The sequence below is a fragment of the Jejuibacter sp. L23 genome (genome assembly GCF_050815825.1).
GTDB classification, from domain to species: Bacteria; Pseudomonadota; Gammaproteobacteria; order Enterobacterales; family Enterobacteriaceae; genus Jejubacter; species Jejubacter calystegiae.
The window spans coordinates 1092493-1207211 of the sequence record NZ_CP138199.1 but is presented as its reverse complement, the minus strand read 5'-3'; the positions used below and the strand labels follow the sequence as shown (position 1 = coordinate 1207211).

The 114719-nt window shown below is 56.3% G+C and carries 107 protein-coding genes and 1 pseudogene (1 of these 108 running past the window's edge); 37 read left to right on the top strand and 71 right to left on the bottom strand.

Features of this window, described 5'->3' with window-relative positions; all coding sequences use genetic code 11:
• Nucleotides 1-61: 61 nt before the first annotated feature.
• Together SCU88_RS05555 and queC are read left to right on the top strand one after the other, a co-directional pair.
• Nucleotides 62-1762 carry an SgrR family transcriptional regulator gene (locus tag SCU88_RS05555; protein WP_175339945.1) on the top strand — a complete coding sequence of 567 codons (1701 nt, stop codon included), beginning with the start codon at nucleotides 62-64 and terminating at the stop codon, nucleotides 1760-1762.
• A gap of 62 nt (nucleotides 1763-1824) precedes the next feature.
• Nucleotides 1825-2520 carry a 7-cyano-7-deazaguanine synthase QueC gene (queC, locus tag SCU88_RS05550; RefSeq protein ID WP_175339393.1) on the top strand — a complete coding sequence of 232 codons (696 nt, stop codon included), beginning with the start codon at nucleotides 1825-1827 and terminating at the stop codon, nucleotides 2518-2520.
• Between the two features lie 133 nt (nucleotides 2521-2653).
• Here the strand turns inward: queC and SCU88_RS05545 are convergent, their stop codons facing one another.
• From SCU88_RS05545 to bolA, 12 genes are all read right to left on the bottom strand, one after another.
• The gene (locus SCU88_RS05545) at nucleotides 2654-3169 is read right to left on the bottom strand and encodes a hypothetical protein (RefSeq protein ID WP_431810091.1); all 516 of its coding nucleotides are present in this window, start codon (nucleotides 3167-3169) and stop codon (nucleotides 2654-2656) included.
• 190 nt (nucleotides 3170-3359) lie between these two features.
• Complete coding sequence (locus SCU88_RS05540; RefSeq protein ID WP_175339392.1) at nucleotides 3360-5519, bottom strand: ABC transporter transmembrane domain-containing protein; 2160 nt, start codon at nucleotides 5517-5519, stop codon at nucleotides 3360-3362.
• Nucleotides 5509-6792, bottom strand: a complete 1284-nt coding sequence (locus tag SCU88_RS05535; protein WP_175339391.1) for an HlyD family efflux transporter periplasmic adaptor subunit — start codon at nucleotides 6790-6792, stop codon at nucleotides 5509-5511. The genes SCU88_RS05540 and SCU88_RS05535 overlap by 11 nt, the downstream gene beginning before the upstream one ends.
• 168 nt (nucleotides 6793-6960) lie before the next feature.
• Nucleotides 6961-7362 carry a YbgC/FadM family acyl-CoA thioesterase gene (locus SCU88_RS05530; RefSeq protein WP_431810150.1) on the bottom strand — a complete coding sequence of 134 codons (402 nt, stop codon included), beginning with the start codon at nucleotides 7360-7362 and terminating at the stop codon, nucleotides 6961-6963.
• 146 nt (nucleotides 7363-7508) lie between these two features.
• Nucleotides 7509-7829: a helix-hairpin-helix domain-containing protein gene (locus SCU88_RS05525; protein ID WP_175339389.1), complete on the bottom strand. Its 321-nt coding sequence runs from the start codon at nucleotides 7827-7829 to the stop codon at nucleotides 7509-7511.
• Between the two features lie 151 nt (nucleotides 7830-7980).
• Complete coding sequence (ppiD, locus tag SCU88_RS05520; protein ID WP_175339388.1) at nucleotides 7981-9852, bottom strand: peptidylprolyl isomerase; 1872 nt, start codon at nucleotides 9850-9852, stop codon at nucleotides 7981-7983.
• Nucleotides 9853-10079: 227 nt separating this feature from the next.
• Nucleotides 10080-10352, bottom strand: a complete 273-nt coding sequence (gene hupB, locus SCU88_RS05515) for a nucleoid-associated protein HU-beta (RefSeq protein WP_138096016.1) — start codon at nucleotides 10350-10352, stop codon at nucleotides 10080-10082.
• Nucleotides 10353-10575: 223 nt separating this feature from the next.
• Complete coding sequence (gene lon, locus SCU88_RS05510) at nucleotides 10576-12930, bottom strand: endopeptidase La (RefSeq protein WP_138096015.1); 2355 nt, start codon at nucleotides 12928-12930, stop codon at nucleotides 10576-10578.
• 189 nt (nucleotides 12931-13119) lie between these two features.
• Nucleotides 13120-14397, bottom strand: coding sequence for an ATP-dependent protease ATP-binding subunit ClpX (clpX, locus tag SCU88_RS05505; protein WP_138096014.1), 1278 nt, complete (start codon nucleotides 14395-14397; stop codon nucleotides 13120-13122).
• A gap of 138 nt (nucleotides 14398-14535) precedes the next feature.
• Entirely contained in the window at nucleotides 14536-15159 is a 624-nt protein-coding gene (clpP, locus tag SCU88_RS05500) for an ATP-dependent Clp endopeptidase proteolytic subunit ClpP (protein WP_138096013.1), read from the bottom strand.
• A gap of 293 nt (nucleotides 15160-15452) precedes the next feature.
• On the bottom strand, nucleotides 15453-16751 hold the full coding sequence (tig, locus tag SCU88_RS05495) for a trigger factor (protein ID WP_175339387.1): 1299 nt from the start codon (nucleotides 16749-16751) through the stop codon (nucleotides 15453-15455).
• Between the two features lie 339 nt (nucleotides 16752-17090).
• Nucleotides 17091-17411: a transcriptional regulator BolA gene (gene bolA / locus SCU88_RS05490; protein ID WP_138096011.1), complete on the bottom strand. Its 321-nt coding sequence runs from the start codon at nucleotides 17409-17411 to the stop codon at nucleotides 17091-17093.
• A gap of 284 nt (nucleotides 17412-17695) precedes the next feature.
• Here bolA and SCU88_RS05485 point away from each other — a divergent pair, with 284 nt between their 5' ends.
• From SCU88_RS05485 to SCU88_RS05450, 8 genes are all read left to right on the top strand, one after another.
• Nucleotides 17696-18274: a lipoprotein gene (locus SCU88_RS05485; RefSeq protein WP_138096010.1), complete on the top strand. Its 579-nt coding sequence runs from the start codon at nucleotides 17696-17698 to the stop codon at nucleotides 18272-18274.
• 51 nt (nucleotides 18275-18325) lie between these two features.
• Entirely contained in the window at nucleotides 18326-19810 is a 1485-nt protein-coding gene (gene ampG / locus SCU88_RS05480; RefSeq protein ID WP_175339386.1) for a muropeptide MFS transporter AmpG, read from the top strand.
• 436 nt (nucleotides 19811-20246) lie between these two features.
• Complete coding sequence (cyoA, locus tag SCU88_RS05475) at nucleotides 20247-21218, top strand: cytochrome o ubiquinol oxidase subunit II (RefSeq protein ID WP_138096008.1); 972 nt, start codon at nucleotides 20247-20249, stop codon at nucleotides 21216-21218.
• 4 nt (nucleotides 21219-21222) lie between these two features.
• Nucleotides 21223-23214, top strand: a complete 1992-nt coding sequence (cyoB, locus tag SCU88_RS05470; RefSeq protein ID WP_175339385.1) for a cytochrome o ubiquinol oxidase subunit I — start codon at nucleotides 21223-21225, stop codon at nucleotides 23212-23214.
• Nucleotides 23204-23812, top strand: coding sequence for a cytochrome o ubiquinol oxidase subunit III (locus SCU88_RS05465; protein WP_138096006.1), 609 nt, complete (start codon nucleotides 23204-23206; stop codon nucleotides 23810-23812). Before cyoB ends, SCU88_RS05465 begins: the two co-directional genes overlap by 11 nt.
• Nucleotides 23812-24141, top strand: coding sequence for a cytochrome o ubiquinol oxidase subunit IV (locus SCU88_RS05460; RefSeq protein ID WP_138096005.1), 330 nt, complete (start codon nucleotides 23812-23814; stop codon nucleotides 24139-24141). The genes SCU88_RS05465 and SCU88_RS05460 overlap by 1 nt, the downstream gene beginning before the upstream one ends.
• A 10-nt stretch (nucleotides 24142-24151) precedes the next feature.
• Nucleotides 24152-25039, top strand: coding sequence for a heme o synthase (gene cyoE, locus SCU88_RS05455; protein WP_138096004.1), 888 nt, complete (start codon nucleotides 24152-24154; stop codon nucleotides 25037-25039).
• Between the two features lie 146 nt (nucleotides 25040-25185).
• Nucleotides 25186-26556 carry an MFS transporter gene (locus SCU88_RS05450; RefSeq protein ID WP_175339384.1) on the top strand — a complete coding sequence of 457 codons (1371 nt, stop codon included), beginning with the start codon at nucleotides 25186-25188 and terminating at the stop codon, nucleotides 26554-26556.
• A gap of 36 nt (nucleotides 26557-26592) precedes the next feature.
• On the opposite strand, the gene SCU88_RS05445 is transcribed toward SCU88_RS05450, so the two are convergent.
• The gene (locus tag SCU88_RS05445) at nucleotides 26593-27084 is read right to left on the bottom strand and encodes a YajQ family cyclic di-GMP-binding protein (protein WP_138096002.1); all 492 of its coding nucleotides are present in this window, start codon (nucleotides 27082-27084) and stop codon (nucleotides 26593-26595) included.
• Between the two features lie 134 nt (nucleotides 27085-27218).
• Here SCU88_RS05445 and panE point away from each other — a divergent pair, with 134 nt between their 5' ends.
• A complete protein-coding gene (panE, locus tag SCU88_RS05440) occupies nucleotides 27219-28130 on the top strand; it encodes a 2-dehydropantoate 2-reductase (RefSeq protein ID WP_175339383.1) in 912 nt (303 codons plus the stop codon).
• Nucleotides 28093-28686 carry a protein deglycase YajL gene (yajL, locus tag SCU88_RS05435; protein ID WP_138096000.1) on the top strand — a complete coding sequence of 198 codons (594 nt, stop codon included), beginning with the start codon at nucleotides 28093-28095 and terminating at the stop codon, nucleotides 28684-28686. The genes panE and yajL overlap by 38 nt, the downstream gene beginning before the upstream one ends.
• On the opposite strand, the gene SCU88_RS05430 is transcribed toward yajL, so the two are convergent.
• The 3 genes from SCU88_RS05430 to thiI all read right to left on the bottom strand — a co-directional run bounded on the left by SCU88_RS05430 (nucleotide 28687) and on the right by thiI (nucleotide 30995).
• Nucleotides 28687-29109, bottom strand: coding sequence for a type II toxin-antitoxin system HicB family antitoxin (locus SCU88_RS05430; protein WP_138095999.1), 423 nt, complete (start codon nucleotides 29107-29109; stop codon nucleotides 28687-28689).
• 14 nt (nucleotides 29110-29123) lie between these two features.
• Complete coding sequence (locus SCU88_RS05425; RefSeq protein WP_138095998.1) at nucleotides 29124-29300, bottom strand: type II toxin-antitoxin system HicA family toxin; 177 nt, start codon at nucleotides 29298-29300, stop codon at nucleotides 29124-29126.
• 246 nt (nucleotides 29301-29546) lie between these two features.
• Nucleotides 29547-30995 carry a tRNA uracil 4-sulfurtransferase ThiI gene (gene thiI, locus SCU88_RS05420; protein WP_138095997.1) on the bottom strand — a complete coding sequence of 483 codons (1449 nt, stop codon included), beginning with the start codon at nucleotides 30993-30995 and terminating at the stop codon, nucleotides 29547-29549.
• Nucleotides 30996-31212: 217 nt separating this feature from the next.
• On the opposite strand from thiI, the gene xseB reads away from it, so the two are divergent.
• From xseB to SCU88_RS05400, 4 genes are read left to right on the top strand one after another with little or no spacing between them, the layout of a single operon-like run.
• A complete protein-coding gene (gene xseB / locus SCU88_RS05415) occupies nucleotides 31213-31455 on the top strand; it encodes an exodeoxyribonuclease VII small subunit (protein WP_175339382.1) in 243 nt (80 codons plus the stop codon).
• Nucleotides 31455-32354, top strand: a complete 900-nt coding sequence (ispA, locus tag SCU88_RS05410) for a (2E,6E)-farnesyl diphosphate synthase (RefSeq protein ID WP_175339381.1) — start codon at nucleotides 31455-31457, stop codon at nucleotides 32352-32354. Before xseB ends, ispA begins: the two co-directional genes overlap by 1 nt.
• A gap of 22 nt (nucleotides 32355-32376) precedes the next feature.
• On the top strand, nucleotides 32377-34242 hold the full coding sequence (gene dxs / locus SCU88_RS05405) for a 1-deoxy-D-xylulose-5-phosphate synthase (RefSeq protein ID WP_138095994.1): 1866 nt from the start codon (nucleotides 32377-32379) through the stop codon (nucleotides 34240-34242).
• Nucleotides 34243-34302: 60 nt separating this feature from the next.
• Entirely contained in the window at nucleotides 34303-35277 is a 975-nt protein-coding gene (locus SCU88_RS05400; RefSeq protein ID WP_175339380.1) for an aldo/keto reductase, read from the top strand.
• A 42-nt stretch (nucleotides 35278-35319) separates the two neighbouring features.
• On the opposite strand, the gene pgpA is transcribed toward SCU88_RS05400, so the two are convergent.
• From pgpA to nrdR, 6 genes are all read right to left on the bottom strand, one after another.
• Nucleotides 35320-35829, bottom strand: coding sequence for a phosphatidylglycerophosphatase A (pgpA, locus tag SCU88_RS05395; protein ID WP_138095993.1), 510 nt, complete (start codon nucleotides 35827-35829; stop codon nucleotides 35320-35322).
• Nucleotides 35807-36784, bottom strand: a complete 978-nt coding sequence (thiL, locus tag SCU88_RS05390) for a thiamine-phosphate kinase (RefSeq protein ID WP_175339379.1) — start codon at nucleotides 36782-36784, stop codon at nucleotides 35807-35809. The genes pgpA and thiL overlap by 23 nt, the downstream gene beginning before the upstream one ends.
• Before the next feature lie 58 nt (nucleotides 36785-36842).
• Nucleotides 36843-37262 carry a transcription antitermination factor NusB gene (gene nusB, locus SCU88_RS05385; RefSeq protein ID WP_138095991.1) on the bottom strand — a complete coding sequence of 140 codons (420 nt, stop codon included), beginning with the start codon at nucleotides 37260-37262 and terminating at the stop codon, nucleotides 36843-36845.
• A 19-nt stretch (nucleotides 37263-37281) separates the two neighbouring features.
• Nucleotides 37282-37752 carry a 6,7-dimethyl-8-ribityllumazine synthase gene (gene ribH / locus SCU88_RS05380; RefSeq protein WP_138095990.1) on the bottom strand — a complete coding sequence of 157 codons (471 nt, stop codon included), beginning with the start codon at nucleotides 37750-37752 and terminating at the stop codon, nucleotides 37282-37284.
• A gap of 166 nt (nucleotides 37753-37918) precedes the next feature.
• On the bottom strand, nucleotides 37919-39028 hold the full coding sequence (gene ribD, locus SCU88_RS05375; RefSeq protein WP_175339378.1) for a bifunctional diaminohydroxyphosphoribosylaminopyrimidine deaminase/5-amino-6-(5-phosphoribosylamino)uracil reductase RibD: 1110 nt from the start codon (nucleotides 39026-39028) through the stop codon (nucleotides 37919-37921).
• Nucleotides 39029-39033: 5 nt separating this feature from the next.
• Nucleotides 39034-39483, bottom strand: coding sequence for a transcriptional regulator NrdR (gene nrdR / locus SCU88_RS05370; protein ID WP_138095988.1), 450 nt, complete (start codon nucleotides 39481-39483; stop codon nucleotides 39034-39036).
• 158 nt (nucleotides 39484-39641) lie between these two features.
• Between nrdR and SCU88_RS05365 the strand changes: the two genes are divergently transcribed.
• The 3 genes from SCU88_RS05365 (at nucleotide 39642) to SCU88_RS05355 (ending at nucleotide 42732) form a co-directional block, all read left to right on the top strand.
• The gene (locus SCU88_RS05365; protein ID WP_138099165.1) at nucleotides 39642-40217 is read left to right on the top strand and encodes a DUF3251 domain-containing protein; all 576 of its coding nucleotides are present in this window, start codon (nucleotides 39642-39644) and stop codon (nucleotides 40215-40217) included.
• 286 nt (nucleotides 40218-40503) lie between these two features.
• Nucleotides 40504-41361, top strand: a complete 858-nt coding sequence (locus SCU88_RS05360; protein ID WP_138099164.1) for a nucleoside-specific channel-forming protein Tsx — start codon at nucleotides 40504-40506, stop codon at nucleotides 41359-41361.
• A gap of 222 nt (nucleotides 41362-41583) precedes the next feature.
• Nucleotides 41584-42732, top strand: a complete 1149-nt coding sequence (locus SCU88_RS05355) for a hypothetical protein (protein ID WP_138095987.1) — start codon at nucleotides 41584-41586, stop codon at nucleotides 42730-42732.
• A 24-nt stretch (nucleotides 42733-42756) separates the two neighbouring features.
• Here SCU88_RS05355 and SCU88_RS05350 read toward each other — a convergent pair whose 3' ends face one another.
• From SCU88_RS05350 to queA, 7 genes are all read right to left on the bottom strand, one after another.
• On the bottom strand, nucleotides 42757-43482 hold the full coding sequence (locus tag SCU88_RS05350; RefSeq protein ID WP_175339377.1) for a WYL domain-containing protein: 726 nt from the start codon (nucleotides 43480-43482) through the stop codon (nucleotides 42757-42759).
• 45 nt (nucleotides 43483-43527) lie between these two features.
• Nucleotides 43528-43890 (bottom strand): VOC family protein, encoded by a 363-nt coding sequence (locus SCU88_RS05345; protein WP_175339376.1) that lies wholly within the window; start codon nucleotides 43888-43890, stop codon nucleotides 43528-43530.
• A 142-nt stretch (nucleotides 43891-44032) separates the two neighbouring features.
• Entirely contained in the window at nucleotides 44033-45004 is a 972-nt protein-coding gene (gene secF / locus SCU88_RS05340; RefSeq protein ID WP_138095986.1) for a protein translocase subunit SecF, read from the bottom strand.
• A gap of 10 nt (nucleotides 45005-45014) precedes the next feature.
• Nucleotides 45015-46862 (bottom strand): protein translocase subunit SecD, encoded by a 1848-nt coding sequence (gene secD / locus SCU88_RS05335; RefSeq protein ID WP_138095985.1) that lies wholly within the window; start codon nucleotides 46860-46862, stop codon nucleotides 45015-45017.
• Between the two features lie 27 nt (nucleotides 46863-46889).
• Nucleotides 46890-47222, bottom strand: coding sequence for a preprotein translocase subunit YajC (gene yajC, locus SCU88_RS05330; protein WP_138095984.1), 333 nt, complete (start codon nucleotides 47220-47222; stop codon nucleotides 46890-46892).
• A 21-nt stretch (nucleotides 47223-47243) separates the two neighbouring features.
• A complete protein-coding gene (gene tgt, locus SCU88_RS05325) occupies nucleotides 47244-48371 on the bottom strand; it encodes a tRNA guanosine(34) transglycosylase Tgt (RefSeq protein WP_175339375.1) in 1128 nt (375 codons plus the stop codon).
• Nucleotides 48372-48563: 192 nt separating this feature from the next.
• Nucleotides 48564-49661: a tRNA preQ1(34) S-adenosylmethionine ribosyltransferase-isomerase QueA gene (gene queA / locus SCU88_RS05320; RefSeq protein WP_175339374.1), complete on the bottom strand. Its 1098-nt coding sequence runs from the start codon at nucleotides 49659-49661 to the stop codon at nucleotides 48564-48566.
• A 116-nt stretch (nucleotides 49662-49777) separates the two neighbouring features.
• Here queA and acpH point away from each other — a divergent pair, with 116 nt between their 5' ends.
• Complete coding sequence (gene acpH, locus SCU88_RS05315) at nucleotides 49778-50359, top strand: ACP phosphodiesterase (RefSeq protein ID WP_138095981.1); 582 nt, start codon at nucleotides 49778-49780, stop codon at nucleotides 50357-50359.
• A 2-nt stretch (nucleotides 50360-50361) separates the two neighbouring features.
• On the opposite strand, the gene malZ is transcribed toward acpH, so the two are convergent.
• The 5 genes from malZ to phoB all read right to left on the bottom strand — a co-directional run bounded on the left by malZ (nucleotide 50362) and on the right by phoB (nucleotide 57410).
• A complete protein-coding gene (malZ, locus tag SCU88_RS05310) occupies nucleotides 50362-52179 on the bottom strand; it encodes a maltodextrin glucosidase (protein WP_175339373.1) in 1818 nt (605 codons plus the stop codon).
• A 136-nt stretch (nucleotides 52180-52315) separates the two neighbouring features.
• A complete protein-coding gene (proY, locus tag SCU88_RS05305; RefSeq protein ID WP_138095979.1) occupies nucleotides 52316-53668 on the bottom strand; it encodes a proline-specific permease ProY in 1353 nt (450 codons plus the stop codon).
• A gap of 66 nt (nucleotides 53669-53734) precedes the next feature.
• Nucleotides 53735-55051: a branched-chain amino acid transporter carrier protein BrnQ gene (brnQ, locus tag SCU88_RS05300; protein ID WP_175339372.1), complete on the bottom strand. Its 1317-nt coding sequence runs from the start codon at nucleotides 55049-55051 to the stop codon at nucleotides 53735-53737.
• A 350-nt stretch (nucleotides 55052-55401) separates the two neighbouring features.
• Nucleotides 55402-56697, bottom strand: coding sequence for a phosphate regulon sensor histidine kinase PhoR (gene phoR / locus SCU88_RS05295; RefSeq protein ID WP_175339371.1), 1296 nt, complete (start codon nucleotides 56695-56697; stop codon nucleotides 55402-55404).
• Between the two features lie 23 nt (nucleotides 56698-56720).
• A complete protein-coding gene (gene phoB / locus SCU88_RS05290) occupies nucleotides 56721-57410 on the bottom strand; it encodes a phosphate response regulator transcription factor PhoB (RefSeq protein WP_138099163.1) in 690 nt (229 codons plus the stop codon).
• Nucleotides 57411-57625: 215 nt separating this feature from the next.
• Between phoB and sbcD the strand changes: the two genes are divergently transcribed.
• Nucleotides 57626-58828 (top strand): exonuclease subunit SbcD, encoded by a 1203-nt coding sequence (gene sbcD, locus SCU88_RS05285; protein ID WP_138095976.1) that lies wholly within the window; start codon nucleotides 57626-57628, stop codon nucleotides 58826-58828.
• Nucleotides 58825-61968, top strand: coding sequence for an exonuclease subunit SbcC (sbcC, locus tag SCU88_RS05280; protein ID WP_175339370.1), 3144 nt, complete (start codon nucleotides 58825-58827; stop codon nucleotides 61966-61968). The genes sbcD and sbcC overlap by 4 nt, the downstream gene beginning before the upstream one ends.
• Nucleotides 61969-61994: 26 nt before the next feature.
• On the opposite strand, the gene mak is transcribed toward sbcC, so the two are convergent.
• Nucleotides 61995-62906, bottom strand: a complete 912-nt coding sequence (mak, locus tag SCU88_RS05275) for a fructokinase (protein WP_175339369.1) — start codon at nucleotides 62904-62906, stop codon at nucleotides 61995-61997.
• 131 nt (nucleotides 62907-63037) lie between these two features.
• Between mak and rdgC the strand changes: the two genes are divergently transcribed.
• Nucleotides 63038-63949 carry a recombination-associated protein RdgC gene (gene rdgC, locus SCU88_RS05270; RefSeq protein ID WP_175339368.1) on the top strand — a complete coding sequence of 304 codons (912 nt, stop codon included), beginning with the start codon at nucleotides 63038-63040 and terminating at the stop codon, nucleotides 63947-63949.
• Between the two features lie 42 nt (nucleotides 63950-63991).
• On the opposite strand, the gene SCU88_RS05265 is transcribed toward rdgC, so the two are convergent.
• Genes SCU88_RS05265 through SCU88_RS05255 form a run of 3 tightly spaced genes read right to left on the bottom strand, consistent with a single transcriptional unit; the run spans nucleotide 63992 to nucleotide 66266 of the window.
• The gene (locus tag SCU88_RS05265; protein ID WP_138095972.1) at nucleotides 63992-64213 is read right to left on the bottom strand and encodes a non-oxidative hydroxyarylic acid decarboxylases subunit D; all 222 of its coding nucleotides are present in this window, start codon (nucleotides 64211-64213) and stop codon (nucleotides 63992-63994) included.
• Between the two features lie 21 nt (nucleotides 64214-64234).
• On the bottom strand, nucleotides 64235-65662 hold the full coding sequence (locus SCU88_RS05260) for a non-oxidative hydroxyarylic acid decarboxylases subunit C (RefSeq protein WP_175339367.1): 1428 nt from the start codon (nucleotides 65660-65662) through the stop codon (nucleotides 64235-64237).
• Nucleotide 65663: 1 nt separating this feature from the next.
• Entirely contained in the window at nucleotides 65664-66266 is a 603-nt protein-coding gene (locus tag SCU88_RS05255; protein ID WP_175339366.1) for a non-oxidative hydroxyarylic acid decarboxylases subunit B, read from the bottom strand.
• 475 nt (nucleotides 66267-66741) lie between these two features.
• Between SCU88_RS05255 and SCU88_RS05250 the strand changes: the two genes are divergently transcribed.
• Together SCU88_RS05250 and SCU88_RS05245 are read left to right on the top strand one after the other, a co-directional pair.
• Complete coding sequence (locus SCU88_RS05250) at nucleotides 66742-67152, top strand: MarR family transcriptional regulator (RefSeq protein WP_175339365.1); 411 nt, start codon at nucleotides 66742-66744, stop codon at nucleotides 67150-67152.
• Between the two features lie 121 nt (nucleotides 67153-67273).
• Nucleotides 67274-67672, top strand: coding sequence for a helix-turn-helix domain-containing protein (locus tag SCU88_RS05245; RefSeq protein WP_175339364.1), 399 nt, complete (start codon nucleotides 67274-67276; stop codon nucleotides 67670-67672).
• Between the two features lie 98 nt (nucleotides 67673-67770).
• Here SCU88_RS05245 and adhP read toward each other — a convergent pair whose 3' ends face one another.
• Nucleotides 67771-68784: an alcohol dehydrogenase AdhP gene (gene adhP, locus SCU88_RS05240; RefSeq protein ID WP_175339363.1), complete on the bottom strand. Its 1014-nt coding sequence runs from the start codon at nucleotides 68782-68784 to the stop codon at nucleotides 67771-67773.
• A 186-nt stretch (nucleotides 68785-68970) separates the two neighbouring features.
• Between adhP and hemB the strand changes: the two genes are divergently transcribed.
• Nucleotides 68971-69948, top strand: coding sequence for a porphobilinogen synthase (gene hemB / locus SCU88_RS05235; protein WP_175339362.1), 978 nt, complete (start codon nucleotides 68971-68973; stop codon nucleotides 69946-69948).
• A 35-nt stretch (nucleotides 69949-69983) separates the two neighbouring features.
• Here hemB and SCU88_RS05230 read toward each other — a convergent pair whose 3' ends face one another.
• The 4 genes from SCU88_RS05230 to SCU88_RS05215 all read right to left on the bottom strand — a co-directional run bounded on the left by SCU88_RS05230 (nucleotide 69984) and on the right by SCU88_RS05215 (nucleotide 74870).
• Nucleotides 69984-72131, bottom strand: coding sequence for a polysaccharide biosynthesis tyrosine autokinase (locus SCU88_RS05230; RefSeq protein WP_175339361.1), 2148 nt, complete (start codon nucleotides 72129-72131; stop codon nucleotides 69984-69986).
• A gap of 8 nt (nucleotides 72132-72139) precedes the next feature.
• The gene (locus SCU88_RS05225; RefSeq protein ID WP_175339360.1) at nucleotides 72140-72607 is read right to left on the bottom strand and encodes a low molecular weight phosphotyrosine protein phosphatase; all 468 of its coding nucleotides are present in this window, start codon (nucleotides 72605-72607) and stop codon (nucleotides 72140-72142) included.
• Entirely contained in the window at nucleotides 72595-73755 is a 1161-nt protein-coding gene (locus SCU88_RS05220) for a polysaccharide export protein (protein ID WP_175339359.1), read from the bottom strand. The genes SCU88_RS05225 and SCU88_RS05220 overlap by 13 nt, the downstream gene beginning before the upstream one ends.
• 341 nt (nucleotides 73756-74096) lie before the next feature.
• Nucleotides 74097-74870, bottom strand: a complete 774-nt coding sequence (locus SCU88_RS05215; RefSeq protein WP_175339358.1) for a helix-turn-helix domain-containing protein — start codon at nucleotides 74868-74870, stop codon at nucleotides 74097-74099.
• A gap of 113 nt (nucleotides 74871-74983) precedes the next feature.
• Between SCU88_RS05215 and SCU88_RS05210 the strand changes: the two genes are divergently transcribed.
• Complete coding sequence (locus SCU88_RS05210) at nucleotides 74984-75796, top strand: TSUP family transporter (protein ID WP_175339357.1); 813 nt, start codon at nucleotides 74984-74986, stop codon at nucleotides 75794-75796.
• Here the strand turns inward: SCU88_RS05210 and SCU88_RS05205 are convergent.
• The 12 genes from SCU88_RS05205 to SCU88_RS05150 all read right to left on the bottom strand — a co-directional run bounded on the left by SCU88_RS05205 (nucleotide 75777) and on the right by SCU88_RS05150 (nucleotide 86789).
• Nucleotides 75777-76286 (bottom strand): flavin reductase, encoded by a 510-nt coding sequence (locus SCU88_RS05205; protein WP_175339356.1) that lies wholly within the window; start codon nucleotides 76284-76286, stop codon nucleotides 75777-75779. The genes SCU88_RS05210 and SCU88_RS05205 overlap by 20 nt on opposite strands.
• A gap of 9 nt (nucleotides 76287-76295) precedes the next feature.
• A complete protein-coding gene (locus SCU88_RS05200; RefSeq protein WP_175339355.1) occupies nucleotides 76296-76655 on the bottom strand; it encodes an IacB protein in 360 nt (119 codons plus the stop codon).
• 23 nt (nucleotides 76656-76678) lie between these two features.
• Nucleotides 76679-77818 (bottom strand): acyl-CoA dehydrogenase family protein, encoded by a 1140-nt coding sequence (locus SCU88_RS05195; RefSeq protein WP_138095961.1) that lies wholly within the window; start codon nucleotides 77816-77818, stop codon nucleotides 76679-76681.
• A gap of 27 nt (nucleotides 77819-77845) precedes the next feature.
• Nucleotides 77846-79165, bottom strand: coding sequence for an MFS transporter (locus SCU88_RS05190; RefSeq protein ID WP_241666590.1), 1320 nt, complete (start codon nucleotides 79163-79165; stop codon nucleotides 77846-77848).
• Between the two features lie 91 nt (nucleotides 79166-79256).
• On the bottom strand, nucleotides 79257-80216 hold the full coding sequence (locus SCU88_RS05185) for a 2Fe-2S iron-sulfur cluster-binding protein (RefSeq protein ID WP_175339354.1): 960 nt from the start codon (nucleotides 80214-80216) through the stop codon (nucleotides 79257-79259).
• Nucleotides 80217-80226: 10 nt separating this feature from the next.
• On the bottom strand, nucleotides 80227-80967 hold the full coding sequence (locus tag SCU88_RS05180; RefSeq protein ID WP_138095959.1) for an SDR family NAD(P)-dependent oxidoreductase: 741 nt from the start codon (nucleotides 80965-80967) through the stop codon (nucleotides 80227-80229).
• A gap of 15 nt (nucleotides 80968-80982) precedes the next feature.
• Complete coding sequence (locus SCU88_RS05175; RefSeq protein WP_175339353.1) at nucleotides 80983-81459, bottom strand: aromatic-ring-hydroxylating dioxygenase subunit beta; 477 nt, start codon at nucleotides 81457-81459, stop codon at nucleotides 80983-80985.
• Entirely contained in the window at nucleotides 81456-82757 is a 1302-nt protein-coding gene (locus tag SCU88_RS05170) for a Rieske 2Fe-2S domain-containing protein (protein ID WP_175339352.1), read from the bottom strand. Before SCU88_RS05170 ends, SCU88_RS05175 begins: the two co-directional genes overlap by 4 nt.
• Nucleotides 82729-83310, bottom strand: a complete 582-nt coding sequence (locus tag SCU88_RS05165; protein ID WP_175339351.1) for a nuclear transport factor 2 family protein — start codon at nucleotides 83308-83310, stop codon at nucleotides 82729-82731. Before SCU88_RS05165 ends, SCU88_RS05170 begins: the two co-directional genes overlap by 29 nt.
• 54 nt (nucleotides 83311-83364) lie before the next feature.
• Nucleotides 83365-84489: an amidase gene (locus tag SCU88_RS05160; RefSeq protein ID WP_138095955.1), complete on the bottom strand. Its 1125-nt coding sequence runs from the start codon at nucleotides 84487-84489 to the stop codon at nucleotides 83365-83367.
• Nucleotides 84490-84773: 284 nt separating this feature from the next.
• Nucleotides 84774-85253, bottom strand: coding sequence for a MarR family winged helix-turn-helix transcriptional regulator (locus SCU88_RS05155; protein ID WP_138095954.1), 480 nt, complete (start codon nucleotides 85251-85253; stop codon nucleotides 84774-84776).
• A gap of 69 nt (nucleotides 85254-85322) precedes the next feature.
• The gene (locus SCU88_RS05150; RefSeq protein ID WP_138095953.1) at nucleotides 85323-86789 is read right to left on the bottom strand and encodes an alpha/beta hydrolase; all 1467 of its coding nucleotides are present in this window, start codon (nucleotides 86787-86789) and stop codon (nucleotides 85323-85325) included.
• A gap of 126 nt (nucleotides 86790-86915) precedes the next feature.
• Between SCU88_RS05150 and SCU88_RS05145 the strand changes: the two genes are divergently transcribed.
• Entirely contained in the window at nucleotides 86916-88382 is a 1467-nt protein-coding gene (locus SCU88_RS05145) for a catalase (protein WP_175339350.1), read from the top strand.
• Between the two features lie 165 nt (nucleotides 88383-88547).
• Here SCU88_RS05145 and SCU88_RS05140 read toward each other — a convergent pair whose 3' ends face one another.
• The gene (locus SCU88_RS05140) at nucleotides 88548-90944 is read right to left on the bottom strand and encodes a membrane-bound PQQ-dependent dehydrogenase, glucose/quinate/shikimate family (RefSeq protein WP_175339349.1); all 2397 of its coding nucleotides are present in this window, start codon (nucleotides 90942-90944) and stop codon (nucleotides 88548-88550) included.
• Between the two features lie 277 nt (nucleotides 90945-91221).
• Here SCU88_RS05140 and SCU88_RS05135 point away from each other — a divergent pair, with 277 nt between their 5' ends.
• Both SCU88_RS05135 and SCU88_RS05130 read left to right on the top strand, forming a co-directional pair.
• Nucleotides 91222-91563 carry a hypothetical protein gene (locus SCU88_RS05135; RefSeq protein ID WP_138095950.1) on the top strand — a complete coding sequence of 114 codons (342 nt, stop codon included), beginning with the start codon at nucleotides 91222-91224 and terminating at the stop codon, nucleotides 91561-91563.
• A gap of 809 nt (nucleotides 91564-92372) precedes the next feature.
• A complete protein-coding gene (locus tag SCU88_RS05130) occupies nucleotides 92373-93491 on the top strand; it encodes an LA_2272 family surface repeat-containing protein (protein ID WP_175339348.1) in 1119 nt (372 codons plus the stop codon).
• 26 nt (nucleotides 93492-93517) lie between these two features.
• On the opposite strand, the gene csiR is transcribed toward SCU88_RS05130, so the two are convergent.
• The 4 genes from csiR to glaH form a co-directional block, all read right to left on the bottom strand.
• Entirely contained in the window at nucleotides 93518-94204 is a 687-nt protein-coding gene (gene csiR, locus SCU88_RS05125) for a DNA-binding transcriptional regulator CsiR (RefSeq protein ID WP_175339347.1), read from the bottom strand.
• Between the two features lie 50 nt (nucleotides 94205-94254).
• Nucleotides 94255-95664: a GABA permease gene (gabP, locus tag SCU88_RS05120; protein ID WP_175339346.1), complete on the bottom strand. Its 1410-nt coding sequence runs from the start codon at nucleotides 95662-95664 to the stop codon at nucleotides 94255-94257.
• 79 nt (nucleotides 95665-95743) lie between these two features.
• On the bottom strand, nucleotides 95744-97012 hold the full coding sequence (gene lhgO / locus SCU88_RS05115; RefSeq protein WP_175339345.1) for an L-2-hydroxyglutarate oxidase: 1269 nt from the start codon (nucleotides 97010-97012) through the stop codon (nucleotides 95744-95746).
• Nucleotides 97013-97028: 16 nt separating this feature from the next.
• Complete coding sequence (gene glaH / locus SCU88_RS05110) at nucleotides 97029-98006, bottom strand: glutarate dioxygenase GlaH (protein WP_138095945.1); 978 nt, start codon at nucleotides 98004-98006, stop codon at nucleotides 97029-97031.
• Between the two features lie 305 nt (nucleotides 98007-98311).
• Here glaH and SCU88_RS05105 point away from each other — a divergent pair, with 305 nt between their 5' ends.
• On the top strand, nucleotides 98312-99415 hold the full coding sequence (locus SCU88_RS05105) for a membrane-associated sensor domain-containing protein (RefSeq protein WP_175339344.1): 1104 nt from the start codon (nucleotides 98312-98314) through the stop codon (nucleotides 99413-99415).
• A gap of 5 nt (nucleotides 99416-99420) precedes the next feature.
• Here SCU88_RS05105 and lpxP read toward each other — a convergent pair whose 3' ends face one another.
• The 5 genes from lpxP to SCU88_RS05080 all read right to left on the bottom strand — a co-directional run bounded on the left by lpxP (nucleotide 99421) and on the right by SCU88_RS05080 (nucleotide 103578).
• On the bottom strand, nucleotides 99421-100344 hold the full coding sequence (lpxP, locus tag SCU88_RS05100) for a kdo(2)-lipid IV(A) palmitoleoyltransferase (RefSeq protein ID WP_138095943.1): 924 nt from the start codon (nucleotides 100342-100344) through the stop codon (nucleotides 99421-99423).
• Nucleotides 100345-100684: 340 nt separating this feature from the next.
• Complete coding sequence (locus tag SCU88_RS05095; RefSeq protein ID WP_138095942.1) at nucleotides 100685-100867, bottom strand: cold-shock protein; 183 nt, start codon at nucleotides 100865-100867, stop codon at nucleotides 100685-100687.
• The gene (cspG, locus tag SCU88_RS05090; RefSeq protein WP_138095941.1) at nucleotides 100864-101076 is read right to left on the bottom strand and encodes a cold shock protein CspG; all 213 of its coding nucleotides are present in this window, start codon (nucleotides 101074-101076) and stop codon (nucleotides 100864-100866) included. Before cspG ends, SCU88_RS05095 begins: the two co-directional genes overlap by 4 nt.
• A 319-nt stretch (nucleotides 101077-101395) precedes the next feature.
• A complete protein-coding gene (locus SCU88_RS05085; RefSeq protein WP_138095940.1) occupies nucleotides 101396-102868 on the bottom strand; it encodes a sensor histidine kinase in 1473 nt (490 codons plus the stop codon).
• Nucleotides 102865-103578 (bottom strand): response regulator transcription factor, encoded by a 714-nt coding sequence (locus tag SCU88_RS05080; RefSeq protein ID WP_138095939.1) that lies wholly within the window; start codon nucleotides 103576-103578, stop codon nucleotides 102865-102867. Before SCU88_RS05080 ends, SCU88_RS05085 begins: the two co-directional genes overlap by 4 nt.
• Nucleotides 103579-103717: 139 nt before the next feature.
• Here SCU88_RS05080 and SCU88_RS05075 point away from each other — a divergent pair, with 139 nt between their 5' ends.
• Nucleotides 103718-103984: a pentapeptide MXKDX repeat protein gene (locus SCU88_RS05075; RefSeq protein WP_138095938.1), complete on the top strand. Its 267-nt coding sequence runs from the start codon at nucleotides 103718-103720 to the stop codon at nucleotides 103982-103984.
• Between the two features lie 124 nt (nucleotides 103985-104108).
• On the top strand, nucleotides 104109-105245 hold the full coding sequence (locus tag SCU88_RS05070) for an MFS transporter (protein WP_175339343.1): 1137 nt from the start codon (nucleotides 104109-104111) through the stop codon (nucleotides 105243-105245).
• On the opposite strand, the gene SCU88_RS05065 is transcribed toward SCU88_RS05070, so the two are convergent.
• Genes SCU88_RS05065 through SCU88_RS05050 form a run of 4 tightly spaced genes read right to left on the bottom strand, consistent with a single transcriptional unit; the run spans nucleotide 105242 to nucleotide 109316 of the window.
• Nucleotides 105242-105982, bottom strand: coding sequence for a MipA/OmpV family protein (locus SCU88_RS05065; RefSeq protein WP_138095936.1), 741 nt, complete (start codon nucleotides 105980-105982; stop codon nucleotides 105242-105244). The two genes, SCU88_RS05070 and SCU88_RS05065, sit on opposite strands and share 4 nt — an antisense overlap.
• A gap of 3 nt (nucleotides 105983-105985) precedes the next feature.
• Nucleotides 105986-106765 carry a DUF4105 domain-containing protein gene (locus tag SCU88_RS05060; protein WP_175339342.1) on the bottom strand — a complete coding sequence of 260 codons (780 nt, stop codon included), beginning with the start codon at nucleotides 106763-106765 and terminating at the stop codon, nucleotides 105986-105988.
• A complete protein-coding gene (locus tag SCU88_RS05055; RefSeq protein WP_175339341.1) occupies nucleotides 106765-108054 on the bottom strand; it encodes an MFS transporter in 1290 nt (429 codons plus the stop codon). Before SCU88_RS05055 ends, SCU88_RS05060 begins: the two co-directional genes overlap by 1 nt.
• Nucleotides 108055-108056: 2 nt before the next feature.
• Nucleotides 108057-109316, bottom strand: a complete 1260-nt coding sequence (locus SCU88_RS05050; RefSeq protein ID WP_138095933.1) for an MASE1 domain-containing protein — start codon at nucleotides 109314-109316, stop codon at nucleotides 108057-108059.
• Nucleotides 109317-109572: 256 nt separating this feature from the next.
• Between SCU88_RS05050 and SCU88_RS05045 the strand changes: the two genes are divergently transcribed.
• The 4 genes from SCU88_RS05045 to SCU88_RS05030 are packed head-to-tail and all read left to right on the top strand — an operon-like array spanning nucleotide 109573 to nucleotide 113289.
• Entirely contained in the window at nucleotides 109573-109779 is a 207-nt protein-coding gene (locus SCU88_RS05045) for a DUF1656 domain-containing protein (RefSeq protein ID WP_138095932.1), read from the top strand.
• A 13-nt stretch (nucleotides 109780-109792) separates the two neighbouring features.
• Nucleotides 109793-110650 (top strand): efflux RND transporter periplasmic adaptor subunit, encoded by an 858-nt coding sequence (locus SCU88_RS05040; protein WP_138095931.1) that lies wholly within the window; start codon nucleotides 109793-109795, stop codon nucleotides 110648-110650.
• Between the two features lie 34 nt (nucleotides 110651-110684).
• Nucleotides 110685-112451, top strand: coding sequence for an FUSC family protein (locus SCU88_RS05035; RefSeq protein WP_175339340.1), 1767 nt, complete (start codon nucleotides 110685-110687; stop codon nucleotides 112449-112451).
• Nucleotides 112452-112455: 4 nt separating this feature from the next.
• Nucleotides 112456-113289 carry a helix-turn-helix domain-containing protein gene (locus tag SCU88_RS05030; protein ID WP_175339339.1) on the top strand — a complete coding sequence of 278 codons (834 nt, stop codon included), beginning with the start codon at nucleotides 112456-112458 and terminating at the stop codon, nucleotides 113287-113289.
• Nucleotides 113290-113372: 83 nt separating this feature from the next.
• Here the strand turns inward: SCU88_RS05030 and SCU88_RS05025 are convergent.
• Both SCU88_RS05025 and SCU88_RS05020 read right to left on the bottom strand, forming a co-directional pair.
• Nucleotides 113373-113690, bottom strand: a pseudogene (locus SCU88_RS05025) (DapH/DapD/GlmU-related protein); the annotation flags it as partial.
• 26 nt (nucleotides 113691-113716) lie between these two features.
• Nucleotides 113717-114719 carry the 3' portion of an amino acid permease gene (locus tag SCU88_RS05020; protein WP_175339337.1) on the bottom strand. It continues 266 nt past the right edge of the window, so 1003 of the gene's 1269 nt are visible here — the last part of the coding sequence; the start codon falls outside the window, past its right edge; the stop codon is at nucleotides 113717-113719.

The following is a 114719-nucleotide window of genomic DNA, read 5'->3' as shown; positions in this document are numbered from 1 at the left end:
TTGCCTGGATTATCCGGAACAAATAGTGAATACTTGCCAAAAAATTGTTCCGTATTTAGCCATGCGCCAACTCAACCGACTCAATCAGTTTCAGCGCCTGTGGCAGCCTTCCGAAGGCGCTCCCCAACAGGCGACCGTCGCCGAACTGGCGGCCCACTGTTTCTGTAGCGAACGCCATATCCGCACCCTGCTGGGCCAACTGGAGAACGCTGGCTGGCTGCGCTGGCGCGCCAGCGCCGGTCGCGGACGCCGCGGTGAACTCAGTTTCCTGGTAAGCCCCGACGAAGTCCGGGCCTTGCTGATGCAGCAGGCGCTGGATAAGGGGCAACAGCAAAGCGCCCTGGCACTGGCCCAGCTGGCGCCGGAACAGTTGCGCCATGTGCTACAACCCCTGCTCGGCGGGCAGTGGCAAAACGATATTCCTACTCTGCGTATTCCTTACTATCGTCCCCTTGAATCGCTCACGCCAGGTTTTTTACCCGGTCGAGCCGAACAGCACCTGACCAGCCAGATCTTCGCCGGTCTGGCCCGTTTCAGCGATGACAGCTCCCAACCGCAACCCGATATGGCGCACCGCTGGCAGACGGACAATAGCGGCACCTGCTGGCACTTTTTCCTGCGCCCCACCCTGCGCTGGCACGATGGCGAATCGGTCAGTGCCGAACAGATCCTGGCGCGCCTGCAGACGCTGATGACTCAGCCCATGTTCAGCCGCCTGTTTGCAAGCGTAGCGCAAATCGATGCGCCGCACGCCTGGTGCCTGCGTTTCCGGCTTCATCAGCCCGACTACTGGCTCCCCTGGCGGCTCGCCAGCTTCGGCAGCCGAATTGCCCATCCCGATGACGTCAGGCTGGGCTGCGGCCCCTTTCGCCTGAGCCACTTCGACAATAGTCTGGTGCGACTTGAGAGCCACGACGGTTATCACCTGGCGCATCCGCTGTTGCGGGCCATTGAGTTCTGGATAACGCCGGGTCTGTTTGACGAACAGCTCGGCACCAGCTGTCGTCATCCGGTGCAGATCGCCATCGGCCAGCAGGCACAGTTTCCCGATCTACGTCCGGTCAGTCGCAGCGTGAGTCTGGGATTCAGCTGGCTGGCGATCCGCCAGCAAGGGCGGCTGTCAGCGCCCCAGGCCCGTTATCTGATGGCTTTGATCCACCAGCAAGGCATGCTCGATGCGCTACCGCTGGATCCCGAACTGATCACGCCAAGCCACACCCTGCTGCCCGGCCAACAGTTGCCCGATTTTACCGATGTCGCCCCTGTTCAGCTGCCGCCGCGGCTGCGGCTTCTTTACCGACTACCGGTCGAACTCCACGCCATGGCGCAGCAGTTGCGTCGTCGCCTGGCGGAGCTGGGCTGCGAGCTGGAACTGGTGTTCCGCAATGTGAAAAACTGGGACGACGGCCTGGCGGTCGAGGAAGCCGATCTGGTTATGGGCGACCGGCTGATCGGTGAAGCGGCGGAATATACCCTGGAGCAGTGGCTACGCTGCGATCCACTGTGGTCCTTTATCCTGAGCGGGCCGCAACAGGCCCATATCCAGGCGACGCTGGATGCGCTACAGCGTTCACCAGAAACCCGGGATCGCAACGACGCCCTGCGCAGGCTGTTCAGTCGTCTGGTAGAGCAGGCCATAGTCACGCCACTGTTTAACTATCGCTATCAGATCAGCGCTCCCCCGGGGGTACAGGGGATTCAACTGAACGCCTGGGGCTGGTTTGACTTTTCCCGGGCCTGGCTGCCGCCGCCGGGTACGTGACGCAGGACAGCCGATGGCGTACCATGACGCCCCCGACATAACTAACCACTACCAGGTGAATCATGAAACGCGCAGTTGTCGTTTTCAGCGGTGGCCAGGACTCCACCACCTGCCTGATCCAGGCCCTGGCGCAGTATGACGAAGTCCACTGCGTCACTTTCGATTATGGTCAACGTCACCGTGCGGAGATCGATGTCGCCCGCGAACTGGCGCTGGAACTGGGCGCCGCCGCACACAAAGTGCTGGACGTGACGCTTCTGAATGAACTGGCGATTAGCAGCCTGACCCGCGACAGCATCCCGGTGCCGGATTACGAACCGGAAGCCGACGGCATTCCCAATACCTTCGTGCCAGGACGCAATATTCTGTTTCTGACCCTGGCGGCCATTTACGCTTATCAGGTCAAGGCCGAAGCGGTGATTACCGGAGTATGCGAAACCGATTTTTCCGGCTACCCAGACTGCCGCGACGAGTTCGTGAAGGCGCTAAACCACGCCGTCACGCTGGGGATGGCCCGGGATGTACGCTTTGAAACGCCGCTGATGTGGCTCAACAAAGCGGAAACCTGGGCGCTGGCCGACTACTGGGGCCGACTGGATTTGGTTCGGGAGCACACCCTGACCTGCTATAACGGCATTCGCGGCGACGGCTGCGGCGAATGCGCCGCCTGCCATCTTCGTGCTAACGGTCTGAGCGGCTACCTGAACGACAAGGCGGGGATCCTGGCCGCGATGAAGGAAAAAACCGGTCTGGCCTAGCCGGACTTATCCTCCGCCTGCCAGCACGGGGCTGTCCAGCTCGTCGCAGGCGGAATCAAATCCCTGGGCGCAGCTCTCCTTAAGCCATACGATCGCCCGGGTTTTGTCCGGCGCCACAAAGCCTTTGATGCCGTTAAGAAAATGGATTCCGGCCCAGTATTCCGCATAGCCCGTACGCGACAAGGCCGACGCCCGCCGCGTACATCATGCCGAGCGCAAGCTGCGCATCTACGGCGGCATCATTTTCCATATCCGATGCAGCCTCTTTGAGCAGCCTGAGCGCCCCCTGATAATCGGCCGAACCGGAAAGGGTGTTCGCCAGAACCTTGCCCAGCACCACCTTCCCTCTATCGCTACCGTTGGCCACTGCCTTTTCCGCCAGGGCTTTGGCCTGCGTATAGCCACTCACATCTTCACTGCGCATACGCAGCTCCGCCAGAATGGCCCAGCCATCGGCTTGCCCCTGCTCCGCCGCTCGCCGGGCCCAGTACTCCGCGCCTGCGTAATCCCGCTGCCCGAGCAGGGCTTCCGCCAGATAGTACTGCGCCGCTGAATCCCCTGCTTTGGCGCGGGCTTCATAGTCAATGCCAAACGCCTCTGCCAGCCCCATGCCCGAAATAAGCACCAGCGCCAGTAACATAGACTTCATCTGCTCTCTACCCTCATTCCTTGGTGAGTATCACGTTTTTTTGCCGTTTACGCCTCGCCTGCTTGCCAAAAAATCCGAAAGCATTCAGGTAGCGACCTGTTATAAAGGCTTGCTAAAAAACGAGCAAGCAGAAGCTGGCCGTTATCAGCTTGAGGTATCAATCCCCGTTACGATAACGGTGGTTATGGACTCAATTTCCCGACCCGTTTATCTCCCTCTTCTCTTTCAACGCCATAATATTGACCACCCGATCCGCCGATGCCACGGTGGAGGGACGATGGGCAATCATGATACGGGTGATGTTCATCTCTTTGATTGCCGTGTTGATTTGCGCCTCATTGTCCTGATCCAGGTGGCTGGTCGCCTCATCCAGGAACAGAATCGCCGGTCGCCGGTATAGCGCTCTGGCAATCAGCAAACGCTGTTTCTGACCGCCCGACAGGCTACTACCCAGTTCGCTGATTAAGGTTTCATAGCCCATCGGCATGCGCTGTATCTCTTCATGGAGATTGCTACGGATAGCGCACTCCTGTACCCACTGTTCGTCCGGTTCGTTGTCGAATCCCGTAATGTTCTCACGTACCGAACCGGCAAACAGCGTGTCGTCCTGTAACACCGTCGCGATACAGGCCCGATAACGCGCAAATCCCGCCTGATGGATATTAATGCCGTTGATCCTGATTTCACCTCCGGCTGGCTGTACCAGCCCCGCCATAATCTTCATCAGAGAGGTTTTCCCCTGCCCGGAAGGGCCGGTAATCGCCAGACTCTCACCAGGCGCCACGGACAGTTCCAGCTCCTGAAACAGCGGCGGCGAAAGGGCATCGAACTGAAAACTCATATTATGGATAGTGAGCGAGGCGGGCTGCCCCAGAGGCACCAGCGGCGAATCCTGACCGGAAACATGCTCACTGCCGGGTTCGACACTCGTCATGGCAATATCCGCCACCCTGTCGGTATGCAGCGACAGCATACGCAACTGTAACGCCATATCCAGCAGGCTGGCCGCCCGTTCGGAAAACTGACCGCGATAGGTGTTGAACGCCACAAACATCCCCAGCGTGATATGCCCCTGAATAACCTGCTCTGCGGCCAGCCACAGCAGAGTTATCTGCTCCAGCGTGGAGATCAGTACATTTCCGCCTGAAAACAGCATTTCATAACGGGTCTTGCGTACCGTGGCGTTGGCGCTTTCGACATTCAGGTTCATCCACGACTGGGCACGCTGCCCGGACAGCCCAAGCGCCTTGAGCGTTCCCATCCCGTACAGGCTTTCCATAAAATGAGAAGACGAGCGGGCCGTTCTGACGATCTGCTCTTCAGATACCCTACGCCAGGCGCTGTAGGTCATCATGCGGAAGATAACCCAGCCCATAGTGAATGCCAGTACTACCCACACCAGCCAGCCGCCGTAGAGCGCCATCATCACCAGCAGCCCAACGAACATGATGCCGTCGATAATACTGTTTACCACGTTGGTAGTGAGCGTTGTGCGCAGAGTATCCAGTGAGGCGAAGCGGGACTGGATATCACCGAGCCGACGCCGCTCAAAGTAGTCCAGAGGCAGCGCCAGAAGGTGATCAAACAGTCGGGATTTCCATTGAATATCAATGAGCGTACCAATGACCAGCGATGTCCAGCCGCGAGTCATACTGACCGCGGTTCGGAACAGCACAAAAAACAGCAATCCAAGGCAAATCAGCGTCAGCAGCCCGGTGTCGCTGGCGGGTATCACATGGTCCATCACCAATTGCATCCCTACTGGCAGCAGCAGGTTGACTGACTCAATCAGTAGGGAAAAGCAAAATAGCTTAGTTAACGCCCCCCATAGCCCACTGATGGTTTTGGTCAGGGTGCGAATCTTTAGCACGTTACGCGGCGCTTCCTCGCCTTCGTTAAAGCGCTCCGTGGGCCAGAGCTCCAGTGCCACGCCGGTAAAATGGTGGGAGACCTCGCTCATCGCCATCACCCGCCGCCCTGCGGCAGGATCGTGGATAATCGCCTGACCACGCCGAACCGCAACCAGTACCACAAAATGGTTCAGATCCCAGTGCAGAATACAGGGGGTTTTCAGGGCGCTGAGATTTTCCAGATCGAGCCGTAGCGCACGCGTTTTCAGGCCGCTGGCGTTGGCTATCTCCATAATCTGACGCAGGGTACTCCCCCGGGAAGAGAGCCCCACCCGCCTTCTCAGGCTGAGCAGATCGGTAGATTGCCCATGTGCCGCCGAAACCATCGCCAGGCAGGCCAGACCGCATTCAGCGGCCTCAGTCTGCAGGATGACCGGTATCCGACGGCGTAGCGTTAATCCCAGACGCCCCATCAGCGTCTTGAGTCCTTCAGCGGTCATGTACTTCCCCTGTTATGCTGCTTTTTAATGAGTAATACGGCGACAATATCCAGCGCCAGAGCGATCGCGTTTCCAGGAATAGGGTGGCTTCCGCCTGCATTCCGCTGCTTACTGGCGGTGACTTGCCCTGCGGAGTCAGGCCGGAAAGATCCGGCTTCACCACCGCCTTAAACCAGCCATCGCTCACGCTGCCCGCAGGCGTTCTCGGCGCGCTGGCATAGCGTTCAATCTCCCGGGCTGGAACCGGCGCTTTAGAAATAGACTCTATGCGCCCGGGGAACTGGCCATACTTCTGAAACGGGAAGGCGGTATAACGCAGATTAATGCCATCGCCAGGATGCACCCATGGAATGCTTTCACCGGGGATCCAGACCACCAGCCGCCAGGCATCTTTGTTGACCGGCACCAGCTGTGCCAGGCTGTCACCTGCGCCAACCATCTCCCCTTCGGTGACCCCCAGGGAAGAGACACGCCCCGCCACCGGCGCGGTCACCAGCCGCATTCCGCTGGCATCGGCTTCCGCCATCTGGCGTCGCAGGTCATCGATATGGATATGGTATTGATCGATCTGGCTGTCGAATTCGGCCTTGCGAACAATTAGTTCGCTGCGCAGGCTCGAAATTTGCAGATCCTGTTGGATAAGCTGAGCATTCAGGCTCTGCCAGCCGGTCTGCTGTTGGTAGAAGAGATAACGCTGGTTATTCTGCTGGTCTGTGGTCACCAGCCCGCGGCGCCGATATTCGCCATAATCCTTCATGCTTTCCCGCATGGCGCGCAGGCCAACAGAGGCTGAGTCCACCATCTGACGAGTGCTATCTCTGGCCTCGGTATAGCGTTCAAGCTGAAGCTGTAGCCCTTCCAGAGTGGCCTTCCTGTTGTTTTCGATCTCCCGAATGATGGACTCTGTACGCTGGCGCTGTTTTTCCAGCACGGCAAGCGTGGTCGCGCTAAGGCTACCGTTACGGGTCACCCGGCCGATATCCAACTGATACAGCGGCGTACCAGCCTTGACCTCCTGCCCGTTGTGGACCAACAGGCGGGCGATCATTCCCTGCTCCGGCGCAAATAAATTCACCGTATGCGGGAGCGTGATAATTTCGCCACTCACATTAATACGGCGGGTATAGCTGCCAAAAATAAGCAGCAACAACAGACTCAACACAATTAATACGGTGCCACCCACCGTTGCCCAGACAGGCCAGCCGCGTAGCAGAAGAACCTGCCCTGAGCGAAATGCCTGCTGGTATTCACTGACCTCTTTACGAAAAAGCACAATTATCCGGTCATCACAGCCTTAAGGTTTCCAAAGTGTAGATGCCGCTTCGCTAAGTCGCCAGGCTAATAACATATTGATAAACAATATAAATAATAGGGAAAAGCACTGTATCCCCCCCATATCACGGCCTGAAAGTTCGCGCCGTTTTCGGTATTTGACGCCATTTCAGTCCATCATCATTTCCAGATGGCGGCGCAATTCTCCTTCCAACGGTTGCGCCTTCTGGCTCTGTAGATCGACACAAGCAAAGGTGATTAACGCATCGGCAACCACATCACTCTCGCTGTCGCGGGTAATAACCTGGCTCAGTACGCCGCTTTTACCGTTAAGCTTCTGCATCCTGCTGGTGACCGTCAGACGGTCACCCAGCAGCGCCGGGCGTCGGTAGTTGATATTGATGTTGACCACCACAAAGGCCAGCCCCTGCTCCACCATCCAGCGGAATCCCGACTGGGTTTCCAACACTTCCCAGCGTGCCTCTTCCAGAAATTCCAGATAGCGGGCGTTATTCACGTGCTGGTAGACATCAAGATGGTATCCCCGCACTTTTATCCGCGTTTGCGGTATATCCCCGCTTGCTTGGGGAACGGTTTCCTGTCTCTTTTCCACGGTTTCCCCCTCCGGCCCAAGGCACAGGTTGTAATAAGGTCATACCTACTGGTATGACCTCTACAAGCGTAGCAGAAATTCACTACCAGACCGCCTTCAGGGCGTTAAAGCTTAAGGCGGGACAAATTCCGCTCCACCAGCGCATTGCCAACGCCCGGCACCGAACGCAGATCGTCAATGCTGGCGAACTGGCCGTTCTCTTCCCGATAACGCACGATGGATTGTGCCTTCTTCAGACCAATGCCGTTAAGCGCCTCTGCCAGCTCCTCTGCCGAAGCCGTATTGATACTGATCTGGGATTCAGAGGCGGTAATAAGGGCCGGTACCGGCGACTGGGGGGTTACTTCCTCAGATGCCGCGTGAGCGACGCTACCGTTGAAGAGCAGCGCCAGGGTAAGCCACAGGGGGGATAGTAAAGTCTTCATGCTGTTTCCTTCTCCTTTTGGTTAACAGTAGAGACACCCTACCCAGCTCCATGCCATACGGACAAACCCCGGATTTCAGATATGGAAAAGGCCGCGTAAGCGGCCTTTGTTTGTTGCATCTGGGTGCAAAAAAAGCGGAAGCGAGCCCGAATTACTGCTGTTGTTCCGCCGCATCACCCAATTTAATTTTCGCTGCTTTGCGCAGATTACTCATCAGCGCTTCGAAAGCCAGCTCGGCATTGTTTTCTGTCATGCGGTTGACCATCACTTTCTTCTGCTCTTCCGGCATTTTACCGGCCTGAACTTCGTCCAGCGCCAGCAGCACCATATTGCCTTTCGCGTCGTTACTGACACCGTAAGAAGGTTTGCCTTTCTCCGGCAGCGGCATATCGAAAGCTTTCATGGAAAGCGGATCCTGACTACGGCTCAGGGTTTGCGCTGCGCCAAAACTGACGCCCGCCTCTTTCAGGGCTGCATCGCCTTCACCCTTTTTCAGCGCTGTCAGCAGCTTGTCTGCCTGCTGCTTCGCCTGCTGTTCAGCCTTCTGCTGTTTCACAGCGGCTACCACCTGGTCACGCACATCATCCAGCGGCTTCACGGTTTCCGGCTTATGTTCAGCAATACGCAGCACAAAAGCGCGATCGCCATCGACGGTGATAATGTCAGAGTTGCTGCCCGGCGTGCCTTTTTCCCCCAGCAGGGAGCCGCCAAAGATAACATCGGCCACCGGTTTAAAGTCCAGCTCTTTCGGAAGGTTGTTGCGATCGAACCAGCCGCTTTCTACCGCTTTAACACCCGCGGCCTGCTCGGCGCCGACCAGCGATTCGGTATCGTTCATCGCCGCATCGCCCACTTTCTGCTGCTGGGCGTAGAAGGCATCCAGGCCCTTCTCCTGCTTCAGTTTCTGTGCGATAGCATCGTGCACCTCGGCCAGCGGCTTCACTTTAGCCGGCTGGAGGTCGTCCAGGCGCGCGACCAGGAAGCCCACGCTGGACTTGATGACGCCGGAAAGCTGGCCCTTTTCTTTCAGGTCGGCGTTTTTCAGCTCGTCTGGCGTGGTGGCCGGTTCCAGCCAGCCCATATCACCGCCTTTACGGGCAGAGATAATGTCGCTGGATTTTTCTTTCGCCAGGGTCGCGAAGTCCGCGCCTTTTTTCAGCTCATCCAGCACCGCCTGCGCATCGGCTTCGGTTTTGGTCTGAATGATGCTGTAGCGATAGCGGGCCGGTTGAGTGTACTGGTCGCGATTCTGATCGTACCAGGACTGGATATCGGCATCGTTCACCTCAGATGGCATCTGCGCCGCATCCATCTTAATGTAGCTGACGCGGAACTGTTCCGGCAGCATAAAGTTATTTTTATGCTGCTCGTAGTAGCTGGAGATTTCCGCATCGGTCGCCTGCTGCTTCGCCACCAGCGCGCGGGTGTCGATAGTCGCTTCACGCACCACGCGCTGCTGTGCTGCCAGCGCAGCCAGCGAATCGGTTTCGCCTGGCAGCATAAAGTCGCTGCCGATGATGGCGTTGATCAGCTGCTGGGTGGTCAGCTGACGACGCAGCGCGTTAGCATACTGATCTGCGCTCATGCCCATGTTAGCGATCAGGGCGTTATAGCGTGCATTATCGAATTTGCCATCGCTCTGGAAAGCCTGTTCATTGAAGATGGCCTGCTTCACCTGATCGTCGCTGATACCGAGTCCCAGGTGTTTCGCATACTGGTCCAGCAGGGCTTCATCAATCATGCGCTGCAGTACCTGATGGCGCATCGCCTTCATGTAGCCTTCGTTGCCCGCCAGTTCGGAATAGCGCTCACCCAGCTGCTGCTGTAGCTTGTTGCGCTCGCCCATCACCGCGTTCTCAAACTGGCCCCGGCTAATCTCCTGATCGTTGACCTTCGCCGCGTAGTTACCGTTCCCGCCAATCAGGTAGTTACCCACGCCAGTCAGTACGAATGAGACAATAATCAGACCCAGTACGATCTTGAGCACGACGCTGTTGGCTGCCGTGCGTAAATTTTCCATCATGGTGTCGCAGCACTCCGCTGTAATCTATCCCGTTTAAGGGACTCTGGTTTACCCTGCGCAGCCAAAGCCAGAGGCGGCGCACGCAAAGGGCTATTTTGACAAGAAATCAGGGTCATTGTCAGCCCGAATCGCGCATTAAAGACGTTTTCAGCCAATAAAAAAGGCACATCTGACGATGTGCCTCTCTGTATACATTTAAAATCGCGATGCCCGAACGAGCACTGCGATCAGTTCACAGCGTCTTTTAACGCTTTACCGGCGCGGAAGCCCGGTACTTTAGCGGCTGCGATCTTGATCTCTTTACCGGTCTGCGGATTACGACCGGTACGGGCAGCACGCTCTTTAACAGCGAAGGTGCCGAAGCCAACCAGCGCTACGTCATCTCCACTTTTCAGAGACTCGGTAACCGATGCCAGTAACGCATCTAACGCACGTCCAGCCGAGGCTTTGGAAATATCAGCACCTGCGGCAATCTTGTCGATCAGTTGGGATTTATTCACTATTTTCTTCCTCTCTTTCTTTTTTATATCGCACCTTAGTCCTTCACGGTACGACCGCGCAGCAGTTATATCAGGCATGTCATGCCCTTACAACACCCGTTGTAGCATGCCTTTGTCTGAAAAATAAGCCAGACCGTATCTAAAGTAGCCAGTCAAAAAAAAGCTGGCAAGTGACAATTCACCCGCCAGCCCGCTTTTTATCGCTTCTCTTTGCGTCAGGTCACTATTTTTCGGTTACCACACGCATTCCGGAAGGAGCATCCTGCAGCGCCAGAGACAATACTTCTTCAATGGTTTTTACCGGATGAATCTGCAGATCGGCAATCACGTTGTCAGGAATCTCTTCCAGATCGCGTTTATTTTCATCCGGAATCAGCACGGTTTTAATCCCGCCGCGGTGTGCCGCCAGCAGCTTCTCTTTCAGACCGCCGATGGGCAGTACCTGACCACGCAGCGTAATCTCACCGGTCATCGCCACATCGGCGCGTACCGGGTTACCGGTAAGGCAGGAGACCAGCGCAGTACACATGGCGATACCCGCGCTCGGGCCGTCCTTCGGCGTGGCGCCTTCAGGAACATGCACGTGTATGTCGCGTTTTTCGTGGAAATCTGGGTTAATTCCCAGTTTATCCGCACGCGCGCGCACTACCGTCAGTGCCGCCTGAATCGATTCCTGCATGACCTCGCCCAGCGAACCGGTATAGGTCAGTTTGCCCTTACCAGGCACGCAGGCCGTCTCAATAGTCAGCAGATCGCCGCCAACCTCAGTCCAGGCCAGACCGGTCACCTGGCCGATGCGGTTTTCGCTGTCGGCACGGCCATAGTCGAAGCGCTGAACGCCCAGGAACTCTTTCAGATTGTCGCCGTTAATCTCAATATGCTTCAGGCTCTTATCCAGCAGCAGCTGTTTTACCGCCTTACGACACAGTTTCGAGATTTCACGCTCCAGGCTACGTACCCCGGCTTCGCGGGTGTAGTAACGGATAATGCCGACAATAGCACTGTCTTCCACCACCAGTTCGCCTTTTTTCAGGGCGTTACGCTCAATCTGCTTCGGCAGCAGGTGACGTTTGGCAATGTTCAGCTTTTCGTCTTCGGTGTAGCCGGACAGACGAATCACTTCCATACGGTCCAGCAGCGGCGCCGGAATGTTCATGGAATTAGAGGTCGCCACGAACATTACATCGCTGAGGTCGTAATCCACTTCCAGGTAGTGGTCGTTGAAGGCCACGTTCTGTTCGGGATCCAGCACCTCAAGCAGCGCGGAAGAGGGATCGCCGCGCATGTCGGAAGACATCTTATCGATCTCATCCAGCAGGAAGAGCGGGTTTTTAACGCCCACTTTCGCCATTTTCTGGATCAGTTTGCCTGGCATAGAGCCGATATAGGTACGGCGGTGACCGCGGATTTCCGCTTCGTCGCGCACCCCGCCCAGCGCCATGCGCACATATTTACGACCAGTGGCTTTAGCGATGGACTGCCCCAGAGAGGTTTTCCCCACCCCCGGCGGTCCAACCAGACACAGAATCGGGCCTTTCAGCTTATTCACACGGCTCTGCACCGCCAGATATTCCAGAATGCGATCTTTCACGCGCTCCAGACCATAGTGGTCAGTATCCAGCACTTCCTGAGCCTGACGCAGGTTTTTCTTCACCTTGCTGCGGGTATTCCACGGCACCTGCACCATCCAGTCGATGTAGCCGCGCACCACGGTAGCTTCCGCCGACATCGGCGACATCATTTTCAGCTTCTGGAGTTCAGCTTCGGTCTTTTCGCGCGCCTCTTTCGGCATTTTAGCCGCTTCGATCTTGCGCTTCAGCGCTTCGTTTTCGTCCGGCGCATCGTCCATTTCACCGAGTTCCTTCTGAATGGCCTTCATCTGCTCATTCAGGTAGTACTCGCGCTGACTCTTTTCCATCTGCTTTTTCACGCGGTTGCGAATGCGTTTCTCAACCTGCAGCAGATCGATTTCCGACTCCATCATCGCCATCAGATATTCAAGGCGTTCGTTGACGTCAGACATTTCGAGCACCGACTGCTTATCCGCCAGCTTGAGCGGCATATGCGCAGCGATGGTATCCGCAAGGCGCGCCGGATCGTCGATACTATTGAGCGACGTCAGCACCTCGGGGGGAATTTTTTTATTGAGCTTAATGTAGCCTTCGAACTGGCTGACCGCGGTGCGTACCAGCACCTCCTGCTCCCGCTCTTCAATGTCCGGAGAGTCAAGGTATTCCGCCTGGGCAGAAAAGTAGTCGCCATTATCGGCAAGCGTGGTGATCTTCGCACGCTGCAGGCCTTCTACCAGTACCTTGACCGTACCATCCGGCAGTTTGAGCATTTGCAGGATAGAGGCTACGGTCCCCACGGAGAAAAGGTCATTAACACCCGGCTCATCCGTCGAAGCCTCTTTCTGCGCCACCAGCATGATTTTTTTATCATGGTCCATAGCCGCTTCCAGGCAGCGAATGGATTTCTCCCGCCCAACAAATAACGGAATGACCATGTGCGGATAAACCACCACATCGCGCAGAGGCAATACGGGGATTTCAATGCGTTCAGAACGCTCAGGATTCATAGAGCTCTCTCTTAGTTTAGTTTCCGCCAGGTTATGGGGCGCACGTGAACGCTCTTCACGGCATCTCCAAAGCTAGTTAAGTCAGTATATGGGGATGTTTCCCGGACATTCAACGGCGAGAATGCAGGAAAAAAAAATGGGGGATAAAATCCCCCATTTTGACGGTAACTCACTGTCGAATCTGGTTAATTATTCACCAGATGCCTGCTGGGTAGCTTCAGATTTTCCGTAGATCAGCAGCGGCTCTGACTGACCGTCGATGACCGAATCATCAATAACCACTTTGTCCACGTCTTCCATGGAAGGAAGGTCATACATGGTTTCCAGCAGCGCGCCTTCCACGATGGAACGCAGGCCACGGGCGCCGGTTTTACGCGCCATCGCTTTTTTGGCAATAGCTTCCAACGCTTCGTCGCGGAATTCCAGCTCGACCCCTTCCAGATTGAACAGCGCCTGATACTGCTTGGTCAGCGCATTTTTCGGCTCTTTCAGGATCTGAATCAGCGCATCTTCGCTCAGCTCGCTCAGGGTCGCAACCACCGGCAGACGGCCGATAAATTCCGGAATCAGACCAAATTTGATCAGATCTTCCGGCTCTACCTGGCCTAACAGCTCGCCTTCGGTCGCCTTCTGGGATTTACCTTTCACCGTCGCGCCAAAACCAATGCCGGAGCCGGTTTCAACGCGGTTAGCGATCACCTTATCCAGCCCGGCGAATGCGCCGCCGCAGATAAACAGGATCTTGGAAGTATCAACCTGCAGGAACTCCTGCTGGGGATGCTTACGACCACCCTGAGGCGGTACGGCAGCCACGGTGCCTTCGATGAGTTTCAGCAGTGCCTGCTGAACCCCTTCGCCAGAAACGTCGCGAGTGATCGACGGGTTATCCGACTTACGGGAGATCTTGTCAATTTCATCGATATAGACGATGCCGCGCTGCGCTTTCTGCACGTCGTAATCGCATTTCTGCAGCAGCTTCTGGATGATGTTCTCCACATCCTCACCCACGTAACCGGCTTCGGTCAGGGTGGTGGCATCCGCCATCGTGAAGGGCACATCCAGCAGGCGCGCCAGGGTCTCTGCCAGCAGCGTTTTACCGCTACCGGTCGGACCGATCAGCAGAATATTACTTTTGCCCAGTTCAACCCCATTAGAGGTATCGCCGTTGCGCAGACGTTTGTAGTGATTGTACACCGCCACCGCCAGCACTTTCTTAGCCTGTTCCTGACCGATGACATAATCATCCAGGTGGTGACGAATTTCGTGGGGCGTCGGCAATGCGCTACGTTCGCGATGCGGAGCCACCTCTTTTATCTCTTCGCGAATGATGTCGTTACACAGATCGACACATTCGTCGCAGATATACACTGACGGCCCTGCGATCAGCTTGCGCACTTCATGCTGGCTTTTGCCGCAAAAAGAGCAGTACAGCAGTTTTCCTGAACCGTCTTTGCGCTTATCTGTCATGAGTCAAAACCTCTTCTCTGTTGCTTTGTGCCGCACGCGACGACGCAAGTGCCCAAATATTGCTGGCGCAGCCGATACCAAAACACGCTGGTGTGCCGCGTTTTCCCTATAGTATAGCGACACACCCTCGTGCGGGCATCAATTACGGTGGGTCAGGACAGAATCGACCAGACCGTACTCTACCGCCTCCTCGGCGGAGAGGAAACGATCGCGCTCGGTGTCCTGCTCTATTTTCTCAAGAGGCTGACCCGAATGTTGCGCCATCAGTTCGTTCATACGCGACTTCACTTTCAGGATCTCACGCGCGTGGATCTCGATATCCGTCGCCTGGCCCTGGAAACCACCCAGCGGCTGATGGATCATGACGCGGGAGTTCGGCATGCAGAAACGCTTGCCTTTCGCGCCTGCGGTCAGCAGAAATGCGCCCATAGAGCACGCCTGTCCCATACAGAAAGTGCTAACGTCCGGCTTAATAAACTGCATGGTGTCATAAATAGACATCCCTGCGGTAATCACCCCACCCGGCGAGTTAATGTACAGGTAGATATCTTTCTCAGGGTTTTCCGCTTCCAGAAACAGCATCTGCGCCACAATCAGATTGGCCATGTGGTCTTCCACCTGACCGGTCAGGAAGATGACGCGCTCTTTGAGCAGACGGGAGAAAATATCGTAAGAGCGCTCGCCGCGGGAGGTCTGTTCGACCACCATCGGCACCAGCGCCATATGAGGTGCAAATTGATCTTGTTCGCCACTGTATGACATTTCCGTCTCCTTGAATTCTCGATCTTACTGACCTTTGGTTCTGATTTTACCAGGACGTTAGCGCCTTGACTACGGCGCGCGCCCGGCTCACGCATCGACGGATAATCAGCCAGAGTCGTTACCGGCAACCGTCCCGTAAAGGTGGGGACGATCGTACCCTGTTTCAAGCATAACAACCTTTTGGCTGTCCGCTAACCCACCGCTACGCTTTTTAGCCCGTTTCTGAACCATTTACGCGGGATAAAAAAAGCCCGTCACCCAACAGGTGACGGGCTCTTCAGCGTAAGACGAAATTATGCCTGCTGGTTCATCAGGTCGCTGAAGGAAGTGGCTTTTTCAGTCACTTTCGCTTTGTTCAGCACGGCTTCAACCGCCTGCTCTTCCAGCGCGACATTACGCATGTTGTCCATCAGCTCTTTGTTTTTGCTGTAGAACTCGATCACTTCCTGCGGATCTTCGTAAGCAGAAGCCATCTCTTCGATCAGGCCCTTAACGCGTTCGTCGTCAGCTTTCAGCTCGTTGGTGCGAATCACTTCGCCCAGCAGCAGACCAACAACAACGCGGCGCTTAGCCTGCTCTTCGAACAGTTCGCGCGGCAGTTCCATCGCCTGCTGCTCATTACCGCCGAAGCGCTGTGCAGCCTGCTGACGCAGAACGTCGATTTCGCTGTCGATCAGCGCAGACGGAACATCGATATCATTGGCTTTCACCAGACCGTCGATCGCCTGAGACTTGATACGGTTACGTACCGCGCCTTTCAGCTCGCGCTCCATGTTTTTACGCACTTCTGCGCGCAGACCGTCGATGGAACCATCTTCCACGCCAAAGCGCTTGATGAATTCTTCGGTCAGTTCCGGCAGCTCACTCTCTTCAACTTTCTTCAGGGTGATGGCGAACTGTGCTGCTTTACCCTTCAGGTTTTCCGCGTGGTACTCTTCCGGGAAGGTCACGTCGATGGTGAACTCTTCGCCAGCCTTGTGACCCACGATGCCTTCTTCAAAGCCCGGAATCATACGGCCCTGGCCCATGGCCAGTACGAAGTCAGTCGCTTTACCGCCTTCAAACTCTTCGCCGTCAACGGTGCCGGTGAAGTCGATGGTAGCGCGGTCGTCTGCTTCAGCAGCGCCTTCTTTATCTTTCCAGGTGGCCTGCTGCTTACGCAGAGTGTCCAGCATGGTGTCGAGATCGGCGTCGGTAACATCAACAACCGGCTTCTCAACTTCGATCTCTTCCAGGCCCTGCAGCTCTACTTCCGGGTAGACTTCAAACTCTACGGAGTAGGTGTAGTCTTCGCCCAGCTTGTATTCGCCCGGCACGTATTGCGGTGCGCCAGCCGGATTGATCTTCTCCTGAACGATAGCATCAATGAAGTTGCGGCTCATCAGGTCGCCCAGAACGTCCTGGCGAACAGAGGCGCCATAACGCTGAGCAACGATGTTCATCGGTACTTTACCCTTGCGGAAGCCGTCAATGCGGACTTTCTTTGCCACGTTGACCAGCTCGCTCTTCACAGCGTTCTCGATGCTGTCAGCAGCGATAGTAATCGTGATACGGCGCCCAAGGCCCTGAGTGGTTTCAACTGAAACTTGCATCTTTATACCTCAAAAAATCACAGTACTCGGTCAACTCTGGAAGCCCGTTCTACTACACGCTTCTCCATACCGGGATGCCCCTCTGAAGCCAGAGTCACACTCCCTGTCGCCAGAATCATCCCGAAGACGTTCCGAAAATTAAGACGCAGCATTATAGCGGCATCACTGTAGTGAGTCGAGGACGGCGCAAGTTTGCGGCCGGGACCTCTTTCACAGTTCCCGATACCGATTCTGGCTTCGATACCCGGGCAGGCAATAAAACAGCGCCAGTCACTGATGTGGCTGGCGCTGTTTTACAACGTGAGAATGCGGCGGCTCCTGTCGCCGCCGACTTTAACGTCAGGCGATGCTGCTACCGGCTCCCCGGCAGGGCGGCGAAGCCACCACGGTATCCTGCAATCCTTCCCACTCTTTGTGGGTGTAGGTATGCAGCGCCAGTGCGTGAACGCTACCGGCCAGTTCTTCGGTTAATACCCCATAAATCAGACGATGACGGTTTAAAAAACGTTCTCCGGCAAAGCGATCGCTTACCAGAACGACTTTAAAATGGCTTTCAGAGCCCGCAGGGACATTGTGACGATAGCTCTCATCAACGACTTCCAGGAACACGGGGTCAAAGGCTGCTCTTAATTTTGCTTCTATTCGCTCGCGTACCATCATAATGCTTACCTCGACAACGCAGGGGATGTCACCCATCCCTTTCAATGTTAGCCGCTTTTACCGCTTCCAATGCATTTAACAATAAAAAACCCGGCCCTTCAGGGGAAAGAATCCTAACATAGCTGATACATCAGTCACCTGTGCAAAAATGGGCATTTCCTTACTTCGACTCTTAAAAAGGAGGAATCTGGGGGGAATACCTGCGTTTGGCACTTCCCCTTACCGGCAGCAATGATATGATGGCCGGAATTTTGCTGCCTTTGTGACATTCGAGACAAGTGAACATGTTCAAGAAAATACTCTTACCGCTGATGGCGCTGGCTATGCTGGCTGGTTGTGCTTCGCAGTCCAACACGATTGAAGTCTCCCCCAAAATAGCCCTGCCCCAGCAGGATCCCAGCCTGATGGGCGTGACTGTCAGCATTAACGGAGCAGACAAACGTACCGATCAGGCGCTGGCTAAGGTCAACCGTAATAACCAACTGGTGACCCTGACGCCTTCCCGCGATCTGCGGTTCCTGCTTCAGGAAGTGCTGGAAAAACAGATGACCGCCCGCGGATATATGGTTGGTCCGAGCGCGCCGGTCGATCTGCAGATTATCGTTAACCAGCTGTTCGCCGACGTTTCCCAGGGGAACGTGCGTTACAACATCGCGACTAAGGCCGATATCTCTATCGTTGCCACGGCTCAGAATGGCAACACCATGACCAAGCAGTACCGTTCCACTTATACCGTGGAAGGTGCCTTCCAGGCCACCAACAAAAATATCACTAACGCGGTTAACACCGTACTGACTGACACCATTGCCGAAATGGCGCAGGACACCAGCGTTCACGACTTTATTAAAAAGAACGCCCGTTAATCGCCGCACTTACGGCCCGGCAGCCATGCCGGGCCCGTCACCGGGTTTCTCATGAGTAGTCACTACCTTCGCCTCTTCCAGCAACCTAAATCAGCGGTTTTGCTGATTCTGGGCTTCGCATCCGGCCTCCCTCTCGCCCTGACTTCCGGCACGCTCCAGGCCTGGATGACGGTAGAAAATATCGATCTTAAGACCATCGGCTTTTTCTCTCTGGTGGGTCAGGCTTACGTCTTTAAATTCCTGTGGTCGCCCGCGATGGACCGCTACTGTCCGCCGCTGTTTGGCCGACGTCGCGGCTGGCTGCTGATTACCCAGCTTCTGCTGCTAGTGGCCATTGCCGGAATGGGCTTTCTGGATCCCGCCAGCAACCTGCGCTGGATGGCGGCACTGGCAGTACTGATCGCCTTCTGCTCTGCGTCTCAGGACATCGCCTTCGATGCCTGGAAGACCGACGTGCTGCCGCCGGAAGAGCGTGGCGGCGGCGCTGCTATCAGCGTGTTGGGCTACCGTCTGGCAATGCTGGTGTCTGGCGGTCTGGCGCTATGGCTGGCGGATAAATATCTGGGCTGGAATGCCACCTACTGGCTGATGGCCGCACTGCTGATTCCCTGCCTGATAGCGACCTGGCTGGCCCCTGAGCCGACAGACGCCATTCCGGTGCCTAAAAGTCTGGAAGAGGCCGTGGTGGCGCCGCTACGCGACTTTTTCGGCCGCAACAACGCCTGGCTGATTCTGTTATTGATCGTGATGTATAAGCTTGGCGACGCCTTCGCCATGAGCCTGACCACGACCTTTCTGATCCGCGGCGTCGGCTTCGATGCCGGTGAAGTGGGCGTGGTGAATAAAACCCTGGGGCTGCTCGCGACCATCGTTGGGGCACTGTATGGCGGCGCTCTGATGCAGCGGATGAGCCTGTTCCGGGCCCTGCTGATCTTCGGCATTCTACAGGGGGTTTCCAACGCAGGTTACTGGCTGCTTTCCATTACCGATAAACATATGTTCAGCATGGCTGGCGCCGTCTTCTTCGAAAACCTGTGCGGCGGTATGGGGACCTCAGCCTTTGTCGCACTACTGATGACGCTGTGTAATAAGTCCTTTTCCGCCACCCAGTTCGCCCTGCTTTCAGCGCTGTCGGCAGTGGGGAGGGTCTATGTTGGCCCCATCGCGGGCTGGTTTGTTGAAACCCATGGCTGGTCCGAGTTCTATCTCTTTTCCGTCGCCGCCGCGGTTCCCGGCATTCTGCTGTTGCTGTTATGCCGCAGTACTCTGGAGTACACCCAGCGCACCGGCGACTTTATGACCCGTAGTGCTTTCGCTGGCGGTTATCGCTTTGCGTTACGCCTGTTGGGCACAGGCTGCCTGCTGCTGGGCGCCTGGCTTTTAGTATTGATCCTGAATGCGCTGGATATCACGGCCTTCAGTTTTGGCACCATCCTGCTGGAGTGGGGAGCACTACTGGCGGCAATGGGTATTCTGTTTGGCAGCGTGCTGGACTGGCTGGCGCTACGCCGCGACGAGAAACGTGCCGCGACATAAAACCAAAGTGGCTAATTTATGGTCAAACAAACGTCAATTTGAATATTTATGGTTAACAAAAAGGGCGGTGAAAAATAATTCTGGTTGTCATTACGTGCGCATGGAATTAAACGGTTCAGCACGGTGCGGAATTATTTTCCCGCCTTTTTTGTTTATTGTTTGATGTTGTTTTGTTAATTATTTGTTGGTTTTATCCGAATGGTTATACCAATGTGCCTGATTGACGTTTCTTTACATTTAATTTGGTTATAATCCCCGTCATGTGCCCGTCGCCTCTGTTGTTTTACATTTTGTTGCATCTCATGTGACACTACCAACAGAACCCGGTAACAGCTCTCTGACACATCACCCCCCATGTTTACAGTAATGTAACCATCCCGTAAAATGCCCGCACACTTTAAACGCCACCAGATCCCCGTGGAATTGAGGTCGTTAAATGAGACTCAGGAAATACAATAAAAGTTTGGGACTGCTGTCGTTAATCGCAGGCACTGTATTACTCAGCGGCTGTGATGCGGCATTGTTAGACCCCAAAGGGCAAGTCGGCCTGGAGCAACGTTCACTGATACTGACGGCATTTGGCCTGATGTTGATTGTCGTGATTCCGGCCGTTCTGATGGCAGTCGCCTTTGCCTGGAAATACCGTGCGAGCAACAAGGATGCGAAGTACACGCCTAACTGGTCGCACTCCAACAAAGTCGAAGCTGTCGTCTGGATTGTCCCCATCCTTATCATCGTCTTCCTTGCCGTGCTAACCTGGAAAACCAGCCACTCGCTGGATCCATACAAGCCGCTGGCAGCCCAGAAAGACGAAAAACCCGTCACCATTGAAGTTGTTTCTATGGACTGGAAGTGGTTCTTCATCTATCCGGAGCAGGGTATCGCTACGGTGAATGAGATCGCCTTCCCGGCCAATACACCGGTAGAGTTTAAGATTACCTCCAACTCGGTGATGAACTCCTTCTTTATTCCGCGTCTGGGTAGCCAGATCTACGCCATGGCAGGTATGCAGACCAAACTGCACCTGATCGCCAACGAAGCAGGGACATACAACGGTATCTCCTCCAGCTACAGCGGCCCTGGTTTCTCCGGTATGAAATTCAAAGCCATTGCAACACCCGACCGTGCGTCTTTCGATCAGTGGGTAGACAAAGTTAAACAGTCTCCTAACGCGATCAACGATATGGCGGCCTACGAGAAAATCGCAGCCCCCAGTGAAAACAACAAGGTCGAGTACTTCTCCAGCGTGAAGCCTGAATTGTTCCGAGCAGTCGTTAACAAATTCATGGCGCACGGCCAGGACATGGATATGGACCACGCTGAAGGCGGGCACGCAAGCCACGCTTCTGGCGTTGAGGGCATGACCATGAGCAATGCGGAAACCTCTCATCAGGGCGCCGAGGAATAATACGATGTTTGGAAAATTGACACTGGATGCCGTCCCGTACCATGAACCTATTATCATGGTTACCATATCGGCAATTATTATCGGGGGGCTGGCGCTATTAGCGGCCATCACTTACTTCGGTAAGTGGTCATACCTGTGGAAAGAGTGGCTCACTTCGGTGGACCACAAACGCTTAGGGATCATGTATATCATCGTGGCGATTGTCATGCTGATTCGTGGTTTCTCCGATGCCATCATGATGCGTAGCCAGCAGGCGTTGGCCTCGGCCGGCGAAGCCGGCTATCTGCCCCCCCATCACTACGATCAGATCTTTACCGCCCACGGCGTTATCATGATCTTCTTCGTGGCGATGCCGTTCGTTATCGGTCTGATGAACCTGGTGGTTCCGCTGCAGATCGGCGCACGCGACGTGGCATATCCCTTCCTGAACAACCTGAGCTTCTGGTTCACGGTTGTCGGCGTTATTCTGGTTAACCTCTCTCTCGGGGTGGGTGAATTCGCCCAGACCGGTTGGCTGGCCTATCCGCCGCTTTCAGGCATAGAGTACAGTCCAACGGTCGGGGTCGATTACTGGATATGGAGTCTACAGCTATCGGGTATTGGTACCACGCTGACCGGTATTAACTTCTTCGTGACCATCATGAAGATGCGCGCACCGGGTATGACCATGTTCAAGATGCCGGTATTTACCTGGGCATCACTGTGCGCCAACATCCTGATCATCGCTTCGTTCCCGATTCTGACGGTGACTATCGCGTTGCTGACCCTGGACCGCTATCTGGGTACCCATTTCTTTACCAACGATATGGGCGGCAACATGATGATGTACATCAACCTGATCTGGGCCTGGGGCCATCCGGAAGTGTACATCCTGGTTCTGCCGGTATTTGGGGTCTTCTCTGAAATTACCGCGACCTTCTCTAAGAAACGTCTGTTCGGTTACACCTCGCTGGTGTGGGCGACCGTATGTATCACCATCCTCTCCTTCATCGTGTGGCTGCACCACTTCTTCACGATGGGTTCAGGAGCTAACGTTAACGCCTTCTTCGGTATCACCACTATGATTATCGCCATCCCGACCGGGGTGAAGATCTTCAACTGGCTGTTTACCATGTATCAGGGCCGCATCACCTTCCACTCTTCCATGCTGTGGACCGTGGGCTTTATCGTTACCTTTACCATTGGTGGTATGACCGGGGTTCTGCTGGCCGTACCGGGCGCCAACTTCGTGCTGCACAACAGTCTGTTCCTGATTGCCCACTTCCATAACGTCATCATCGGCGGCGTGGTCTTTGGTTGCTTTGCAGGTCTGGCTTACTGGTGGCCGAAAGCCTTTGGCTTCACTCTGAACGAGAAATGGGGCAAGCGCGCCTTCTGGTTCTGGATCATCGGCTTCTTCGTTGCCTTTATGCCGCTGTACGTGCTGGGCTTCATGGGGATGACCCGTCGTCTGAGCCAGGATATCGACCCGCAGTTCCATCCGATGCTGATGGTTGCCGCTGGCGGTGCTGTACTTATCGCTCTGGGTATCCTGTGCCAGCTGATCATGTTCTACGTCTCTATTCGTGACCGCGATCAGAACCGTGACCTGACCGGTGACCCGTGGGGTGGCCGTACTCTGGAGTGGGCGACTTCTTCTCCGCCGCCGTTCTACAACTTCGCAAAAGTTCCTCAGATCCACGAGCGCGATGCGTTCTGGGAAATGAAAGAGAAAGGCGAAGCGTATAAGCAACCTGCCCAGTATGAAGAGATTCATATGCCGAAAAACAGCGGCGCGGGTATCGTCATCGCTGCATTCGCTACGGTCTTCGGTTTTGCCATGATCTGGCACATCTGGTGGCTGGCCATCGTCGGTTTCGCCGGCATGATCGTCACCTGGATTGTGAAAAGCTTTGACGAGGACGTGGATTACTACGTGCCGGTCAAAGAGATCGAAAAACTGGAAAACCAGCATTTTGACGAAATTAGCAAGGCGGGGCTGAAAAATGTCAACTGATACTCTGTCTCACGCGAACGCCCACGATCATGGGCACCACGATGCAGGCGCCAATAAGGTCTTTGGCTTCTGGATCTACCTGATGAGCGATTGCATTATCTTTGCAACGCTGTTCGCAACCTATGCCGTTCTGGTGAACGGCACTGCTGGCGGCCCGACCGGCAAGGACATCTTCGAACTGCCTTTCGTGCTGGTAGAGACGTTCCTGCTGCTGTTCAGCTCCATCACCTACGGCATGGCGGTTATCGCCATGAACAAACAGAACCGGGGCCAGGTCATGACCTGGCTCGCCCTGACCTTCCTGTTCGGGGCCGGATTTATCGGGATGGAAATCTATGAATTCCATCACCTGATTGCCGAAGGGTTCGGTCCGGATCGCAGCGGCTTCCTGTCAGCCTTCTTTGCACTGGTCGGTACCCACGGTCTGCACGTGACCTCGGGTCTTATCTGGATGCTGGTGCTGATGGTTCAGATTAGCCGTCGTGGCCTGACCAGCACTAACCGCACCCGCGTAATGTGCCTGAGCATGTTCTGGCACTTCCTGGATGTGGTCTGGATCTGTGTCTTCTCTGTAGTCTACCTGATGGGGGCGATGTAATGAGTCATTCCAACGAACACGCCGGCGCACATCACGGCAGCGTTAAGACCTACATGACCGGGTTCATTCTCTCTATCATCCTGACGGTGATCCCCTTCTGGATGGTAATGAATGGCAGCGCGTCCCCCTCTACCCTGCTCTGGGTGATTGTGGTGACCGCAGTGATTCAGCTTCTGGTCCATCTGTCGTGCTTCCTGCACCTGAACACCTCTTCGGAGGGCGGCTGGAACATGATTGCCTTTGTCTTTACCGTGCTAATCATCGCCATCGTGGTGGTGGGCTCGATTTGGATTATGTGGAATCTTAACCACAACATGATGCTTCACTAAGAGCGGCAAAATGATTAAGCAATACCTGCAAGTCACGAAACCAGGAATTATTTTCGGGAATTTAATTTCTGTCATAGGGGGATTTTTACTGGCCTCACAGGGCAGTATTGACTATCCCCTCTTCCTTTACACCCTGATGGGCGTATCGCTGGTGGTGGCGTCTGGTTGCGTTTATAACAACGTGATCGACCGCGACATCGACCAGAAAATGGAGAGAACGAAGAATCGGGTGCTGGTAAAAGGCCTGATCTCACCGAAAGTATCGCTGGTGTACGCCACCTTGTTGGGTATTGCTGGCTTCATGATGCTGTGGTTTGGTGCCAACCCGCTAGCCATGTGGCTGGCGGTGATGGGCTTCGTGGTTTATGTAGGCGTCTACAGCCTGTATATGAAGCGCAAGTCCGTCTACGGTACGTTGATCGGCAGTCTCTCCGGCGCGGCGCCGCCGGTGATCGGCTACTGTGCTGTCACCAACGAGTTCGACGCTGGAGCCCTGATCCTGCTGGCTATCTTTAGCCTGTGGCAGATGCCGCACTCCTATGCGATTGCCATCTTCCGCTTTAAGGATTATCAGGCCGCCAACATTCCGGTTCTGCCGGTAGTGAAAGGCGTGCCTGTGGCAAAGAACCACATTACGCTCTACATCATCGCTTTTGCAGTGGCCACGCTGATGCTGTCGCTGAGCGGCTACGCCGGTTACAAGTATCTGATTGTTGCCGCGGCGGTTAGCGTATGGTGGCTGGGGATGGCGCTTTCTGGCTATAAGACCGAGAACGATCGCGTCTGGGCCCGTAAGCTTTTCGTCTTCTCTATCGTCGCTATCACTTCGCTGAGCGTGATGATGTCGGTCGACTTTATGGTGCCGGAATCCGGTAACCTGTTGACCTGGGTCAGATAACTCACTGCATGACGAAAAGGCCGCGTAAGCGGCCTTTTTTATCGGCATCTTGCAGGTAACTTCCTGTAATATTTGCTAAACAAGCTAATATTTACCCCTCCCTGGCCGCACACTACACTATGTCCGGCTTTTATTCCGAGGTACTAATGAACGACTATAAAATGACGCCCCTGGAGCGGCGCGCCACCTGGGGGTTAGGGACGGTCTTTTCACTACGCATGCTGGGCATGTTTATGGTGCTGCCGGTTCTGACCACATGGGGCATGGCGCTACAGGGCGCCAGCGAAGCGCTCATCGGTCTGGCGATCGGCATCTACGGCCTGGCTCAGGCTATCTTCCAGATTCCTTTCGGCCTGCTTTCCGATCGCATTGGCCGTAAACCGCTGATTATCGGCGGCCTGTTGATATTCGTGCTGGGTAGCGTTATTGCCGCCCTCTCCCACTCCATCTGGGGCGTCATCCTCGGCCGCGCCCTGCAGGGCTCAGGCGCGATTGCCGCCGCAGTCATGGCGCTGCTTTCAGACCTCACCCGGGAACAGAACCGCACCAAGGCCATGGCGTTTATCGGCATCAGCTTCGGGGTCACCTTCGCTATCGCGATGGTGCTGGGCCCCATAGTAACGCATGCCGTCGGACTGCACGGGCTGTTCTGGATGATCGCTCTACTGGCGACCCTGGGCATCGTCATTACGCTGCTGGTTGTCCCCTCCAGTGAAAACCATGTGCTGAATCGCGACTCAGGCATGGTACGTGGCTGTTTTAGTAAAGTGATGAGCAACCCGAAGTTGCTGAAGCTGAACTTCGGCATTATGTGTCTGCATATCCTGCTGATGTCCACCTTTGTGGCGCTGCCTGGCGAGCTGGAGCGGGCAGGACTCCCTGCCGAACAGCACTGGAAGGTTTATCTGTGCACCATGCTAATCGCATTCGCATCGGTGCTGCCGCTGATTATTTATGCCGAAGTCAAACGCCGGATGAAGCGCGTCTTCGTCGGCTGCGTGGCACTGATTATTATTGCGGAGATTGTACTCTGGGGCGCCGGTACCGGCTTCTGGACCCTGGCGCTGGGCGTTCAACTGTTCTTCCTGGCCTTTAACCTGATGGAAGCGCTGCTACCGTCGCTTATCAGTAAAGAGTCCCCGGCTGGCTATAAAGGAACGGCGATGGGCGTTTATTCCACCAGCCAGTTTATCGGCGTTGCCATCGGAGGTTCGCTGGGAGGCTGGCTGGACGGTCTGCTCGATTCCCAGACCGTTTTTCTGTGCGGCGCGCTACTGGCAACCCTCTGGCTGCTGGTAAGCATGACCATGAGCGAGCCGCCCTATGTAAGCAGCCTGCGCGTGGAGCTGAATGAAGCAGCAGCCCGGGATCCCGATCTACAGCGTCGTCTGCTGGCTGCTCCCGGCGTAAGCGAGGCGATTATCGTCCCTGCTGAGGGCAGCGCCTACGTGAAAATTGACAGCAAAGTGACCAACCGTTTCGATATCGAACAAATCATCAACGGCACTGCTGCCTGACAGCATGGGGGAGACACCCCTCCCCCATCATCCGCGTTAGTCGCGGAAGTTAGTAAACTGGAAAGGCTGTCCCAGATTACCACCGCGCACCAGCGCCATCACTGACTGCAGATCGTCGCGTGACTTGCCGGTTACCCGCACCTGCTCCCCCTGGATCTGAGCCTGCACCTTCAGCTTGCTGTCTTTAATCAGCTTCACGATTTTCTTCGCCTGCGCAGTCTCAATCCCCTGCTTCAGTTTTGCGTCCACGCTCCAGGTCTTACCGCTGTGCTCAAACTCGTCCGGCACTTCGATAGCGCTGCCTTCGATATTACGCTTCAGGAGCTTGCTGCGCAGGATATCCAGCAGTTGGTTAACCTGAAAATCAGACTCGCTAACGACCTTAATCGTCTGATTTTTATCATTAAGATCAAAGCTTGCGGTTACGTTACGGAAGTCGAAGCGGGTCTCCAGTTCGCGGCTGGCGTTATCCACCGCGTTACGCACTTCCTGCATATCGACTTCGGATACAATGTCAAAAGATGGCATGTTTTTATCTCCCTCCTGTTTTGTCGCATTGCATAATACCCACTAAGCTGCACAAAACAACACGCAGACGGGGATCGCCCCCGGCTTCGTGTCATCAATGCATAACACCGGACCACGGCCGGTGGGGAGGAATAATGAAGATTACCGTACTGGGTTGCGGCGCGCTGGGCCAGTTGTGGCTCACAGCCCTGTACAAACAGCACCATCAATTGCAGGGCTGGTTGCGCGTTCCCCAGACCTCGTGCACAGCCGATGTCACAGAGACAGACGGCACTCACATTAATCTAACGTTCACCGCCAATAATCGCGATTTTCTGGCTCACAGCGACCTGCTACTGGTGACACTGAAAGCCTGGCAGGTTTCCGACGCGGTGCGCCACCTGGTCGCAGAATTACCGGAAAACAGTCCAATACTGTTGCTGCACAATGGAATGGGGACCCTGGAGGAGCTCAAGGGCGTACGCCAGCCGCTACTGGTGGGCGTGACTACACAGGCGGCAAAGCGCGAAGGTAATAAGGTCATCCACGTCGCCAACGGCCTGACGCATATTGGACCGGGTAACGAGGCTGGGCAACGGCATAGTGGACTGGCGGTAGCGCTACAGCACGCCCTGCCCGATGTCGCCTGGCACGATAACATCAGCGCCATTGCCTGGAAAAAACTGGCGGTCAACTGCGCTATTAACCCCCTGACGGCCCTGCACGACTGTAACAATGGCGCTCTGCGCGCCCGGCCTGGTGAGGTGGAGCTTATCTGCAACGAAGTGGCGCTGGTGATGGCACGCGAAGGGCACCACACCTCACGGGAAGGATTACTCGACTACGTATGGCAGGTGATTGGCGCCACCGCAGGGAATGCCTCCTCCATGCTGCAGGACGTGCGCGCCCGACGTCACACCGAAATCGACTACATCACCGGCTATCTGCTGAAACGCGCCCGTGCTCATGGACTGGAAGCGCCGCACAATAGCCGCCTGTTCGAACAGATAAAACGTAAGGAGAATGACTATGAGCGCATCAGCACTGGTTTGCCTGGCGCCTGGTAGTGAAGAGACGGAAGCCGTCACCACTATCGATCTGCTGGTACGAGCGGGGATTAAAGTCACGACCGCCAGCGTAGCCAGCGACGGCGATTTAACCATCACCTGCTCACGCGGCGTCCGACTACTGACCGATGCGCCGCTGGTTAAGGTCGCCGATGGCGAATTCGATGTGATTATTCTGCCTGGCGGACTTGGCGGCGCGCAATGCTTTCGCGATAGTCCGCTGTTAGTAGAGACCGTCCGCCAGTTTCATCTTTCGGGGCGTATTGTGGCCGCCATCTGCGCTGCCGCAGGCACAGTGCTGGTCCCCCACAATCTGTTTCCCGGCGCCAATATGACCGGCTTTCCCGGTCTGAAAGAGACCATTCCAACGGAGCAATGGAAGGAACGCCGTGTAGTCTGGGATCCCCGCTTTAACCTGCTAACCAGCCAGGGGCCAGGCACCGCCATCGATTTCGCGCTGAAGATTATCGATCTGCTGGTCAGCACCGAAAAGGCCCATGAAGTCGCAGGCCAACTGGTGATGGCGGCGGGGATCTATAACTACTACCAGGAGTGATCAACCCGGAGTCGCGGACAGTTCCAGCCGCAGCCCCAATGCCGCCAGCGCCCGCTCAATAGTATCGATTTTGGTCGGATGCGCCAGGTTTACAATACGGGACACCTCCTGGGGACGGGTACGTAAACGGCGCGCCAAATCGGCCTGAGAGATCTCCGCTTCCAGCAGCGCATTAAGCAATATCACCTTCGCTGCAACGCTGGCGGGCACATCGACCCAGTTATCATCGCGTTGAATGCTCGCCGGAGCCGGAATCTGGCGACCATCTTCGAAGTAGAAATCAAACGCAGTCACCAGGGCGTCCTGAGCCATCGCCAGTGCTTCCTCACGACTGTCGCCCTGGGTAAGAGCCTCAGGAATATCGGGGAAAGAGACAAACCATCCCCCCTCCTGTGCCACTTCAAGATTAACCTTATAACGCATCCTGTGACCTCCTGTTAAATGATATCGAGCTGCCGCAAAATCGCCCTGCGCAGACTCTCATTCAGCTCCCTGCCCGGATGGCGAGGCATCACACACTGCCGGCCATTAAGATAGATCTTCACATGGCTTCTCCCTTCAACGAAGGTGGCTCCCTGGCGGGCCAGGAAACGCCGGAATTCCCTCTGCTTCATCGCGCCTCCATGCGGACGTCTCAATATAAACTTTTTTGGTTATAAAAAAAGCCCGCTCGATCAAAAAATGCACAAATCGATTTATAACAGAAACCGATAGAGGGTGGCGAAGAGGAGAAAACAGAACAGGAAGAGAGATTCAGAAAAGCAGACTTCTCACACCAGAGAGGCCCGGCAAAGTGTACAGGCTCGTGGATGAAAAACAGGCTCCCACCGAAATTTAGCGTAGGAGCCTGTAAAAGGGCATCAGGGACGCCACACCTTCACATTACTAAAGCCCTGTTCGCGCAGATACAGCGCCTGCAGGCGACTCATTACGCCGCGCTCGCACCACAGCAGGTAATTTTTGCTCTGATCGAGGTCGCCGAATTTGGTGCTCAGCTTGTAGAACGGCAGTGAAACCACTTCAACCCCTTCCAGGCTCAGCGGCTTATCGTCCTGCTCATCGATAGAGCGAATATCCAGTACCGCGTCGTTCGGGCCGAAGCTGGTGACGGTCTCGACTTCAACCACCTCCTGCTGAGCCTGCTCGGCGATATCGCGGATATCCATATTGGTCGCTGTTTCCACAACATGATCGAGGATAGCGAAGTCGAAATTCGCCTCTTCGGCTTCGATTTTCGCTTTCACCGCTTTCACAGTTGGGCTTTTCGAAATCACGCCGCAGTATTCTGGCATGGTGCGGGCAAAGTCTTCAGTGCCAATCTGGCGCGCCAGATTAATGATGTGCTCTTTATCGTGAGCAATCAGCGGACGCAGCACCAGGGTATCAGAAACATTGTCGATCAACCGCAGGTTGGTCAGGGTCTGGCTGGAAACCTGCCCCAGCGCCTCACCGGTAACCAGCGCCTGTACGCCATAGCGTTCGGCAATTTTCGAAGCGGCGCGAATCATCATGCGTTTCAGCACCACCCCCATCTGGCCATCGTCTACCTTTTCAAGGATCTCGCCTACCACGGGTTCAAAGTTAATGGCGACAAAGCGCACCCGGTGCGAGCTGCCAAAGCGATTCCACAGATAGTGCGCCACCTGACGAACGCCGATCTCATGAGCTGCGCCGCCAAGATTAAAGAAGCAGTAGTGCACACGGCAACCGCGGCGGATCAACATATAGCTGGAAACCCCGGAATCGAAGCCGCCGGAAATCAGCGACATCACATCTTCCTGAGTACCGATCGGAAAACCGCCGATCCCTTCGGAGCGACCAGTCACCAGCAGCAGCCTGTCGTCTTCGATCTCCAGATTAACGGTGACATCCGGGTTAGTCAGCTTCACCCGCGCGCTTTCGATATTCTGGTTCAGACCGCCACCCACATAGCGTTCCACCTCAATAGAGGTAAATTCGTGCTTACCACGACGCTTAACGCGCACGCAGAAGGTCTTCCCTTCCAGCTCAACGCGATAGTGGTCAAGCGCACGCTCGAAAATGTCGTGCATTGAGGTGAAGGTAGACTCTTCAACCTCCAGAATATGGTGAATGCCGGGAATCCGGGTCAGCGCATCACGAATGGCGGGACGCTGGCTCTCATCCTTTGCGCGTACAATAATGTGATCCCAGTGTCTGACTACCGCCAGGCTCTCATCATAGGTTTTGAGGACGTTACGAATGTTTCCGGCTAACATTTTGATAAAGCGCAAACGAACCGATTGGCTTTTAATGGTGATTTCCGGAAACAATTTAATGATAAACTTCATGGCGACAAAGGTTAGTTGGTCAGCGCCGCCTGAGTGATACCGCGGGCTGAGAAAGAATCAGTACCGCAGGCGACCAGGGCCCCTGCGACCAGGACGCGCAAGTATACCACCAGGATTGTGAAACTGCTCACCAACCCTTATGACTTATTTGATTCTCCGCAGGCCTCCGTTACCATAACGGATTCGCGAAAAATGACTAAACAGGGCCAGACGCACCATGCCTAAAAAGAAACCTGAAACTGCCAGCTTTGAAACCGCTCTGGCGGAGCTGGAGCAGATCGTGACTCGTCTGGAGAGCGGCGATCTCCCGCTGGAAGAGGCGCTGAACGAATTTGAGCGCGGCGTACAGCTGGCGCGCCAGGGCCAGAGCAAACTGCAGCAGGCCGAACAGCGAGTACAGATCTTACTTAGCGAAAGCGAAGAGGCGCCGCTCGACCCCTTCACTCCGGATGCCGGATAATGGATTTCTCTCAACAGATTCAGGCCCGCGTCGAGCAGGCCAATCAGGCGCTGCTGCGTTTTTTAACGCCACTGCCCTTTCAGAACACTCCTCTGGTGGATGCCATGCGCTATGGCACACTACTGGGCGGCAAGCGGCTGCGCCCGTTCCTGGTCTATGCCACTGGCGAGATGTTTAACGTCAGCCAGCAGACCCTGGATGCGCCAGCGGCAGCCATTGAGTGCATTCACGCCTATTCGCTGATTCATGACGACCTGCCAGCGATGGACGACGACGACCTGCGTCGCGGCCAGCCCACCTGCCATATTAAATTTGGCGAAGCGGGCGCCATTCTGGCCGGAGACGCGCTGCAAACGCTGGCATTTTCTATACTGAGTGATGCGCCAATGAGCGGCGTCGGGCCCGAGCAGCGCATAGCGATGGTGTCGGAACTGGCCCAGGCCAGCGGCGCCGCTGGCATGTGCGCAGGGCAGTCAAAGGATATGGAAGCCGAAGGCCATCAGGTCAGTCTGGCTACCCTTGAACAGATCCATGCGCTGAAGACCGGCGCCCTGATTCGCGCCGCAGTGCGTCTTGGTGCACTTTGTGCTGGTGAAAAAGGTCGCCAGGCGTTGCCAGCTCTCGATCGCTACAGTGCCGCCATTGGTCTCGCCTTCCAGGTGCAGGATGATATTCTGGATATCATCGGCGATACCGCCACCATCGGTAAGCGCCAGGGGCGCGACCCACAGCTCGGAAAGAGCACCTATCCCGCCCTTCTGGGGCTGGAACAGGCCCAGGCCAAAGCCCGGGATCTCTGCGATCGGGCGCTGGACGCGCTGGCGGAACTGAAAGCCGCATCGCTGGACACCTCTGCGCTGGAAGCGCTGGCGCGCTATGTCATTCAGCGCGATAAATAACCGACATCATGATGAGTCCCAGATGAGTTTTGATACAGCCAAATACCCGACACTGGCGCTGGTGGAATCCACCCAGGAGTTGCGCCTGTTGCCGAAAGAGACCCTGCCGCAGCTATGCGACGAACTGCGTCGCTACCTGCTCGACAGCGTAAGCCGCTCCAGCGGGCATTTCGCTTCCGGGCTTGGCACGATTGAACTGACCGTCGCCCTGCATTACGTCTACAACACGCCGTTTGATCGCCTGATCTGGGACGTGGGCCACCAGGCCTATCCGCACAAAATTCTGACCGGGCGTCGGGACAGGATCGGCACCATCCGTCAAAAAGGCGGGCTGCATCCTTTCCCGTGGCGCGGCGAAAGTGAGTATGACGTGCTGAGCGTAGGCCACTCTTCCACCTCCATCAGCGCCGGTATCGGCGTCGCGGTGGCGGCAGCCAAAGAGGAAAAAAATCGTCGCACGGTCTGCGTGATCGGCGATGGCGCTATTACCGCCGGAATGGCCTTCGAAGCCATGAACCACGCAGGGGACATTCGCCCCGATATGCTGGTGGTGCTGAACGACAACGAAATGTCGATTTCGGAAAACGTCGGTGCCCTGAATAATCACCTGGCTCAGTTACTTTCCGGCAAGCTGTACTCCTCGCTGCGTGAAGGCGGTAAGCGGGTTTTCTCTGGCGTACCGCCCATCAAAGAGCTGCTCAAGCGCACCGAAGAGCACATTAAAGGCATGGTAGTGCCGGGCACGCTGTTTGAAGAGCTGGGCTTTAACTACATTGGTCCGGTAGACGGTCACGACGTGCAGGGGCTGGTCAGCACCCTGAAGAATATGCGCGACCTGAAGGGGCCACAGTTTCTGCATATCATGACCAAAAAGGGTCGCGGCTACGAGCCGGCGGAAAAAGACCCTATCGCCTGGCACGCGGTACCGAAATTCGATCCAAGCAGCGGCAAACTGCCCAAATCGGGCGGCGGACTGCCGGGTTACTCCCAGATTTTCGGCGACTGGCTGTGTGAAACCGCAGCAGAGGACGAAAAGCTGATGGCGGTTACCCCGGCCATGCGTGAAGGTTCCGGCATGGTGGAGTTTTCCCGCCGCTTCCCGGATCAATATTTTGACGTCGCCATCGCCGAACAGCACGCGGTGACTTTCGCCGCCGGACTGGCCATTGGCGGCTATAAGCCGGTAGTGGCTATTTACTCCACCTTCCTGCAACGCGCCTATGACCAGTTGATCCACGATGTGGCGATTCAGCAGCTGCCGGTACTGTTCGCCATCGATCGCGCCGGTATTGTCGGTGCCGACGGTCAGACGCACCAGGGCGCCTTCGATCTCAGCTTCCTGCGTTGTATTCCCGGCATGGTGATTATGACCCCCAGCGACGAGAACGAATGCCGTCTGATGCTGCATACCGGCTACCACTACAGCGACGGCCCCAGCGCGGTGCGCTACCCGCGCGGCAGCGTACGCGGCGTGGAGCAGACGCCTCTGGCGCCATTGCCCATCGGTAAAGGCGTCGTGAAGCGCGAAGGGGAAAAACTGGCGATCCTGAACTTTGGCACCCTGCTGCCGGAAGCGGAAAAGGTCGCCGAAAGCCTGAACGCTACGCTTGTGGATATGCGCTTTGTGAAGCCGCTGGATGAAGCGCTGATTCTCGATATGGCGCAACGCCATGAAGCGCTCATTACCGTGGAAGAGAATGCCATTATGGGTGGCGCCGGTAGCGGCGTAAACGAAACGCTAATGGCCCACCGTAAAGCGATTCCGGTACTGAATCTGGGCCTGCCCGATCACTTTATTCCTCAGGGCACCCAGGACGAGGCTCGGGCAGATATCGGGCTAAATGCCGAAGGTATGGAAGCACGTATCCGCGACTGGCTGACTCTTTAATCCCTCCGTGCCCTCCCGCTGCTATCCTTAATTCACCAGAGATAACAGCGGGAGCACAGCATGCACTACCAGACCCTGGGAACCACCGATCTTAAGGTATCCTCACTCTGCCTGGGTTGTATGACCTTTGGCGAGCCTAATCGCGGCAACCATCCCTGGACGCTGCCGGAAGAGAGCAGCCGTCCGCTAATTCAGCAGGCCCTGGAGCAGGGCATCAATTTTTTCGACACCGCCAACAGCTATTCCGACGGCAGCAGCGAAGAGATTGTCGGCCGGGCGTTACGGGACTTCGCACGCCGTGACGAGGTAGTGGTTGCCACCAAGGTCTACTTCCCGGTGAGCGATCAGGGCGCCGGACTCTCCCGCGCCCAAATTCGTCGGGCCATTGATGACAGCCTGCGACGGCTGGGTATGGACTATGTCGACCTGTATCAAATTCATCGCTGGGATCCCTGGACCCCGCTGGAAGAGACCCTGGAAGCGCTGGATGAGGTGGTGAAGGCGGGAAAAGCCCGCTATATCGGCGCTTCATCGATGTATGCCTGGCAGTTCGCCAAAGCGCTCTATACCCAGCAGCACCGGGGCTGGGCGCGCTTTGTCACCATGCAGGATCAGTACAACCTGATTCAGCGTGAAGAAGAGCGGGAAATGCTGCCGCTGTGCGCGGCGGAAAAGGTGGCGGTCATCCCCTGGAGCCCACTGGCTCGCGGCCGTCTGGCGCGCCCCTGGGGCGAAACCACCGCCCGCCAGGCCTCAGACGAAGTTGGCAAGACGCTCTATAACAACAGCGAAGAGAACGATGAACAGGTAGCCAGACGACTGGCCCGCATCGCCCAGGATAAAAACGCCAGTCTGGCGCAGGTGGCGCTGGCCTGGCTGATGAGTAAACCGGGTGTCGCCGCCCCGATCATCGGCGCTTCGCGTCCCGATCAACTGGATGAGCTGGTGAAATCGGTAGAGGTAAAACTGACGGAAGAAGAGATTGCCGAACTGGAGATGCTCTACCAACCGCATCACGTGGTGGGATTTAAATAGCAGAAGGCGCCCCTGACAAATGCCAGGGGCGCCGCCGATAAATTACAGCAGCGGCCAGTAGTAGCCTGCAAACCAGAGGATCGCTGCGGCGATCACCCCGGCCACGATATCGTCCACCATAATCCCCATTCCGCCGTGCACGTTGCGATCAAACCAGCGGATCGGCCAGGGTTTCCACATATCCAGAATCCGGAACAGCACAAAACCCGCCGCAATCCAGCGCCAGTCGGCTACCGGAATCGCCATCAGGGTGATCCACATTCCAATAAATTCATCCCAGACAATGCTGCCGTGATCGTGGACCCCCATATCCCGGGCGGTGCGATGGCACAGCCAGACGCCGATACAGATCCCCAGCAACAGCAACAGCGCATAGAGATCCGGCGGCAGGCGGTGAAACAACCACCAGAAAGGGATCGCAGCCAGCGAGCCCATGGTACCCGGCACCACCGGACTCAGCCCGCTGCCAAAACCCGTCGCCAGCAGGTGACAGGGGTTACGTAAATTCAGACGGCGCTTCGCGGCCGCATTACTCTCTCGCAAAGTGGTCATAGCCCTTCCATTCCAGCGTAACGGCCTGCCCTTCCCGGGTAAGGCGCAGCCCATCCGCTGCGGCAGTCATCTGTCCGATACAGGCCCATGGCGTGCCGGTCTGGCCTAAAGCCACTTCCAGCGCGCCGCGGTTGCGCTCCGGCGCGGTAAAGCACAGTTCATAGTCTTCACCGCCGGAAAGCGCCCAGCGCAGCGCCTGGTCCGGCGTCGCGCTCTGCTGCAGTTCATGAGACAGCGGCAACTTTTCCAGTTCCAGGCGGGCGCCGCAGTCACTCGCTTTAAGGATATGCCCGAGATCGGCAATCAGACCATCAGAGATGTCTATAGCGCTGGAAGCCAGGTCTCGTAGCGCCTTGCCCTGCAAAATACGGGGCGTCGGCCGCAGATGGCGCTGTACCAGATAGCGGGCATCCTGTGGTTTCTCCGGTGATAACTCACCCTGCAAAATCGCCAGTCCGGCAGCGCTATCCCCCAGGGTTCCGGTCACATAAATCCAGTCGCCCGCCTTCGCACCGCTGCGCTTCAGCGCCCGCCCGGCAGGTACGTAACCATGAATACCCAGGGTCATCGCCAGCGGACCACGCGTGGTATCGCCGCCAATCAGTTGCATATCGTAGTAGTTAAGCTGTTCGAACAGACTGTCGCTAAAAGCCTGTAACCACGCTTCATCTACCGACGGTAGCGTCAACGCCAGAGTCAGCCAGGCAGGATCGGCCCCCATGGCGGCCAGATCGCTTAAATTCACCGCCAGCGCCTTACAGGCCAGATCGGCGGGATCGATATCCGACAAAAAGTGGGTGCCCCCCACCAGGGTATCGGTGCTGATAGCCAGCCACTGTTTTTCCGGCACCGCCAGCAGCGCACAGTCGTCGCCAATGCCGGTTTCCACATCGCGTCGCAGAGTGCGGGCGCGATCAAAATAACGGGCAATCAGAGAGAATTCGCCGCTTGCCATAGGGAATGCCTCAACTCAGGGGATAAAGAACAAAGGCCGGCAACGCCGGCCTTTAAGGCTACTTCTTACGGGGACGAATATGAGGAGCGGCTTTATCCAGCACGCCATTGACGAATTTGTGGCTGTCTTCAGCGCCGAAGGTTTTCGCCAGTTCAATCGCTTCGTTGATCGCCACTTTGTACGGCACATCATCACGTTTGGACAGCTCATACAGCGCAAGGCGCAGTATCGCCTTTTCCACCTGACCCAGCTCATCGAGCTGACGGGAAAGATAAGGCGCCATCAGATTATCGAGATACGCGCTGTTGGTCGCCACCCCGGAGAGCAGTTCACGGAAGTACGTTACGTCAACATCCTTGACGTCCTGTTCCGCCAGGAACTGGTATTCAACATCGGCGATGTCGTTCTGGGACAACTGCCAGGAGTACAGCGCCTGAACGGCACACTCACGGGCACGACGACGAGCAGCAGGTTTCACGGAATTCCCCTTACTAAAATCAAGCCTTAATGGCTTTTAACACATTAATCATTTCCAGCGCGGTCAGCGCCGCTTCGGCGCCTTTATTACCGGCTTTGGTTCCAGCACGCTCAATAGCCTGCTCGATACTTTCGGTGGTGAGTACGCCAAAGGCGACCGGGATTTCGCTTTCCTGCGCCACGTGGGCCAGACCGTTGCTGGCGCCCCCTGCAACGTACTCGAAATGTGCAGTGCCGCCGCGAATAACCGTACCCAGCGCGATAACCGCGTCATATTTGCCGGTTTTGGCAAGCGCACCCGCCGTCAGCGGCAGTTCATAAGCACCCGGAACCCACACCACGGTAATGTTTTCATCTTTGACCTGACCAATGCGCTTCATGGCATCGATCGCGCCTTCCAGCAGGTTATCGTTGATGAAGTTGTTAAAACGCGCGATGGTGATAGCAACGCGGGCGTCCGGCGCTGCGACATTAGCTTCAATAATGTTCATACTTGTCCTTAACGGGTTCAGTTATCCCCCGATATAGGGGGGCGGATTCTATCATAAAGTTCAACGCTCTGCTCAGGCTTTGTATACCCTAAATAATTCGAGTTGCGGGACATCTCTGCCCCAGGCGAACGTGCATTAGCACGGCCCCTGAATTATAACGGGTATATTATGCGCCAGCAGGGGTCAGCGTTACGCGCAGATCGGGCCCTATCGCCCGTACTTCGCTGAATGCAAAGGTCGGCGCATCGGCCAGTTGGTCGAGCCCTGGCAGGCGACATAAACCCCGGGCGCCGTCGCCCAGCAGTTTCGGCGCCAGATAGACGATAAGCTCATCCACCACCCCGGCCTGCAACAGCGCACCGGCCAGAGTCGCCCCAGCTTCAACCCATACCGAATTAATCTGGCGCCGGCCAAGCTGCATCATCAGCGCCACCAGATCGATATGCCCCTGACGTTCAGGCAGCAGCAGGTGATCAACCGCCTCCGGCCAGTCTACCTCGTCGCGCGCCAGGCGCGCCAGCCAGGTTTCGCCGGGCTGTTGCACCAGGCGATGCTGCGGCGTCACCCGGTTGCGGCTGTCTACCACCACCCTGACGGGTTGACGCACATTGGCCTTCGGGTAGCGCGCCCGGGTGGCTTCATCCAGTTCATTCCAGCGCACCGTGAGCGACGGATCGTCCGCCAACACCGTAGCGCTACTGGTCAGAATCGCGGCGCTCTGCGCTCGCAGACGCTGCACATCGCGTCGCGCCTGGGGGGAGGTTATCCACTGGCTTTCGCCGCTGGCCATGGCAGTACCGCCATCCAGCGATGCCCCCAGCTTAAGCTGCACCCAGGGGAAACCGGTGCGCATCCGCTTCAAAAAGCCGCGGTTCAATACTTCGGCCTCGTTCATCATCAGGCCGTGGCTGACCTCGATACCGGCTTCACGCAGACGATGCATGCCGCGCCCGGCCACCTGCGGATTAGGATCCTGCATCGCCACCACCACCCGGGCGACCCCGGCGGCGATCAGCGCCTGGCAGCACGGTGGCGTGCGTCCGTGATGACTGCAAGGCTCCAGGGTTACGTAAGCGGTGGCGCCGCGCGCCTGCTCGCCCGCCATACGCAGGGCATGAACTTCGGCGTGTGGTTCACCGGCGCGGTAGTGAAAGCCTTCACCGACAATGGCGCCGTCGCGTGCGATAACGCAGCCGACCCGGGGATTAGGATGAGTGGTAAAACGCCCACGGCGCGCAAGCTCTAACGCGCGCGCCATATAGAGTTGGTCCTGCATGAGCATCAGTCCTGTAAGCGGGCAATCTCTTCGCCAAATTCGCGAATATCTTCAAAACTGCGGTAAACCGAGGCAAAACGAATGTAGGCCACTTTATCCAGTTTTTTAAGCTGTTCCATCACCAGATTGCCAATCTCTTTACTGGGAATCTCGCGCTCGCCGGTAGCGCGCAGCTGGGATTTAATGTGATTTAACGCCATTTCGACGTCGTCGGAGCTGACCGGGCGCTTTTCCAGCGCTTTTTGCATACCGCTACGCAGCTTATCTTCATTAAAGGGCTCGCGGACATCGTTACTCTTTATCACCCGCGGCATAACCAGCTCCGCCACTTCGAAAGTGGTAAAACGCTCGTGACACACCAGACACTGACGGCGGCGGCGCACTGACGACCCCTCTCCCACCAGGCGGGAATCAATCACTTTGGTGTCCACAGCGAAACAAAATGGGCAATGCATAGGGCTACCTGTATCCGGAAATGGTGACTGCTTTACAGTTTACCCTGTAACGCCCGGGACAACAAAGAGACCGACGCTTTGAGACAAAGGATCTATGTTTTCTGTCACACTGCTTCTACCATTACAGTAACTCGCTGAACAAAAGGAACCTTTTTATGATGACAACGCGTTGCCTGAAGCTGATTCTGGCAGGAAGTCTCTTCACGCTTACCGCCTGTGCCGCCCAGAAAGAGGTGCGTCAGGTCAGTAATGAAGTGCAGGCGATGAATCAACAGATGAACAAGCTGAGCCAGCAGTCGGTGAAGCTGACCCAGCAGAACGCCCTGAACGCCAACTCAACCAGCGGCGCATATCTGCTGCCGGACTCGAAAACCGCCGCCCAACTGGATAGCCAGATAGGCACCCTGACCATGACCTTAAGCAAGGTGGTCGCTACCAATAATGGTACCCGCGCCACGCTCACCATTCGCGGCGGTAACAGCGCACCGCTGCCCGCCTTTAGCGGCAAGGTAGAATGGGGTCAGTTACAGGGCACCCTGGAAAACTACCAGGAAGTTAACGTGCAGACCTATCCGATTAATGTGCCGAAAAGCGTGCTGGTGCCGAGTGATGTCGATATCCCGCTCGATATGCCCGGTATCACGCCGGATCAACTGGGCTTTATCCGGGTACACGATATTGTGCCGTCGGACCCCAGCTATCAGCCGCCGGCCAAATCCCCTTTCGCCAGCTAAGCTTTCGCCCGTTCATCTGACGGATGAACGGGCGCCTTCCCCGCCATACAAAATTCCTTTCATCCCAACGCGCCCCGGACTGGATAAATCTGACGAAATGAGTAGAATTCCGACGTCTTTATCGTTTAATTGTGAAGACAATCGATTACCTGAATGATAACGACGTGAAAAAAGACGCATTTTTGTGAGAAAGGCTTATTTATAATAGCCCACCTTGCTACGGCGCGCTGAGATGCGCCGGCTTCCCGGTAACTTTCCCGGACAACCGAAAAACAGTGGCGAAATGATGAAAAAAATGATGTTAGCGGCTGGCGCCGCAGTGGCGCTCTCCTGCTCTTTTTCCGCAAGCGCAGCGGATAGCAATAGCGAATACCTCTCGGACTGGTGGCACCAGAGCGTCAACGTGGTGGGCAGCTATCACACCCGCTTTGGACCTCAACTGCGCAATGACACCTACCTGGAATACGAAGCTTTCGCGAAAAAAGACTGGTTCGATTTCTATGGCTACATCGACGCCCCGCGCTTCTTCGGCGGCGACGGCAGTTCTACCGGTATCTGGAACCACGGCTCTCCGCTGTTTATGGAGATCGAACCGCGCTTTTCCATCGACAAACTGAGCGGTCTGGATCTGAGCGTAGGACCGTTTAAAGAGTGGTACTTCGCCAACAACTATATCTATGATATGGGCCGTAACAGCGACAATCGCCAGAATACCTGGTATATGGGCCTGGGGACCGATGTTGAAACCGGTCTGCCGATGAGTCTGTCGCTTAACGTCTACGCCAAATATCAGTGGGAAAACTACGGCGCGGCTAACGAAGACAGCTGGGACGGCTACCGCTTCAAAATTAAATACTTTGTGCCTATCACCGATCTGTGGGGCGGCAAGCTGAGCTACATCGGTTTTACCAACTTCGACTGGGGTTCCGATCTGGGCGATGAACCGAACCGCACCAGCAACTCTATCGCCTCCAGCCACATTCTGGCGCTGAACTATGACCACTGGCACTACTCGTTTGTCGCCCGTTACTTCCATAACGGCGGTCAGTGGCAGGACGGCCCGGAGATGAACTTCGGCAAGGGCGATTTCCGGGTTCGCTCCACTGGCTGGGGTTACTACCTGGTAGCGGGTTACAACTTCTAATTCCAGAAAAATATTCGGGGATGAGGGCAACGCTCTCCCCGAATTAAAAAACAGCGTCTTAAAGCTTATTCCTCAAAGTTCCCCCTGACAGCCCCCATAATGCGTATTTTCTCAAAGAAGTAATAAAGCAATATTTCTGTCTATACTGGCATTAGCGAACCACCAATTACAAATGATAACCAGACTGTAAACTCACGCCCATGAACCTGAGGATAACAATCTATGCATAAATCCTGTATAAAATACGTTCCCCTGCTGATGTTAATGTTATTCATTACCGTTAAAAATAACGTATATGCAGCCACACCTGAATATTCAGTGGTAGTAGATGCAGGAAGTAGTAAGACCAGAGCCATACTTTATCAAGTGTCGGACAGTGATTCAGTTAAGGAAGTCGCATCAGAAACCCAAAAAACGCCGCTAGCCAGTTTCTCTCAATCTCCTGAAAATGCAGGCAAAGAGTTAATAGCTCCGCTGCTGAAAAAGGTATTAAACTCATATAATAATAAGCCACAGACGATCGACATCAACGTATTAGGCACAGCAGGAATGCGTCAGTTAACGGCAGATATGCAAGAAAAGATCTATCGTAGTATTCAACAAACCGTCAAAGATGAGGGCTATCGACAGGGTAGGATAGGAACTATCGATGGCTGGGAGGAAGGCGCCTTCGCATGGGTTCATCTTAACCAGTTGGCAGGGCTGACAGGCACAGATAACACTCAGGGAATTATTGAGGTGGGCGGCGCCTCAACCCAGATAACTTTTGACAGCAAAAATGCCTCACTGTCGGGCACGCACCCGCTAAAACTGAAAGGAAAAACATATTATTTATGGAGCCGAAGTTTACTGGGATTCGGCGCTAACTCAATACGCGATGAAGTAGATAAAAAAGAGGGGAAGAAAGCCTGTTACCCGCAAGGATATCAAAATTCCAAAGGGTTTGATTTTAACCAGTGTGATCAAGGTTATGACAACGCATTAGCAGAGAATCCAGAGGCACTTAGCATACTGAAAGCTACCGCCGGGATCCCGGCTCTTAAAACAACTCAGTTTGTTGGGTTAAGCGCTCTCAATTATACTCTTGGCTTCTTCGACACGCCTACAGCGGAAAAGGGGCAACTGAAAGAAAACATTACCACCAGTTGTACCAGTTTTAGCGACATTAACAACCAGATAAAAAACAATCCTACCAAGGACAGTTATCAACCAGAAAATAAATGCGCCAATGGGACTTTTGTTTATAATCTGCTATATGACTACCTGAAACTGGGTGATAAAAAGATTACCGGCGTAAAAAATTACAACGGCTCAGATATTCGATGGACCGCAGGATACCTGATTCTGGCCCATGAGAATCAGAATAAATAGCACCAGGGCCCTGAGTTACAACATCTAATCTTCGGCTTCCACATCAGGGAGGGGCTGACTTCCCTCCCACTTCCGACGCTGTTGCCGCAGAAAATCCTGTAGTGAACGATCTGAACGCTCCTGAAAATGCCGCCCGACCAGACTTACCGACCGGCAGCGATCCAGACGAAAGCTTCGATAATCGTCCCGCAGTTCACACCAGCTCACCAGTAACCAGTGCATGCCCCAGAAGGCCAAACCCAGCGGGCAAACTTCACGCCGGGTATCCCGCTCTTTGCCGTCACAATAGACGATCTCCAGCACCTGCTGACGCCCGGTGGCCGTGTGAATAATATCAAACCAGCGGCGGGATGCCGCATTCTGCCCCAAATCCGGCGCCAGAATACGGCTACGCTCCGCCACTAAACGACGCTGCGCAGAGAGAATCGCCAGCAGCTTTTCCCGGGTGGAATCTGCCGCCTGTCCCATCTGCTCCCCACTCCAGGTACGCACCATACAGAGTGCCGCCACCGTAGCTTCCACCTCCAACGGCGTTAGCATTAACGGCGGCAGCTCGAACCCTGGCAGCAGGCGATAGCCACACCCGGCTTCCCCATGAACCGGCACCCCGGACAGCGAGAGATCCTGAATATCGCGGTAGATGGTACGCTCCGACACGGACAGCCGTTCAGCGAGCTGCGCTGCCGTGACGCAGCGCCGCCCACGCAGTATCTGCACAATCAGGAACAAACGGTCAGCGCGTCGGGACATCTGCGTCACTCTACACAGGGGGAACAGTGGTCACTATATCAGTATTCAGAGAGCCTGATGCAGCCCTATTCGGTTACCTTCGCTATCAATAATCCGGGCGATAGTGCCGATACCCTCCAGCGCCAGCGGGCCAAAGCAACAGCGCCCTCCTTGCCTGCACGCCCGCGCAACAGCGCCTTCAATATCGTCGGTAACCAGATAGATCACCGGGCCATCAGTACCGGGCGTGAAATCCTGCCCCTGCGTCAGCGCACCGCCAGGCGCCGGTTCCTGGTAGGGAAAAACCGCCAGACCGGCGTCCGGCATCTCTTCAGGGCGTAGCGTAATGCCCAGCATGCCCTCATAGAATGCAGTAGCCCGTGCCATGTCCCTTACCGGAATTTCAAACCAGCTCATAATGTTGTTCATCTCATCTTCTCCTGTTGTTTTCTGATAACAGGAGACAGTTTGCCCCCCTCCTACTGACAGCGTCCTGTCAGGAGACTCTCGACAGGCGAAAAAAAACCGCGACGCCAAAGGGTCGCGGTTTTTTTTCAGGCAAACGCCGGGATTACGGCAGAATTGACGGCTGATCCGCCCCTTCTTTCTCCACCTTCTGCTGCTGGATGTGCTCGCGTTTCATCCCCAACTTCAGCGCCAGTGCAGACGCTACATAGATGGAAGAGACGGTCCCGATGGAAACCCCGATCAGCATCGCCAGCGAGAAGCCTTCCAGCATCGCGCCACCGAAGATATAGAGCATCAGAACCACCACCAGAGTGGTCCCTGAGGTCATCAGGGTTCGGCTCAGAGTCTGGGTCAGCGACACGTTAAAGATTTCGTAAGAGGTCCCGCGACGAATTCTGCGGAAGTTCTCACGAATACGGTCGGAGACCACAATACTGTCGTTCAGCGAGTAGCCGATAACCGACATCAGTGAAGCGATGATGGTCAGGTCGATCTCGATATGGAACAGCGACAGAATACCTAAGGTAATCACCACATCGTGCGCCAGCGCGATAACAGCCCCTAACGCCAGGCGCCACTCAAAGCGGAAGCCCACGTAGATAAGGATACTGATCAGCGCCACCAGCAGTGCCATGGCCCCGGCCTGAGCCAGATCGGCCCCCACGCTGGGTCCGACAAACTCGATACGCTTGACGGTCGCATTCTGGCTGGTCGCTTCGTTAATCACGCTAACGACCTTGTTACCCAACGCCTGACCGCCAGCTTCACCTTCCGCCGGCGGCATACGGACCATCACGTCGCGGCTGCTGCCAAAGTTCTGCAGCTGCGGTTCGTCGAAGCCTGCTTTTTCCAGCGCATCACGCATGACATCCATCTGCGCCGGTTGTTCCAGGTTGATCTCAATGACCGTACCGCCGGTAAAGTCCAGTCCCCAGTTGAAGCCTTTCACGCCGATAATAGCCAACGAGGCGATCAACAACAGCCCGGAGATAGCAAAGGCGACATTGTCCCAGCGCATAAAGTCATAGACTTTACGACCGTGGTTGAGTTGTTCAACGCTATATTCCTGTGCCACAACTCACTCCTCAGATAGACAGCTTGTTAATACGCTTGCCGCCGTACAACAGGTTGACGATGGCGCGCGTGCCGACGATGGCGGTGAACATCGAGGTTGCCACACCGATAGCGGTGGTGATGGCAAAGCCCTTGATGGAGCCGGTACCGACGGCGTAAAGAATGATGGCGGTAATCAGCGTGGTAACGTTGGCGTCAATGATTGAACTAAACGCCCCTTTATACCCTTCGTGAATAGCCTGCTGTACCGAACGCCCGTTCTTAAGTTCTTCCTTAATACGTTCGTTAATCAGTACGTTGGCATCCACCGCCACCGCCAGCGTGAGCACGATACCGGCAATCCCCGGCATGGTTAGCGTGGCCCCCGGCAGCAGCGACATTACCCCAACAATTAACACCAGGTTAGCGATAAGCGCAGAAGTGGCGATAATGCCAAACTTCTTATAGAAGAAGACCATAAAGACGATGGACGCCACCAGCCCCCACAGACAGGCTTCCAGGCCCTGTTTGATGTTCTGCATCCCCAGAGTCGGCCCAATGGTACGCTCTTCCACGATCTGGATCGGCGCAATCAGCGCACCGGCACGCAGCAGCAGAGAGAGCTGGCGCGCTTCGTTGGCGTTGCTGATACCGGTAATGCGGAAGCTGTTGCCCAGACGCGACTGAATGTTCGCCACGTTGATCACTTCTTCCTGCTTCGCCAGAATCGCACGGCCATTGGCGTCTTTCTTACCGCTGTCCTTATACTCCACAAACAGGGTCGCCATCGGCTTACCAATGTTGTCCTTGGTGAAGTTGGACATGATGTTACCGCCAGCGCTATCCAGAGAGATATTCACCTGCGGCTGGTTGTATTCGTCCTGGCTGGAGGTAGAGTCGGTGATATGGTCACCGGTCAGAATCACGCGCTTGTACAGCACCACCGGCTGCCCTTCACGGGTCATCTTCACTTCAGAATCGCCCGGTACGCGGCCAGAAGCGGCAGCGGACTGATCGACGCTGGTGTTCACCAGACGGAACTCCAGGGTCGCCGTGGCGCCCAGAATTTCTTTGGCGCGAGCGGTATCCTGAATCCCCGGCAGCTCAACCACAATACGGTCGGCGCCCTGGCGCTGTACCAGCGGTTCGGCAACGCCCAGTTGGTTAACACGGTTACGCAGGATGTTGATGTTCTGCTGCACCGCGTATTCACGCGCTTCGCGCAGACGATCGTCAGACATTACGGCACGCAGACCATTGCTGCCCTGGCCGCTAATCACCAGATCGCGGTGGCGCCCCTGCAGATAAGAGACGGCGTCGTCACGCGTGGAGCCGTTGCGGAAAGAGATATCCACGCCATAGTTGTTGGTCTTGCGTACGTTGGTCCAGGCAATGCCCTTGTCGCGCAGGTCGCTACGCAGACTGTCGATATTCTGCTCCTGGAGTTTACCCAGAGCGGTTTCCATATCCACTTCCATCAGGAAGTGAACGCCGCCGCGCAGATCAAGACCCAGCTTCATCGGCTCGGCGGCAATGGTCGACAGCCAGCGTGGGGTAGCGGGGGCAAGGTTGAGCGCCACGACGTACTGGTCACCCAGCACCTCCATCAGGGATTCACGGGCGCGCAGCTGTGTATCGGACGAGTCAAAGCGAGCGAGGATAGAACCATCCTCCAGCGCTATCGACTTCGCGGAAATTTGTTCTTTTTTTAAGGTGTTCTGGACCTGGTTCAGCGTTTGCTCACTGGCGGCGACGCCGCGCGCGCCAGTGATCTGAACGGCCGGATCCTCACCATACAGGTTGGGGAGCGCATACAGCAGACCGACGATAATGACGACGATCAGCATGATGTACTTCCACAAAGGATAACGGTTTAACACGGCAGTTCCCTTCGGGAAAACGGAAAATTACAGCGCCTTCATGGTGCCTTTCGGCAGGACAGCTGCGACGAAGTCACGTTTGATGACCACTTCGGTGGTGTCGTTCAGCGCCATAACGATGTAGCCATTTTCCGCCACTTTAGAAACGCGCCCAACCAGACCGCCGTTGGTCAGCACTTCATCACCCTTGGCGATGGAGTCCATCAGTTTTTTATGCTCTTTGGTACGCTTCTGCTGCGGACGCAGGATCATAAAGTAGAAAATCAGGCCGAAAACCACCAGCATCAGAATCAGCGACATTGGGCTACCCTGAGCCGGAGCGCCGGTAGCGGCAACAGCATCAGAAATGAAAAAACTCATTAAATTTCCCTCATTTTTAAATTAATCAACAGATAACGCTGGGACCGGTTTACCCTGACGTGTGTAAAAGTCCGCGACGAAGTGCTCTAATTTACCCTCTTCGATAGCCTGGCGTAAACCGGCCATCAAACGCTGGTAGTAACGCAGATTATGAATGGTATTGAGCCGCGCGCCCAGAATTTCATTACAGCGATCAAGATGATGCAGATAAGCGCGCGAGTAATGGCGACACGTGTAGCAATCACACTCTGGATCCAGCGGCGACGTATCGCTCTTATGCTTCGCATTGCGAATTTTCACCACGCCATCGGTCACAAAAAGATGACCGTTGCGCGCATTACGGGTCGGCATCACGCAGTCGAACATATCGATACCGCGGCGCACCCCTTCCACCAGGTCTTCCGGTTTCCCCACGCCCATAAGGTAACGCGGCTTGTCTGCCGGAATCTGCGGGCAGACATGCTCAAGAATGCGGTGCATATCCGCTTTCGGCTCACCAACAGCCAGGCCGCCGACAGCGTAGCCATCAAAGCCTATCTCTACCAGCCCTTTAACCGAGATATCTCGTAAATCTTCGTAAACGCTACCCTGAATGATACCAAACAGCGCATTCGGGTTATTCAACTGGTCGAAGCGGTCGCGACTGCGTTTCGCCCAACGCAGAGACATCTCCATCGAACGCTTAGCGTAATCCCAGTCCGCCGGGTACGGCGTACATTCGTCGAAGATCATCACGATATCGGAACCGAGATCGTACTGAATCTCCATCGACTTTTCCGGGCTCAGGAAGATGGAATCACCGTTGATCGGGTTGCGAAAATGCACCCCCTCTTCGGTGATCTTGCGGATATCCCCCAGGCTGAAGACCTGGAAGCCGCCAGAGTCGGTCAGAATCGGACCTTTCCACTGCATAAAGTCGTGCAGATCGCCGTGCAGCTTCATGATCTCCTGGCCGGGGCGTAGCCACAGATGGAAAGTATTGCCCAGGATTATCTGCGCGCCGGTGGCTTCCACCTCTTCCGGCGTCATCCCTTTTACGGTGCCGTAGGTACCCACCGGCATAAACGCGGGGGTTTCTACCGTGCCGCGTTCAAACACCAGACGGCCACGGCGTGCGCGACCCTCGGTGGTCTGAAGTTCAAATTTCACTTATCCTCCAATCAGATACACAGTCTGACGGTTAAAACACAACCCTCACCCCGGCCCTCTCCCTGAGGGAGAGGGGGAACGTCAAAAACAGGGATTGTTAATCCCCTCTCCCCTCACCAGAAGGGAACGTCAAAACAAGGGGTTGTTAATCCCATCCCCCCTCACCAGAGGGGAACGTCAAAACCCGATTTTTTAATCCCCTCCCCCCTGCGGGGAGAGGGTCAGGGTGAGGGGGTCATTAATGGCCTGCGGATTGTACGTGATAAACATCGCATCGCCATAGCTGAAAAATCGGTATTCCGCTTTCACCGCCTCCTGATAGGCGTGCATGGTGTGTTGATATCCCGCAAAAGCGGAAACCAGCATAATCAGCGTGGATTCCGGCAGATGGAAGTTGGTGACCAGCGCATCGATAATCCGATACTGGTAACCGGGATAGATAAAGATCTGCGTATCGTCGAAAAACGGCTCGATGATATCCTGCTGCGCTGCCTGGGCTGCGCTTTCCAGCGAACGCACCGAGGTGGTGCCCACCGCGATAACCCGATTACCTCGAGCCTTACAGGCCAGTACCGCGTCCACGACCTCCTGAGGCACTTCCGCGTATTCCGAGTGCATCACGTGATCTTCAATGCTTTCCACCCGCACCGGCTGAAAGGTGCCCGCCCCCACGTGCAGAGTCACAAAGGCCATCTCTACCCCTTTACGGCGCAGGGCCTCCAGCAGCGGTTCATCGAAGTGCAGACCCGCCGTCGGCGCGGCCACGGCGCCGGGCTTCTCACTGTAGACCGTCTGATAGAGTTCACGATCCGCTTCTTCATCTGGTCTGTCGATATAGGGCGGCAGCGGCATATGACCAATCGCGTTTAAAATTTCCAGTACCGGGCGCGGGTCGTTAAACTGAACTTCGAATAGCGCGTCATGGCGCGCCACCATGGTGGCCTGAATGCTCTCATCTTCGCCAAGCAGCAGTTCGGCACCCGGCTTCGGCGCTTTGGAGGCGCGGATATGGGCCAGCACCCGGTGCTCATCCAGCATCCGTTCGACCAGCACCTCGATCCGCCCACCGCTGGCCTTGCGGCCAAACAGGCGCGCCGGAATCACCCGGGTATTATTAAAGACCAGCAGGTCTCCGGGGTTGAGCTTATCGAGCAGATCGGTGAAAGTGCCATGCGTAAGCTGCCCAGTTGGCCCGTCGAGCGACAATAAGCGACAGGCGCTGCGATTAGGCTGTGGATAATGGGCAATCAGGGATTCAGGGAGTTCAAAAGAGAAATCGGCAAGACGCATGACAGGAAACTCAGGCTTAAAAACAGGCGGCCTAGTCTAGTGCCGGGGGCCCCTCCCTGCAACTTGAATTATTTAAGACGCAAGCCATCTGACACTACGAAATCACTAAGGAACCTATGAACTTTCTTGCCCACCTGCATCTCGCCACTCTGGCGCACAGTTCCCTTGCGGGAAACCTGCTGGCCGACTTTGTGCGTGGAAATCCGGATGAACAGTGGTCGCCGGAGGTAGCTGCTGGTATCTGGATGCACCGTCGCATCGATGCCATGACCGACGATCTGCCGGAAGTGCGCACCGCCAGGGAGTGGTTCCGCCCGCAAACCCGCAGGGTTTCCCCCATTACCCTGGATGTGGTCTGGGATCACTTCCTGTCGCGCCACTGGTCGCGCATCTGCCCCGACCAGCCGCTGCCGCAGTTCGTCGCCCATGCCGAGGCGGCTATCGCCCCCATCCTCCCCCAGGCGCCGGAACCTTTTGTCAATCTGAATCACTATCTGTGGCCCGAGCGCTGGCTGGAACGCTATGCCGATATGGCGTTTATTGCCCGGGTCCTGAACGGGATGGCTAACCGCCGCCCGAAGCTGGCGGCGCTGCGCGACTCCTGGCAGGACCTGGACGACCATTACGACCAGCTTGAACAGCTGTTCTGGCAGTTTTATCCGCGCATGATGAAGCTTGCCCGGGAACGCCGGTTGTAACGCTAACGGCTACGCCAGACCGTCACAGATACCGCCCCCAGCGTCAGGCGCTCGCCTTCCATGCTCCCTTCTCCCAACTGACGCTGCCAGTCACCGTTCGCCAGCAGCGGCGATGGCGCCAGCGTAATCTCAGAAGCCGTACCGCGGTTAATGACCACCAGCACCCGCTCACGCTGCCAGAGCCGCACAAAGGCCAGGATATCACCTTCGGCGTACACCACCTGACAGCCGCCGCGCCGTAGCGCCGTGCTCTGACGACGCAGCTTCGCCAGTTGCTGATAAAACGCCAGTAACTCACCATCCTGCTGTGCTTGATCCCACGGAAAGGGCCGACGGCACATCGGATCCATATCCCCTTCCACGCCGACTTCGTCGCCGTAATAGATACCGGGCACGCCGGGCCAGCAGAACATCCAGGCTACCCCCAGCGGTAGACGCGCCCGATCCTTACCCAGCAGAGAGATAAAGCGCGGCGTATCGTGGCTGTTCAACTGGTTAAACATGCGAAGCTGCTGCTGATGCGACAGCCCGGCGCGATACTGCTCCATCCAGGCCGCGCAGGTTTTGGCATCAATCCGCTGAGGATCGTACGAAATATCGGTATTCGCCAGAAATGCCCAGACCGGAAAGGTAAAGCCGCGATAGTTCATAGAAGCGTCTTCGGCATCGGCCTGTAACCACTGGCGCGCATCACCGAAATGTTCACCAAATACGAAAGCATCCGACCGGGTCTCTTTCGCCGCCTGACGAATCCCGGCCACGTGGCGCAGGTTGTTACCCGCCCCACCACCTTCGCCGAGCATATGCACCACATCGAGCCGCCAGCCGTCCATACTCCACGGCTCGCGCAGCCAGTGGCGCACAATGCTGTTCTCGCCCCGGTAGATCTCATCTACCACGCCGCTGGCGCGGTAGTCGAGCTTCGGCAGGCTGGGATAGCCCAGCCAGTCCAGCGCCTTGCCATCTTCGGAAAAGCTATACCAGTCGCGCCACGACGACGCGGGGTTATGGCAGGCGCCGGTCGTCGAGTCCGTGTGGCGATCGAACCAGCGGTGGCTGTCGCCGGTATGGTTAAACACCCCGTCGAGCACCAGTCGCATTCCCTGCTGCCGGGTACGGTGACGCAGGCGCAGCAGCGCTTCATCCCCCCCGAAGGCGGGATCGACGCGACGATAGTCTTCGGTATCGTATTTATGCACGCTCGGCGCCACAAACACCGGGTTCAGATACAGCGCGGTCACCCCCAGGCGTTTCAGCCAGGGCAGCTTTTCGTTAATACCGTCCAGGTCGCCGCCGTAAAAGGTCGAGCCCCCGGCCTCTGGCGTTAAGGGCTCATGCCATTCGCACCGCCGGATATCGCGGTTTGCCGCATGGTGCCGGTAAACGCTTTCCTGCTCGAAGGAACGCCGGGTGCTACGGGCAAAGCGATCCGGGAAAATCTGGTAGAAAATCTGATCCGCCACCCAGTCAGGCCCGACATCCGGCGCATCCACGGCAAACTGCTCAAGGCGGGGCGGTGGAAAATCGCTAAAGCCCAGCGGCGCGAACCACTGTTGCCTGTCGGCCCATAGCAGCTTAAAGCAGTAGCGGCGGCGCGACTGTCCGCTACTGAGATCGATGCTGGCGCGCCACGCGGTAATCCCCGGGTGCGGTGCCTGCGCCTGCCGGGTCATCTCGATCGGCGTCTCTTCGTTATCGATTTCAGTACGCAGCATCAGCCGCTGCGGCAGCGCATCTCCCGCCAGCCACAGCGTAATGGTCATCTTCTGTCCCCGGATAGCCACAAACGGCGCTACCGGCAGGTGCCAGGCCTGTAACATGGTGAATCCCCTGTGTCAGAAACTGGCCTCACCTTGCCATAAGGACCAGGGCGATTGCTCATCATCACAAAGAGATTTGGGGGAGGAGACGGGGGGAGGAGACTGGCCGCCCAACTTGCGGCGGCCAGACAGGGGATTATTGACTGCGGCGACGCTTAACCCACCAGCCAATGAGCAGCAACGCTATCCAGGCAAACCCCACATACAGCGAGATGCGGGTTTCCGGATGGTAGCCAATCAGCGCGATAATAAAGGCCAGGAAAATCAGCCCCACCACCGTAGTCGGAGTCCCGCCAGGCACTTTAAATTTCAGGGCCTTAACCTCATCCGTAGACAGACGACGGCGGAAGGCTATCTGCGACAGCAGAATCATAATCCACACCCAGACGGTAGCGAAGGTCGCAAGCGAGGCGATAACCAGGAACACGTTTTCCGGCATAATGTAGTTGAGCCAGGCGGCTATCAGCAGCGCCACCGTCATCACCATCACCGTAACCCAGGGAATACCGTTACGCGAAGTTTTGGCGAAAATCTTCGGTGCGCTGCCCTGCTCCGCCATGCCGTGCAGCATACGGCCTACGCCGAACACATCGCTGTTAATCGCCGATAGCGAGGCCGTCAGCACCACAAAGTTCAGGATGCTGGCGGCAAAGGCAATACCCAGATGCTGGAAGGTCAGAACGAAGGGACTACCATTAGTGCCCACCTGGTTCCAGGGATAGATAGACATGATCACAAACAGCGTACCGACATAGAACACCAGAATACGCATCGGTACTGAGTTAATCGCGCGGGGAATAGACTTCGACGGGTCCTTAGCTTCACCGGCGGTAATACCGATAATCTCGATCCCGCCATAGGCGAACATCACCATTTGCAGCGACATGACCATCCCCAGCCAGCCATTGGCGAAGAAGCCGCCATTACTCCACAGGTTATGAATACCGGTCGGCTGACCGCTGTTGCCGATGCCCCAGATGATGATGCCGAAACCGGCGACAATCATGATGATAATGGTGGCGACTTTGAAAAACGAGAACCAGAACTCCAACTCGCCGAACACCTTCACGCTCATCAGGTTGATGGCGCAAATCAGCAGCACCACGCTCAGTACCCAAATCCAGTGCGGTACCGTCGGGAACCAAACCCCCATATAGATACCGAATGCCGTTACGTCGGCTATCGCCACTATCAGGATCTCAAAGCAGTAGGTCCAGCCGGTGATGTAACCGGCAAGCGGCCCCAGGTTCTCCTGGGCATAGCGGGAAAAGGAGCTGGCCGACGGGTTATGAACCGACATCTCGCCCAGCGCGCGCATGATGATGTAGGCCACCACGCCACCGATAAGATAGGCCAGCAGCACGCTTGGCCCCGCCATTCGAATGGCATCGGCCGAGCCGTAGAACAATCCGGTGCCGATCGCCGACCCTAACGCCATAAAGCGTATGTGCCGGGTGCTCAGGCCACGTTTGAGCTTATTTTTTTCCATTGAACCAATCCACTAAAATAAAAAAACCACGGGGCTAAGCCCGTGGTTAACAACAAATCTTTCTGGTTACTGCACGGCTGACGTCGTCGGGCGTCCTGCCACGCGGTCCCAAATAGCACAAATAACCAGTACCGCCGCTGTCGGCAGTAGCCACGCCAGTCCCTGGTCGGCCAGCGGCAGATGTGCAACCCACTCAGGCTGCCAGGCAAGCGCGGAGGCTTTTAGCCCATCCATTATTCCAAACACCAGGCTCACCAACATGGCTGGCGCTATCACCCGGGTGGAACTGTGCCACAGCGAGCGGGTAAAGCTCAACACAACCAGAACGATACAGGGGGGGTAAATCAAGGTCAACACGGGGATGGAGATCTGAATCAGGTGACTCAGCCCAAGATTCGAAATCACCATCGAGAACAGGCCCAGGATAAAGACCAGCGTGCGATATGAGAACGGCAGATACTGAGCAAAGAACTCTGCGCAGGCACAGGTCAAACCGACCGCAGTAACCAGGCAGGCCAGGAAAATCAGAATCGCCAGCAGGAAGCTACCGAAGCCACCGAAGGTGTGCTGAACATAGGCATGCAGAATGGCCGCGCCGTTAGCGGACTGATCCACCAGCGCCATACTGTCAGAGCCCAGACGGAACAGCGCCAGATAGAGCAGCGTCAGGCCGATACCGGCAATCAGACCCGCCCAGATGGTGTAGCGGGTAAGCAGTTTCGCCTCAGTCACGCCGCGCGAACGGGCGGCGTTGACAATGACGATACCGAACACCATGGCGCCCAGGGTGTCCATGGTCAGATAGCCGTTCACAAAGCCGTTCGAGAATGGGGCATTCTGGTAGGCCTCGGTCGCAGTGCTGATACCACCGGCCGGCCAGATAATCGCTGCCACCGCCAGCACAATCAGCGCCAGAATTTTCAGCGGCGCCAGGAAGTGGCCCACGGTGTCCAACAACTTGCCCGGATAGAGCGAAACAAAAATCACCAGCGCGAAGTAAATCAGGCTGTAGATCAGCAGCGGCATGGCGCCACTGCCGGTCAGCGGCGCGATACCGACTTCAAAGGAGACGGTTGCGGTACGCGGTGTGGCAAACAGCGGTCCCACGGCCAGATAGCAGACGGTTGCCAGCAGAATGCCGGCACGGCGGCCAATGGGGGAGCTCAGGCTATCCACTCCACCGCCGACCCGAGCCAGCGCTACAACGGTCATCACCGGCAGACCAACAGCGGTAATCAGAAAGCCAAAAGAGGCCCACCAGACGTGCTCGCCGGCCTGTAAGCCAACCATGGGCGGGAAGATAATGTTGCCCGCGCCAACGAACAACGCAAAGGTCATAAAGCCCAGAGCGATGATGTCACGCGAAGTTAAACGATGGGTCATAAATTCGAGTTGCCTGTGGATGTGGTGTTGATTTTAGCAAATTTTTCGCCACGTCGGGGTGGTGAAAAAGCGGTCTAATCAGAAAATGACAGTGAGAAACGCTTCTCAACAAGCGTGGCGAAGAATTGTTTATCGATATACCACGCAATTCTGGTCAGTCTGACGATAATGGGGGCCAATTAAAACGCTTATAGCGTTTGAAGGCAAGAAGCGATCCTGAAACCAGAGTAATATACTAAACATATAATTACATCCAGACAGATGCACCAATTCTTCAACTTTAGTCCGGTTTATCATTCGAATAAAAAGCGAACAGCCGCAGGCATTAATTCCCTGCGGCGAAGGGAGAGTTAACCCTCCGTGCGATTATCAATCAACCGGACGGGTATCTGGAACGAAAAGCAGCTGCCCAGCCCGGGAACGCTTTCCACTTCCAGCCGGGTATCATGGTGGCTCAGGGCGTGTTTAACGATAGCCAGCCCCAGGCCGCTACCGCCGCTCTGGCGCGAACGGGCTTTATCCACCCGATAGAAACGCTCCGTCAGACGCGGCAGATGGTGGGCCGCAATTCCCGGACCGTCGTCACTCACGCTAAAGCGCGCGCCTTGCGGCGTCCGCTGCCAGCACACTGCGATATGCGATCCGGCGGGGGTATGATTAATGGCGTTATAGACCAGATTCGAGACGGCGCTGCGCAACTGTTCACTATTGCCACGAATCTTCAGGGCGGGCTCCACCTCGAAAGTGAACTGATGATCCGGCCCCAACGAGCGGGCGGCCTGCTCCACCTGACGCAGCATATCCGGAATATCCACGCTTTCACTCAGATCCAGGGTGGGCGAAGCTTCAATCCGCGACAGCGTCAGCAACTGTTGTACCAGGCTGCCCATCCGCTGCGTCTGCTCTTCCATGGTTAACAGCGCTTTATCACGCAACACGCCATCCGCTTCGCCTTCACGCAGCATCTCCAGATAGCCCTGGAGCACCGTCAGAGGCGTGCGCAGTTCATGGCTGACGTTGGCGAAAAAGTTACGCCTCGCCCCTTCCAGTTGATGCATCTGGGTCACATCTCTGGCCACTATCAGCCACTGACGATCGCTATAGGACATCACGCGGAATTCAAGATGTCGGCCGCTGTTCAGCACCAGATTCAATGGGCGGGAAAAGTCGCGTAACTTCAGGTAGTCGCTAAATTCGGGATAGCGCAGCAAGTTCAGGATATTCTGGCCGTTATCGTCGGGCCAGCGCAGGTTAAGCAACTGCTGCGCCAGGCCATTACACCAGAAGATCGCCCCCTCTTCAGTGGTCAACACCACCGCATCCGGCAGTGATTCGGCGCCGCTGCGAAAGCGCTTGATCAGGCTTCCCAGCTCATTGCGCCTCTTCCTGTTACGCATCTGCATCTGATGCAGTCCATAAAGCAGCGGTTCCCAGCTACCGCGCCCTGGCGGCGGCGTCATGCTGCGATCCACCCATAGCCACCAGGAGAGCCGCAGCAAATTATGGAAGTGCCAAATCAAAAGCCCCGTCACGGCAGCCAGTAAAAACCACGGCAGGTGCCCCACCAGCGCGCCAAGCAGCAGCGCTGGCAGACAACACAGGACCAGCTCAAAGGCCAGTCTTTTCCACGACAGCCGTTCCAGCAAAGGGCTTACTCCTGAATCACAGATTAATAACGGGTAGAAAAACGGTAACCAGTGCCGCGTACCGTCTGAACCATGCGATCGTGGCCGCTGTTTTCCAGCACCTTACGCAGGCGACGAATATGCACATCCACCGTTCTGTCCTCGACGTACACATTGGTGCCCCAAACCTGATTCAGAAGCTGCTCGCGGCTGTAGACCCGCTCGGGGTGCGTCATAAAGAAGTGCAGAAGCTTAAATTCGGTAGGACCCATATCGAGCGGACGCTCGCCGTTCATCACCCGGTGAGAAGTGGGATCGAGGCTTAGCCCTTCAATTTCGATAGGCTCTTCTACCGCCATGGGCGAAATGCGTCGCATCACGGCCTTAATTCGCGCCACCAGCTCTTTTGGAGAGAAGGGTTTGGTGATGTAGTCATCGGCGCCGGTTTCCAGTCCGCGCACCCGGTCTTCTTCTTCACCCCGGGCGGTGAGCATCACTACCGGAATATCCCGGGTCATCGGCTGGCGCTTCAGGTGCTTAATCAACTGAAGCCCGGAACCGCCAGGCAGCATCCAGTCCAGCAGGATCAAGTCAGGCCAGGGTTCGTTAAGTCGTGCCACAGCGGCATCGTAATCTTCCGCTTCAAGCGGCAGGAAACCATTCTGCTCAAGTACGAAACAGACCATTTCACGGATTGGAGCCTCATCTTCTACCACCAGAATACGTCGCGCCATCATTCGCCCTGTCTGATTTTTTCTTGCCCTCGTCGCGAGGGTGCGGGTTGCCATTTTGTAATGTGCGCCATTATGCGTCACTTTTATGACAGATTTATGAAAAACATGACCCTTTAATGACGCGCTCATTCCAGGATACCGTCACAGAAGAGGCGCACTGGCTTCCAGGTTGTTTATAATCCCCCTCACGCTTTTTTGCCACCGGAACCGGGATTATGCGGATCATTCACACCTCTGACTGGCACCTCGGCCAGAATTTCTATACCAAAAGCCGGGCTGCCGAACATCAGGCCTTTCTCGACTGGCTGCTGGCACAGGCCGAACATCACCAGGCGGACGCCATTATTGTGGCGGGGGATATTTTCGATACCGGTTCGCCGCCCAGCTACGCCCGCGAGCTGTATAACCGCTTTGTGGTCAGATTGCAGCAGACCGGCTGCGCGCTCTATATTCTGGCGGGCAACCATGATTCGGTAGCCACCCTGAACGAGTCCCGGGAACTGTTGGCCTGTCTGAACACCTGCGTGGTGGCGACCCCCACCGATGAACCGCTGGAGATCATAAGCCGCGACGGCACGCCCGGCGCCATTCTGTGTCCCATCCCTTTTTTGCGACCGCGGGATCTGCTGCAGAGCCAGGCGGGGCAGGATGGCCGCGACAAACAGCTCTCGTTGCTGGAGGCTATCAGCCAGCACTATCAACATGTTCACGAGAAGGCACTGGCGCTACGCGGCCAGCGCGATTTGCCCATTATCGCCACCGGCCATCTGACCGCCGTCGGCGTCACCACCAGCGATTCGGTACGCGATATCTATATCGGCAGCCTGGACGCCTTTCCTGCCCAGAATTTTCCGCCTGCCGACTACATCGCCCTGGGCCATATCCACCGCCCCCAGAGCGTGGGCGGCATGGCACACGTGCGTTACAGCGGATCTCCCATTGCCCTGAGCTTTGACGAAACCGGCAAAGAGAAGAGCGTCAGTCTGGTCAGCTTTGAAGACGCCGCCCTTACCGAAATCAAAGCACTACCGGTGCCCGTCACCCAACCGCTGGCGCTAATCAAGGGCTCGCTGGCAGAGATTGAACAGCAGCTCAGCATCTGGCGCGACGCTCCTGAACAACCGGTCACCTGGCTGGATATTGAAGTCACCACCGACGAATACCTGCACGATATGCAGCGCCACATCCGCCAGTTGACGGAAGATCTGCCGCTGGAGGTGATACTGATTCGCCGCAGCCGCGAACAGCGCCAGCGGGCTATCGATAACCAGCATAAAGAAACCCTGAGCGAACTGAGCGTGGACGATGTCTTTAGTCGCCGCCTGGCGCAGGAAGGGCTGGAGCCTGAACGGGAAGCGCGGCTGCGCCTGTTGTTTGGTCAAATCCAGGAAGCCCTGCATCAGGAGGATGAAGCATGAAAATTTTAACCCTGCGCCTGCGCAATCTGAACTCACTGCGCGGCGAATGGAAAATTGATTTCAGCGCCGAGCCCTTCGTCAGCAACGGCCTGTTTGCCATTACCGGCCCCACCGGCGCCGGGAAGACCACCCTTCTGGATGCCATCTGCCTGGCGCTGTATCACAAAACGCCGCGCCTGAGCAGTATCTCCCAGACCCAGAATGAGCTGATGACCCGGGACTGCGCCGACTGTCTGGCAGAGGTGGAATTTGAAGTACGGGGCGTGGCGTATCGCGCCTTCTGGAGCCAGAACCGCGCCCGGGGTCTGGCAGACGGCAAGCTCCAGGCCCCCAGAGTGGAGCTGGCGCGCTGCGACAGCGGCGAAATTCTGGCGGATAAAGTCAAAGACAAACTGGATCTCCAGGAGCAGCTTTCCGGGCTGGACTATGACCGTTTCACTAAATCGATGCTGCTTTCCCAGGGGCAGTTCGCCGCCTTCCTGAATGCCGATGCCAATACCCGCGCGGCGCTGCTTGAAGAGCTGACCGGCACCGAAATCTATGGCCGCCTGTCGGCCCGGGTCTTTGAGCAACATCGCCAGGCAAAGAGCGAACTGGAACAACTGGAAGCCCAGGCGGGCGGCGTCACTCTGCTCGATGAAGCCCAACGGCAGCAGTTGAATCAGGGTTTGCAGGCGCTCACTGACGAGGAAAAAAAACTGACCGGCGAGCAGCAGCAGTGCCAGCGCCATCATCAGTGGCTACAGCAGTTGCATCAGCGTCGCCAGCGCCGGGAACAGGCGCAACAGGCCCTGAACCAGGCCCGCCAGGCGCTGGAACAGGCTGGCCCCGATCTGGCCCGCCTGGCACGAGCGCAGCCCGCCGCCCGCCTTCAGCCCTTGTGGCAGCAGCGCCAGCAGCAGACGCAAATGCTGGCGACCACCCAACAGCAACAGCAACAGATAACGGCGCAGCTTCAGGCGCAACTGACACGTCGTCGTCAGATTCGCAGCGGCGCCCAACGCCAGGCTGAGGATATCCGCCTGCGCCACAGAACGCTGGAAAACTGGCTAAGCGAGCACTCACATTTTTCCCGATGGCGCGATGAACTGGCAGGCTGGCGCGCTGCTTTTAGTCAGAGGCGGAGGGAGCAGCAGCAGCTAACCGCCCTTGCCCACACCCTGAGCGAACTCGATGCGCGCCTGAGCCAGCTTCCCACGGCGGGCGCAGACGATAGCCATGCTCAGGTTAGTGAGCGTTTACAAAAAATGGCGGTGGAACGCCCGCTGCGTAACCGTCTGGCGCTGCTCCACTCACGCTTTGCGCCGCTGGCTCAGCGCCAGCATGAGCAACAGCAGGAACTCCAGACTCTGATAGCCCGCCTCACCGAACAGGAAAAGACGCTGGAACAACGGCGCACCGATTTCCGCCACAAAAAACAGCTGGTGGAAGAGGTGCAGAAGATCTGCGCCCTGGAACAAACTATCGTCAGACTTCAGGACGAGCGCGCCCGGCTACAACCGGAACAACCCTGCCCGCTGTGCGGCTCCACCCAACATCCCGCAGTGGAACGCTATCAGTCCCTGGAGCCCGGAGAAAATCAGCAGCGTCTGGCGCAACTGGAGCGCGAAAAAAACGCCCTGGCGGAACAGGGCGCGGCCCTGCGCGGCCAACTGGAAGCCTGGCAGCAGCGCCGCACCCAACTGGAAGCCGACGGCAAACGGCTGGCGGAAGAGCAGAACGAGCAAGAGAAGACGTGGCGTCAGCTCAATAGCGAACTCGGCACCGATTTTGCGCCAGGTCAGCCCATTAGCGACTGGCTGGAACAACAGGAGCAGGAAGAACAACGGCTGCGTTCGCTGCTGCAACGCATTGAACTGGAAACCCAGCATAAGACGGCTCAGGCCCAACGTCAGTCGCTGATTCAGGAGCAGGAGCGCCAGCAGCAGTCAATTCAACAGAGCCTGGCGGCGCTGAACCTTAGCTGGCCCGACATCGACCAGGAGGCCGCCTGGCTGGAAGCGCGTGAAGCGGAAAACCGCCAGTGGCAACAGCATCAGGAGCAGCTTCCTCAGCTTCAGACCCAGCTACAACGCATGGAGCAGGTACTCACTACCCTGCCCCAGGAGGATGACGCCACCGGGGATGACCCCGCTCAGGTGCCGGACGACTGGCATAAAATCCACGACGATTGCCTGTCGCTGGCAGGCAGAAGCCAGAGCCTGGCCCGGCAGGAAGCAGAGGAGCGTCAGCGCCTGGAAACCGCCAGCCGCGACTTCAACCAGCGGCTTGAGGCCAGCGATTTTGCCGACGAAGCCGCGTTCCTCGCCGCCCGACTGGACGACGAGAGCCTGCAGGCGCTGGAACAGCGTAAAATCGCGCTGGAGCGGGAGAATCATCAACAGCAAACGCTGCTGGATGAAGCCGAACGCGCGCTGCGCGACAGCCATGAACAGCGCCCGGAACAAGCCAGCGATGAGGATAACCCGGCGCTGCTCGCCCAACGGCTGGAGGCGCTGGCTGGCCAGTTACGCGCTAACGCTGCCCGCCAGGGCGAACTGCGCCAGCAACTGCGTCACGATGACGAAAACCGCCAGCGGCGCCAGAGCCTGACGGCACAGATCGCTGCGGCTCAGCAGACGCTGGAAGAGTGGAGCCACCTGAATCATCTGGTGGGTTCCCGTGAAGGGGATAAATTCCGCCGCTTTGCCCAGGGACTAACGCTGGATAATCTGGTCTGGCTGGCGAATCGCCAGTTAACCCGCCTTTATGGCCGCTACCTGCTCCAGCGCAAAGAGAGCGATTCGCTGGAGCTGGAGGTAGTGGACACCTGGCAGGGCGAAGCGGTACGCGATACCCGCACGCTATCGGGCGGGGAAAGCTTTCTGGTAAGCCTGGCGCTGGCCCTGGCGCTCTCCGACCTGGTCAGTCACCGCACCCGTATCGATTCGCTGTTCCTTGACGAAGGGTTCGGTACCCTGGATGCCCGCACCCTCGATATCGCCCTCGACGCGCTGGATGCCCTGAACGCCAGCGGCAAAACCATTGGGGTGATCAGCCACGTCGAAGCCATGAAAGAGCGTATTCCGGTGCAGGTTAGAGTCAGAAAGATTAACGGGCTGGGCATCAGCCGTCTGGAGAGTCAGTTTGCCGTGAAGTAGCGGCGCTCGCAGGCGCCGCCGCATGCTCAACCGTTAAGCGGCCACAGCCAGGCGGCGCCGCGTACACCGCTGGAGTCGCCGTGCTGCGCCTGCAGCACCGGGGTTTCGCACTCGCCGCCAAACACCCAGGATTTCATCAACTGCGGCACCGTGCGATACAAACGTGCCACGTTGCTCATGCCGCCGCCCAGAACAATGACGTCCGGGTCGAGAATGTTCACCACATGCGCCAGCGACTTTGCCAGCCGCTGTTCATAGCGCTGAATCGCAAGAGAAGCCGTGGCGTCCCCCTGCTCCGCCAGGGTCATCACTTCGGCACCGCGCAGCGCGCTGCCACTCAGGCGATGATAGTCTCTGGCAAACCCGGTGCCGGAGATAAAGGTTTCGATGCAGCCCCCTTTCCCGCAGTAGCACGGGACCTCATCGCGGTAACGCAGTTCATCATTATCCATCCACGGTAGCGGATTATGGCCCCACTCCCCGGCCACCGCATTGCGACCATCATGACAGCGCCCGTTCAGGGCCAGCCCCGCACCGCAGCCGGTGCCGATAATCACCGCAAAAACGCACGCTGCCCCTGCGGCCGCACCGTCCACCGCTTCGGAGACTGCCAGACAGTTCGCATCGTTGGCGACTCTGACTTCGCGCCCCAGACGCCGGGCCAGATCCTTATCGAAAGGCTGCCCGATAAGCCAGGTGGAGTTGGCGTTTTTCATCACACCGGTGGCTGGCGAAATCGCGCCGGGAATACCGACGCCAACGCTGCCGCGCTCGCCGGTTTGCTCTTCCGCCATCGCCACCAGGGTGGCGATGGTCTCAATGGTTTGGGAATAGTCGTCACGTGGCGTAGGCAGACGGTGACGATAGAGCTGACGCCCGTCATCGGCCAGCGCGATGACCTCTGTTTTGGTTCCCCCGAGATCGATACCGATACGCACGGTGGGTCTCCTTAAATCGTTATATATCAGGATAATCAATAGAATAGAGCGGCGCCTCCGGAAAGACAATGAAACCCGCGCGTCAATTCGCTATCATGCCCGCTGCGTTTGGCTTATCAAGGTTATCGATCATGCTGTGGTTCAAAAATGTAATGGTTTACCGTCTCAGCCGCGACATCAGTCTGCAACCCGAAGAGATGGAAAAACAGCTGGCGCTCTTCAGCTTCACCCCCTGCGGGAGCCAGGATATGGCAAAAACCGGCTGGGTGCCACCGATGGGGCCACAGAGCGATGCGCTAACCCATGCCGTTAACGGGCAGATTATGGTTTGCGCCCGTAAAGAAGAGAAGATCCTACCGTCGCCGGTGGTCAAACAGGCGCTGGATTCAAAGATTCGCAAACTGGAAGCGGATCAGGGCCGCAAACTAAAGAAGACTGAAAAAGATTCTTTAAAAGATGAGGTGCTGCACGATCTGCTGCCCCGTGCCTTTAGCCGCTTCAGTCAGACCATGATGTGGATCGACAGCGTTAACGGGCTGATTTATGTGGACTGCGCCAGCGCCAAAAAAGCGGAAGATACGCTGGCCCTGCTGCGTAAAAGCCTGGGCTCTCTGCCGGTGGTTCCAGTATCGATGGAAAACCCCATTGAGCTGACCCTGACCGAATGGGTACGCGGCGGCAGCGTTCCTCAGGGCTTCCAGCTACTGGATGAAGCGGAACTCAAAGCGCTACTGGAAGACGGCGGCGTGATTCGCGCCAAAAAGCAGGATCTGGTGAGTGACGAGATCGCGGTACATATCGAAGCGGGCAAGGTCGTGACTAAACTGGCGCTCGACTGGCAGCAGCGGATCCAGTTTGTTATCTGTGATGATGGCTCCCTCAAGCGCCTGAAGTTCTGCGACGAGCTGCGCGATCAGAATGACGATATCGACAGAGAAGATGTGGCGCTGCGTTTCGATGCTGACTTTACCCTGATGACCGGCGAGCTGACAGCGCTGGTTGAAAGTCTGGTGGAAGGACTGGGCGGCGAAGCCCAGAAGTAACGCCTTTTTCCCCTCACCCGATTGGGGAGAGGGGATTTAACGCTATAGCAGCGGCGGAATAGTGGGAACCTGGGGGGCGTTATCAATATCTTCCTGGGTCATCCGGAACGCCTCCGGATAGTGTTCCCGGCTGGTACGACGCAGCGGTTCGGTATTACGCCAGGTGTACAGGCAGTGCTGACACTGATACACCGTCCAGACGCCCTTCACCGGGGAAAGCGCCATTACCTCAATGTGCTCATCGGCACAGCGTGGACAAATCATCGGTTACCTCCTTCAGTTTGTTTAGCGACGCTCCGCCAGCATGGCGGTCAGTTTTTCTACCCAGATCCCCGTTTCCGGCAGATCTTTTACCGGCTGGCTGTAGTGGCCGCGAGTATCCGGCGCAACCGGCGTAGTGGCGTCGATGATCAACTTGTCGGTGATCCCCGCCGGACTTGAACCGGGATCCAGCTCCAGCACCGACATATTCGGCAACTGCACCAGATCGCCTGCCGGATTCACCTTGGACGACAGCGCCCACATCACCTGCGGCAGGTTAAAGGGATCGACATCCTCATCCACCATAATCACCATCTTCACATAGCCCAGACCATGCGGCGTGGTCATGGCGCGCAGACCAACGGCCCGGGCGAAACCGCCGTAGCGTTTCTTCGTGGAAATAATCGCCAGCAGCCCGTGGGTATACATCGCGTTCACCGCCTGAACCTCAGGGAACTCCGCCTTCAACTGCTGATACAGCGGTACGCAGGTCGCCGGTCCCATCAGGTAATCGATCTCGGTCCAGGGCATGCCCAGGTAAAGGGATTCAAAGATCGGTTTGGTCCGGTAACTGACTTTATCGATACGTACCACGGTCATATTACGGCCGCCGGAGTAGTGGCCGGTAAACTCGCCAAAAGGCCCTTCGATCTCGCGCTTGCGCCCTTCGATCACCCCTTCCAGGATCACCTCCGATCCCCAGGGCACATCAAAGCCCGTCAGCGGCGCAGTGGAGATCGGATAGCTACTGCCACGCAGCGCGCCGGCCATCTCATATTCCGACTGGTCGTAACGCAGCGGCGTGGCGCCCATCAGGGTGATAATGGGATCGTTCCCCAGGGTGATCGCCACCGGTAGATCTTCGCCACGCTCTTCCGCCTTATGCAGATGGAGAGCGATATCGTGCATCGGCACCGGCTGCAGGCCAAGCTTACGCTTGCCCTTGACCTCCATGCGGTAGATCCCGACATTCTGCTTACCAAAGTTATCCGGATCGCACGGATCCCGGGAAACTACGCAGGATTTATCCAGATAGAAACCGCCATCGCCGTCATTCAGGCGGAACAGCGGCAGAATATCGAACAGGTTGATCGCATCACCATCCACGCTGTTTTCTGCCCAGGGTGGGTTGTCGCGACGTTCCGGTGCTACCGGGAAGTCATCCCAGCGTTTGATAAAAGTATCGATCTGCTCTTTTACCGGGGTACCGGGAGGCAGACCGATAGAGATAGCGTGATTCTGCCAGGAGCCAATGGTGTTCATTACTACCCGGGCATCGGTAAACCCTTCAATATTGTCGAACCACAGGGCGGGCGCCCCTTCGCCAATACGCCCGGTGGCGTTGGCGGCGGCGGCGATATCTGGTTCCGCTTTCACCTGCTCGTCGATGTGCAGAAGTTGCCCCTGCTCATCCAGCGCCTGCAAAAAGCCACGTAAATCATCAAAAGCCATGCTATTCCTCCTCATAAGCAGATTGCGCCTGCTGTTGCGCGTGGCGTAATCCCTGCCAACGCCGGGCCTGTGGGTATTCAAGGCCAAACTGATCCAGTATCCGGGTCACAATATGGCGGGTTACGTCATCGATAGTCTGTGGATGGTTGTAATAAGCCGGCATGGGGGGAACCATTGCCACGCCCATACGGGAAAGCGCCAGCATATTCTCCAGATGGATGGTGCTGAGCGGCGTCTCCCGGGGCACCAGAACCAACTTGCGCCCCTCTTTCAACACCACGTCAGCCGCCCGCCCGACCAGTCCTTCTGCATATCCGGCGCGGATACCGGCCAGCGTCTTCATACTGCAGGGAATAATGATCATGCCATCGGTGCGGAAGGAGCCGGATGAGATAGTGGCGGCCTGATCGGCAGGGCTATGGGTCACATCGGCTAAGGCGGCGATGTCATGGGCCTGCCAGGGCGTCTCCAGTTCAATCGTGGTTTTTGCCCACTTCGACATGACCAGGTGCGTTTCTACCTGCGGTAACGCTTTCAGCGCCTGCAACAGCGCCACACCCAGCGGGGCCCCCGTAGCCCCCGTCATACCGACAATCAATCTCATAGCGTCTCCTGATCATTTTGTTCGTATGCGAACGTTTTATTTACAGTGCCACGATGAGTGATGTCAGGCAATACCCCCAGGAAAAATGCGCACAAAACATCAACGCAGCAGGACAACCTTACGAGAGGGCGTAGATGGAAAACAACTAATCACCTGAGAAGGATTTCCAGAAAATCAGACAAGTCGAACCGTAATTTCCCCTGGATGACTGACTCTATTATTTTTTTCAGCCACGATGACAACAGGATAATCAAATGAAAAAATAGAATTTCGAACATTAGGTTCACCAGAAAAAGCATTAAATAACGGAACCAAAACCCAATCGCCACCAGACAACCTTAAGCAAAAACTCAATGACAATATCAACGGAAAACCAACCCTCCCCCGAACCCGGGCTTACGGCATTCATCAATTAAGTTTTTTCCCCAGTACAGTTATGATGAGCAGGCAGACAAACCGTCATGGAGCCCACAACATGCAGCAGTTAAGAGACGAAGCCTTCCACCTTTTGCGCCAGCTTTTCCAGCGTCATACCGCACGCTGGCAGCAGGTGCTTCCGGAAATCACCAAGCCACAGTACGCCGTTATGCGCTCCGTTGCCGAAAATCCCGGTATTGAACAGGTGGCGTTGATTGACGTCGCCGTCAGCACCAAGGCAACCCTGGCAGAAATGCTGAGCCGTATGGAGGCCCGGGGCCTGGTGCGCAGGGAAAGCGACCCAGGGGATAAAAGGCGCCGTTTTATCTGGCTGACGGAAGAAGGCGAAAAATTGCTTCAGCAGTCCCAGCCAAAGGGCACAATGGTGGATGAGGAGTTTCTAAACAAATTAACACCAAAACAGCAAGAAATGTTTTCCCAACTGATCGTCAGAATGATTAATAAATAATCAAAAAATGCTGTCCTCTTTGCAAAACTTGAAAAAAAAAAACTAAATTTGCGAAACGCACACATTTTCATAAACTGCGTTGGGCATAATAGGAAAAGTCTTAACAAGGAGGGTATCAGGGATGAGAAGAGATCATTTTTCTGCAAGCGTCATCAATCAAATACTTCACTGGATTGATGATCATATTCACGAAAAAATTACGCTTGAGGATCTGTCGCGCATTGCCGGCTATTCCAAGTGGCACTTGCAAAGAATGTTCTACGAGCAGATGTCGGTCACCGCAGCCAGCTATATTCGCCATGATAAGCTGCACCGCTCCATTCGCGATCTGAAATTTGGCGACTGCAGCATTATCGAAATTGCCGAAAAGTACAGTTTCAGCTCGCAGCAGTCCTATACCCGTACCTTTAAGCATGTGCTGACCTGTACGCCGTCCCAGTGTCGCGCCAGGAGAAATCATTTGTTTAATGGACTGGAAGGCGAAGCGCTATGCAAGGCCTGCCATCAATTGTATGACTGATAAGTGACCACGGCAGACGGGCTTCGGCCCGTTCCGGGCTATACGACCAGATGAACGGGCCGCCCCGGATTCGGAGCGGCATGGTTCGGAGGACGGGATTAGTGCGTAGCGAAATCAATTACCATACGGCCTTTGATTTTCCCCTGCTCCATTTCTTCAAAAATGGCGTTAATATCAGCAACCGGACGTTTAGTAACTTTCGGTACCACCTTACCTTCCGCAGCAAACTGGAATGCCTCTTCCAGGTCTTTACGGGTACCGACCAGCGAACCTACCACCTGAATGCCATCCAGTACCAGACGCGGAATGTTCAGATCCATTGATTCCGGCGGTAGGCCAACGGCCACTACGCGGCCACCAGCGCGTACTGCATCGACCGCTGAGTTGAAGGCCGCCCTGGCCACCGCGGTCACAACCGCAGCATGGGCGCCGCCCACTTTTTCCTGAATGATCTTCGCCGCATCTTCATTGCGGGAGTTGATGGTGATATCAGCCCCCATCTCTTTAGCGAAAGCCAGTTGGGCGTCATTCACGTCGATGGCAATCACCTTCGCATTAAAGACATTTTTAGCGTACTGCAGCGCCAGGTTACCCAGACCTCCCAGACCATAAATGGCAATCCACTGGCCGGGATGAATATGGGAGATTTTCACGGCTTTATAGGTCGTTACCCCGGCACAGGTAATGCTGCTGGCCGCGGCGGGATCCAGACCATCCGGCACTTTCACGGCATAGTCGGCCTTCACGATACACTCTTCGGCCATACCGCCATCCACGGTGTAGCCCGCGTTTTTGACTGAACGACACAGGGTTTCGTTACCGGTGTTACAGTATTCGCAGTGACCGCAGCCCTCGTAAAACCAGGCCACGCTCGCCCGATCGCCAGGCTTCAGGGAAGTGACGCCTGGCCCGACTTTCTCGACAACCCCAACCCCTTCATGGCCCAGGATAACCCCTGTCTTATCACCGAAATCACCATTTTTAACATGCAGGTCGGTATGACAAACACCGCAGCATTCCATCTTCAGCAACGCTTCACCATGCTCAAGAGAGCGCAATGTTTTGTCCACTACCTCAACGCTATGATCTTTGGTTACCACGGCAGCTTTCATTTTGATTCCTTTTATCAGTGAAATACTCTACCCACAAAGTAGGACTCAAAACGATATTTTGCAATACGCGTTGGAAATCGCTGAACCGTTTTATCTGAAGGGCGATAATCGCAAAACCCTGGTGAAAAAAATCGGGTAACATAGAACCAATGTCCAGATAAATTCACCCAGAACAGAGTTGGTGCTATGTCCAGTTTTTCATTAATCAATCGTCCGCGTCGCCTGCGTCAGACCCCGGCGATGCGTGCGCTGTTCGAAGAGACAACCCTTTCCCTGAACGACCTGGTGCTGCCAATCTTCGTCGAAGAAGGCGCCGATGACTACACCCCCATCGAAGCGATGCCGGGCGTGGTACGTATTCCGGAAAAACGCCTGGCGTTTGAAGTTGAACGCTTTGCCAAAGCGGGCATTCGCTCCATCATGACCTTCGGTATCTCTCACCATACTGACGAAACCGGTAGCGATACCTGGAATGAAAACGGTCTGGTGGCGCGCATGTCACGCATTGCCAAAGACGCGGTCCCGGAAATGATCGTGATGTCCGATACCTGCTTCTGCGAATACACTACCCACGGCCACTGCGGCGTGCTGTGCGATCGCGGCGTAGATAACGACACGACCCTGGCAAACCTGGGCCGTCAGGCGGTCACCGCCGCCCGGGCCGGTGCCGATTTCATTGCTCCTTCGGCGGCCATGGATGGGCAGGTGCAGGCGATCCGCGCCGCGCTGGACGCCGAAGGTTTCACCGACACGGCGATCATGTCTTATTCCACCAAGTTCGCCTCATCGTTCTACGGTCCGTTCCGCGAAGCCGCTGGCTCAGCGCTGAAAGGCGATCGTAAGACCTATCAGATGAATCCGATGAACCGCCGCGAGGCGATTCGCGAGTCGCTGCTGGATGAAGCACAGGGCGCAGACTGTCTGATGGTGAAACCGGCGGGCCCTTACCTGGATATTCTGCGCGATATCCGCGAGCGCACCGACCTGCCGCTGGCGGCTTATCAGGTGAGTGGCGAATATGCGATGATTAAATTCGCCGCGCAGGCGGGCGCCATCGACGAACGTAACGTGGTACTGGAAAGCCTGGGCGCTATTAAGCGCGCCGGCGCCGACCTGATCATGAGCTACTTCGCCCTCGATCTGGCCGAACAGAAGGTACTGTAGGCTTTCCCCCATGCCCAGGCGGGCATGGGGTTCAATTACGGCTTGCTGTCATAAGCATAGTGATGGTACAGGCCGTATTCATAGAATTCTCCCCTACGCAGCCGCGTGGCATTCAGAATCGCCCCGTTCACCTCGATGTTATTTTGCTCCAGACGTCGTAGGCTGGTTTCCAGCTCCGCCCGGGTGGTGATTTCAAATCGGGCCACCATAAGCGTACTGCCGACGTGGCGACCAATAATCAGCGCATCATAAACCGCCAGAACCGGCGGCGTATCCAGAATCACCAGATCGTACTGTGCCGATACCTCCGCCAGTAGCGCCGAAAAACGTTCGCTCATCAGCCATTCCTGTACGCCATTTCCACCTTTGCCGCAGGTCAGCACGCAGAGCCCCGGCACCACACTCTGTAAAATGGTCTGACTCGCTGACGTCTCGCCCCGTAATATCTCTCCCAGCCCGGATACATTGCCGCAGCCCAGTTGCTGGTGCACATCGCCGCGCCGCAAATCACAATCGATCAACAGGACACGCTGACCGCCCAGGGCGAATACCGTGGCCAGATTAACGCTAACAAAGGTTTTCCCCAGTTCCGGTGTGGGGCCGGTCACCATCAGAATATTGTTGCGTGCCTCTATCAGCGCAAAGTGCAGACTGGTCCGCAGGCTCCGGAAAGATTCCGCCGCCAGAGAGTCTGGCTGATTCAGCGCCAGCGGCCCGGCCAATGCCAGCATATATCGACGTCGTCTGAGAAAGCCGAGCGTTCTGGTTAATGTCTGGCACCAGGGAATACTGGCGTAGACCAGAAGATCCATAGACTCCAGTTCGCGCACGTTATGCAGGCCATTACGGAAAGCGCTTTTGAGCAACGCCACACCGCAGCCCAACACGGCCCCCAGAATCAAAAACAGCGCTAAAATCAGCGCTTTTCTGGGCGCTACCGGGCGGCTTTCCGTCGCGGCCAAATCGATAATCCGCACATAACCCACGATGCTGGCCTTATTGATACGCAGCTCCTGTTGCTTATTAAGTAACTGGGTGTAGATAAGCTGCGCCGACTCCATATCCCGGGTCAGGCGTAACACCTCCTGCTGGGTACCCGGCATAGAGGAGACGCGCTGATTCAGCTTGCGGCGCTCCTCCGTTAATCTCCGCCGCTTCTCAACCAGTGCCTGATAGGCCGGATGCTCATGGGTATACAACTTGGACAGTTCAGCCTCTTTAAACGCCAGATCGTTGAGTCCGGTCTCAACGGTCACCATACTGTCCAGCATGCTTTTCGCTTCCAGCGACAGATCCACCGAGTCATTCTGGCTACGGAAGTGATTTAGCCGCTCTTCCGCCTGATTTAGTTTTTCCTGAACCTTCGGCAGTTGCTCATCGACAAACAGCAGACTCCTTCCCACCTCTTCCGAACGCCAGGCAATATGCTGGCGCTGGTAGTTGTGCACCAGACTATTCAGAACATCACGGATATACGCCGGATCGCTCCCCCGATAGGTCAGCTTCAGTATGCCAGTACCTTTGCCCTGCTCCTGCACGTTGAAATTCTGAAGTACCCGCTCAATAGCCGTCTGCAGGGGCAACTTACGCAGGGTAAAGATTGTGCCCGGAGCAGCATCCATTGCCTTAACGGTCAGTCGCATATCGGCAAAGCGTAATGGTTTTCCCTGCATGCCCTGTAGCGGCTCTCCCTGGCTGGGAGTAACGCGATATCCTCCACCATCAAGCACCTCCAGTTTCGCCACACGCTCTTCCAGCAGATCCTTCGGCGTGCACCAGAGCAGTTCCAGCTTTTCCGGCGCCGACTGAAACAGGCGTGAAGCCATGGCGCCGACCAGCGGAAAAGCATCGGGTGTCACCATCGTATCCAGGCCCAGCTCTGTCACCGTTTTTCCCAGCACCATACGCGAACGAATGATTTCCGCTTCGGTACTGGACTGTGGGCCGCTGTCGGGTAGCAGTTCAGAGAACCCGGCCAGCAGATTAACCCCACTACTTTTATCCACCTGAACCAGCGCACTGGCCTGCCATACCGGCGTCTGCACCAGGACCCACAGCACGCCCGCCAGAAAGGTAGCCAGCATAATCCCCAGAATCATCGCTTTATGATCCAGCAATGAAAAGAGAAGCCGGATGAGATCCACCTCTTCGCCTTTACCGCCCTGTCCGCTTTTCTGTTCCATGAGCCTTGTTACCTCTGTCCCTGATGTTGAAATGACATATTGAGCACCGACGCCCACCGGCCAACAGCATGTTCAATCTGCCCGAAAATCTGTTCGAAACGGGCATCGCTTTCCTGCCAGGGATCGGCGATCTCCATATGATCTAACCAGTGGCCCAGCAGTAACGTCTTACCGCGAACCTCCGGGGCAAGACTGGCGACATAGCTGATATGGCCCTTTTCCATGACCAGGATCAGATCGCTCTGGTGGCACATCTGGTGAGTTAACTGGCGGGCCCGATGCCCATAGAGAGAGACTCCGTACCGTTCAGCCAGACGTATAGCCCGTAGGTCCGCCCGGTGTCCGCGCGGAGCATGGATCCCTGCGGATGTCACATGCCCCTCTAACTGAGCGGCCAGTAGCCCGGCCGCAGCAGGAGAACGACAGATATTACCGGTGCACACCACCAGGATATGGCGCAGGTTTATTTCCCCCATGTTCTGGCCCAGTGCGTGGTTTCCGTCAGGCTGTTGATGCCCACCACCGTGGGCAGCAACTGACTAATCACCCGATTCCAGCGGGAGATCGGCGCCGTAGTCACATAGACCACATCGTAAGGTTCAAGGAAGAAGTTCGCGCCCAGCACCAGCGCCGTGGCGTCGGATAGATCGAGCTGATAAATATCGGCCAGTTTCTGTCCCACAGCGCCGGCGGTCTGCGGCACATCAGATTTACTATCGCGCTGATGGCGGGGACGAATAACAAAGATGCCAGAGGCGTCACCTTCCGTCAGCGATATCCCTTCGGCGCGTCCCAGTGCTTCCGTCAAGGTCATCCCGCTACGATCCATCACCAGCGTGGTCTGCTTGTTGACCTCGCCCATCACAAACACTTTCAGATCGTCATTACGCGGCACATACAGAATATCGCCCGCTCTCAGAAGTCGGTTCTGGGTAAGATCGCCCTTCTGCATCAGCGCCTGCAAAGAAAGGCGTTGCGCCTGACCATCCCGGGTCAATATTACATTGCGCCAGTCCGCCGTTGCCGTCAGCCCCCCCGCCTGGTTAATGGCATCAAGCAAAGTCAGCGGCACGTTGGTCACTGGCTGCTTGCCGGAAGTGACCACTTCGCCAGTGACATACACCTTCTGGGAGCGGAACGCGGCCACGCTAACGTCCACCTGGGGAGACTCGATATAGCGCGCCAGACGCTGCATGATTTCTTCCCGAACTGCGCTGATGGTCTTACCCGCCACCCTGACTTTGCCAATATAGGGATAAAAAATCGTGCCATCTGCATTGACCCAGTTCCCGCTATCGCTGGCACTACGGTAGGTTCCCGCCGGTGTTGTCAGCTCGGGATGGTCCCAGACCGTCACGGTCAAAACATCGCCGATGCCGATAAAATATTCATAGCGGCTAATCTCTTCATCCAGTTGGGGAGACTGGCGGGCAATCATCTCCGGTGGACGCAGCAAGGCGATCACCGATGGCGTTAAGGGGTAAAGAGCCACCATGGAATTAATATCAAAACCAGCATCTTCAACGGCAACCGACGCTTTACCGCGACCTGAAAGGTGAGGGGAAGATGAAAAAACGCAACCACTTAATAATATAACAGCGACCATTACGCTAAGATTTTTCATTTACATGCCATTCCCTGACAAATATTTAATTCAGATTTTTCATTCTTTGATGTTCATATTAATGAATTTTCCTAATTCCATAACGGAAAATTCCTGGCAATCAAAATGATTACACCGCAGATAAAAATACCTTTACTTATCAAATAAATAACAAACACATGGAGATGTAAACCCACCATAAATAAAGAAAAAGAGAATTAAAACCTAAATTAAAAACAGGTTACCAGCGGCCAGCATAATACCGCTGACATCAATTTAAAATCACATACTCACTCTGTCAACTATTAACATTAAGCCATTAATTTATCATGCAATGAATTCTTTTAGCGATATAATTGAATTTATCGCTGGCGATACCTGGAAAAAGATGATGGCGCAGTTCCCATACAGCGACGAAACATTGCTGAAAAAGCCGCAGTGCTTTCATATCCCAGATCCAGCGCAATGGCAGTCACAGAACGCCCCACCGCGATGGCAGACAGCGCATAGAGCAGGCAGGCGCGCTGTCGCCACTGGCTAAAGGCCATACCGGTCTGCTGACGGAAAAAACGCGAAAAGCTGCGAGGGCTTTTATTGCATGCTTCAGCCCAGCTTTCCGGCTGGCTGCGAATAGAAGGCGCCCTCATAAATTCGCTACACCGTCGAGCCAGAGCGATATCCCGCGGTAGCGGCACGAAGAACGGCAACACCGGAGCCGCATTCAGTTCGCACAGCAGCAGCCGGATAAGAGCGTCATCCCGACCATGAACGGAATACAGAAGCTCCAGATCGACCGATTCCAGCAGCAACTGATGCAGTAATGGCGATACCGCCAGCACTTCGCAACGCGGGCTCAGGCGAGGAGCGCTGTCCGGTTCGATATAGAGACTACGGGTGCTGACTCCCGCCATCAATACCTGATGCGGTTTGCCCGCCGGGATCCACACGCCACAGCGGGTCGGCACCACCCAGGCGCCGTCGTCGGTGCTGACTTCCATCACCCCGCTAATGCCATACAGAAACTGCGCCCGTCGGTGGCTGTGCCGCGCCAGCAGCGTTCCCGGCGGATAGTCGGTGCCAATCGCCACCACCGCTCTGGGGGTGTTATCCACCTCATTCAACGGAACGTTATACATTCTGCGCCCTCCCACCGTGGCCGAAATAAACAAATCAATGACCATTACGCGTAAGTCGGCCAGTGCCGTCCAGTATAGGCTGTTCCGGGTTCCCGTGTCACAGGAGAGAAACCATGATTACCTTACTGCTGCTCTGCGGTGCCCTGAGCGGCGTCACGACGGTTTTGTTCGGCTTCGGCGGCGGCTTTTTTACCGTACCGCTGATCTACACGCTGGTGATCGCACAATATGGCGCGGCTTCACCCACCGGTCTGGCGGCGATGCAGATAGCCGTCGCCACCTCCACCTGTGTGATGATATTCAGCGCCGGGCTCAGTACGCTGCACCACCATCGGGCTGGCTCTCTCGACTGGCGCAGCGTCCGGCCGCTGGTCGTGGGCATTATCCCCGGCGCGGCCCTTGGCGCCGCCTGCGCCATAGGGTTGAATGGCGATCTGGTGCGCTACGCCTTTATCGCCTATCTGCTGATCACCATCGCCGACTGTCTGCTGCGCCCGGGGTTTCTGCGCCGTGCTCCTGCTCCGTCGCAGCAGGTATCCGGCGGCGCTACGGCGGGCATAGGGGGGATTATCGGGCTGATAGCCGCACTGTTGGGAGTCGGCGGTAGCGTGATGACAGTCCCGCTGATGCGCCGTCGCGGCGCCAGCATGACCGGCGCCACCGCCATGGCGAATCCGCTGTCGCTGCCCATGGCGGTCATTGGCACCCTGGTCTGGCTGGCAATGGCACGCCACCTGCCCGGCACCGGCGGCCCGGGGTTTATTGGCGCCATCAACCTGCGAGCCGCACTTCTGCTGGCCGCTGGCGCATGGGTGGGCATTAGCCTGACATCACGCTTTATCGGCCGTCTGCCCGACGCCGTGCATGCCCGTATCTATCCGCTGCTGCTGGCGCTGGTCACGGCGGTTATGGTTGTAGCGGGATAACCGGCGCCAGTTGATGATAGTCGCGGTTAAACCAGACCAGTCCACCGCGCTTTTCTCCATGGCGAATCGCCAGCACTTCACCGTAAAACACCGTATGGCTCCCCACGTCGTGGCTGGTCACGATACGGCAGTCGAAATTCACCAGCGCACCGTCCAACGCTGGCGCACCGGTCGCCAGTTCGCTCCAGCCGTGGGAAAGAAAGCGCTGCGGCATGGTTATTTCCCGGTTGGCGAAACGCCCGGAAAGCGCGGCCTGATCGGCGCCCAGCACGTTAACGCACAGCACGCCGTTATCCACAAACTGCCCGTGGGTCCAGGCGTTGCGATTAATACAGACCAGCAGGGGCGGCGGAGCATCGGTGACGCTACAGACGGCGGAGGCCGTCATCCCCACTCTCCCTGATGCGCCAGCGCTGGTAATAATGGCAACGGCGCCGCCCAGCATCGCCATTCCATCCCGAAAGGCCTCTTTGTCGATTGCGTTATTCATTTCGTCACCCTATGCCTGAATAATCAGTTCCCGACCGGTACGCGCCTCTACCCGGCAGTAGCGCCACAGCCGGTGCGTGCCGTCGCCCACGGGCGTGGTGCGAAACAGATTGCAGGCGGCGTGTACCCTTTCCAGATCCGGCACGTCCGCCAGCAGATAGGTGGTCCAGGGCCAGCCGTTCGATGCGCCGACCATCGCCTGATCGTCGTCCATATTGCCCAGCACCCGCACGCCCGGCAGCGCTTCAATACCGCGCCACATTTCACCAAATGCCGCCCATACCGCTTTCGCTTCCGCTGCGGACGCATCGAAAAAGTTCTGATTAATGGCGATGCAGAACAGCACCCGTAAAGGTTTTTTATCACTCATCGGTGGTTTTCCCCGTATTCAGATTACAGATAACCCGGTAGCGGCGTCTGGCCGCACAGCAGCGCTCCCGCGCTCTGCCAGGTGTGTTCGCCCATAAAGGCATGTTGCGTAATGGCCTGGGCGTCGTTTACACAGCGCGCCAGCGGGCTGTTGCGCATAATGCCGCCCATACCGGAAAGGAGCTGGATTCGGCGGCAAACATCGGCGGCAACTCTCACTGCATGAGTAGAGGAAAGACGCAGCATATTGCCCTGAGCGAGCGACACTTCATCGCCGCTCAGTAGCGTGCTCCAGGCTTCGTCAATAGCGTCATAGAAAAAGGCGCGGGCAGCGCGTAGCTGCGCTTCCGCCCGGGCAATTTCCATCAGCGCCGCGGGACGCTGGCCGAGCGGCGGTGCACCGGTGACCGATCGCGACTGCTCCGCCTGGGCGCGAATATCATCCAGAACCCGCCTGGCAACCCCCAGCCCCACCACCGACAGTACCTGAGTGGCAAAGGCCAGCGAGGGATAGCGGAAGATTGGCTCATCGAGATTCGCGGCACTGCCGCGTACAAAAGTCCACTCCTCTGGCACCACCACATCGTCCACCACCAGATCGTGACTACCGGTGCCAGTCAGCCCAACGCTGTCCCAGGTCTCTTCAATCCGCGCCCGTTCGCGCGCCATTACCGCCATCCGCGGCAGGCCGCGGCTGTCGCCTTCCACCGGCGTTATCCCCACGCCAACAATATCCGCCCCCAGACAGCCGCTGGAAAACTTCCAGCGACCGCTCACCCGCATGCCTCCTTCCACCACTGGCGCAGGCTGAGGCGGGAAAATGCCACCCGCAAAAATCAGATCCGGCCCGGAACGGTAAAGCGTTCTGAGCGTCTCCAGCGGTAGCGCCGCCAGATAGACAATGCCCATGCCAAAACTGGCCACCCAGCCTGCGGAGCCATCGGCCTGGGATATCTGTTCGATACGCCGACAAAATTCGGCGGCGCTGCACTCATCGCCCCCCAGGCGGCGCGGCACCAGAGCGCGGTAGATTCCCATCTGGCGAAATCCTTCTACGATTTCCTGCGGGATATGACGTAACCTGTCGAACTCGCCTTCCCCGGAACGGCGGCGAATATCCGCCAGCAGGGATTCAGGGGATATCTGCGATAACAGTGGTTTCATAGCCGTTTCCTCGTGAAATAATCAGCCTCAGGCCACGGCCACGCGGCGTGCGCCACCTCGCCCCAGCGTCCATAGCGCCACCAGCGCACAGAGCGACCAGGCCACCAACATCAGGGATACCGGCCAGGCGGAATCGAAAACCATAAGTAGCGCCACCGCCAGCATCGGCCCAATACCGCCCGCCAGGATCGAGCCAATTTCATGGCCCAGCGACAGTCCGGTGTAGCGCACCCGTGCCGGAAACAGTTCCGCCATCATCGGCGGCTGTGAACCCGTCATCGCGCCATGACACACCGGCAGCCCCAGCATCATCGCCAGCAGCACATTGCCGAAGCTGGCGCTTTCGATAAGCCAGAAGAAAGGGAAGGCCACCAGGAGCACCCCCAGAACGCCTGTCAGATAAACTCGCCGGAAACCGATGCGATCGGCCAGCGCCCCCCAGAACAGAATCGAGAAGAATTCCACAATCATCGCCAGGGTGATGCAGGCAATGATATGTTCGGTCGAAATCCCCACGTGCTTGCAGTAGACAATGGAAAAGGTGAAAAACAGATAGACGGCTCCGTTTTCCGGCAGCCGCAGCGCAATGGCCTGCAACAGCTCCCGCCAGTGTTCCCGGCACACCTGGCTCAAGGGTGTCTGCTGCTCCTGATGCTGTGGCATCCTGTCGCGCTCTTCCAGGAAAGCGCTGCTCTCTTCGATATTCTTACGGATGTACATCGCCACCAGAAACAGCACCGCGCTGGCCAGAAACGGCAGACGCCATCCCCAGTCCATAAAGACCGCTTCCGGGAGTTTTTGGGCCAGCCAGTAGGCCAGTGAAGAGAGTACGAAGCCGCCAGCAACCCCCATCTGGCTCCAGGCGGTATAGAAACCTTTACGCGCCGGGTCCGCGTTTTCACTCAGCATCAGCACCCCGCCGCCCCACTCGCCGCCAGACGCCATCCCCTGTAAAAAACGCAGCGAGATCAAGGCCACCGGCGCCAGTATCCCGATGCTCTGATACCCCGGCAGCAATCCGATAATAAAGGTACTGCCCCCCATTAATGCCAGGGTAATCACCAGCGCCCGTTTACGACCATACCGGTCCCCCATATGGCCAAAGATAACGCCGCCCAACGGTCGGGCCAGAAAGCCCACCGCAAAGCCGGAAAACGCCAGCATTGCACCTTCCAGGCCGCTCCCCTGACCGGGAAAAAACAGATCGCCAAACACCAGCGCCGCCGCCGTGCCGTAAAGGAAAAAGTCATACCATTCCAGCGAGTTACCCAACAGTGAACTGATCACCAGCCTGCGCATCTGACCGGGGCCAGCATTAGCGCCCGGCGGTAAATTTTGCGTCTTCATATCGTTCTGCCCCTTTATTCGTGACGCGGGCGCCTGCCCGCAAAAATTGGAAAACAGCAACTGAAATGGCGCGCTCCTCGCACCCGAGCGTCTATTCCACTTCGAAGACTTCGATAACTAACCTGGCGCTGCGGGCCCGCGAGCAGCAGAGAATGACCTGGTCGTTGTCCGCCTTTTCTTCTTCCGTCAGATACTGGTCGCGATGGTCCGGCGTTCCTTCCAGCACGTTAGCCAGACAGGTGCCGCAAATACCCTGTTCGCAAGAGACCTTGACCCGCACGCCAGCCTGCGCCAGCGCCTGTACGATGCTCTGGGATTCCCCCACCTGAACGGTGACATCCAGCGCCGGTATCGATACCTCAAACGCCTCGCCGCCGCAGGGGGCCGCAGGAGTAAAGCTTTCCTGGTGGAGGCAATCCGCCGCCAGCCCCGCGCGTTCAGCAGCATCGGTCAGCGCCTGCATCAGCCCTTCCGGGCCGCAGGCGTAGAGATGGCTGTCATCGGGCGCACCGTCGAATAACGCCTTTGGATCGAGCCGACTGCCCTCATCGCTGATATGCAACACCACCCGTCCAGCCCAGGGCACCGCCGCCAGCTCCGCCAGAAACGCCATGCTCTGGCGACTGCGGCCGCAGTAGTGCAGCGCAAACGGACGATCGGCCAGGTGCAACGCGTGAGCCATCGCCAGTAGCGGCGTAATACCGATCCCGCCCCCCACCAGCAGCGCGTTTTCACCTTCTTCTACCAGCGGGAACAGATTACGCGGCGCGCTCACCTGAACCTTATCGCCGGGTTTCAGTGCACAGGCCGCCGTCGATCCGCCGCGCGATACCGGCGAATGCAGGATCCCCAACCGGTAATACTGACGATCCTGCGGATCGCCGCACAGCGAATACTGGCGCACCAGCCCGTCAGTCAGATGCAGATCGAGGTGCGCTCCGGCGCTAAAGGAAGGCAGTTCAACGCCGGTCATTGAAGCCAGGGTCAGTAGCACAACACCGTCCCCCTGTTCTTCCCGTGCCGTTACCCGTACTGTGATGAGATCCGTCATAAATCCTCCGTTAGCGCATATAGATGCCGCCGTTGATGTCCCAGGTCGCGCCCGTCACAAAGCTGGCGTCGCGCGACGCCAGCAGCGCCACCGCCCTGGCGACAAACCCCGGCTCTCCCAACTGCCCCACCGGAATCATCGCCAGCAGATCCGTCATCCGTTCTGGCGGCACCGCCGCATGGACCGACGGCAGATCCATCGGGCCTGGCGCAATGGCGTTGACCGTGACACCTGCACCGCCCAGCGCTCGGGCGAACACCCGGGTCAGCGTCAGAATGCCCCCTTTGGAGGCGGCGTAGTGCGCCCCGGAGGCGGTCCCGCCGTTCTGGCCCGCCAGCGAAGCCAGATTGATGATTCGCCCGTAGCCCTGCTCGCTGAAGTAGCGACCGGCTGTCTGGCAGCCGACAAAGGTGCCGCGCAGATTGGTGGTCATCACCTGATCGAACTCATCGACTGAAATCTCCATCACAGGCGTCGTCAGGGTCAGGGCGGCGTTATTGACCAGCCCGTGCAGCGCACCGAAATGACGATGAGCCTGGTCGATGGCCTGCTGAAAGCGTTCGGGATCGCGGATATCCAGCGCCAGCGCCAGCGCGTTATCCCGATGCCCACCCGCCGCTTCCAGCGCCGCCTGAGCCTGTTCGCCGTTCAGGTCGGCGAATACCACCCGGAATCCCTGGGTCAGTAGATGTCCGGCAATCGTCTGCCCCAGCCCCGCGGCCGCGCCGGTTACCAGTACCGCATCACTCATGGTTGCCTCCACGCCTTACAGGATGTAGCCAATGCTGCTGAGGTAGCCGTCGCTGTTCAGCATCCGCACAACTTTGCTTTCGATCAGAAATCCCGTCGCCTGCGGCAACAGTCGATAGTGGAGATCGGCCACGTAGTGTTGGGACTTTCCCTTGCGGTACTCCCAGAGCGACTGAGCGCAGCGCACTTCCAGCCGCGATGGGGTATCCACCAGAATTCGATGGCGCGCCAGCATTCGGATGGTGCGCGCCCTGGGCGTGGTGGAGATCGACTCGCCGCTGTAGAGACGCTGTACCCGCCTGCGACGCATAGCGTCATCATCAAAGGCGAAGTTCAGGGTGTTTTCGAAATCATCGGTGTGGGGGTCGATCGGCACGATGTAGCGCCCATCGGGATGCCAGAGCGTCAGCCAGTTATCGAACTCGCCCTGATCCAGCATGTCGGCTTCCAGATTCAGGAAGTTCACCACCTCGTTAATACGCTGCGAGCTCATACGCCCTGTCCTCCTTCGGTCATGTAAGTTTTCCACTGTTGATAGGCGGCACGCATGCCGGTTTCGGCGCTGACATCGCTGCGCGGGCCATCGGCGCCAGGGCGTTCGCCGGGCAGGCCGCGGTTGAGCATGATCCACAGATCCTCACCGGCTCCACCGCCGCGCTGCACCCGTTCCCAGGCTTCGGCATCATCCGGAGTGCCAAAACCCATGGGTCCCTGGAAGTGTTCATGCAGCCGCAGTCGGGCCTGGTTGGCGATGGTCGGTCCCCCTTTCATCTCGATAGCCACATGGTGGATTTCGGTCTCCTGTACCGAGATGGGCTGGAGTATCCGAAAGAAGGCCATCGAACAGGCCGCATTAGGAAACAGATTGAGGTTAAAGCCGCTACCGCCCACGGCGCGAACAATACGCCGCACCTGCATCTCTTCATGACCTTCGTCGCGTAACGCCTGAGCCAGCTCCAGGAAGCGTTCCGGAATATCGGCCTCCAGGTTCTCTTCCAGATCCACCAGATCCGGAATCATCACCATCACGCTGTGACCATTGCCGAGATCTTCGACATAGCCGCTACCGTCTACAAAATTGAGCATCTCTTCGGTTTGTTTATCCACCGAGCTCAGGAACGACTTATGAACGATGGGGAAGTGATAGCCGTCGGTGGTGTTTTCCAGTTGGATCTTCCAGTTCCCGGGAAAGCGGAAACGGTGCGCTTCCGTGGCCTGAATGGGATAACCCGCCCCCTGCTTCATAAACAGATCGATCCACTTCTTCGCCGGTCCCAGGAATTCGCTTAACGGCACAATATCCTCCTGAAAAGTCGCGAAGATCATGCCGCCATAGCTTTCGGTGCGCAGTCGCACCATACCCAGTTCAGCTTTATCCAGTGTGTCACCGTAGCTTTCGGGATGCGGCACGCCGCGCAGGCTGCCGTCCAGCCCGTAGCCCCAACCGTGATAGGGGCAGACAAAGTTGTTGGTCTTGCCGTGACGGTGTTCGCAGACCGTCGCGGCGCGGTGACGGCAGCGGTTAAGCAGCACGTTGATATTGCGCTTGCGATCGCGCACCACAATCACCGGTTGAGTTCCCACGAATGAAGACTTAAAACTGCCGGGATCCGGAACTTCGCTTTCATGGGCCACCCACACCCAGGTACGGGAAAAGATGCGTTGCATCTCCAGTTCAAACAGCGTCGGAGAGGTATAAAGCGAGGTATGCACCCGATCGGGTCGCACCAGCCCGGCGATCGCTTCGTGACTCAGGCCGGGTTCAATATTCTTTACGGGTATCGTTTCCATCGTTTTCTCCTGACAGGGACGGCGGCGGACAGTGCGGTACGGGAAATGCCCGTTCGGCATGCCAGTAATCCACCGGTCGGCTAAACAGATTGCGGGTCGTGAAGTGGCAGATACGCCACTCATCGTCCGCGCAACGGCGAAAGTGAATCAGTAATTCGGCGCAGTTCAGGTGCGATGCGCCGCTATGAAAGGTGGAGGTTTGCAGCATCTTCCAGCGCCCAATGGCTCCCCGGCCACTCTGGTCAACCAGGATCTGCTCTGAACAGAGGAAGTGAACATTGGTGGTGAAGTGCGCAGGCTGGCGTACGTATCCGCCCATCATGGCGGCGATAGCCTCCCGCCCCTGGTGGCGCCCCAGCCGTTCGGCGTAGGGTTCCCCCACGCCTTCCCAGAGCGCGTCTTCGCTGAACAGTGCGGCGATACAGGCTACGGTCTGCGGGCTGTCCAGCGCATCGCACAGGTGCATATATTCACTGATGGTCCGGCGTACGGCCTGCTCCGCTTCAAGGCGTGCCAGCCTGTCCAGAAGCTGCTGTGGAACTATTTCGGGCATAGGATCCCCCTTCAGGCTTATTGCCCGAATCAATCGATTAACGAAAAGCGGTGATTAGCGGTGGTGGAACCACCGCCCGGCTGCGCGTACCAGCGCCGCTTCCTGACCTTTAGCCGCAACAATTTGCAGCGCTACCGGGCGCCCGTCGATCTCGCCCGCCGGAATAGTCAGCGCCGGATGGCCGCTCAGGTTGAACGGTCGCAACAGCCGGGTTAGCGTCACTGCGGCCAGCGGATCCCGGGCTTCTTCAAGAGTCGGCGGTAGCGCAGGCAGAGCAGGCAATAGCAGCAAGCCATGACGTTCCAGTAGCGTATCGACCTCGCGGCTAAAATCCGCACGCACCGCTTCAGCCTGTGCCAGCATTTGCGGCGTTATTTCCGCACCCCGGGCAATGCGCTGACGCACATCCGGCAACAGCGCCGGGTGATCGCACAGTCCGGAAAACGCCTGCCAGTTTTCATGGCCGATCAGATACAGTCCGGCTTCGTGTGCCGCCTCCAGTCCCGGTAGCACCGCCGTTTCCACGTCGTCTCCCAGCCGTTTAAGCAGCAGAGAATCGATCTCCGGTAGCGCCAGGCCGCTAAGAAAAGCTGGGGTCAACGCCGGATTTTGCGGCGCGGCATCATCCAGTCCCAGACGAGCCAGCACTTCGCCAGACGTGGCAAGATCGCGGGTAAAGAAACCGACGCAATCGAGCGAACTGGCGGCGGGCAGTACGCCTGCGCGGGAGACACGGCCAAAGCCCGGCTTCAGCCCCACCACGCCGCAGCAGGCCGCAGGCATACGCACAGAGCCGCCGGTATCGGTGCCAATAGCGAAGTCGACGCTGCCGCTGGCGACCACAGTGGCGGAGCCGCTGGAGGAGCCCCCTGGAATCAGGTGGGGATAGAGGGAATTGACAGGCGTTCCCGCGCCGGGGTTAATGCCGGTAACGCCAAAGGCCAGCTCATGCAGCGTGGTCTTGCCGGTTAGCCGACAACCGGCTGCCAGCAGTTGGGCAATAACCCGGGCGTGACGAGCTGCGGGCGGCGCATTTTCCAGCGCCAGGCTGCCTGCCCGGGTAGGGTAGCCAGCGACGTCCAGCGTATCCTTCACCGCAAAGGTGAGGCTGCCGTCGCCGATAGCGCAGGTAGCGATGTAGCCCTGTGGTGTACAGGGTATGCGATTGAGTTTGCTCATATTGTCTGTCCTGTTTGTGCGGTCATAGCCGTCACTTTTTAGTCAGATTCATTTTTGAGCATATTAATTGAAAATTCAAGTGATTTGTATCATATAAATTCAATATGCCGCGCAAGTCACAATTGCACGATAACAGCCAACAATAACCATATAAATCAATGCATTGAAAAATATAAACCAGACAAATAAAGCGGTATTTATAAATATTTCAGGGATAAGAAATCGCGATTTTCTTGCATAAAATCGGTAAGAATCGCGTTACCCGGAAGGGAGGGAGCGTGACGTTATTCACTGAGATTGGACAGGATCAGCGCCAGCGCCTGGTTCATTTTATTCACTTGTGCCGGGCGTATCCCCTTAAACGAACGATTAAAAATCCTGCTGGCCAGTTCATTGGCCTGCTCTGCTCTGGCAATGCCTTCCGGCGTCGGCAGAACTTCGGTCACCCGGCCATCCGCCTCGCTGGCGCGAGTTATGACCAGGCCATCCTGACGCAGGCGCGCCAGAATTTTGGTCACCGTTGGCATTTTTATCACGGCATACTCCGCCAGTTGGCTGACCGTAGCGGTGCGATACTTCCAGGCCAGGGTCAACACCCGAAAGCGCGAAACATCCAGCCCCACCTTTTTCAGCTCAATCTCCAGCAACTGGCTATAGCGGGCGTGAACATTCACAATCCAGAAGAAGGGATACTCTTCACGGTGGAAGCGATGCTCATGGTCTGCATCCATATCCGTATCGAAACGGTTTTTCTTTATATCCATTTCCGGTTCCATTGCCACGGTTCTCAGAACAGCTTTGATAGTAGCGAATCGCCTGGGTGAAAGACAATGTTATCCATCCGGCCCCTGCGCAATGCGGCGTTCGATTCTTTCCATCATCCAGGGAAAGAACGGGTTTGAGGTAATCCGCATCAGCGCGCCCATATCAACAATCAACACCTGGGTTTCACCGCGCAGGCTGACGGTTCCCAGACTGATACCATATTCATCGGCAGGCGCGGGATGGCTACCGTAGAGCGAATCCGTAACCGGAAATGGCAAAGCGATATGCGACAGCGAAAAACTGTCGGACGGCCAGACGGCGTCCAGCGTCGAGTGCTGTTCACGGCGACTCCCGGCTGCCACTTCAATCAGCCCTGCATGGCGCTCCCCTTCACGGGCGCCGGTTACTATAGCGGTGGCGTAACGGCGCGGCGCCGCAGGCAGCAGCCGGGAAAGCGCTGAAGCCGAGGCTTCGTTCAGTAACGGGCGAAACAGCGCCGACTGATTGAGATCGAAGAATACCAGCTCGCTGCCGTTGGCCGGTAAATAGCGGTAGAGATCGTTTACCACCGCGCGGCTACGCACTGTGGAATCAACCACGGACTGGAAGGTCAGCACCGGCGGTAACCCCGCCAAGCGGTTGTCGTGCACCGCCTGCTGCAGTTCCTGCTGTAGCGCCTGGGTCAGATTCCAGGACTGACGGGCGCCGTTAACCGGAAACGAGTTGTATTTGAAGGGGTTATATTCCGGCAGGATATCGAGCCAGGCGGTTTTGGCGAAGGCCGGGAAAATAGCGGGCCAGCCCGCCAGCCCGGAAAAGCGGGCAAAGCGGGTAATGCCAATCATCGGTGAAATCAGCACGATCTGCTGAGGCATGCGCAGCCGTTTGTCCTGCAGTGCATCCAGCGCATATTTCATGGCCAGGGCCCCACCGTTGGAATAGCCCACGATATGCAGCGGCAGACCGGGGCCGCTCTGTGCCGTGGCTTCACGTACCGCAAGACGCGCCGCAGCCATCCACGTCTGCCACTTCACATCGGTTAACGCCCCCGGCACGGTACCGTGGGCCGGAAGTCGGATCCCTACCGCCACATAGCCTAGTTCCTGATAGCGCTCCCCGATATGGCGCAGACTGTAGGGGGAGTCCGTCATGCCGTGCAGCAGCACTACGGCACCGCGCACCTTCCCTTCCGGCTTCATTATCCAGGAACGATTCCAGTCGTGGGAAAAACGCTCCGGCCAGACCAGACTGCCCGGATAATAGCGATTGAGCATCGTGCGGCTCTCCGCCGTGAGCTTTTTGCTTACCTGACGACTGACCTCCCGGAACAGCCGCTCTTCCGTCGCCACATACTCCTGCCAGTCGGCCCGGTCAATATCATCGGCCGTCATCTCCTGCGGTACCAGCCTGTGCCAGGGCTGTAGCGCAGGCCCACGCTCGGTATCGTAGATGCGCCCGATAATGGCTCCCACCAGCAGCCCCAGACAGAGCAACAGCAGGCGCCTGCCCCATTTGATCCATCCGCTTCGTCGCAACCTGCCCCCCTGTCGATAAGGCGATTGATCGATTCGCCCATTTATCCCATGCCACACAACCAATAAGGAATTTATACGCTACGCTTATTTCCTGCACATATCAGAAAAAAGTCGGAGAAGAATGCAATGAGCAATGATAACCGCAAACCCACGACGACCGATGCTGGCATTCCCGTCGCCAGTGACGAGCATTCGCTGTCCGTCGGCCCGGATGGCCCCCTGCTGTTGCACGATCACTATCTGATTGAACAGATGGCCAACTTTAACCGGGAACGCATTCCGGAGCGCCAGCCCCACGCTAAAGGTAGTGGCGCATTTGGCTACTTTGAAGTGACCGAAGACGTTAGCCGTTATACCAAAGCGGCTCTGTTCCAGCCAGGTACCAAAACAGACCTGGTTATTCGTTTCTCAACCGTTGCCGGCGAGCGCGGTAGCCCGGACACCTGGCGCGATCCGCGCGGTTTTGCCATTAAGTTTTACACCAGCGAAGGCAATTACGACATGGTCGGAAATAACACTCCGGTGTTCTTTATCCGCGATCCCATGAAGTTTCAGCACTTTATACGCTCCCAAAAACGCCGCGCCGACAATAACCTGCGCGACCACGATATGCAGTGGGATTTCTGGACCCTGTCGCCGGAATCAGCCCACCAGGTCACCTGGCTGATGGGAGATCGCGGTATTCCGAAAAGCTGGCGCCATATGAACGGCTACTCCAGCCATACCTATATGTGGGTGAACGCCAGCGGCGAGAAGTTCTGGGTGAAATACCACTTCAAAACCGATCAGGGGGTGGAGTTCCTGACCCAGGATAACGCCGATCTGCTGGCCGGTCAGGATGGCGATTACCATACCCGGGATCTGTACGACGCTATCAAGAAAGGCGACTTCCCGAGCTGGACGCTGTATATGCAGATTATGCCGTTCCAGGAGGCGGAAACCTACCGCTATAACCCGTTCGATCTGACCAAAGTCTGGCCCCACGGCGATTACCCGCTGATTAAGGTCGGCAAACTGGTGCTGGACAAAAACCCCACCGATAACCACTCCCAGATTGAGCAGGCGGCCTTTGAGCCTAACAACCTGGTACCGGGCATCGGTCTGAGTCCCGATAAGATGCTACTGGGTCGCGTTTTCTCCTATGCCGACGCGCACCGTCACCGCCTGGGAGTCAACTATAAGCAGATTCCGGTCAACACCCCGAAAGCGCCGGTCAACAGCTACAGCAAAGATGGCCCCATGCGCATGAATCCGGTTTCCGACCCGGTCTATGCGCCGAATTCGAAGGGGGGCCCGGCGGCAGACAGCCAGCGCTATCCGGAAGTTGCGGTATGGGAATCCCAGGGACAGATGGTGCGTCAGGCCTATACGCTGCGTAAGGATGACGATGACTTTGGTCAGGCCAATATTCTGGTTAACAAGGTCATGGACGATGCCGCCCGCGAACGCCTGGTCAACAACGTCAGCGGCCATCTGTTGAACGGCGTGGAAGAGCCGGTGCTGTCGCGCGCCTTCGAATACTGGCGCAATATCGATAAGAATATCGGCGACCGTATTGAACAGAAGGTCAAAGCTGCCCGCAACCAGCCTTAAAGGGTATAAGTTTCGGACATAAAAAAAACCGACGTTGCCGTCGGTTTTTTTATTGGCCGTTAAGCGTGGGTGAAACGCCGTCCGGCCAAAGCCTTCTTCACCTGACTAAAGCCTGGATGTTACCCATTCTGGCCTTTAGTTAATGCCTTACGGCATCGTCAGATCTTATTTTTTCTCAGGCAGCGCATAGGCTACGACATAGTCACCCAGCTTAGTGCCCAGTGAACCATGGCCGCCCGCGGCAACCACGATGTACTGACGACCATCTTCACCTTTATAGCTCATCGGCGTTGCCTGACCGCCTGCCGGCAGACGGGCTTTCCACAGCTCTTTACCGTTACGCATATCGTAAGCGCGGATATAGTAATCCAGGGTTCCGCTCAGGAAACCAACGCCCCCGGCGGTAACAATCGGACCGCCCAGAGAAGGCACGCCCAGCGGCATCGGAATCGGCAGCGGCGCGGAGTCGCGAACGGTACCGTTCTTATGCTTCCAGATAACCTTATGGGTAGTCAGATCTACAGCCGCCACATAGCCCCACGGCGGAGACTGGCAGGGAATGCCCCACGGAGTCAGCAGCGGCGACATGGTTACGCCATAAGGCGCGCCGGTGTTCTTGTGAACGCCTGAGGTTTCGCTTTCCGCTTTGTCTTCCGCGTTGATTTCAGAGGCCGGAATCAGGGTGTCATAGAAAGCCATGTAGCTCGGGTTAACAAAGGCAATCTGACGCTCGGGATCGACGGAAACGCCGCCCCAGTCAAATACCCCGAAGTTACCCGGGTAAACGATGGAGCCCTGAGTCGACGGCGGCGTAAAGGTGCCTTCATAGCGCAGAGACTTAAACTTAATGCGGCAGTACAGCATATCGAAGGGGTTGGTCCCCCACATCGAGGATTCTTTCAGCGGATCCGGCGTAAAGTTCAGTGCCGAAAGCGGCTGAGTCGGCGATGCCGTCTCCCCTTCCACATTACTGGCCGGGCGCGGTACTTCGGTAATCGGCACGATCGGAGAGCCGTTGCGACGGTCGAGGACATAAATACTGCCCTGCTTGGTCGAAGCTACCAGAGCCGGTTTCACGCCGTCTTTAGTTTTGATATCGGTCAGGGTCGGCTGGCCGCCCACGTCCATATCCCACAGGTCATGGTGGGTGAACTGATAGTTCCACACCGGCTGACCGGTCTTCACATTCAGAGCAACAACGCCTGCACTGTATTTTTCAGTCTCAGGAGAACGCTTACCGCCCCACTGGTCAGGCATCTGGTTGCCCAGCGGCAGGTAGATCAGACCCAGTTTGGGATCCACACTCATCACCGACCACATGTTAGGAGAGTTCGGCGTGTAGTGCTGGCCTTCCGGCAGCGGACGGGTTTCCGTTGGGTTACCGGCATCCCAGTTCCAGACCAGATGGCCATCGCGGGCATCAAATGCACGCACTACGCCAGAAGGTTCGTTAACTGAAACGTTATCGCTGACGTGACCACCAATAATTACCAGGCCGTCAATGACGGTGGCCGGAGAGGTGGAGTAGTAACCGCCCGGCGGGTTAGTGCCGCCCAGGTTCGCAGTCAGCAGGTTCACTTCACCCTGATTACCGAAATCGCGGCATACTTTACCGTCGTCGGCGTTCAGCGCGATCAGACGACCATCAGCGGTCGGCAGATACAGGCGACGCTGGCACATCTTCGGCTGCGCGTCGGCATTCTGCGTGGTGGCGGCGTTATCGTTCAGGTTGTAGTAAGAGACGCCGCGGCAGGTCATATGCTCCCAGCCTTTAAAGCTACCGTTGTCGCCCTTAATTTTCGGGTCGAACTTCCAGATCTCTTTACCGGTGGTGGCATTCACCGCGATAACTTTGCTGTGAGGAGTGCACAGATAAAGCATGTTGCCCACTTTCAGTGGGGTGTTCTCGTCGGTAATCTCAGCCGGATCGATATCGGTCGGCATATCGCCTGTACGATAAGTCCAGGCCACTTCCAGGTTGCTAACGTTATCCGCAGTAATCTGCTTCAGCGGGGAGTAACGCTGACCAAAATGGTCGCCGCCCCACTGCTGCCAGTCACCGTCAGGCTGTGCCGGTGCCGCGTTTTCGGCCAGAGCGGCCTGACGTTCCAGGTTGCCGTTGATGCTGTAAGGATCAACGAACAGGCTGGCAACGCCAACCGCCAGCGCAATAGCAAGCGATCCCCACAGGGTCTTCACGCCAGCGCCACGCTGGTCGGCAGCCCCCAAATGACGGCTCACCACAGGCAGTGCAATCAGCAGACCCAGAGCAAACCAGATATCCAGACGCGGCAGCAACTGCCACCAGTCCAGACGCACTTCATACAGCGCCCACAGGGTGCTACCAAACAGCATTAATGCATACAGCCACAGGGCGCTGCGCTTACCTTTCAGCAGCAGCACGCCGGTGGCAATAACCATCAAGCCAGCAATTAAAAAGTAAGCCGAGCCGCCCAGGCTCAGCAGCCAGATACCGCCGAAGGCCGAAGCCAGGCCGAGTATCAGACTCGCTATTGCTGCAAGTCGCAGCCAAAAAAGAGAAGATGGCCTTGTTGCGCTCATCGGGAACTCCAAATCGTGTGAAACAAACTCAGGCGGGCAGAATACCGACGCCTGTTTACCGGGTATGTTACAAGTCAAAGAAATGTAAATCTATTGTATATTTTTATTTTCAAAATTATTCCTTTTTCGTGCTATCAATGGGGCGGGAATGTTAATTTTTTCGCCACTCAGGGGGCGAATACGCACGTTCAGGTAACACTAAAGAGGTGCTAATGGATTAAAGGCGCAGTGACAGGGGGGATAAAAAGCCACTTTCTTTTACTGCCCGAAATTAATCATGCAATCCAAAAGCGGGGTTCCCTTCAGCAAAAATTCAGACGTTCACTCGCAGAGCGCCGTACGACTGAACCCCAATGGTCAGCGGGTCTGTGCCGGAATGACCGCCGATGCCCAGACTGTTGATTTTGATAACCGACTGGCGGTCAGGACCGCCATGCAGGCGTTGGTCAGCCAGCAGAAACGCACCATCGCCGAAGTCAAAGCCCGGCTCATCGGGCATCTGTTACTGCCAACACCGGAGCAGGCAGCCCGACTTACCACAGATGCCGGTTTCAGCAAAACGGCCCTTTTTCCAGCCGCTTCTGATTTACGGCTGGAGCGCCCGTATAAATCCCGGTGAATAATTTTCCCGCTTCAGTATCCTGGTCCGACGTTTTTGATCGCAGAATGTCGGCATCGGGTCAGCGTGATACTTTGTTTACCGCCTTGTTATCAACATAAAGGTAAATGCGTTCACTCTGATAATGGCGTCAAACAATCTGAATTAAGACTATTCTCTGTTTTTTCCAACCACGGCCTACTGATATATCAGAACAAACCCCAAACGCTTACGCCACCTGCAGAACAATATGCGATGGCCGTTTTCCGGCATGATAGGAAGACGTATCACGCTTAGCTTTCCTGCCATAAATCAGATGGATAGATAGACAGCTCGATGTGTCTCTCTCCTCTGCGCATTTATGCCAGTCGTTTTCTTGCTTTTTTTGCACAGGAATTTTTTTGGGACAGACAATGACTATTTCCTACCCGGAGTTACAGTCAATAGATAATAACCGCCAGATGCTTTACCTGTGATTAAAATCAGCCTCACGGAATAACCAATAAAAATATAACAATCATTAATAAAATAACGCAAAAATAAAAAGCTTAAATTAAATAAATATAAAAATTGCATTTTAACGACATGTAAAAAATAAATTCGTTCCAGTAAACCTCTATTTAGAAGCATTTTTTGCAAAGATAAACACATGAAAAACAGTAAGTTAATAAACATCAAATCACCAACATAAGATTCGGCTTATTTTGTGACCGACCATGAATCAGCATTAATTGCTAATTTATGACGGGTGCCGGACCGATATTATCCGGCGTTCCACGAGACCTGCCGACCGGATAATTTACTGAATCAGAAGCAAGTCGGGATAAAAAATGAAACGTTCTACATTAGGTTTATTACTGTCATGCGCGATGTTTTCCGCAGCGAGCTATGCCACGCCGGTACAATTATCATCCTTCAATAACCTCCCCGATGATACTGAGGTCAACGGCTTTCATGGCGCGCTGTTCTATGGCCAGACCGGTACGGTAAACGGCTTCGACCTGCCGATTCTGGGCTATACCGAAATGGATAAGCTTAACGGTCTGCAGATTGGCGCAGCAGCGGGTTCCCACATCCGTAACGGAATGAACGGTGCGGCCATTGGCCTGTTCAACTGGCACGGCGGTGAAGATAACGGCCTGAACATCGGTATCGCTAACCAGTTGGGCTACCTGTCCGGCGCTAGCCTGGGCATCTATAGCGGCGCGCAGACCGTCAACGGCGTTAACCTGGCCGCGGTAACCACCAACGGCGATGTGAACGGCGTGAATATCGGCGGTATCGCTAACTACAGCACCGGCTCGGTCTATGGCGTGAACGTCAGCCCCTTCAACTGGACTGAACAGGACACTTACGGCACCAATATCAGCGTCTTTAACCACACCGGTAACGTGGAAGGCCTGAACACAGGCGCCATCGCAAACTGGAGCGAAGGCGACATCACCGGGATGAACGTGGCAGCAGTTAACGTCTCTGGTAACCTGACCGGCCTGAACATTGCGCCGATCAACAAGTCTGGCGATACCGTTGGCGCCAACATCACCGCTATCAACTGGTCTGAAAATACCACCGGTTTCAACTTTGGCGCCATCAACCGCACCAATGACATGGTCGGCTTCAACATGGGTGGCTTCAACGTGGCGAACAACGTTCAGGGGATGAACATGGGTGCCGTCAACTTTAACGGCGGCGATGTTACCGGCCTGAACCTGGGCGGCATCAACGTTTCTCATAACGTTGAAGGTCTGAACCTGGGGGGGATTAACGTCTCTTCCGGTGACAGCACCAGCGATATCGGTGTGATCAACTACGCCGATACCACCAGCTTCCAGTTTGGTCTGATCAACGCCACCAAACACCTGGAAGGTCTGCAGATTGGTATTATCAACGTGGCGACCAACGCTGCCGTACCGGTACTACCGATTGCCAACTTCCATCGCTCCTTCTGATTCTCAGAGCAGCACAGCAGGGCCTGTTATGCAGGCCCTGCCTTTTCCGCCATAGCTTTCTGAATAATGGGAATGGGCGACAGCAAATGCTGACGCATAAGCTCCCCGGCACGGGTGGCATCACGTTCAAGGATCGCCGCCAGCAGAGCCTGATGCTGGCCCTGCTTTTCTGCCAGCATATCGACGGAAAGCACCGTTTTCCGCAGCCAGATAAACCGGTAACGCGCCGCCAGATCGAACAGGTGTCCGCGCATCAGCAGCAAAGAGCGTGAGCCGCAACCGGCGACGATGGCGCTGTGAAACGCCTGATGACGTTTGTCCCACTCGTCCAACACCTGCTCGCCGGCCTGACTGGCTTCGATCTTATTGAGCAGATGCGCACGCGCCAGGATCTCCGCTTCCCAATCGTCGTCCCCGCGGGCTATCGCCAGCTGCACCAGCATCGACTCCATATTGGCGCGGGCATCAAAAATATCCAGCAGCTCCGACTGCGACATGGGCATCACCCGGTAGCCTTTCTGATTGACCACCGTCACCAGCCGTTCGGCCACCAGTTGCGCCAGCGCTTCGCGCAGCGGCCCAACCCCCAAGCCGTAGCGGGTGGTCAGCATCCCCATCGGCAGTTTCTCGTCGGGCTGATACTGGCCGCGAATAATGTCCTTCTTAAGCCGCTGATAGCCATCCATCGCAGGCGGCTGCCCTTGTGACGTCATTCATTACACTCCTTCCGCGCGACTGCCTTCTGCCCAATACCTCGCGCTGGTCACCGCACCTGGCGGGAAGTCTGCAACCAGACCTTTCGCCATGCCACCAGCCGCTTCCAGCGCGACATCACGGGCACGGTGCAGATAATCCCCAGACTCAGAACCACCGTGGAGATCACCTCCACACGCTGAGCCGGGCGGAACAGCATCACCACCAGCACGGAGCAAATAAACGCAATCACTATACAGGTTAGCCAGGGGTACAACCACATTTTGAACCGTAGCCCCCCTTCCCTGAGCTCCAGCCGTTTACGCATCCGCAGCTGGGATACGGCTATCACCAGATAGACCAGTAGCGCAATGGCACCGGAGCTGGCAATCAGGAAGTTAAAGACCCTGGCGGGAGCATAAATATTGACGATCACCGTCAGAAACGCGGCACCGGTCGAAAGCAACACCGCTACCCAGGGCGTGCGTTTGCGGTTAGTGATGCCCATGATGGCCGGCGCATCTCCGCGATGGCTCAGAGAATAGAGCATACGCGAAGCGGTATAGAGCGCAGAATTGAGGCAGCTGGTCACCGACAGCAGGATCACAAAATCCATAATCGCTTTGGCATAAGGCACCTGGAGCAGCTCCAGTACCGCCCTGTAAGATCCCACACTCTTCAGTCCTGGCGTATCCCAGGGGATCAGCGCCACCACGACGAAGATCGAACACAGATAGAAGATGGAGATCCGCCAGATCACCGATCGGGTAGCGCGCATAATGTGTTTTTCCGGCGTCGCCGATTCCGCGGCGGCAATGGTGACGATCTCCGCCCCCATAAAAGAGAACATGGTGATCAGCATGGCACTTAACACTGCGGTAAAGCCATTCGGCATAAAGCCGCCGTGATCCCAGAGTCGCGATACGCCGCTGACCTCTACATGGGGAAATAACCCGGCAATGGCCAGTGCGCCGATGACAATAAACGCCAGAATGGCAATGACTTTGCTCAACGCCAGCCAGAACTCGAACTCGCCATAGTTCCTGACGCTTAGCAAATTACTGCCGGTTAATGCGAGCGCGATCGCCAGCGAAAATAGCCAAATCGGCACCGTCGGGATCCAGGTATTCAGGATAATTGCCGCGATATTGGCCTCTAGCGGAATCACCAGTACCCAAAACCACCAGTAAAGCCAGCCAATGGTGTAACCCGCCCACTTACCGATGGCCTGCTCGGCATAGGTAGAGAAAGATCCGCTATCCGGCGAAGCCACCGCCATCTCCGCCAGCATTCGCATAATAAAGACCACCAGCAGACCGGCGAACAGATAAGAAAGCAGCACCGCCGGACCGGCCTGAGCTATGGCGACGCCAGAGCCGACAAACAGGCTGGCGCCAATCACGCCGGCGATGGATAGCATAGTGACATGGCGGGTGGTTAAACCGCCCCCCAGCGTATGTGTTTGCCTCGTTTGCCCCATAATGTTTCACCCTTTTCAGTCAGTTATTATTTGTTCGGGTGCGCCCCGAAGTTACCGCATCGGGGCACGCGTTATTCGATTACTTTATCGCCTCCCCAACGTCACTTTCCGGATGCGCCGCTCTGGTCCAGCCCCGACCCGCTCCGGGCAATGCCGCCACCAGCGCATCGATCTTGCCGACGATATGCTGGCCGATGGGAATGGCGGAGGTTGCCGCTGGCGAAGGAGCATTGCAGACATGGAGCGTGCGGCGCGTCGTGACAAACAGAAAATCATCGATAAGCTTGCCATCGGGGGATACAGCCTGAGCGCGAACCCCGGATGGATAAGGCGTTAAATCCTGACGGGTCAGCCGCGGACAGTATTTGCGTACCTGTTGCAGGTAACCGCCCTTACAGAGTGAGTTTTTTATCTCCTGCATGCCGGGGCGCAGATGCTGGCGCAGCACTCGCCGGATGCCGGACGAGCCCAGCATCTCCAGCATATCCGCCACCGAGAGATCCCATTTACGGTAGCCTTCACGTTTAAACGCCAGTACCGCATTGGGCCCCACGGTAACGCTACCGTCGATCATTCGGGTCAGATGCACACCCAAAAAGGGCATGGAGGGATCGGGAATCGGATAGATCAGATGGTTGACGATCCGGTTATGCTGCGGCGCCAACCGGAAGTATTCGCCGCGAAACGGGCAGATGATAAAGCCGGGATCGCGTCCCAGCATCCGCACCAGGCGATCGGCCATCAGGCCCGAACAGGTGACCAGAGCAGCCCCTTCAAGAGTCTCGCCTTCACGAGTGGTGATCCGTACGCTCGCGTCGCGCTCTTCCAGCTGGGTTACCTCTGCCTGGTAGCGAATTTCACCACCGGCTTCGCAGAACTGACGCGCCATGGCGGCGGTCACCTCCCGATAATCAACGATGCCGCTTGACGGCACCAGAATAGCGCCAGAACCGGTGATATTTGGCTCCCTCTCCCGGAGTTCACCGGCGCTCAGCCAGCTACGCTCCAGACCGTTGGCGGCGGTACGTTCCCACAGCGCCTGCATCCGTTCCATCTCCAGTTCCGATGTCGCCACCAGCAGCTTGCCACAGCTGTCATAGCGAATCGCATGGCGATCGCAAAAAGCTTTGGTGGCCCGGTTACCGGCCAGACAGAAACGCGCTTTCATGCTGCCCGGGGTGTAATAGACGCCGGCATGAATGACGCCGCTGTTATGGCCGGTCTGGTGCTGTGCTACGCCCGCCTCTTTTTCCAGCAGCGCTATCCGCGCCTGCGGATAGCGGGCAATCAGTTGCATGGCGGTGGACATGCCCAGAATCCCACCGCCGATAATGACAAAATCATACATCCAGGCGCTCCTCAGGTTACTGGCCGGACTGATAGTGCGTGGCGCTAAAGCTGATATAGCCGCGCTGGCGCATCAGTTCGCGACGCAGATTCGGGTGCGGCGTAAAGCGGTCACGGCCATGCAGCCAGAACAGGTTGTTGATAAGCAAAAACTGGCCGGTGGGAACCGGTACCGACAGAATATGACGGCTGTTTTCCAGAGCCTCAGAGAGATCGCTTAACCAGTTCCCCTCTTCAAAGTCTTTCGGCTGCACAAACTGATCGATATAGCGCATCACAGGCCGCCCCTGACTATCGATATCAAAAACCGGATGCCAGACATCCCGTTTTACATTCTTACTGGGGGGAGCAGCCCAACGCATCGCACGGCGCGCCAGCGGATGGCGGAAAAAGCGATCCAGATGTTCCCAGTCATCCAGATGCAGCAGCAGAGAATTTCCCCCCTGCATATTCTGCTCGTCGATTTTCATCATCAGCACATAGTCGGTGACCTCATCCACATAGGTGCCGTCATTATGCAGCTCCATCACCCGGTGGGGCTGGCGCAGATAGCTGTCGGAGTTGTCATCGTTTTTCACCACAAAGCGCGCATAGTACTGGCCGCTCATGGCGTCAAAATTGGAACGGCCAACCAGGTGGGCCACGGCAGTGGCTAACTTCACCATTTCATCGGCCTGGCTGACGTTATCCAGCCCCTGCGCGCCAATCAACAGCGCGCCTTTCTCCCGGTTAAGCAGGCAGTTCAGCAGCAGCGGCTGGAGTTCCCCACCGCAGAGATCATTAAGGATGCCCGCCACCTTAAAACGCAGGAACGACTTATACTCCAGCGCCTGAATCGGCCATTGCGCCACCTTTGCCAGAAAATCACGCGTCGTTTGGTCGGTAAAATTCAGCGTCAGCAGACGCGGCGACTGCGCCGACGGCAACAGAGAAAATCCGCTGCCGGTATGGGATGAAGCCGGTTGATGGTTGCTCAGGGCTGTCAGTGCGTTCATTTGCTTCTTCCTCGTGTAGGGTAGTGAATCAATGGCGATGTTCTTATGTGGCCATATCTTCAAAATATCTACATTTTTGAAATTCGCATACAAACAAGAAATAAGTATTCATTTTTGTGATGAATGTTCACTTTTTATTCAGACAGCTTTGCGTAAAGTCATGGACGATGAGAAACCGCCATCTCAGGACCGGAACGCCTGCCGGACGGAAGATTTTTCGATAACACGTCATAAGTCACACTTAGGACCACTGCGGTTACAATGAGTAAATCTGGAAATGATGGGAACGATCGCAGAGGCGCGAAATGGCAAGCTGGCAAGGCAATAACAATCCTCTTATTACAGCTACCCGGGGCTATATCTGGTTTCTGGCGCTAAACATTCTGTTTAGCGTCTGGCTGCTGTTGCATGACCTCAAACGGGATACGCCCATGACACAGCCCGCAGGGGTTAATGCCCTGACGCTGTTCATCGCCCTGTTTGCCGTCCTAAACCTGGTGGCCGTGTTAAAAATCCACCCGCGTATCAGCGATAATCTCTACCCAAAAGTTCTGCCCGCTGTCGTGATGCTTTTCGGCACCGGCTGGGCGCTGGTGTTCTTTAACCTGCTGTTACACTACGCCACCCCGCTACTAACCCTGACCCTGTCGGTGATCATTTTGTTACCTGCGGTGATTACCTTCTATTTATCCACTCCTCTTCTGCTGCTGTTCTGCACACCGGTGGTACTTTCGCTGATCTATGGTGAATACCGGTCCGATCACCGCTTCGACCTGCTGCAAAACCTCGGTATGGCAATCATTCTGCTGGTCGTCTACTCGGCCCGCTATATTCTACTGGAGTGGTATCAACGTACCCAGCGCAGCGAGTATGAAAAAAGTCTGCTGATTAAGAAACTGACCCGGCTGGCGCACTTCGATGCCCTGACGGGCCTCTATAACCGCCGCAGCCTGGCGGACTACGTGAATGAGCGGCGCCGTGACCAGAACAGACAGCTGTTCCTGCTGGTGATGGATATCGATTTCTTCAAACAGTACAACGACACTTACGGCCACGTTGCGGGGGATGAGTGCCTGGTGAAGGTGGCCCGCTGTATTGAGACGTCATTGCGCAAAGCGGAAGATGCCGCATTTCGCTACGGGGGTGAGGAGTTTGTTGTAGTGGCGCTATGTGAAAAGTGGGAAGAAGCGCAGGCCATTGCGCAACGCATTCGCCAGAACCTGGCGCAGGCGCAGATCCCTCATGCGGGCTCAGAGGTTTCCCCCTGGGTCACGCTAAGTGTGGGCATCGCTCACGCACAGCCGACAATGGCGCTGGAGGATCTTCTGGAAGCGGCTGACCATCAGCTCTATAAAGCAAAACGCGCCGGCCGTGACCGAATCACATTCGATGCACGGGCAGCGCAGTAGCAGGGCTAAACGTACAGCGAGGCGGCGCCGGGCGGACGGGTTTTAAAGCGGCGATGTATCCAAAGATACTGTTCGGGCGCCCGCATAATCTCCCGCTCGATCACCCGGTTCATCCAGGAGGCAGCTTCTACGCCATCCTCTTTCGGGAAACCTTCCAGCTCCGGTTCGATAATCAGCCGGTAGCCAGCGCCTTTCGGTTTGCGAATAAGCGTAATGGTTAGCATAGCGGCGTTCGACAGGCGGGAGATCACAAAGGGACCGTTAGTGGTGGCGACCCGGGGCACGCCAAAGAACGGCACAAAGCTGCTGCCTTTCGCGCCGTAGTCCTGGTCCGGCGCAAACCAGACCGCTTCGCCGTGTTTCAGCGCGTTGACGATCTCTTTCAGATGGCGTCGGTCGATCATCTTTTTATTGGAACGCATCCTGCCACGAGTCTGGGCCCACTCCAACAGTCCGTTATTATGGCGACGGTATACCGCGCTCATCGGCTTACACAGCCCCATCATGCGGCCGCCCAGCTCCAGAGACATAAAGTGTACGCCAACCACCAGCACGCCGCGATTCTCACGCTGTGCCGCCATCAGATTGTGAAGTCCTTCAACGTCGAACCAGCGACGCAGTCGGCGATCCGACCAGAACCACGCCATGCCGGTTTCCACCAGCGCCATGCCGAGGGAAATAAAGTTATCGGCAATCAGCTTGTCGCGCTCGCAGGCAGCGAGCCCGGGAAAGCACAGCGCGATATTTTGTCTGGCAATATCCTCACGGCGGCGTAAAAATCGGCGTGAGTTACGACCCGCCCAGGCCCCAATTCGGGTCAGAACGGGATAGGGAAGTTGCACCAGGGACCAAAGGCAAAACAGCCCGAACCACGTTAGCCAGTAACGTGGGTGGAGATACGCCATGGTAAATCGCTGGGTTTGATTCATAAGCTACCTTCTGCGACTGCAGGACAGTACGGGTGAGGCAATGCAGTAAATTGCCTTATCGCTATTCAGACTGCCTTTATTAATGAGAGTTCGCTATCGGAAAAATAATATATCGGCACGAATCCACATTTTCTTCATTATTTGTCCGCCCCATAAGATTACTCTGCTATTTTTCACTGTCTTTTGTAAAAGACCTTTACAGGATAGTGTCGTCAGCATAAAAACGCGTTTTTTTTATCAATCCGACGCGATTATTTTTCATCTTTGTGAACTTTTAACACACATAACAAAAAGCCCTCATAAAAATTATGAAGGCTTTTTCATGGTGATAACCGCTAAATTACCGGGTATGCCCGTGGCATACCGTGGCTGGATTATTCCGAAAATCGTTCCGGATACCCGCGATCATGACCGATTTACAAAATATACACTTAGCACCATACGGGTTTCTTTCAGAGACGTCGAAGTGCGATGTCCTGAACTGAGAGCCGTGACAGCACGGGCAGCGTAAAGTCAGAATCAACGCGGCACCACGTTAGCAGCGGCCGGGCCTTTCTGGCCGTTCTCGATAGAGAACTCAACCTGCTGGCCTTCATTCAGAGTACGGAATTCGTTGCTCTGAATAGCAGAGAAATGGACGAATACGTCCTTGCTACCGTTATCCGGGGTAATAAAACCAAACCCTTTGTCCGGGTTAAACCATTTAACGATACCAGTAATTTTATCAGACATGTTGTTACCTTATTAATGAGCCTTCCGGCATAAATGGTCTGAATGACAGACAGGGTTCAGTGCTTAAAGAGGGACTCAAAAAGAAGGATACCTGATGGGTACTCTATAGAAATGAGGACTGCTTTATAAACGACTTGAGATATTATCTGAGTATCAAACCGACGCAGCCATTAACGCACACATATCAAAGCAACACAAGCTATATCGTAATATTTACACAGCCAATACAATAAACTCACCGTCAAAGGTATAAAAAACAACATACTGGTGAAAAAAATAGCGTAAAAAAAACGCCGCATCAGGGGTTCAAAGAACAAACTTAAACCTGAAAACCAAATTCAAAACTGGCGCCAGGACCTTCCCTGAGCCGGATATCGCTGTCGTGCAATTGCAGCATCTGACGCACAATCATCAGCCCCAAACCTCCGGAAGTCAGACGCTGATGATTCAGCAGCGACGGACGCAGGAACAGCGTGGCCTTCAGCGCTTCCGGCACGCCAGGCCCGGTATCGCTTACCCGAACCATCACCCTGCCCGCGTCCTGCCACAGCCGGACGCTGACGGCGCCCTGCTCCGGCGTATGGCGCAGCGCATTATCGATAAGATTAGTAAGAACGCGCTCGATCATGCCAAGATCGGCCTCAATCATCGGCAAATCGGGGGCGATATCCAGCACCAGCTGCTGCTCCCGCGCCCGGGCCATTAATTCCATCTTCTGAAAGACATCCTGCACCAGTTCGGGCAGTGAAAAACGCTCCTTCAGAGGCTTCACTACCCCATATTCCAGACGCGCCAGCTCGAATAGTGACTGAGCCAGCCCGCCAACCTTACGACTCTGGGCCAGGGCAGTTTCCAGATAATGGCGTTTTTCCCGCTCGCTCAATGAGCCGGACATTACCAGCAGCGTTTCCAGATAGCCATGCAGCGCGGTCAGCGGCGTGCGCAAATCGTGTGAGACATTAGCGATAAATTCGCGCCGCTGCTGCTCCTGGCGCGCCAGACTCTCCCACTGGGCGGCAATCTGCTCCGCCATCGCGATAACGCCGCGCTGCAGTTGCTGAATCTCGTCGGCGCTTCCCGCATCCGGCGGCCGCTGGGCGGCAACGGACTGCATACCGGCCAGTCCACCGTTTTCCAGGGTACGAACCCGGGCGGACAGACGGCGTAGCGGGCGGGTCACCCAGCTAAAGGCCAGTACCGCCAGCGCCCCTAATAGCACAACCGCCAGCAGGGTCGCGCCACTGGCCAGTGTCAGCAGCGAACCCTGCTCAGCACCGCTGCGCAATCGGGCGTAGTCTTCCCCTAATAAAATCACATACAGATAGCCCTGAAGCTGTCCCTGATAACGAAGCGGTGCGACGCTGAACACCTTATGACCGCCCGGACTGCGCGGATCGTCGCCATACAGTGGATAGTGGGGCCGGGTCAGAAATTCGGTAATGGGTTCAATATCTACCTGTCTGCGTTGAATACGCCCCTGCGGCGCGGCATCGCCGATAATGCGCCCCGTTTTATCCAGCAGGTACACCTCTACGCTCGGATTTACCGCCATCAGATGGTCAAACAGAGAACGCACCGAATTCTGATTTAATCCCTGGCTGCTCAGCAGCGGGTAGCTGTCAGCAATATGGGCGGCCAGCCCCGCCGACAGCTCCTGCACCATTGCCCGGGTATAGCGCTCGTTTGAATAGCGCTGAAGCCCCAGTAGCCCCGCAGCGAACAACACCAGCAACAGCGTAAAGACGCAGGTCAGACGCCCGATCAGCGTCATGCGCCGGGTCAGAAAACTCATGAGGCCCCCGGCGCATGAAATTTATACCCCTTACCCCAGACGGTCAGGATCCGCAGCGGCTCAGCCGGATTCACTTCAATCTTAATGCGCAGGCGATTGATATGGGTATTCACCGTATGCTCGTAGCCCTCATGCTGATACCCCCATACCTGATTCAACAAATCCAGCCGTGAAAAGACCCGGTTAGGATGGCGGGCAAAGAAATAGAGCAGATCAAATTCACGCGGCGTCAGCTCTACCGGGCTTCCCGCCAGACTCACTTCCCGGGAAAGGGGATCAATAGTCAGACCGCCGAAGTGCAACACCCCGGCATCCATACGCAGGTTGTTCACCATCGCCTGCTGGCGCCGGAACAGCGCCTTAACCCGCGCCACCAGCTCCAGCATTGAGAAAGGCTTCGCCAGATAATCGTCCGCCCCCAGCTCCAGCCCCAGGACACGGTGGGTCTCGCTGGAGCGGGCGCTGATAATAATAATCGGCGTGTAGCGCGTCATAGTACGGGCATGGCGGCAGATATCCAGTCCATCGGCGCCGGGCAGCATCAGATCCAGAATCAGCGCGTCCCAGCCGCCTTCATCCAGTAGCGCCATACCCTGAGTGCCGTCGGCGGCATGGGTAATCTGATAGCCTTCGGTCTTCAGGTGCAGTTGTAGAAGTTGGGCGATATCGGCATCGTCCTCCACGATCAATATCTTTTTAGCGGTGTCCATGAAGCTCTCCGGTTGTCTTACCCCTTCAGTTTACACAGCGGCAGGAGCGCAAGTTATCACATTTTATTTAACTCTCTGTGAGGATTCGGCGACCACGCGCCCGCCATACTGGCCCCACGACAACCACAGGAGTTAAACCATGAAAAAACTGCTGATAGTCCCCATCGCCGTAACCGCCCTGATGATGAGCGCCGCCAGCGCGCTGGCCGCCGATGATATGGCCAAACAGCCAATGGAAAAGTCAGACATGCGCCAAAGCGACGCCATGAAAAAGCCCGAGATGAATCATGACGGCATGATGAAGAAAGGCGAGATGAAAAAAGAGCAGATGATGCAGGGGGATAACATGAAGAAAGAAGAGATGAAGCAACAGGATGCCATGAATAATATGAAGTCGGAAGGTTGACCCCCTACCCTCTGTAATACCCTCCCCCTCTGTGGCGTCGGGCTCTACCCGGCGCCGCGTTAAAAAGCGCTCTATACTACAGTAACTTCCTTACTCGCCCCTCAGCAGAAAGGACAACGCACTGATGCTCAAGGCGAACAAACATATTCTGGCCGTGATCTTTTCCGTATCAGTCTTTAGTCTGACTTACGGCCTTAGCGCCCCGCTTATCGCCCTACAACTGGCCGATAAGGCCTATGGCGAAACCAGTATCGGGCTAAATGCCGCCATGCACGCCCTTGGGGTTTTCGCGATTGCCCCCTTGTTACCGCGGCTGTTCCGCCGTTTCTCTCCGCTGGGGCTGATGTGCACCTCACTGTCGGCCATAGCCCTGCTGTTTCTGCTGTTCCCCTGGACGCCAGTACCGGTCTGGTTCGTACTGCGCTTCGGACTGGGCGTCTTTACCGAGATCATTATGGTATTGACCGAAACCTGGCTGAGTGACTCCACTGTCGAGCAGGCCCGGGGCAAAACCATGGCGCTATATACGGCGGGGCTGTCACTGGGCTTTGCCTCCGGTCCACTGATTCTGACGATAATGGGCAGCGACAGTGCGGGGCCCTTTGTTGTCGGTGCGCTAATCGCTCTGGCCGCCGTACTCTGTATCGCCCGGGCCGGTATGACCCGCCAGCCGGGCGACGCCGTGACGCCCACTGGCCTGCGCCAGAGCCTGCAACTGGCCTTTCTGGCGATTGTAGCCACCGCCCTGAACGCAGCCATCGAGGTGGCGGGGATGAACTTCCTGTCGCTGTACGCCATGAATCTGGGCTGGAGCGAATCCCGGGCGACGCTCCTGATCTCGGTACTGATGTTCGGCGCCATCGTACTCCAGCTACCGCTGGGCTGGCTGGCAGATAAAGTGGATCGCCGTCGTCTGATAACCGTGCTGGCAGCGATCTCCACCCTCGGGGCCCTGGTCTGGCCGCTACTGTTAACAACACCCTGGCTGGCCTACTGTCTGCTGTTTATCTGGGGTGGCGTGTTTGTCGGCATCTATACCGTGGCGATCACCTGGGTAGGCTCACAGTTTCGCGGTGCTCAACTGGCGGGCATCTATGCCGCAATGTCAGTGGCATGGGGCGCTGGCGCCCTGCTGGGGCCGCTGCTGGGCGGTCTGGCGATGGAAACGACCACCCACGGCCTGCCGTGGATGACCGCCCTGCTATGCGCGCTGTTTGCCGTGATCTCGTTAAGAAAGCCCGTACCGAAAGCGGCAATCTAAAAGGTGTAGCTTGCGCCAATCGTCAGCTCCACCACGCCATTTTTATTCACCATCGGACTATTTCTGATAGTGGATGGGTAGAAGCGCCCGGTTATCTCACCCCAGGTGTTCCAGCGTGGTGTCCAGGCATAGTTCATCGCCAGTTGAAGATAGGGAACATAGCTGTCATGGGGCCGCCAGGCCTTCAATCCACTGCGTGCCGATTCCTGGTGGGAAATACCGTAGTAGTAACGGGTATTTTGCGCATTTGACCAGTCCACTCCCACCTCCGGTACCAGAGTGAAACCGCCCCACTGTTTCATCGCAATCCAGGCGGCATTGATCGTCATACCGTTACTGTTATCCAGGGTGTCCCCCCCCACCGTCGTCGAGAAAGCGCCCCAGGGCGTGGTGTACTGATAGCTAAGGCCTGCCATCATGGTGCTGTGTCGACTGCTCAAACTTCTCATTGCCCGATTTCGGCCATCGCGGGAGCGGTATTCGGTGGTGTAGTAATAGACTTTGGCACGCAGCAGATGGCTGTCATTTTTAACAATGTTGTAGCCCGCCTCAGTGCCGTCGATATACCAGGTTTCGCCGTCATAACCAATATAGGGCAGCACCCAGTAATCAGCATGACGAGTCTTATATGCCGTACCGTAAGAGCCCCCCTGCAACCCCAAAGAGAAGTCAGCCCCCTCACCCGACACGGAGACCAGCATCAGACCAGGCAACAGCATGGCAGTGATTTTTCGCATTGCTTACTCCTTTATCTCAGGTAAGAAAGATGACGCCCGCTGACGCCGGATATCCTGCGAGAAATCGTCGTCGATACAGGCATCTTCCGGGCGAATCAGACGACTGCGCTGGCGAAGTATCTCAAAGGGTAGCCGGGTATCCAGCAGCCCCATACGGTAGCAGTAGCGATCGGCATAGCCACTCAGCAGTATCCGCCAGTCATATTTCACCGCCGGTGACACCGCCCGGCCGTGATGCAGAATATTGGTGGTGCAGTTATTAAACAGCGTGTTATACCACTCGGGATGAGCGTTCACTTGCTGAATACGCAGCAGATAGTCACGCAGTAACCGCTGGCGCTGCTCTTGAGTGAGCGTCAGCCCATAGAGCCAGACCCGCTCCCTGCGCACATCGCTACGCACGCCGATCAGATCGCGCTCGTCCGCCACCACATAAATGACCGGATAGTTACGCAGAAAACCGCCAAAGGCCGACCATGGCTGATTCTGTCGACGTCGGGTTTCAATCGAGACAGCCAGCCACTCCCCGTTGCTAAATCCAAAGCTCAGAAAAACGTGAGCGATGGCGTTGCCACCCCAGTAGGAGAGCACCAGATCGGTCTGCGTCACCTCACTAAGCCGAAAGCAGCGGTCATCCCAGGCTGCCAGGGGATCCCCCACCCCACGATAGCGAAAGTTACGCATATCGCTGACCTGAAAGCAGTCGCTATCCAGCCAGTGAACCGTTGCCAGGCGCGAATACTCCACCAGCCATGGGGCTTCAGAACCTGTTTTATGCGCCATCAGGGCGTTTCATCCTGACGTCGGCGACGAAACCACGACAGCCGCACCGGATGCACAATAGCATGCAGCGCCCGAGCGTAATCCAGCGCCAGCCCAGGGGTCCATGCCATCGTCATGGCTCGCTTGCGCAACTGGGCGGCAATCCACAGTTCAGGGATCAGGAACAACCGCAGAAAGCCCAGCCAGCCGCAACGCCGGGCCAGTACACCATCCAGCGCGGCTTCCAGGCCGTACACCACGCTGCTCGAACAGTTACGCCAGGTCAGGTTATAGATCTCCACCTTGCGGTAACCCGCCCAATAGCGACGCAGCGCTTCGGGGTTAAAGTCATGGAATATGATTTTGCGATCGGATTCGCACCACGCCGCCGCCTCGCTGGGGTAACTCTCCTGAAACTGCCCAACCACATTATTTTCCTGAATCGCCTTCAGCGTGTTGAAGAATTCTGACGGCGAGCGATCGATATCCTGCGCCGGATAGAGGCTGATATAGAGATCCGGCGGCATCTCCAGCGCGGCATGGCCGGTGGAGATGACCCCGCTGGCATCAACCGCTGCAATATAGCGGTTAAACACCGGACGAGGCACCGGCGGGCTGGCCGCCGATCCTGCCGGGGTCCAGATATGCACAATCAGTGAATCGCTGGCAGGCGTCGATTCTCCAGGTTCAGGTGCCGCTTCCTCCTGTTCAGGCAGCAGCCCACCGGGAGCCAGCAGCGTAAACACCGACACCCCATCACGCAGCCGAAAGGCCCGTAGCGCCAGGCGCAGGCACTGAATCCCGCCCAGGATCATAATCATCCCGATAAACTGTGAAACGGTGCCATGATGGTGAGTGGGATAAGGGAAGAACAGAAACAGCCCGAACAGTAACTGGGCAAAGCCGCCGCAAAAAGCCTGCCGCCAGTGCTGATAGCGCACCACCCAGGCGGAAGCCATCACAAACAGGCCGGTAATAAAGAAGGCAAAGCCGAAGACTATCGCCAGCAGCACATTGCTACTCTCGCGCCCGGAAAGAATAAGCAGCGCCACAAAACAGAAAATGCCGCCTTTAAAGTAGAAAACCGCCTTCTGAGTCCCAACGCCGCTCGGGGCCAGCATCAGCGTCGCCAGGCTTTCCAGCAGTAGCAGGATCCCAAAGATATGCAGTGGAAAGTGGCGCTCGCCCTGTAACCCATCAATGAAAATCGAGACTCCCAATCCCCCCCACAGTAGTCCCAGAATGCCCAGGAGCGGCGCATTGCGCCGGACGAATCCGGCACCGGTCAGTAACAGTGCAAGCTGTAGCATCGTCAGGCCTCCCGGTGTCGGTGAATGGATACCTTACTGTGTGATACTTCATCCCAGTAGCCGACCAGCGCCATTCCCTCTGGTCCGCGTAACGCCACCAGCTTACTTTCCTGCAGCGGTATCCGATGGGACGGCGTCAATGTCAGATGGAAGTGAAAGATATCGTCGGGTAGTTCTCCGTGTCGGGCCGCCTGCCAGCGCGCCTGTATTGCCTCACGATCCTCCGCGCTGAGCAGCGCCAGCAACTGATCCACACGATCGATCCCAGAAAGCTGCTGGCTGAGCGGCGTATCAATATTTTCATCCCAGGCCAGGTGCCCGCTTTCCGGCTCCAGATAGTAAGCCGCCCGTCCGTGGCCTGGCCCCTGTCGTTGCTGTTGCTGCCTGTCCGCCACTATACGCTTCTGTATATAGACAAAGCTCAGTAGCAACGCGGTACCGGAAAGGTAACACTGAGCCAGTAGCAGCGGCTCTCCGTGGCGCAGTCCGGGTATAAAAAAGGGCCCGAGCCATTGCCAGGAGTAGTAGATCACGATGGCGCTAAAACAGAGTAGAGAAAACGCTCCCATCCGGTTTCCCCCCAACACAGGGATCGCAATCATCAGCACCACCGGAATGCAGGCCAGGCCAAACAGTTCAGCCTGACCGCGCGGACCGCCAATAGGCTGATGGAAGACATACCAGGCGCTGGCGCATAACAGCAGCCACAGCAGGCCGCCCACCAGCCACCTTCCCGGCGTAAAAGGTTCCGGCTTCCAGCACAGCCCCATCACAATAGTGGTGATCAAAATAGTGCCAACCACATTGGCGGCCCACCAAATCCATACGGTCTGACGGAAGTCGATCTCATGACGCATCGCCAGCCAGCTACAGCCCAGCAGCGCAGCGATGGCGCTGACCAACAGGGTTGCCAGCAGCCAGATAAGCACTGCATGCAGTCGATCGTTGGGCCGGGCCAGCCGCCGAACGCACCAGGCGATAGCGATATCGTTGGTCAGCGAAATGGCTGAGTGGATAAGTGAAGTTTCCAGGGTATGGCGCATCGTCACATCCAGCAGTGTGCGCACAATAAATAACAAGACAAATAGCACCAGCCAGTATGGGCGCCCAACGATTAAAAATGCGCTGACCGCAATACCAGCCGGGAACCAGACCAGTGACACCCGACTGATCGGGTCATCCAGATAGAGGGAAAGATAGCCGGTGGCAAAATAGAGCGCGCACCAGATAGCCAGCGATAAATACAGGCGCCCAGAAGACACATAAGCCTCCAGTGTCAGGTTTCAGGAAAACAGCCGTAGCGCCATTAAGCTTAGAACATGCGTCAGGATTGAGAGTACGCCAGAGGAAAAACCGCTGCGCTTTCATCCATACGAACATCTTGTCTGCTTTTCGGTATGGGTTGTCGCTACTTCGTTATATCGCCAGATACGGCCGTGGCATACTGCTTCACATCAGTCAGACGATGCTTTACCTGGCGATAATAAACCTGAACCTTATTACCTGTGGTCAGTAAAAATGCGTGATTACATCCTGTTTGGCATGTCATTCCCTTTGATTTTTTTCGTCATTATTTTCGGTTACACCGCATACCGAATAATTATTTGCCTGCTGGCGATAACACCACTCTGGCAGGCAATATGGCACCGTCCTCTATTTTGTTTCGCGCTTTATAGTCTGGTCACCACCGCTATTTACCTGACAGCGGAAATAATCATCGCATAACCTCTATAACATTATGAATAACTTTAAGAAAATCCTCTTTACGCTGATTTTTTGCGCCCTTGCCGTGCTGGTCATCTTTCTGGCGTGGCAGCATGAAACCGGACAAAAATGGACCCGTGATGGTCGGATCCGCGCCGATGTGGTGGTGCTCTCGGGAGAGGTCAATGGCCGTCTGTTGCACCTTAACGTTAAAGATAACCAGTATGTCCACAAAGGCGATCTGCTGTTTGAAATCGACCCCAGCGACTATGCGGTAACGGTGGCGGAAAAGGAGGCCGCACTGCGCTCGGCCGGGGCAAAAATGGATCAGATGAGCGAAATGGCTAAACGTCGCGCCCGCCTTGGCCCATCGCTGGTTAGCGGCGAGGAGGTCAGCAACAGCCGCCAGAGCTATCGCCAGGCCCAGGCCGACTACGAACGTATCGCTTCACAGTTACGTATGGCGCGCATTCAACTCGCCAGAACCCAGGTGCGATCGCCCGTGGACGGTTATGTCACCAATCAGACCATCCAGCAAGGCGACTATATAAAAACCGGCGATCCGGTGCTGACACTGGTCGATAGCGACAGTTTCTATGTCTACGGCTATTTTCAGGAAGACCAGATTAACCATATTAAGAGTGGCGATCGAGCTGTGATTAAATTGCTGGACAGCAACATTAGCATTCGCGGCCAGGTGGAAAGTATCGCCAGGGGAATTAACGACTACAGCAATAGCGGTGGTGAAGGCAAACTACACAACGTGAATCCGACCTTTGAATGGGTGCGACTGCCCATGCGAATACCCGTCAGGATCCGGCTGGATAAATCATCCACGCATGGCGTGGTCCTGGTGTCAGGAATGACATGCACAATCGACCTCTCGATATAACCCCAGTCACCCGCATTAACGTTCGGAAGTCGCTATGGATAATGAATGGAAAATAAGAATCGCCCGGGTAGTACAGCTATCTATTACCATTCTGCTGATTCAGTATATTTCGTTTCTGTTCGAAATGGACGGCGCCTCTACCGCTATTATGAGCGCAATTGTCGTCTCACAGTCGTTTATCGGCGGCCTCTATTTAAAAGCGCGTAACCGTATTTTTGGCACAGCCGCAGGCGTCGCCTTCGGTCTGGTACTGGCGGTACTGTTCCCGGAAGCGCCCTATACCTTTCTGACAGGCACCCTGTTGTGGTTTGTGCTAACCACCATGCTGGCAAGCCTGGTCCATTCGGATCGGATGTACCTTTATCAACTGGCGGGCTATACCTTCGCGTTCGTCGGCTTCGCGATACTCGAAGCGCCGGACGAGGCCTGGCACACGCTGCTGTATCGGGCGACCAGTGTCACTATGGGTCTGGCGATCATGCTGGTGAGTTCGTCAGTCATCTACCCGAATTACGGAGCCCTGAACCTCGATTACCGGGTGGGGCGGATTTATAAACGCGCCCGTACCCTGATGCACCATTTTGAACAGGCTGTTAGCGTCGATGACAGTAAAATCAAAGGCCTGTTCGACGCCCTGTCGCTGCTGATAAGCAACCGTAATTACATCAAAGATGAAGCGGCGCTGAATGCCGTTCAGGCGCACCGGCTGGACAGCTTCCTGGCGAAAACGCTGCTGATGACTTTCTACGCTAACGCCGCACGCTTCGTCACGTCGGATATGGCCCGCTTCGCCCACGATTACCGAACGCTGTTCAACGAACTGCTGCTCTTTCGCCGTCATGGGCTATCTGCCCCCGCCCCCACCGCGCAGCGTACCTGGCGATTCCGGGAACACGCTTTTTTCTATCCGGCGCTACGCCGCGGAATTCGCACTCTGGCTGGTTGCTCGCTCATGCTGCTGTTCTGGTACTACAGCGGCTGGCAGGGCGGCGCCACCATGCTGACGTTAGGCGTGGTCTACCTGATTCTGTGTAGCGCCATCCCAACGCCGCTGCCGGTTTCTATTGAGGCGCTAAACGGCACGACCCAGGGCATTGTGCTGGGCTATCTGTACGACAGTCTGATATTCAGTTCCACTGCCGCAGGGCACTGGTCATGGCTCTATTTCGTGGCGCAGCTACCGCTACTGATTTACGGCGGCCTGATGCTCAGTAAGCCCGTGCGGATAATGCGTGGTATTACCTTACTGACCACCTTCTACTTTGTGGTGCCGCCGGAAAACAGCCCACAATTTCTTTATGCGCGATTTATGGATAACTCACTGGGCGCTCTCGCAGGGGTTCTGATCGCGGGTCTGACGCTGTGTCTGGTTCTGCCCGAAAAGCACGGTAACCACTTTCGTGAGCTGACGATCGCCATGCTAAAAGACATCCATGCCACGATTGGTAAAGGAAATCCTAATATGCTGCGCAAAATGATGTTATTTCACGATCGGGCCAGCAAGGCGCGCAGCAGCACCTTGTACAGCGACGGGCGTGAGTTCCGGGTGCTGATGAACCTTGCGTCGCTCTATCTGCTGTGTTTTCACGTCAGCCGCCACCAGCAACAGTCGGCAGGCCTGGCACCGCTTTCCGTACTGCTTAGCGGAATGATTAAACGTGGCGATTTCTCCATTAGCGCAAACGAGCATATACACTATTTGCACGCGATGGCGGGCATTAAAAACAGCAGCCCTGAAAGTTACCCGGTGGCGCTCAGCGCCTGGCGAATCTTACTTTCAGTGCAGCGGGACATCAGGTAGCAACATGAAGAAAATTGAGCACTATAGCGACTCACTGCTAAGCGACTGGACCACGCCCCCCAGCCGATTGCATTTCCAGAGTCAGAAGATTAACGCCCATACTGAAATCGCCCCTCATGAACACGCCTGGGGACAGCTAAATTTCATCGACAAAGGCGTTATGGAAGTCGAACTTACCGGGAATCAGGCCGAAACGATGGAAATTGAAGTTCACCGTCAGAATAAGCTGATTTCACCGTGGCAGTATTCCATCTGGCTTCCAGCCCATGTCCACCACGCCAGCTATAACAAACCCGCCATTAACTACTGCTCGATCGCCGTTCCGGCACAGGAAGCCCACAAGTTACCGGAACGCGCCTGCATTATCGAATTAACCGAGGTTGCTCAGGCCATCATCAAAGATTTTATTCAGCGTAATCTGTCAGGTTTTGAGAGCGAACTGGACTACAAAATGGCAGAGGTGTTGGTAGAGTTACTGTCCCGTCAGCCCCCGCTGGATAATTTTATCCCCGCCAGCGGCGATAAATATCTGCTGCCGATCATCAACGAGCTACAGGACAATCCCGGCGATAACCGAACGCTGAAGGAGTGGGCCGAAACCGTCTATATTTCGGATCGCTCCCTGACCCGCCGCTTTCAGAATGAGATGGGCATGTCATTTCGCGACTGGCGGATGCGCCTGCGCTTTATTCGCGCCGTCAATCTGTTGAAAACCGATACCAGTATCCAGGATATCGCTCTGACCCTGGGCTACAGCACCTCTTCGGCGTTTATCTGGATGTTTAACAAAATTTCCGGCACCACGCCGGAAAGTTACCGAAAACATCATAGCGGATAGTTTTTACGTCGCCACTGCGCTATGCCTCCGTCCCTCCGGATGCTTTTGCCCCTCCTTTTTGAGGGGCTTTTTTTTATAAAGACTCAGAACCGGGTACGGGCAGCATCCTCAACCGTAATCTCTCTTATCACCCGACACGGATTTCCCGCCGCCACCACGTCAGGAGGAATATCCCGGGTGACCACGCTACCAGCGCCAATCACGCTGTTATTTCCTACGCAGACACCGGGAACCAGCGTAACCCCGGCGCCAATCCAGACGTTATCGCCAATAGTCACCGGCAGCGCATACTCCAGGCCGGCATTACGCCGTTTGGCGTCCAGCGGATGGCCCGCGGTGTGGATACCCACATTGGGGGCGATAAAAACGTGGTTGCCGATACTCACCCGTGCGCCATCCAGAGATAGCGTCCAGTGGCGCGGCACGCTTAAACCATGGCGTAAAACAGCGCCGAGAGCGTTGCCAGCCCGCTAAAGACGACGATCGCAGCGGTAAAACCACGCAGCGCACGCAACTCCTGGCGGGTGTATATCAGCCAGGTCGGGATCAGGAACAGTAAGATGGCAATCAGCGGCCCGCAGATGGTCTCGATCAGAGTGATCGCATCCAGGTCGGCGTAAACCACACCGAAGGTGATACCGAACATCACCAGGAAGGCGAGCAGTTTGCCGCGCTTCTTCGCCGCAGGTGTGTCAGCGCGCGGGGTCAGCAGCCGGGTAAAGGTTTCAGCCACTGAAAGGCTGACGCCCAGGAAAGATTTCATCATACCGATAATGGCGATAAAGGGCGCGACAAAGTAAACCGCCCGGTAGCCGCCATCGCCGCCAATCACCGACAGCACGTTAAGGTTGTGCGCCTTAGCGCTGACGAAGGTTTCGTGGGAGATGCTTAATACGCAGCTCAGTACAAAGAAAATAATGCTGAAGAAGATCGCCACATAGGCCAGGCGAATCATCCGTACGGCCTTCTGTTCACCGCCGTTCTGCTTTTCCCGGTAATAAGACGCCAGCGGCGAGATCAGCGGCGCGCAGCAGAACGAAAAGGTGATTAAGGGCAACGTTAACCAGATATTTTTAAAAGACTCTGCCAGCGGCATATCATTGCTGCGATGAAAAGCGCGGGTCAGATGGCTGAAGTCCCATAACGGAATCTGAATCAATGCGATAAACAGAATCGCGCAAGCAAAGGGCAGCGCCAGCGCACTCATGGTACCCACGACCCTGTCGCGGCCTTTATTCAGTACCGCATACAGTCCGGCGATAACAATAAACGACAGCAGGCCGCGATTCATCATGCCAAGGTGCAAGTGGGTGCTGAAATAATCGTTCAGGGCATTCACCAGCGAAATACCATACACCAGCGTCACCGGGAAAAAGGTCACGCAGTAAAACAGCATAATGGCCCGTTCGCCGCGGCCACTAAAGAAGGAA

What these genes read in the sequence shown, in the direction of transcription:
- SCU88_RS05555 (WP_175339945.1), top strand. Translation starts at nt 62, where the DNA reads ATGCGCCAACTCAACCGACTCAATCAGTTTCAGCGCCTGTGGCAGCCT.
- queC (WP_175339393.1), top strand. Translation starts at nt 1,825, where the DNA reads ATGAAACGCGCAGTTGTCGTTTTCAGCGGTGGCCAGGACTCCACCACC.
- SCU88_RS05545 (WP_431810091.1), bottom strand. Translation starts at nt 3,169, where the DNA reads ATGAAGTCTATGTTACTGGCGCTGGTGCTTATTTCGGGCATGGGGCTG.
- SCU88_RS05540 (WP_175339392.1), bottom strand. Translation starts at nt 5,519, where the DNA reads ATGACCGCTGAAGGACTCAAGACGCTGATGGGGCGTCTGGGATTAACG.
- SCU88_RS05525 (WP_175339389.1), bottom strand. Translation starts at nt 7,829, where the DNA reads ATGAAGACTTTACTATCCCCCCTGTGGCTTACCCTGGCGCTGCTCTTC.
- ppiD (WP_175339388.1), bottom strand. Translation starts at nt 9,852, where the DNA reads ATGATGGAAAATTTACGCACGGCAGCCAACAGCGTCGTGCTCAAGATC.
- lon (WP_138096015.1), bottom strand. Translation starts at nt 12,930, where the DNA reads ATGAATCCTGAGCGTTCTGAACGCATTGAAATCCCCGTATTGCCTCTG.
- clpX (WP_138096014.1), bottom strand. Translation starts at nt 14,397, where the DNA reads ATGACAGATAAGCGCAAAGACGGTTCAGGAAAACTGCTGTACTGCTCT.
- clpP (WP_138096013.1), bottom strand. Translation starts at nt 15,159, where the DNA reads ATGTCATACAGTGGCGAACAAGATCAATTTGCACCTCATATGGCGCTG.
- tig (WP_175339387.1), bottom strand. Translation starts at nt 16,751, where the DNA reads ATGCAAGTTTCAGTTGAAACCACTCAGGGCCTTGGGCGCCGTATCACG.
- bolA (WP_138096011.1), bottom strand. Translation starts at nt 17,411, where the DNA reads ATGATGGTACGCGAGCGAATAGAAGCAAAATTAAGAGCAGCCTTTGAC.
- SCU88_RS05485 (WP_138096010.1), top strand. Translation starts at nt 17,696, where the DNA reads ATGTTCAAGAAAATACTCTTACCGCTGATGGCGCTGGCTATGCTGGCT.
- ampG (WP_175339386.1), top strand. Translation starts at nt 18,326, where the DNA reads ATGAGTAGTCACTACCTTCGCCTCTTCCAGCAACCTAAATCAGCGGTT.
- cyoA (WP_138096008.1), top strand. Translation starts at nt 20,247, where the DNA reads ATGAGACTCAGGAAATACAATAAAAGTTTGGGACTGCTGTCGTTAATC.
- cyoB (WP_175339385.1), top strand. Translation starts at nt 21,223, where the DNA reads ATGTTTGGAAAATTGACACTGGATGCCGTCCCGTACCATGAACCTATT.
- SCU88_RS05465 (WP_138096006.1), top strand. Translation starts at nt 23,204, where the DNA reads ATGTCAACTGATACTCTGTCTCACGCGAACGCCCACGATCATGGGCAC.
- SCU88_RS05460 (WP_138096005.1), top strand. Translation starts at nt 23,812, where the DNA reads ATGAGTCATTCCAACGAACACGCCGGCGCACATCACGGCAGCGTTAAG.
- cyoE (WP_138096004.1), top strand. Translation starts at nt 24,152, where the DNA reads ATGATTAAGCAATACCTGCAAGTCACGAAACCAGGAATTATTTTCGGG.
- SCU88_RS05450 (WP_175339384.1), top strand. Translation starts at nt 25,186, where the DNA reads ATGAACGACTATAAAATGACGCCCCTGGAGCGGCGCGCCACCTGGGGG.
- SCU88_RS05445 (WP_138096002.1), bottom strand. Translation starts at nt 27,084, where the DNA reads ATGCCATCTTTTGACATTGTATCCGAAGTCGATATGCAGGAAGTGCGT.
- panE (WP_175339383.1), top strand. Translation starts at nt 27,219, where the DNA reads ATGAAGATTACCGTACTGGGTTGCGGCGCGCTGGGCCAGTTGTGGCTC.
- yajL (WP_138096000.1), top strand. Translation starts at nt 28,093, where the DNA reads ATGAGCGCATCAGCACTGGTTTGCCTGGCGCCTGGTAGTGAAGAGACG.
- SCU88_RS05430 (WP_138095999.1), bottom strand. Translation starts at nt 29,109, where the DNA reads ATGCGTTATAAGGTTAATCTTGAAGTGGCACAGGAGGGGGGATGGTTT.
- SCU88_RS05425 (WP_138095998.1), bottom strand. Translation starts at nt 29,300, where the DNA reads ATGAAGCAGAGGGAATTCCGGCGTTTCCTGGCCCGCCAGGGAGCCACC.
- thiI (WP_138095997.1), bottom strand. Translation starts at nt 30,995, where the DNA reads ATGAAGTTTATCATTAAATTGTTTCCGGAAATCACCATTAAAAGCCAA.
- xseB (WP_175339382.1), top strand. Translation starts at nt 31,213, where the DNA reads ATGCCTAAAAAGAAACCTGAAACTGCCAGCTTTGAAACCGCTCTGGCG.
- ispA (WP_175339381.1), top strand. Translation starts at nt 31,455, where the DNA reads ATGGATTTCTCTCAACAGATTCAGGCCCGCGTCGAGCAGGCCAATCAG.
- dxs (WP_138095994.1), top strand. Translation starts at nt 32,377, where the DNA reads ATGAGTTTTGATACAGCCAAATACCCGACACTGGCGCTGGTGGAATCC.
- SCU88_RS05400 (WP_175339380.1), top strand. Translation starts at nt 34,303, where the DNA reads ATGCACTACCAGACCCTGGGAACCACCGATCTTAAGGTATCCTCACTC.
- pgpA (WP_138095993.1), bottom strand. Translation starts at nt 35,829, where the DNA reads ATGACCACTTTGCGAGAGAGTAATGCGGCCGCGAAGCGCCGTCTGAAT.
- thiL (WP_175339379.1), bottom strand. Translation starts at nt 36,784, where the DNA reads ATGGCAAGCGGCGAATTCTCTCTGATTGCCCGTTATTTTGATCGCGCC.
- ribH (WP_138095990.1), bottom strand. Translation starts at nt 37,752, where the DNA reads ATGAACATTATTGAAGCTAATGTCGCAGCGCCGGACGCCCGCGTTGCT.
- ribD (WP_175339378.1), bottom strand. Translation starts at nt 39,028, where the DNA reads ATGCAGGACCAACTCTATATGGCGCGCGCGTTAGAGCTTGCGCGCCGT.
- nrdR (WP_138095988.1), bottom strand. Translation starts at nt 39,483, where the DNA reads ATGCATTGCCCATTTTGTTTCGCTGTGGACACCAAAGTGATTGATTCC.
- SCU88_RS05365 (WP_138099165.1), top strand. Translation starts at nt 39,642, where the DNA reads ATGACAACGCGTTGCCTGAAGCTGATTCTGGCAGGAAGTCTCTTCACG.
- SCU88_RS05360 (WP_138099164.1), top strand. Translation starts at nt 40,504, where the DNA reads ATGAAAAAAATGATGTTAGCGGCTGGCGCCGCAGTGGCGCTCTCCTGC.
- SCU88_RS05355 (WP_138095987.1), top strand. Translation starts at nt 41,584, where the DNA reads ATGCATAAATCCTGTATAAAATACGTTCCCCTGCTGATGTTAATGTTA.
- SCU88_RS05350 (WP_175339377.1), bottom strand. Translation starts at nt 43,482, where the DNA reads ATGTCCCGACGCGCTGACCGTTTGTTCCTGATTGTGCAGATACTGCGT.
- SCU88_RS05345 (WP_175339376.1), bottom strand. Translation starts at nt 43,890, where the DNA reads ATGAACAACATTATGAGCTGGTTTGAAATTCCGGTAAGGGACATGGCA.
- yajC (WP_138095984.1), bottom strand. Translation starts at nt 47,222, where the DNA reads ATGAGTTTTTTCATTTCTGATGCTGTTGCCGCTACCGGCGCTCCGGCT.
- queA (WP_175339374.1), bottom strand. Translation starts at nt 49,661, where the DNA reads ATGCGTCTTGCCGATTTCTCTTTTGAACTCCCTGAATCCCTGATTGCC.
- acpH (WP_138095981.1), top strand. Translation starts at nt 49,778, where the DNA reads ATGAACTTTCTTGCCCACCTGCATCTCGCCACTCTGGCGCACAGTTCC.
- malZ (WP_175339373.1), bottom strand. Translation starts at nt 52,179, where the DNA reads ATGTTACAGGCCTGGCACCTGCCGGTAGCGCCGTTTGTGGCTATCCGG.
- proY (WP_138095979.1), bottom strand. Translation starts at nt 53,668, where the DNA reads ATGGAAAAAAATAAGCTCAAACGTGGCCTGAGCACCCGGCACATACGC.
- brnQ (WP_175339372.1), bottom strand. Translation starts at nt 55,051, where the DNA reads ATGACCCATCGTTTAACTTCGCGTGACATCATCGCTCTGGGCTTTATG.
- phoB (WP_138099163.1), bottom strand. Translation starts at nt 57,410, where the DNA reads ATGGCGCGACGTATTCTGGTGGTAGAAGATGAGGCTCCAATCCGTGAA.
- sbcD (WP_138095976.1), top strand. Translation starts at nt 57,626, where the DNA reads ATGCGGATCATTCACACCTCTGACTGGCACCTCGGCCAGAATTTCTAT.
- sbcC (WP_175339370.1), top strand. Translation starts at nt 58,825, where the DNA reads ATGAAAATTTTAACCCTGCGCCTGCGCAATCTGAACTCACTGCGCGGC.
- rdgC (WP_175339368.1), top strand. Translation starts at nt 63,038, where the DNA reads ATGCTGTGGTTCAAAAATGTAATGGTTTACCGTCTCAGCCGCGACATC.
- SCU88_RS05265 (WP_138095972.1), bottom strand. Translation starts at nt 64,213, where the DNA reads ATGATTTGTCCACGCTGTGCCGATGAGCACATTGAGGTAATGGCGCTT.
- SCU88_RS05260 (WP_175339367.1), bottom strand. Translation starts at nt 65,662, where the DNA reads ATGGCTTTTGATGATTTACGTGGCTTTTTGCAGGCGCTGGATGAGCAG.
- SCU88_RS05255 (WP_175339366.1), bottom strand. Translation starts at nt 66,266, where the DNA reads ATGAGATTGATTGTCGGTATGACGGGGGCTACGGGGGCCCCGCTGGGT.
- SCU88_RS05250 (WP_175339365.1), top strand. Translation starts at nt 66,742, where the DNA reads ATGCAGCAGTTAAGAGACGAAGCCTTCCACCTTTTGCGCCAGCTTTTC.
- SCU88_RS05245 (WP_175339364.1), top strand. Translation starts at nt 67,274, where the DNA reads ATGAGAAGAGATCATTTTTCTGCAAGCGTCATCAATCAAATACTTCAC.
- adhP (WP_175339363.1), bottom strand. Translation starts at nt 68,784, where the DNA reads ATGAAAGCTGCCGTGGTAACCAAAGATCATAGCGTTGAGGTAGTGGAC.
- hemB (WP_175339362.1), top strand. Translation starts at nt 68,971, where the DNA reads ATGTCCAGTTTTTCATTAATCAATCGTCCGCGTCGCCTGCGTCAGACC.
- SCU88_RS05230 (WP_175339361.1), bottom strand. Translation starts at nt 72,131, where the DNA reads ATGGAACAGAAAAGCGGACAGGGCGGTAAAGGCGAAGAGGTGGATCTC.
- SCU88_RS05225 (WP_175339360.1), bottom strand. Translation starts at nt 72,607, where the DNA reads ATGGGGGAAATAAACCTGCGCCATATCCTGGTGGTGTGCACCGGTAAT.
- SCU88_RS05220 (WP_175339359.1), bottom strand. Translation starts at nt 73,755, where the DNA reads ATGAAAAATCTTAGCGTAATGGTCGCTGTTATATTATTAAGTGGTTGC.
- SCU88_RS05215 (WP_175339358.1), bottom strand. Translation starts at nt 74,870, where the DNA reads ATGTATAACGTTCCGTTGAATGAGGTGGATAACACCCCCAGAGCGGTG.
- SCU88_RS05210 (WP_175339357.1), top strand. Translation starts at nt 74,984, where the DNA reads ATGATTACCTTACTGCTGCTCTGCGGTGCCCTGAGCGGCGTCACGACG.
- SCU88_RS05205 (WP_175339356.1), bottom strand. Translation starts at nt 76,286, where the DNA reads ATGAATAACGCAATCGACAAAGAGGCCTTTCGGGATGGAATGGCGATG.
- SCU88_RS05200 (WP_175339355.1), bottom strand. Translation starts at nt 76,655, where the DNA reads ATGAGTGATAAAAAACCTTTACGGGTGCTGTTCTGCATCGCCATTAAT.
- SCU88_RS05195 (WP_138095961.1), bottom strand. Translation starts at nt 77,818, where the DNA reads ATGAAACCACTGTTATCGCAGATATCCCCTGAATCCCTGCTGGCGGAT.
- SCU88_RS05190 (WP_241666590.1), bottom strand. Translation starts at nt 79,165, where the DNA reads ATGAAGACGCAAAATTTACCGCCGGGCGCTAATGCTGGCCCCGGTCAG.
- SCU88_RS05185 (WP_175339354.1), bottom strand. Translation starts at nt 80,216, where the DNA reads ATGACGGATCTCATCACAGTACGGGTAACGGCACGGGAAGAACAGGGG.
- SCU88_RS05180 (WP_138095959.1), bottom strand. Translation starts at nt 80,967, where the DNA reads ATGAGTGATGCGGTACTGGTAACCGGCGCGGCCGCGGGGCTGGGGCAG.
- SCU88_RS05175 (WP_175339353.1), bottom strand. Translation starts at nt 81,459, where the DNA reads ATGAGCTCGCAGCGTATTAACGAGGTGGTGAACTTCCTGAATCTGGAA.
- SCU88_RS05170 (WP_175339352.1), bottom strand. Translation starts at nt 82,757, where the DNA reads ATGGAAACGATACCCGTAAAGAATATTGAACCCGGCCTGAGTCACGAA.
- SCU88_RS05165 (WP_175339351.1), bottom strand. Translation starts at nt 83,310, where the DNA reads ATGCCCGAAATAGTTCCACAGCAGCTTCTGGACAGGCTGGCACGCCTT.
- SCU88_RS05160 (WP_138095955.1), bottom strand. Translation starts at nt 84,489, where the DNA reads ATGAGCAAACTCAATCGCATACCCTGTACACCACAGGGCTACATCGCT.
- SCU88_RS05155 (WP_138095954.1), bottom strand. Translation starts at nt 85,253, where the DNA reads ATGGATATAAAGAAAAACCGTTTCGATACGGATATGGATGCAGACCAT.
- SCU88_RS05145 (WP_175339350.1), top strand. Translation starts at nt 86,916, where the DNA reads ATGAGCAATGATAACCGCAAACCCACGACGACCGATGCTGGCATTCCC.
- SCU88_RS05140 (WP_175339349.1), bottom strand. Translation starts at nt 90,944, where the DNA reads ATGAGCGCAACAAGGCCATCTTCTCTTTTTTGGCTGCGACTTGCAGCA.
- SCU88_RS05135 (WP_138095950.1), top strand. Translation starts at nt 91,222, where the DNA reads ATGCAATCCAAAAGCGGGGTTCCCTTCAGCAAAAATTCAGACGTTCAC.
- SCU88_RS05130 (WP_175339348.1), top strand. Translation starts at nt 92,373, where the DNA reads ATGAAACGTTCTACATTAGGTTTATTACTGTCATGCGCGATGTTTTCC.
- csiR (WP_175339347.1), bottom strand. Translation starts at nt 94,204, where the DNA reads ATGACGTCACAAGGGCAGCCGCCTGCGATGGATGGCTATCAGCGGCTT.
- gabP (WP_175339346.1), bottom strand. Translation starts at nt 95,664, where the DNA reads ATGGGGCAAACGAGGCAAACACATACGCTGGGGGGCGGTTTAACCACC.
- lhgO (WP_175339345.1), bottom strand. Translation starts at nt 97,012, where the DNA reads ATGTATGATTTTGTCATTATCGGCGGTGGGATTCTGGGCATGTCCACC.
- glaH (WP_138095945.1), bottom strand. Translation starts at nt 98,006, where the DNA reads ATGAACGCACTGACAGCCCTGAGCAACCATCAACCGGCTTCATCCCAT.
- SCU88_RS05105 (WP_175339344.1), top strand. Translation starts at nt 98,312, where the DNA reads ATGGCAAGCTGGCAAGGCAATAACAATCCTCTTATTACAGCTACCCGG.
- lpxP (WP_138095943.1), bottom strand. Translation starts at nt 100,344, where the DNA reads ATGAATCAAACCCAGCGATTTACCATGGCGTATCTCCACCCACGTTAC.
- cspG (WP_138095941.1), bottom strand. Translation starts at nt 101,076, where the DNA reads ATGTCTGATAAAATTACTGGTATCGTTAAATGGTTTAACCCGGACAAA.
- SCU88_RS05085 (WP_138095940.1), bottom strand. Translation starts at nt 102,868, where the DNA reads ATGAGTTTTCTGACCCGGCGCATGACGCTGATCGGGCGTCTGACCTGC.
- SCU88_RS05080 (WP_138095939.1), bottom strand. Translation starts at nt 103,578, where the DNA reads ATGGACACCGCTAAAAAGATATTGATCGTGGAGGACGATGCCGATATC.
- SCU88_RS05075 (WP_138095938.1), top strand. Translation starts at nt 103,718, where the DNA reads ATGAAAAAACTGCTGATAGTCCCCATCGCCGTAACCGCCCTGATGATG.
- SCU88_RS05070 (WP_175339343.1), top strand. Translation starts at nt 104,109, where the DNA reads ATGCTCAAGGCGAACAAACATATTCTGGCCGTGATCTTTTCCGTATCA.
- SCU88_RS05065 (WP_138095936.1), bottom strand. Translation starts at nt 105,982, where the DNA reads ATGCGAAAAATCACTGCCATGCTGTTGCCTGGTCTGATGCTGGTCTCC.
- SCU88_RS05060 (WP_175339342.1), bottom strand. Translation starts at nt 106,765, where the DNA reads ATGGCGCATAAAACAGGTTCTGAAGCCCCATGGCTGGTGGAGTATTCG.
- SCU88_RS05055 (WP_175339341.1), bottom strand. Translation starts at nt 108,054, where the DNA reads ATGCTACAGCTTGCACTGTTACTGACCGGTGCCGGATTCGTCCGGCGC.
- SCU88_RS05045 (WP_138095932.1), top strand. Translation starts at nt 109,573, where the DNA reads ATGCGTGATTACATCCTGTTTGGCATGTCATTCCCTTTGATTTTTTTC.
- SCU88_RS05040 (WP_138095931.1), top strand. Translation starts at nt 109,793, where the DNA reads ATGAATAACTTTAAGAAAATCCTCTTTACGCTGATTTTTTGCGCCCTT.
- SCU88_RS05035 (WP_175339340.1), top strand. Translation starts at nt 110,685, where the DNA reads ATGGATAATGAATGGAAAATAAGAATCGCCCGGGTAGTACAGCTATCT.
- SCU88_RS05030 (WP_175339339.1), top strand. Translation starts at nt 112,456, where the DNA reads ATGAAGAAAATTGAGCACTATAGCGACTCACTGCTAAGCGACTGGACC.